At 30.5% G+C, this 115,343-nt stretch carries 81 protein-coding genes and 2 tRNA genes (2 of these 83 running past the window's edge); 40 read left to right on the top strand and 43 right to left on the bottom strand.

The window, feature by feature from the left end:
• Together recJ and ACULEV_RS18940 are read left to right on the top strand one after the other, a co-directional pair.
• A protein-coding gene (recJ, locus tag ACULEV_RS18945; RefSeq protein WP_445456618.1) for a single-stranded-DNA-specific exonuclease RecJ crosses the window boundary here: on the top strand, positions 1–180 show its end. 1,521 nt of this gene lie to the left of the window's left edge; only the last 180 of its 1,701 coding nucleotides appear in the window; the start codon falls outside the window, past its left edge; it ends in the stop codon at positions 178–180.
• Positions 173–1,441: an MFS transporter gene (locus ACULEV_RS18940; RefSeq protein ID WP_445456617.1), complete on the top strand. Its 1,269-nt coding sequence runs from the start codon at positions 173–175 to the stop codon at positions 1,439–1,441. The genes recJ and ACULEV_RS18940 overlap by 8 nt, the downstream gene beginning before the upstream one ends.
• Here the strand turns inward: ACULEV_RS18940 and ACULEV_RS18935 are convergent.
• Positions 1,438–2,190 (bottom strand): UDP-2,3-diacylglucosamine diphosphatase, encoded by a 753-nt coding sequence (locus ACULEV_RS18935; RefSeq protein WP_445456616.1) that lies wholly within the window; start codon positions 2,188–2,190, stop codon positions 1,438–1,440. The genes ACULEV_RS18940 and ACULEV_RS18935 overlap by 4 nt on opposite strands.
• 173 nt (positions 2,191–2,363) lie before the next feature.
• On the opposite strand from ACULEV_RS18935, the gene ACULEV_RS18930 reads away from it, so the two are divergent.
• The 3 genes from ACULEV_RS18930 to ACULEV_RS18920 are packed head-to-tail and all read left to right on the top strand — an operon-like array spanning position 2,364 to position 11,149.
• Positions 2,364–8,270: a T9SS type B sorting domain-containing protein gene (locus ACULEV_RS18930; protein ID WP_445456615.1), complete on the top strand. Its 5,907-nt coding sequence runs from the start codon at positions 2,364–2,366 to the stop codon at positions 8,268–8,270.
• A 56-nt stretch (positions 8,271–8,326) separates the two neighbouring features.
• On the top strand, positions 8,327–9,262 hold the full coding sequence (locus tag ACULEV_RS18925) for a PorP/SprF family type IX secretion system membrane protein (protein ID WP_445455437.1): 936 nt from the start codon (positions 8,327–8,329) through the stop codon (positions 9,260–9,262).
• An 18-nt stretch (positions 9,263–9,280) separates the two neighbouring features.
• Positions 9,281–11,149, top strand: a complete 1,869-nt coding sequence (locus ACULEV_RS18920; RefSeq protein ID WP_445456614.1) for an OmpA family protein — start codon at positions 9,281–9,283, stop codon at positions 11,147–11,149.
• Positions 11,150–11,227: 78 nt separating this feature from the next.
• Here the strand turns inward: ACULEV_RS18920 and ACULEV_RS18915 are convergent, their stop codons facing one another.
• Positions 11,228–11,680: a 6-pyruvoyl trahydropterin synthase family protein gene (locus ACULEV_RS18915; RefSeq protein ID WP_445456613.1), complete on the bottom strand. Its 453-nt coding sequence runs from the start codon at positions 11,678–11,680 to the stop codon at positions 11,228–11,230.
• A 98-nt stretch (positions 11,681–11,778) separates the two neighbouring features.
• Here ACULEV_RS18915 and ACULEV_RS18910 point away from each other — a divergent pair, with 98 nt between their 5' ends.
• Complete coding sequence (locus tag ACULEV_RS18910) at positions 11,779–12,396, top strand: 2OG-Fe(II) oxygenase (protein WP_445456612.1); 618 nt, start codon at positions 11,779–11,781, stop codon at positions 12,394–12,396.
• Between the two features lie 112 nt (positions 12,397–12,508).
• Here the strand turns inward: ACULEV_RS18910 and ACULEV_RS18905 are convergent, their stop codons facing one another.
• The 5 genes from ACULEV_RS18905 to ACULEV_RS18885 form a co-directional block, all read right to left on the bottom strand.
• Positions 12,509–13,261 carry an enoyl-CoA hydratase/isomerase family protein gene (locus ACULEV_RS18905; protein WP_445456611.1) on the bottom strand — a complete coding sequence of 251 codons (753 nt, stop codon included), beginning with the start codon at positions 13,259–13,261 and terminating at the stop codon, positions 12,509–12,511.
• Position 13,262: 1 nt separating this feature from the next.
• Complete coding sequence (locus ACULEV_RS18900; RefSeq protein ID WP_445456610.1) at positions 13,263–16,769, bottom strand: T9SS type B sorting domain-containing protein; 3,507 nt, start codon at positions 16,767–16,769, stop codon at positions 13,263–13,265.
• 67 nt (positions 16,770–16,836) lie between these two features.
• Positions 16,837–20,235 carry a hypothetical protein gene (locus ACULEV_RS18895; RefSeq protein ID WP_445456609.1) on the bottom strand — a complete coding sequence of 1,133 codons (3,399 nt, stop codon included), beginning with the start codon at positions 20,233–20,235 and terminating at the stop codon, positions 16,837–16,839.
• Between the two features lie 92 nt (positions 20,236–20,327).
• Positions 20,328–21,581: an aspartate kinase gene (locus tag ACULEV_RS18890; RefSeq protein ID WP_445456608.1), complete on the bottom strand. Its 1,254-nt coding sequence runs from the start codon at positions 21,579–21,581 to the stop codon at positions 20,328–20,330.
• A 46-nt stretch (positions 21,582–21,627) separates the two neighbouring features.
• Positions 21,628–22,110, bottom strand: coding sequence for a GNAT family N-acetyltransferase (locus ACULEV_RS18885; RefSeq protein WP_445456607.1), 483 nt, complete (start codon positions 22,108–22,110; stop codon positions 21,628–21,630).
• Positions 22,111–22,466: 356 nt separating this feature from the next.
• Here ACULEV_RS18885 and fbp point away from each other — a divergent pair, with 356 nt between their 5' ends.
• A complete protein-coding gene (fbp, locus tag ACULEV_RS18880; RefSeq protein WP_445456606.1) occupies positions 22,467–23,471 on the top strand; it encodes a class 1 fructose-bisphosphatase in 1,005 nt (334 codons plus the stop codon).
• A 73-nt stretch (positions 23,472–23,544) separates the two neighbouring features.
• Here the strand turns inward: fbp and mtgA are convergent, their stop codons facing one another.
• Genes mtgA through ACULEV_RS18860 form a run of 4 tightly spaced genes read right to left on the bottom strand, consistent with a single transcriptional unit; the run spans position 23,545 to position 27,351 of the window.
• Entirely contained in the window at positions 23,545–24,279 is a 735-nt protein-coding gene (gene mtgA / locus ACULEV_RS18875) for a monofunctional biosynthetic peptidoglycan transglycosylase (protein WP_445456605.1), read from the bottom strand.
• 3 nt (positions 24,280–24,282) lie between these two features.
• Positions 24,283–25,395, bottom strand: coding sequence for an NAD(P)/FAD-dependent oxidoreductase (locus ACULEV_RS18870; RefSeq protein ID WP_445456604.1), 1,113 nt, complete (start codon positions 25,393–25,395; stop codon positions 24,283–24,285).
• Entirely contained in the window at positions 25,395–26,087 is a 693-nt protein-coding gene (locus ACULEV_RS18865) for a DedA family protein (RefSeq protein WP_445456603.1), read from the bottom strand. The genes ACULEV_RS18870 and ACULEV_RS18865 overlap by 1 nt, the downstream gene beginning before the upstream one ends.
• Before the next feature lies 1 nt (position 26,088).
• Positions 26,089–27,351: a dicarboxylate/amino acid:cation symporter gene (locus tag ACULEV_RS18860; RefSeq protein ID WP_445456602.1), complete on the bottom strand. Its 1,263-nt coding sequence runs from the start codon at positions 27,349–27,351 to the stop codon at positions 26,089–26,091.
• Between the two features lie 230 nt (positions 27,352–27,581).
• On the opposite strand from ACULEV_RS18860, the gene ACULEV_RS18855 reads away from it, so the two are divergent.
• Both ACULEV_RS18855 and ACULEV_RS18850 read left to right on the top strand, forming a co-directional pair.
• Entirely contained in the window at positions 27,582–31,223 is a 3,642-nt protein-coding gene (locus ACULEV_RS18855; RefSeq protein ID WP_445456601.1) for a reprolysin-like metallopeptidase, read from the top strand.
• Positions 31,224–31,350: 127 nt separating this feature from the next.
• Positions 31,351–33,246: a S9 family peptidase gene (locus ACULEV_RS18850; RefSeq protein ID WP_445456600.1), complete on the top strand. Its 1,896-nt coding sequence runs from the start codon at positions 31,351–31,353 to the stop codon at positions 33,244–33,246.
• Between the two features lie 116 nt (positions 33,247–33,362).
• On the opposite strand, the gene accC is transcribed toward ACULEV_RS18850, so the two are convergent.
• From accC to pdxA, 6 genes are all read right to left on the bottom strand, one after another.
• On the bottom strand, positions 33,363–34,715 hold the full coding sequence (gene accC, locus ACULEV_RS18845; RefSeq protein WP_445456599.1) for an acetyl-CoA carboxylase biotin carboxylase subunit: 1,353 nt from the start codon (positions 34,713–34,715) through the stop codon (positions 33,363–33,365).
• A 121-nt stretch (positions 34,716–34,836) separates the two neighbouring features.
• Positions 34,837–35,322 carry an acetyl-CoA carboxylase biotin carboxyl carrier protein gene (gene accB / locus ACULEV_RS18840; protein ID WP_445456598.1) on the bottom strand — a complete coding sequence of 162 codons (486 nt, stop codon included), beginning with the start codon at positions 35,320–35,322 and terminating at the stop codon, positions 34,837–34,839.
• A 25-nt stretch (positions 35,323–35,347) separates the two neighbouring features.
• Positions 35,348–36,346, bottom strand: coding sequence for a beta-ketoacyl-ACP synthase III (locus ACULEV_RS18835; protein ID WP_445456597.1), 999 nt, complete (start codon positions 36,344–36,346; stop codon positions 35,348–35,350).
• A gap of 160 nt (positions 36,347–36,506) precedes the next feature.
• Positions 36,507–36,701, bottom strand: coding sequence for a 50S ribosomal protein L32 (rpmF, locus tag ACULEV_RS18830; RefSeq protein ID WP_445456596.1), 195 nt, complete (start codon positions 36,699–36,701; stop codon positions 36,507–36,509).
• Between the two features lie 9 nt (positions 36,702–36,710).
• The gene (locus tag ACULEV_RS18825) at positions 36,711–37,244 is read right to left on the bottom strand and encodes a YceD family protein (RefSeq protein WP_445456595.1); all 534 of its coding nucleotides are present in this window, start codon (positions 37,242–37,244) and stop codon (positions 36,711–36,713) included.
• Between the two features lie 87 nt (positions 37,245–37,331).
• Positions 37,332–38,375: a 4-hydroxythreonine-4-phosphate dehydrogenase PdxA gene (gene pdxA / locus ACULEV_RS18820; protein WP_445456594.1), complete on the bottom strand. Its 1,044-nt coding sequence runs from the start codon at positions 38,373–38,375 to the stop codon at positions 37,332–37,334.
• A gap of 58 nt (positions 38,376–38,433) precedes the next feature.
• Between pdxA and ACULEV_RS18815 the strand changes: the two genes are divergently transcribed.
• Positions 38,434–39,024, top strand: coding sequence for a riboflavin synthase (locus ACULEV_RS18815; protein WP_445456593.1), 591 nt, complete (start codon positions 38,434–38,436; stop codon positions 39,022–39,024).
• An 11-nt stretch (positions 39,025–39,035) separates the two neighbouring features.
• Here ACULEV_RS18815 and ACULEV_RS18810 read toward each other — a convergent pair whose 3' ends face one another.
• The 3 genes from ACULEV_RS18810 to mce form a co-directional block, all read right to left on the bottom strand.
• Positions 39,036–39,233 carry a PID-CTERM protein-sorting domain-containing protein gene (locus tag ACULEV_RS18810; protein WP_445456592.1) on the bottom strand — a complete coding sequence of 66 codons (198 nt, stop codon included), beginning with the start codon at positions 39,231–39,233 and terminating at the stop codon, positions 39,036–39,038.
• Positions 39,234–39,435: 202 nt separating this feature from the next.
• Positions 39,436–39,509, bottom strand: a tRNA-Ile gene (locus tag ACULEV_RS18805).
• A 104-nt stretch (positions 39,510–39,613) separates the two neighbouring features.
• Positions 39,614–40,015: a methylmalonyl-CoA epimerase gene (gene mce, locus ACULEV_RS18800; protein ID WP_445456591.1), complete on the bottom strand. Its 402-nt coding sequence runs from the start codon at positions 40,013–40,015 to the stop codon at positions 39,614–39,616.
• A gap of 182 nt (positions 40,016–40,197) precedes the next feature.
• Here mce and rbfA point away from each other — a divergent pair, with 182 nt between their 5' ends.
• Both rbfA and ACULEV_RS18790 read left to right on the top strand, forming a co-directional pair.
• Positions 40,198–40,590, top strand: coding sequence for a 30S ribosome-binding factor RbfA (gene rbfA, locus ACULEV_RS18795; RefSeq protein ID WP_445456590.1), 393 nt, complete (start codon positions 40,198–40,200; stop codon positions 40,588–40,590).
• A gap of 3 nt (positions 40,591–40,593) precedes the next feature.
• Positions 40,594–41,793, top strand: coding sequence for an ABC transporter permease (locus ACULEV_RS18790; RefSeq protein ID WP_445456589.1), 1,200 nt, complete (start codon positions 40,594–40,596; stop codon positions 41,791–41,793).
• Between the two features lie 29 nt (positions 41,794–41,822).
• On the opposite strand, the gene ACULEV_RS18785 is transcribed toward ACULEV_RS18790, so the two are convergent.
• Positions 41,823–41,902, bottom strand: a tRNA-Leu gene (locus ACULEV_RS18785).
• Positions 41,903–42,077: 175 nt separating this feature from the next.
• On the opposite strand from ACULEV_RS18785, the gene ACULEV_RS18780 reads away from it, so the two are divergent.
• From ACULEV_RS18780 to ACULEV_RS18765, 4 genes are all read left to right on the top strand, one after another.
• A complete protein-coding gene (locus ACULEV_RS18780; RefSeq protein ID WP_445456588.1) occupies positions 42,078–43,019 on the top strand; it encodes a ribose-phosphate pyrophosphokinase in 942 nt (313 codons plus the stop codon).
• 49 nt (positions 43,020–43,068) lie between these two features.
• Positions 43,069–43,671, top strand: coding sequence for a 50S ribosomal protein L25/general stress protein Ctc (locus ACULEV_RS18775; RefSeq protein WP_445456587.1), 603 nt, complete (start codon positions 43,069–43,071; stop codon positions 43,669–43,671).
• Between the two features lie 212 nt (positions 43,672–43,883).
• A complete protein-coding gene (pth, locus tag ACULEV_RS18770) occupies positions 43,884–44,450 on the top strand; it encodes an aminoacyl-tRNA hydrolase (RefSeq protein ID WP_445456586.1) in 567 nt (188 codons plus the stop codon).
• A 47-nt stretch (positions 44,451–44,497) separates the two neighbouring features.
• Positions 44,498–45,019, top strand: a complete 522-nt coding sequence (locus ACULEV_RS18765; RefSeq protein ID WP_445456585.1) for a hypothetical protein — start codon at positions 44,498–44,500, stop codon at positions 45,017–45,019.
• Between the two features lie 52 nt (positions 45,020–45,071).
• Here ACULEV_RS18765 and ACULEV_RS18760 read toward each other — a convergent pair whose 3' ends face one another.
• Both ACULEV_RS18760 and ACULEV_RS18755 read right to left on the bottom strand, forming a co-directional pair.
• Positions 45,072–48,299, bottom strand: coding sequence for a zinc-dependent metalloprotease (locus ACULEV_RS18760; protein ID WP_445456584.1), 3,228 nt, complete (start codon positions 48,297–48,299; stop codon positions 45,072–45,074).
• Positions 48,300–48,438: 139 nt separating this feature from the next.
• Complete coding sequence (locus ACULEV_RS18755) at positions 48,439–51,681, bottom strand: zinc-dependent metalloprotease (RefSeq protein ID WP_445456583.1); 3,243 nt, start codon at positions 51,679–51,681, stop codon at positions 48,439–48,441.
• A 170-nt stretch (positions 51,682–51,851) separates the two neighbouring features.
• Here ACULEV_RS18755 and ACULEV_RS18750 point away from each other — a divergent pair, with 170 nt between their 5' ends.
• The 6 genes from ACULEV_RS18750 (at position 51,852) to ACULEV_RS18725 (ending at position 58,878) form a co-directional block, all read left to right on the top strand.
• Positions 51,852–53,933 carry a T9SS type A sorting domain-containing protein gene (locus tag ACULEV_RS18750; RefSeq protein WP_445456582.1) on the top strand — a complete coding sequence of 694 codons (2,082 nt, stop codon included), beginning with the start codon at positions 51,852–51,854 and terminating at the stop codon, positions 53,931–53,933.
• Between the two features lie 107 nt (positions 53,934–54,040).
• Positions 54,041–54,970: a bifunctional riboflavin kinase/FAD synthetase gene (locus ACULEV_RS18745; RefSeq protein WP_445456581.1), complete on the top strand. Its 930-nt coding sequence runs from the start codon at positions 54,041–54,043 to the stop codon at positions 54,968–54,970.
• A complete protein-coding gene (locus ACULEV_RS18740) occupies positions 54,970–56,271 on the top strand; it encodes an HTTM domain-containing protein (protein ID WP_445456580.1) in 1,302 nt (433 codons plus the stop codon). Before ACULEV_RS18745 ends, ACULEV_RS18740 begins: the two co-directional genes overlap by 1 nt.
• 75 nt (positions 56,272–56,346) lie before the next feature.
• Positions 56,347–56,790: a hypothetical protein gene (locus ACULEV_RS18735; protein ID WP_445456579.1), complete on the top strand. Its 444-nt coding sequence runs from the start codon at positions 56,347–56,349 to the stop codon at positions 56,788–56,790.
• Positions 56,791–56,855: 65 nt separating this feature from the next.
• Positions 56,856–57,941 (top strand): biotin synthase BioB, encoded by a 1,086-nt coding sequence (gene bioB, locus ACULEV_RS18730; protein WP_445456578.1) that lies wholly within the window; start codon positions 56,856–56,858, stop codon positions 57,939–57,941.
• Between the two features lie 73 nt (positions 57,942–58,014).
• Positions 58,015–58,878 (top strand): cupin-like domain-containing protein, encoded by an 864-nt coding sequence (locus ACULEV_RS18725; protein ID WP_445456577.1) that lies wholly within the window; start codon positions 58,015–58,017, stop codon positions 58,876–58,878.
• Positions 58,879–58,909: 31 nt separating this feature from the next.
• Here ACULEV_RS18725 and ACULEV_RS18720 read toward each other — a convergent pair whose 3' ends face one another.
• From ACULEV_RS18720 to ACULEV_RS18710, 3 genes are all read right to left on the bottom strand, one after another.
• A complete protein-coding gene (locus ACULEV_RS18720; RefSeq protein WP_445456576.1) occupies positions 58,910–60,298 on the bottom strand; it encodes a dipeptidase in 1,389 nt (462 codons plus the stop codon).
• A 101-nt stretch (positions 60,299–60,399) separates the two neighbouring features.
• Positions 60,400–64,443: a reprolysin-like metallopeptidase gene (locus ACULEV_RS18715; protein ID WP_445456575.1), complete on the bottom strand. Its 4,044-nt coding sequence runs from the start codon at positions 64,441–64,443 to the stop codon at positions 60,400–60,402.
• A 132-nt stretch (positions 64,444–64,575) separates the two neighbouring features.
• Complete coding sequence (locus ACULEV_RS18710; protein WP_445456574.1) at positions 64,576–67,740, bottom strand: T9SS sorting signal type C domain-containing protein; 3,165 nt, start codon at positions 67,738–67,740, stop codon at positions 64,576–64,578.
• A gap of 112 nt (positions 67,741–67,852) precedes the next feature.
• Between ACULEV_RS18710 and ACULEV_RS18705 the strand changes: the two genes are divergently transcribed.
• Together ACULEV_RS18705 and thiL are read left to right on the top strand one after the other, a co-directional pair.
• Positions 67,853–68,338, top strand: a complete 486-nt coding sequence (locus ACULEV_RS18705) for a regulatory protein RecX (protein ID WP_445456573.1) — start codon at positions 67,853–67,855, stop codon at positions 68,336–68,338.
• Positions 68,339–68,437: 99 nt separating this feature from the next.
• Positions 68,438–69,484: a thiamine-phosphate kinase gene (thiL, locus tag ACULEV_RS18700; protein ID WP_445456572.1), complete on the top strand. Its 1,047-nt coding sequence runs from the start codon at positions 68,438–68,440 to the stop codon at positions 69,482–69,484.
• Positions 69,485–69,590: 106 nt separating this feature from the next.
• Here the strand turns inward: thiL and ACULEV_RS18695 are convergent, their stop codons facing one another.
• Positions 69,591–71,132, bottom strand: coding sequence for a glycine--tRNA ligase (locus ACULEV_RS18695; RefSeq protein WP_445456571.1), 1,542 nt, complete (start codon positions 71,130–71,132; stop codon positions 69,591–69,593).
• A gap of 60 nt (positions 71,133–71,192) precedes the next feature.
• Positions 71,193–72,026 (bottom strand): hypothetical protein, encoded by an 834-nt coding sequence (locus tag ACULEV_RS18690; protein WP_445456570.1) that lies wholly within the window; start codon positions 72,024–72,026, stop codon positions 71,193–71,195.
• A gap of 167 nt (positions 72,027–72,193) precedes the next feature.
• Here ACULEV_RS18690 and ACULEV_RS18685 point away from each other — a divergent pair, with 167 nt between their 5' ends.
• Positions 72,194–72,772, top strand: a complete 579-nt coding sequence (locus ACULEV_RS18685) for a ComF family protein (protein ID WP_445456569.1) — start codon at positions 72,194–72,196, stop codon at positions 72,770–72,772.
• Between the two features lie 69 nt (positions 72,773–72,841).
• Positions 72,842–74,449: an Ig-like domain-containing protein gene (locus tag ACULEV_RS18680; RefSeq protein WP_445456568.1), complete on the top strand. Its 1,608-nt coding sequence runs from the start codon at positions 72,842–72,844 to the stop codon at positions 74,447–74,449.
• Here ACULEV_RS18680 and ACULEV_RS18675 read toward each other — a convergent pair whose 3' ends face one another.
• The gene (locus ACULEV_RS18675) at positions 74,450–75,217 is read right to left on the bottom strand and encodes a nitrilase family protein (RefSeq protein WP_445456567.1); all 768 of its coding nucleotides are present in this window, start codon (positions 75,215–75,217) and stop codon (positions 74,450–74,452) included.
• Positions 75,218–75,398: 181 nt separating this feature from the next.
• On the opposite strand from ACULEV_RS18675, the gene ACULEV_RS18670 reads away from it, so the two are divergent.
• A complete protein-coding gene (locus ACULEV_RS18670; RefSeq protein WP_445456566.1) occupies positions 75,399–76,325 on the top strand; it encodes a PfkB family carbohydrate kinase in 927 nt (308 codons plus the stop codon).
• An 84-nt stretch (positions 76,326–76,409) separates the two neighbouring features.
• Positions 76,410–78,308 carry an amidophosphoribosyltransferase gene (locus ACULEV_RS18665; protein ID WP_445456565.1) on the top strand — a complete coding sequence of 633 codons (1,899 nt, stop codon included), beginning with the start codon at positions 76,410–76,412 and terminating at the stop codon, positions 78,306–78,308.
• Between the two features lie 421 nt (positions 78,309–78,729).
• Here ACULEV_RS18665 and ACULEV_RS18660 read toward each other — a convergent pair whose 3' ends face one another.
• A complete protein-coding gene (locus tag ACULEV_RS18660) occupies positions 78,730–79,338 on the bottom strand; it encodes a superoxide dismutase (protein WP_445456564.1) in 609 nt (202 codons plus the stop codon).
• A gap of 107 nt (positions 79,339–79,445) precedes the next feature.
• On the opposite strand from ACULEV_RS18660, the gene ACULEV_RS18655 reads away from it, so the two are divergent.
• From ACULEV_RS18655 to ACULEV_RS18640, 4 genes are all read left to right on the top strand, one after another.
• Positions 79,446–82,601: a UvrD-helicase domain-containing protein gene (locus ACULEV_RS18655; protein ID WP_445456563.1), complete on the top strand. Its 3,156-nt coding sequence runs from the start codon at positions 79,446–79,448 to the stop codon at positions 82,599–82,601.
• Between the two features lie 19 nt (positions 82,602–82,620).
• Positions 82,621–83,817, top strand: a complete 1,197-nt coding sequence (gene kbl, locus ACULEV_RS18650; RefSeq protein ID WP_445456562.1) for a glycine C-acetyltransferase — start codon at positions 82,621–82,623, stop codon at positions 83,815–83,817.
• A gap of 101 nt (positions 83,818–83,918) precedes the next feature.
• Positions 83,919–85,322, top strand: a complete 1,404-nt coding sequence (locus ACULEV_RS18645) for an OmpA family protein (protein WP_445456561.1) — start codon at positions 83,919–83,921, stop codon at positions 85,320–85,322.
• Between the two features lie 63 nt (positions 85,323–85,385).
• Positions 85,386–88,169, top strand: coding sequence for a PD-(D/E)XK nuclease family protein (locus ACULEV_RS18640; RefSeq protein ID WP_445456560.1), 2,784 nt, complete (start codon positions 85,386–85,388; stop codon positions 88,167–88,169).
• Positions 88,170–88,484: 315 nt separating this feature from the next.
• On the opposite strand, the gene ACULEV_RS18635 is transcribed toward ACULEV_RS18640, so the two are convergent.
• Positions 88,485–91,424 (bottom strand): T9SS type A sorting domain-containing protein, encoded by a 2,940-nt coding sequence (locus tag ACULEV_RS18635; RefSeq protein WP_445456559.1) that lies wholly within the window; start codon positions 91,422–91,424, stop codon positions 88,485–88,487.
• 148 nt (positions 91,425–91,572) lie between these two features.
• Here ACULEV_RS18635 and ACULEV_RS18630 point away from each other — a divergent pair, with 148 nt between their 5' ends.
• Positions 91,573–94,596, top strand: coding sequence for a glycosyltransferase family 117 protein (locus tag ACULEV_RS18630; protein ID WP_445456558.1), 3,024 nt, complete (start codon positions 91,573–91,575; stop codon positions 94,594–94,596).
• Between the two features lie 28 nt (positions 94,597–94,624).
• Here ACULEV_RS18630 and ACULEV_RS18625 read toward each other — a convergent pair whose 3' ends face one another.
• Positions 94,625–95,410 carry an alpha/beta fold hydrolase gene (locus tag ACULEV_RS18625; protein WP_445456557.1) on the bottom strand — a complete coding sequence of 262 codons (786 nt, stop codon included), beginning with the start codon at positions 95,408–95,410 and terminating at the stop codon, positions 94,625–94,627.
• A 77-nt stretch (positions 95,411–95,487) separates the two neighbouring features.
• Between ACULEV_RS18625 and ACULEV_RS18620 the strand changes: the two genes are divergently transcribed.
• Positions 95,488–96,453 (top strand): helix-turn-helix transcriptional regulator, encoded by a 966-nt coding sequence (locus tag ACULEV_RS18620; RefSeq protein ID WP_445456556.1) that lies wholly within the window; start codon positions 95,488–95,490, stop codon positions 96,451–96,453.
• A 68-nt stretch (positions 96,454–96,521) separates the two neighbouring features.
• Here ACULEV_RS18620 and ACULEV_RS18615 read toward each other — a convergent pair whose 3' ends face one another.
• Entirely contained in the window at positions 96,522–96,893 is a 372-nt protein-coding gene (locus ACULEV_RS18615) for a nuclear transport factor 2 family protein (protein WP_445456555.1), read from the bottom strand.
• A 34-nt stretch (positions 96,894–96,927) separates the two neighbouring features.
• Positions 96,928–97,416 (bottom strand): DinB family protein, encoded by a 489-nt coding sequence (locus ACULEV_RS18610; protein ID WP_445456554.1) that lies wholly within the window; start codon positions 97,414–97,416, stop codon positions 96,928–96,930.
• Between the two features lie 113 nt (positions 97,417–97,529).
• On the opposite strand from ACULEV_RS18610, the gene ACULEV_RS18605 reads away from it, so the two are divergent.
• The gene (locus ACULEV_RS18605) at positions 97,530–97,922 is read left to right on the top strand and encodes a DUF1398 domain-containing protein (RefSeq protein ID WP_445456553.1); all 393 of its coding nucleotides are present in this window, start codon (positions 97,530–97,532) and stop codon (positions 97,920–97,922) included.
• Positions 97,923–98,109: 187 nt separating this feature from the next.
• Here the strand turns inward: ACULEV_RS18605 and ACULEV_RS18600 are convergent, their stop codons facing one another.
• From ACULEV_RS18600 to ACULEV_RS18590, 3 genes are all read right to left on the bottom strand, one after another.
• Positions 98,110–98,307 (bottom strand): hypothetical protein, encoded by a 198-nt coding sequence (locus tag ACULEV_RS18600; protein WP_445456552.1) that lies wholly within the window; start codon positions 98,305–98,307, stop codon positions 98,110–98,112.
• Between the two features lie 11 nt (positions 98,308–98,318).
• A complete protein-coding gene (locus tag ACULEV_RS18595; protein ID WP_445456551.1) occupies positions 98,319–98,534 on the bottom strand; it encodes a hypothetical protein in 216 nt (71 codons plus the stop codon).
• Between the two features lie 106 nt (positions 98,535–98,640).
• On the bottom strand, positions 98,641–99,933 hold the full coding sequence (locus ACULEV_RS18590; protein WP_445456550.1) for an aminopeptidase P family protein: 1,293 nt from the start codon (positions 99,931–99,933) through the stop codon (positions 98,641–98,643).
• Positions 99,934–100,049: 116 nt separating this feature from the next.
• On the opposite strand from ACULEV_RS18590, the gene ACULEV_RS18585 reads away from it, so the two are divergent.
• Positions 100,050–102,857 (top strand): VPS10 domain-containing protein, encoded by a 2,808-nt coding sequence (locus ACULEV_RS18585; RefSeq protein WP_445456549.1) that lies wholly within the window; start codon positions 100,050–100,052, stop codon positions 102,855–102,857.
• 107 nt (positions 102,858–102,964) lie between these two features.
• On the opposite strand, the gene ACULEV_RS18580 is transcribed toward ACULEV_RS18585, so the two are convergent.
• Together ACULEV_RS18580 and ACULEV_RS18575 are read right to left on the bottom strand one after the other, a co-directional pair.
• On the bottom strand, positions 102,965–105,703 hold the full coding sequence (locus ACULEV_RS18580; RefSeq protein WP_445456548.1) for a fibronectin type III domain-containing protein: 2,739 nt from the start codon (positions 105,701–105,703) through the stop codon (positions 102,965–102,967).
• Positions 105,704–105,900: 197 nt separating this feature from the next.
• Complete coding sequence (locus ACULEV_RS18575; RefSeq protein WP_445456547.1) at positions 105,901–106,815, bottom strand: LysR family transcriptional regulator; 915 nt, start codon at positions 106,813–106,815, stop codon at positions 105,901–105,903.
• A gap of 87 nt (positions 106,816–106,902) precedes the next feature.
• Here ACULEV_RS18575 and ACULEV_RS18570 point away from each other — a divergent pair, with 87 nt between their 5' ends.
• The 4 genes from ACULEV_RS18570 (at position 106,903) to ACULEV_RS18555 (ending at position 111,452) form a co-directional block, all read left to right on the top strand.
• Complete coding sequence (locus ACULEV_RS18570) at positions 106,903–107,697, top strand: type 1 glutamine amidotransferase domain-containing protein (RefSeq protein ID WP_445456546.1); 795 nt, start codon at positions 106,903–106,905, stop codon at positions 107,695–107,697.
• Positions 107,698–107,701: 4 nt separating this feature from the next.
• A complete protein-coding gene (locus tag ACULEV_RS18565; RefSeq protein ID WP_445456545.1) occupies positions 107,702–108,880 on the top strand; it encodes an iron-containing alcohol dehydrogenase in 1,179 nt (392 codons plus the stop codon).
• 298 nt (positions 108,881–109,178) lie between these two features.
• Entirely contained in the window at positions 109,179–110,345 is a 1,167-nt protein-coding gene (locus tag ACULEV_RS18560) for a hypothetical protein (RefSeq protein WP_445456544.1), read from the top strand.
• 9 nt (positions 110,346–110,354) lie between these two features.
• Positions 110,355–111,452 (top strand): trypsin-like peptidase domain-containing protein, encoded by a 1,098-nt coding sequence (locus ACULEV_RS18555; RefSeq protein WP_445456543.1) that lies wholly within the window; start codon positions 110,355–110,357, stop codon positions 111,450–111,452.
• A gap of 282 nt (positions 111,453–111,734) precedes the next feature.
• Here the strand turns inward: ACULEV_RS18555 and ACULEV_RS18550 are convergent, their stop codons facing one another.
• The 4 genes in view from ACULEV_RS18550 to ACULEV_RS18535 are tightly spaced (at most 35 nt apart) and all read right to left on the bottom strand, a layout consistent with a single transcriptional unit that may run on beyond the window.
• A complete protein-coding gene (locus ACULEV_RS18550) occupies positions 111,735–112,409 on the bottom strand; it encodes a DUF4386 domain-containing protein (RefSeq protein ID WP_445456542.1) in 675 nt (224 codons plus the stop codon).
• Positions 112,410–112,417: 8 nt separating this feature from the next.
• Positions 112,418–113,761, bottom strand: a complete 1,344-nt coding sequence (locus tag ACULEV_RS18545) for a serine hydrolase domain-containing protein (RefSeq protein ID WP_445456541.1) — start codon at positions 113,759–113,761, stop codon at positions 112,418–112,420.
• Between the two features lie 33 nt (positions 113,762–113,794).
• The gene (locus tag ACULEV_RS18540) at positions 113,795–114,913 is read right to left on the bottom strand and encodes an FG-GAP repeat domain-containing protein (protein WP_445456540.1); all 1,119 of its coding nucleotides are present in this window, start codon (positions 114,911–114,913) and stop codon (positions 113,795–113,797) included.
• A 35-nt stretch (positions 114,914–114,948) separates the two neighbouring features.
• A protein-coding gene (locus tag ACULEV_RS18535; RefSeq protein WP_445456539.1) for a polysaccharide deacetylase family protein crosses the window boundary here: on the bottom strand, positions 114,949–115,343 show its 3' portion. It continues 553 nt past the right edge of the window; the window shows 395 of its 948 coding nt (coding positions 554–948); its start codon lies off the right edge, out of view; it ends in the stop codon at positions 114,949–114,951.

Genomic DNA, 115,343 nt, shown 5'->3' with positions numbered 1-115,343 from the left:
TTTGTCAAACAAAAAGACAGTGAAGGTATAGGAGCAATTGGTTTTGGACAAGGAAAACATTTATCCTTAGTACAAAATAAAAATCCATTTCAAGTGGCTTATATATTAGATGAAAATGAATGGAATAATCAAACGAGTTTGCAATTAAATATTAGAGCAATAAAACAAAATAATGGCTAAAAAAGATCCTTACGCAGCATTACGTTTTAAAGAGTTTCGTTTTTTTTTATTCATCCGTTTTGCCATGGTTTTTGCTTGGGCAATGCAATTTGTAATTATTGAATGGGAAGTATATAGTATCACAAAAGATCCATGGAAATTAGCTTTAATAGGATTAATTGAATTTATTCCAGCACTTCTGACCGCTTTATTTGCTGGACATGTTGTGGATCAAAAAGAGAAGAAAAGTTTGCTAATTAAATGTTTACTAGGTTTTTCTTTGATTAGTTTAGGGTTGTTTTTAATAACAGTACCAAGTATTCAAGAATCTCTTTCACTTTCTAATGTATTGCTGATTGTTTATATCCTTGTTTTCCTTGGAGGTTTTGTTCGTGCTTTCATTGGACCAACCGTTTTTTCTTTATTGTCTTTAATTGTTCCAAAGAAACATTATCCTAATGCAGCAACTTGGAGTAGTTCTACATGGCAGATGGGTTCTGTATTTGGACCAGCTGTTGCGGGAATTTCAATTGGACTCATGGGAGTACATTGGTCAATGTGCTTGGTTTTTGGGTTCACAATTTTAGCTTTAATTGGCTTAAGCCAGATTGAAAGAAAACCCATTCTCAATCCAAAAATTGGCGAACCTATTTTCCAGAGCTTGAAAGAAGGAGTGCGTTTTGTGTTTAAAAATCAAACCATTTTAGGAGCCATTTCGTTAGATATGTTTGCTGTTTTATTTGGTGGAGCAGTTGCGTTACTTCCTATTTTCGCTCAAGATATTTTAAAAGTAGGCTCAGAAGGATTTGGAGTTTTAAGAGCTGCACCAGCAGTAGGTTCAATTATAACAATGTTTGCTGCTGCATATTTTTCATTAAATAAAAATGCAGGGAAAAAGTTATTAATTGCTATTTTTATATTTGGAGGCAGTATAATTCTTTTTGGTCTTTCCGAAATTTTTTGGATTTCAGTTTTTGCCTTGTTTTTAAGTGGTGTGGCAGATGGGGTCTCTGTTGTGATTCGAAATACTATTTTACAACTTCATACACCAGATCATATGAGAGGAAGAGTTTCTTCAGTAAATTCAATATTTGTAGGGTCCTCAAATGAACTTGGTGCTTTTGAAAGTGGTGTTACCGCAAAATTAATGGGAGCAGTAAAAGCAGTTGTTTTTGGTGGATGTATGACAATTGGAACAGTATTGGTAACCGCTTGTGTGTCACCAAAGTTTAGAAACTTGGACTTAGAAAAAGAAGTGGAAGATTTAGAGAAAGAAGATTAGTTTTTATATTCTTTTAATTCAAATGTCTCTCCATCAAAGACTCCATAAGTAAAATAACCAATCCAGTCACCTAAATTTATATATTTTGAATTTTCTGATACATCAATAATCATAGGTAAATGACGATGACCAAAAACAAAATAGTCATAATTTTTAGTTTCTAATTTGCGTTTAGCATATTGAACTAACCATTCATTTTCTTCACCTAAGAATTTAACATCCTCAGTTCCTGAAATCAATTTGTTTTTAACAGATAGATATTGTGCTAATTTTACACCAATATCAGGATGCAACCATCGGAAAAGCCATTTTGAAAAAGAATTAGTAAATACCTTTTTCATTCTTTTGTAACCTTTGTCTCCAGGTCCTTTTCCATCACCATGACCTATTAGAAAAGTTTTCCCATTAAATATAAATTCCTGATTATCATGATGTACTGGAATATTCAATTCTTTCTGAAAATAATCATGCATCCATAAATCATGATTACCTACAAAGAAATAAATAGGAATTCCAGAATCTCTTATCTCAGCAAGTTTTCCTAAAACTCTAACAAAACCTTTGGGCACAACAGTTTTATATTCGAACCAAAAATCAAATAAATCACCTAGGAGAAATATAGCTTTAGCATCTTTTTTTATCTCATCCAACCATGCTACAAATTTTTGTTCTCTTGGGAAACTTTTTTCTGGATTAGGAGCCCCAAAATGTTGGTCAGATGCGAAATAAATTTTTAATTGGTTTTCCAATTTGAATATTGTTTTTGTCTTCTGCAAAATTAAACAAAAAAATGATGAGATTCTTAATAATTAAAAAGTGCATTTTAACGAAGAAAAGATACATTTTGTCGATAGATGTTTAATAGCATTAATTTATTGTTAACTTTGAAATATTAATCAAATTTTAACTAAAAAATTATAGAATGAAAAAATTACTACTTTTTTTCATGTCATTACTAACCTTTGCTTCTTACGGACAATTTTTCGAAGGATTTGAAGGTACGACAGTTCCTGACCCACCATCTGTTACAGGAAGTAACTGGGTATTGCCGTCAGGAGACTGGAGAGTATTTGACAATGGAATAGGAACTGCTCAGAGATGGAGCACTGTATCTGGTGGACAGCAATATGCAGGTACACGAGCTGCTTATTTAAATAGAGAAAATGTAACAGATGGTACTTTTGCTGAAGATTGGCTAGTATCACCTGTTCTAACTGTCCCTACTGATGGTCAATTACGTTTTTATACAAAATTAACACAAGCAGGTATTCAAGGAAGTAATTTTTATATTAGAATAAGTACAAATACAAGTACTACTCCTTCTGATATAGTAAACACAGCTAATTATACAAATATTGCAGCAACATGGGATGAATCGCAATTAATGAATGGTACAACACTTGCTGAACAAACAACATATATTCAAAAAGTAGTTGATTTGTCCGCAACTTATCCTGCAGGTACACAAATTCGTATTGCATTTATAATGCAAAATGATAATGGTGATAGGTGGATAGTTGATAATATAAATGTAGATTCAAAATGTTTAGATAATACTAATTTATCTGCTACACCGTTGGCTACATCGGCTTCTTTAAATTGGACAAGTCCTAGTACTGCTACACAATGGGAAATTGAATATGGTCCAACTGGTTTTGTACAAGGAACAGGAACAATAGTAACAGTAAACAATCCACCTCCTTATAATTTAACAGGATTATCGAGTCTAACAACATATTGTTTTTATGTACGATCTTTGTGTACCCCTGACAATGTAAGTAACTGGTCTGGTCCTCAATGTTTTACTACATCTGCATTGCCTCCTGGTTGTGGTGGTAATTTTATAGATGAAGGCGGTTCTTCAGCAAATTATCCTAATAGTTCTGATTATATTGTTACGATTTGTCCAGATAATCCTGGGGATTTTGTAACTGTTACATTTACTTCATTCAACACTGAAGCTACTTGGGATGCATTATATGTTTTTGATGGTCCATCAATTACATCACCACAAATCGCAAGTGCTAATGGTCCTGGGAATGTTCCAGGTGGATTAGCAGGTGGTTTTTGGGGTACCGCTATCCCAGGACCATTTGAATCAACTGATCCTAGTGGTTGTATAACTTTTCGTTTCAGAAGTGATACTTCTGTTACAAATCCTGGTTGGACAGCAAATATAGTTTGTGCTCCTTTTCCAACTTGTCCTAAACCAATACAAGTGTCTTATACCTCAGTTTCGCCATATAGTGGAACAGTAACTTGGAATCATAATATTGGAGCACCAGCTTGGGATATTTATATTGTGCCTACTGGTTCTCCAGCACCTACTGCTGGCACCACTCCAACTTATGCTAATGTAACGTCAGCAGGACCTCCTTATTCTTATTTGGCAACAGGATTAAATTCATTTACAGCATATGATGTATATGTTAGGGCAATATGTGATCCTTCAGATATAAGTGATTGGTCCAATGCTTCAACATTTACAACAGCACCCGATTATTGTGCTGGGGATCATTTTTTTGATTCAGGTGGACCTAGTGGAACATACGCAGCAAATGAAAATATTACAACTACTATTTGTCCAGATACTCCTGGAACTACCGTAGTTGCTTTTTTTAATTCTTTTAATTTAGATACAAGTGACTTCTTAACAGTTTATAATGGGAACTCAACTGCAGCTCCTGTTTTAGGAACATATACAGGAACTACACTTCCTCCAATATTAGTGTCAACTGCGGTAGATGGATGCTTAACTTTTAATTTTACATCTAATGGATTTACAAATTTAGCTGGTTGGGATGCGACTATTCAATGTATGGTCCCACCTACATGTCCAAATCCAAATAGTTTAAGTGTAAGTTCAATTTCAGATACTGGTGCTACTCTTACTTGGAATGAAGTAGGAACAGCAACTTCATGGGAAGTGATTATACAACCAGTAGGAACAGGATATCCAACAGGAGCAGGAACAATAGTAACTACGAATACCTATATTGCAACAGGGTTGAACCCAAATACAGCATATGAATTTTATGTTAGAGCAGATTGTGGTGGTGGTGATTTAAGTTTTTGGTCAGGACCAACTAATTTTACAACTTTATTTCCAGGTTGTGGAGGTTCGGTTCCAGCAGGAGACGATGTTCCTGAAGCAGCACCAGTTTGTAATTTGAATGGATATTGTGGAAATACTTCAGCCGCTTATACAGATGAGAATAACTGGCCAGAATTAAATACTGCTTTTTGTGGTTCAATTGAGAATAATTCTTTCTTAATTTTTCAAGCCACATCAACTACCATCTCAATGGATGTTTTAGTAGGGAATTGTTTTAACGGAAGTGATATTCAATTTATGATATTTAGTGCTGCAACTCCTGGTTCAGGACCGTTAAATGTAATTGGATGTTTCTTTCAGATGACAGTAGGCACTAATGCGTTAACATTTAATGGTTTAACAGTTGGTCAAACCTATTATTTAATGATAGATGGATTTGCAGGAGCTGTTTGTGATTATTCAGTTACAGTTACCTCTGGAGGCTCAACTACAACAGATGTTCAAATAACACAAAGTAATACAACAATTTGTATTGATGAAACTTTAACTTTAGATGTTACAGGTGGAAATGGAATATATAATTGGTCGCCAAATATCGGTTTAAATACTACTACAGGTAATACAGTTACATTTACACCTCCAGCACCAGGAACTTATACAATTCAAGTTCAATCTACTGATGCAAATGCACTTTGTGCAACTTCAGATTTTATAGAAGTAACTGTTTTAGAAAAAACAATTCCTTCTTTTTCTGTTCCAGGACCATTTTGCTTAGGTGATCCTTCCACAACATTATCGGATACTTCAAATAATGGGGTACAAGGAGTTTGGACACCATCAGCAACAATAGATACTTCAACTGCTGGTATTACACAATATACCTTTACTCCTGACGCATCTTTCCAATGTGCAGAAGTTATTACAATTGATGTAGAAGTGACTGCTGCATGTACATTTAATTCATTGGCAACTGCAGTGTTTATAGAAAGTTGTGAGACAACTCCAGGAGGAGAATTTTACAATATCACAGGAGCTGGATCATCAAGTATAGGCCCTTTAACGAATGTTTTCCCAAATAATGATTATGGAACGTTTGTTCAGAATTCAGGAAACTTAATACTAAAAGGAGCGGAATTAAAATCTTTCATGACAAGTGCCTCTAATGTTTGTGGGGCAAATCTTTATTATAGAGTTTATGAATCATCAAGTGTACCAGGTGCTTTTACAACAATTGCTCTACCTTTCTTTGATGATTGTGTAGCAGGTAACTTCCCATCAGGAGGTACATGTAATGTTGGTGATCAAAAATGGCAAGATATTTCATCTACTATAGATTTAACGACTTTTGCTCCAGGAGATTATATTGTTGAAGTGTATTTTGATTTATTAGGTGATAATGATGACCCAACTCAATGTGACGATACGATTTTTGTTAATAATGGAGGAAATAACTTTATAGCTACATTCTCAATACAAAGTACTCCAACATTTACATCTCAAAATGAAGAATGTGGAAGTTCAAATGCCTTTATAACTGTGTCTGGATTTAATCCTGGAGATGTTTATAGTGTAACTTATGATGATGATACTTTAGCAGTCGGACCAGCTAATTTTACAGCTAATTCGAATGGTGAAATTTTAATTTCAGGTTTAAATGCAGGTATTTATGAAAATTTCAATTTTGAAATAAATGGGTGTTCAATTTTTGATGCAACACCTATAAATATTACTAATTTTTCTCCTTCTGTAACTCAAATAACCAATAATTCGGATATTTGCTTTGGTTCAGATGCAATTTTTACTGTAACTGGTACAGCTAACTATTCTTTAGATTACAGTGTTAATGGAGGATCTCCACAAACAGTAACTTTTGATAGCTCCGGAACTGCAATTATTACTGTAGGAAATCCAGCTGTAGGAAATGTTAATTTAGCCTTACTTAGTATTTATAATTCAGCATGTAATATAATTTTAACAAATACAGATGTAGTAATTGTTAATCCACTACCGCAAATTACTAGTTTTGCAGCAGCCAATAATATTGCATGTTTAGGTAATGATGCAGAGTTCATTATAAATGGTACTCCTAATGCAATTGTAACTTATAGTGTAGATGGAGGAGCTAGTCAAACGGTAACATTAGATGGTTCAGGAACTTATACTATTACAATTCCTACACCTTCTTCAAATGTAGAAATTGTGTTAATTGATATTACAAATACTGCTACTACTTGTTCAAGAATTTTATCAGGAATTGTTGCTAATGTAACTGTTGTTTCAGTTCCAGTTCCTACAGCAGTAATTACTCAGCCAACTTGTGCTGTTCAAACTGCGACTGTAGAAGTAACTTCTCCATTAATTAATCAATTAAATTACCCTTCTGACTTATTCATTTCTGAAGTAACAGATTCTCAATCAGGATCTTTAACTTATATTGAAATTTATAATGGTACGGGAGCAACGGTAGATTTGAGTAATTATAAAATAAGACTTTATAATGGTGGTGGATATCCTACTTTTCCTCCTACAAATGAGTATGTTTTATCTGGAATGTTAAATAATGATGATGTAGTTGTTATTAAAATTGGATCTTCTGCAAATGTTGCAGGAGTAGTTCCAGATTTATCATTTACCGGATTTAACATTAATAACAATGATAATATAAGATTAACAAATTTATCAAATGTTGATATTGATGTTTGGGGATATTCTGATGGAAGTGTACTTCCTTATGGTATAGGTTATGATTACAGAAGAAATACTTCAGGAACAATATTGCCTTCTATAACATGGGATCCAGCGGATTGGACGGCAACAGATTGGAATACTACAACTTTTGACTATTCAGATGTTGGTAATTATACATTATTTGTATCTAGTTACGAATATACTTTGAGTGATGGCACAACACCAATAACTCAAACTACTCCAATATTTAGTAATGTTTCACCAGGAACTTACTCTTTAGTAGCATATGATTCAGTGACTGGTTGTACGTCTGATCCTTTAGATGTTACAATAAACACTGTGGCATTAACAACTCCAGTAGTAACATTTTCTTATGATTCATCTTACTGTATTAGTGGTGTAAATCCTTTGCCAGACACTTCTGCACCTGGTTTTGATACAACAGGTACATTTAGCGTTACTAGTTCTAATAGTGCTGATATCACTATTGATCCAGTGACTGGAGAAATTGATTTGTCTGCCACATCATCTGGAACTTATGAAATTACTTATTCAGTTGCTGAAGATTTAGCAAATTGTATTTCTGCAAATTCTTCTTTTGTTAACGTAACAATAAATGATACAACAACACCAACATTTGATGCAATTGCAGATTTATGTTCGGGTTCTTCTGACACACAATTACCTGCTAGTTCTTTGGAGGGTTATACAGGCACTTGGTCTCCATCATCCATTAATACTACTACTAGTGGTGTTTCTACTTATACATTTACACCTGACTCTCAGTTCTGTGCAACTAGTACAACAATAGATGTTAGTATCATTAGCTGCACGATTCAAAAAGGTATTTCACCTAATACAGATGGTCTGAACGATACATTTGATTTATCAGGGTTTAATGTAAGTAAGTTAGAGATTTTCAATAGATATGGTAAAGAAGTTTATACAAAATCAGGTTATGAAAATGAATGGTTTGGTCAAACCAATAATGGAGATGAACTTCCAGATGGTACTTACTATTATGTAATAGAATTTGCCGATATGGAGTCTAGAACAGGTTGGATTTATATAAACAGACAACAATAAAACTAAATATACTGCCTTCGTTTTTATGGAGGCAGTATTAAAAAATCAAAAATAAAATGAAGAAACTATATTTAGTAGCTTTAGGCATAATGTCAGTATTTATTGATGCAAATGCACAACAAGACCCTCATTATACACAATATATGTATAATATGAACGTCATAAATCCAGCTTATGCAGGTAGTAAGGAGAATTTAGCAATAGGGTTGTTATATAGAAAGCAATGGATTGAAATTGAAGATGCTCCTACAACAGGAACCTTATCAGGTCATATGCCAGTAGGTAAAAACGTAGGTTTAGGATTGTCTTTTATAACAGATAAAATTGGCCCAGTTGAAGAAAATAATTTGTACGGAGACTTTTCATACACCTTAAACCTTGGAGACGAACATCGTTTAGCTTTTGGTATTAAAACAGGACTTACTTTTCATAAGGTAGGTTTATTTAGTGATATAGGAAATGGAAATGTTCCAGATGCAAATGATCCTGCTTTTTCGCAAGATGTAAGCAATACTTATTTCAATATTGGTTCAGGACTTTTTTATTACACAGATAAGTATTATTTAGCTTTTTCTGTACCCAATATGCTAAAGTCAAAACATTTAGATTTACGAGTAAATGATGATCAAGTAGAATTTGGTTCAGAAACAAGCCATTATTTTTTAACAGGAGGATATGTTTTCGATTTAAACGAAAAAATTAAATTTAAGCCTTTCTTTATGTTAAAATCAGCTTTTAACGTTACTCCTTCTCTAGATGTATCCACTAATTTTTTATTTAATGAAAAGTTTGAAATAGGAGCAACCTATAGAATTGACGATAGTTTTGGAGCAATGATTAATTATGCCATATCACCAAATTTAAGAATTGGATATGCCTATGATCATATTGTATCTGATTTAAAAGTGACAACCCCATCATCACACGAGATCATCTTGCTATTTGACTTGAATTTTCCAAGAAAAGTATCTCGATCACCTAGATATTTTTAATTTAAAAGCGATAAAGACATGAAGAAACTATATATAACCTTAAGTTTTGTAATCGCTAGTGGATTGCTAAGTGCACAAAACTCAAAAACCAAAGATGCCGACAAACTATTTGATCGATTTGAATACATAGATGCCGCTTCCGCCTATTTAAAATTAACAGAAAAAGGATATGAAGACAGTTATGTTCAAAAAAGATTAGCAGATAGTTATTATAACGTTTTTAACACTGCCGAAGCTATAAAATGGTATGCTAAACTTGTTGAAGAAAAACTACAAGATGCAGAAATCTATTATAAATATGCTCAAATGTTAAAAGCAGAAGGAAACTATGATGAAGCTAAAAAACAAATGCAACAATTTGTTCAATTAAAGCCTAATGATGAAAGAGCCATTAGTTTTCAAAATAATCCAAATTATTTGGCCGATTTAAAAGCTAAAAGACCATTATTTGAAGTTAAAACCTCAGATATTAATAGCAACAAGTCAGATTTTGGAGCACTATTAACAGATGATAACACTGTTTATTTTACTAGTGCAAGAAATGAAGCTAGAAAAACCTCTGGATGGAACGATGAACCCTATTTAGATTTATACCAAGCTATATACAACGAAGATGGCACTCTTAGCGCACCCACTTTAGTAGAAAGTGTAAATACTAAATGGCATGACGGACCTGCAACTATTTCAGCAGATGGTACAATTATGTATATTACAAGTGAAAGTTTTAATGATAATAAATTTGAAAAATCAGATGATAAAAAATCTAAATTTAGTAGAATGTATCTATACAAAGCCACTAAAAATGATGGTAAATGGAGTAATTTAACAGCATTGCCAATAAATAGCACCGAATATTCATTACGTAATCCAAGTATTAGTAAAGATGGTAAAACTTTGTATTTCTCTTCAGATATGCCAGGAGGTTTAGGAGGAGAAGATATTTGGAAAGTAAGTGTTAACGGAGATGAATATGGAACACCCGAAAACTTAGGAGAAAAAATAAACACACCTGGAAACGAAAGCTTTCCTTTCATTACCAGCGAAAACATGCTATATTTCTCTTCAAACTCTAAACAAGGATTTGGAGGACTAGATGTTTTTGAAGCCGATTTAAACACAGGTTCAGAAGCTATTAATATTGGAGAACCTGTAAATACAGGAAAAGACGACTTTGCATTTAGCTTTAATACATCAAAAAAAGTAGCTATTTTTTCAAGCAATAGAGACGGAGTAGATAATTTATACATAGCAAGACCTATATGTGGTGTAAATGCAATAGTAATGGTTAAAAGCGCAACTACTAGAAAAGCAATTGAAAGCGCACTTATCAACGTATTAGATGATACCAATTCTTTAATTGCAACAAGTAGTAGCAATGATGCTGGTCAACAAAGTTATGAGGTGCAATGTGAAAAAGTATATACTTTTAAAGTATCCAAAGAAGGCTTTGAAGATGGTATCTTTACTATGCCAGCCTCACCAAATGGAACTACACTTATAGAAGCCTACTTAGAACCTATTAAACCTATAATAACCGAGAAAGAAGTTATTCTTCAACCTATTTATTTTGAGTTTAATAAAAGCAACATAACAGCACAAGGGGCAGAAGAGCTAGACAAACTAGTAGCAGTGATGAATGAATATCCAGAAATGGTAATTTTTGCAAAATCACATACAGACAGTCAAGGTAAAGACAAGTACAACCTTGATTTATCAGAAAGAAGAGCACAATCCACAGTTCAATACATTATCTCAAAAGGAATTGACAAAGAAAGAATATCTGGTCAAGGATTTGGAGAAAGTGAATTAAAAATAAAGTGTGATAAATGTACCGATGAGCAACATGCTCAAAACAGACGCTCAGAATTCTTAATCATTAAAAAATAAACAACTACCCTTAATTAAATTATAATTGTATAATTTTTTAAAACCCTTAAAGAGTTTATCTTTAAGGGTTTTGGCTTTTTATACATTATCTGATGCATACCATTCAGCAAATGATGTTTCAGTTTCTTGGAGTTTTAACGAGTGCAATTTTATTTCATTGGGTAATCTGTCGTTTATTTTTCTTGCAAAATCAATTACCATATTTTCACTAGTAGGCTGATAATCTACAAGTATAACATGATGTCCTCTATCACTTAACTCTTTTGCGAGTTCCACATGAGGAGTATTTTTATTAAAAACGGTTGCATGATCAAACAAATCCACAATTTCTTCTTTTACAATTTTTTTTAAATCAGTAAAATCGATTACCATTCCAAATTTAACATTTGAAGTGTCTGTAATAGGAATACCTATAACCGTTACAGAAAGCTTATAACTATGACCATGAACGTTTTTACATTTACCATCATAACCATATAAAGCATGACCTGTTTCAAACGAAAATTGTTTTGTTATTCTTATTTTACTCATTTTTATTATCCATAAAATTTTGCACAAAGTTACTAAATTTTAATTGTTGTTTTTTGTTTCATTTTTCGCACTATATTTGTTCTCTTTTTGAATAAATTATGAGCGAATTTGTCTTAATTCCAATGTATGAAAAGGTTATTCAAGACCTTTTAAAACAACAGTATAGTGTTGTAGACCATTTTTTTTCAATGGAAGAAGTAGAAAATCTTCGCAATAGTCTTTTGCAAAAACACGATGAAAATGAATTTAAAAAGGCTGCCATTGGTAATCAATTTAATGAGCAAATAATTAAGACCATTAGAGGCGATTTTATTTCATGGATAGATGAGACTCAAAAGAATGAACAAGAATCTGTTTTTTTTGACAAAATTGAGCATTTTACCAATTATCTCAACCGTACTTGTTTTTTAGGAATTCAAGAACGTGAGTTTCATTATGCTTTGTATCCAATTGGAACTTTTTATAAAAGACACTTAGATACTTTTCAAAATGATGATAGTAGAAAATTATCCATTGTTTGTTACTTAAATAGTGAAGATTGGCAAGAAGAATATGGAGGAGAATTAACCATTTATAAAGAGGAAGAAACAATAAATATTTTTCCATTAAAAGGTAGAATGGTAGTCTTTGAAAGTCAAATATTAGAGCATGAAGTAAAACCTGTACAAAGAGAACGACTAAGTATAACAGGTTGGTTAAAAACTAGAAAATTATAATTTTTCAGGAGCACCACATTTGGTTTTTCAGTATAAAATTCACCCGCTTTTCGCGTTACATGGTAACTTGCTACAATCGGGGCTAAAATAGAACTTTAGTAATTTTAAAGAACTATTTTTTAAACTGCAATAAAGCCTTTTTAGTAAAATCAGATAAGACTAGTCTTCCCGAAATAGCAGCTCTTTCAAATAGTAAAGTATCCCAATTTTCAGTTCCTTCCCATAATACTTTTTTCATTTCTAATAAAGCTTCAGGATTGTAACTTGCTAATAGTCCTGAAAAAGTGGTTAAATTTTCATCTAAGTCTTCAATCTTAGCAAAAACTTTGGAAAACAATCCTTTTTCATGTGCCCAATTAGCATTTTTCCAAGCAGTTGGTTCTAAAGTCATTTCAGCCATAGCAGTTTTTCCTATTTTTTTTGATACTGCTGGTTCAATTACAAATGGACCTATTCCTATTGCAAGTTCCGATAATTTTATTGTAGCATTTTCATGAGCAAAGACATAGTCACAAGCGGCTAGAAGACCTACACCGCCTCCTACAGCTTTGCCGTGTGCTCTTCCTATAATTAATTTTGGGCATTTACGCATGGCATTAATCACATTGGCAAACCCTGAAAAAAACTTACTACCTTCTTCTAAGTTTGAAACTGCTAATAATTCATCAAAAGAAGCTCCTGCACAAAAAGCACCAACCCCTTCACTTTTTAAAATAATTAGAGAAACAGTATTTAATTTTCCTATGGAATGTAATTCTTCTGTTAGTTTTTCCAATTGACTACTAGGAAAAGAATTTCCTGCAGGATGAAAAAATGAAATTATAGCAATATTATCTTGTATTTGAGTTGTTATATTTGCTTGCATATTATCTTTTTAATGTAAAATGAGATCTGAATTCTTTTAAAGTGCCATTGTCTTTGTATTCTAACTTAAACCAATAGTCAGTTGAAGGAAGTAATTCACCATTATAAGTTCCGTTCCAACCTTCACTATAAGGACTAATCTGCTTGATTAATTTTCCATAACGATCAAAAATATACAACTTAGCTTCAAAAGATTGAGGTAAATTTGCAATATTCCAAAAGTCATTATAACCATCACCATTTGGAGTAAAAAATGCAGGATAAGTTATAGCATATAATGAACTTGAAGATAAAATACCGCAACCAAGAATGTCTCTTACATAGACAGTATAGTTACCATTTGAAATATTTGTAAAAGTTGAACTTGATTGCCATTCAATTTGGTCTAAACTATATTCATAAGTTCCAAAACCACCACTAGCAATGGTTTCAATAGAAGATAAACCAGAAGAAAGAATAGGATTTACAATAGTAGCTTCAAACTGTGCCGGTTCAGATGAGAAAGTGGCAACAATACTATCAAAATTTTGACATCCAGTTGTATTATCAGCCACAATTACAGAATAAGTTCCTTCTTGAGTTATTATATAGGATGAGCTTTCATTTCCTGCTGAGTCAACATTAGGATTTGTAGGTGTCCAAGTGTAGGAATAATTTCCAGAGACTGCTGGAGTAGCATCAATTAATTGAGAACCTAAACCTGTAATTGGGTCAACACAAATTGTGAAGTTTACACCTAAATTAATTTCTGGTATAGCAACAACGTGTAAGGTTAAGTACGGACCTAGACCAAAACATTCATTGTTTAAGCTACTGTCTATTCTTACCCAAAGTGTTTGTGTATTTTGGGTAGTATTTCTGTAATCATTACTAATTGTAATGCTGTTTTGTTCTGCCAAAGCATCCATTTCTGTTTCATAAAAAGTAACCTCTAAATTTTGATTCGTTGGAAATAAATTTTTAAAATGTAAAACAGCATCATTTGAAGGATTATTAATGTCGTTTAAATTAAAGTAATCATAACCATCTACATCTGTATCATTGCTGTCAATATAATCATCACATTCATATAAGTCAAAACTATCATTTTGAGAAAGTGTTGTTGCCGAAACTAATAGATTCACTCTCGCAGTTCTTGAACAACCTTTAGTTGTTTCTATCCTTGCCCAAACCACACTTCCATTTGGAACAGTATAATTTATTTCATTTGAAACTAGATTTGTGTTATTAACTGCTCCAGTTTGTGTTAAATGATAACTAAAAACTAAATTAGGGTCATTTGAAATAATGCTATTAGCTTCTGTTAAATTAAAACTTGTTACGGCATCATTATCTGTATCACACTGTTTTAATGTTACAATTGGTTGAATAACAGGTAATGAATTAACCACTAAATCCATGGTTGTAACTGCATAACATTGAGTAGTTGTGTTTCTTAACCTTGCATAAATTGTTTTTGAATCAGAGTAATAGTTGTTTGGTAGTGCGTTTATTCCTAGCTCTGCTTCTGATTGTAATAAATGATAGGTTACAATTATTCCAGTTTGTCCTTGTAAAACTTCTGTATTTTTAGAATTTAAGTTGAAAGTAACAAAACCATTTGTATCATCACTATCTAAATCATTATCACATAGTTCATAAGGTGTAACAGGAACTATCTGTGGAATAGGATTAATTATAACTGATATAGTTGAAGATACAGCTTCACATACATCATTTGCTGGAATAGTGTATGTATAATCTCCTGAAACATCTACAGATGGATTGATTATACCATTCGGTCTTGGATTTCCATTAAATGTCCAAGAACCAGAAGTATCTGTTGTACCTAACAAAACGAACAAATCATCACTAAGGTCATTAATACAATAAGATTTAGAAGTATTTGTTCCAGCATCAGGAGCTGTTTGAATGGTAACATCTATAGTAACAGATTCTGTTACAGTAAGACCATCACAAGTTATATCATAGGTATACACATAGCTTCCCGGAGCATCAATAGCAGGATTATAAATGTTGTTTCCGCTTGCAAGTGCTGGATTCCATGTTCCTCCAGATAATGGATTTCCTTCAATTGCATCGAATAAGTTTATAGTATTATTTGAGCAAACATCAATAAAAGTATCTCTGGGTTGACTACCAAAACCTGAATAATAGCCACCATATCCAGCAGCCTGTCCGTCAGAACCAAAGACACCAACAGCTAAAGCTCCTGTAGATTCCACAACAATATCACCACTAATTCCGTCAATTCTATAGGTTACCCATCCTAGATTTCCGTTAACTACTTGTGGTGTTGCAGTTGTTAAGCTTCCATTAATATAAATATCTGATCCCATTTCTGTAACTACTATCACACCACTGTTGTTAAAAGATTTATTTCCAATAACATTATATTGAGGAATCATATTTACACTTTTTTGCCAGTAACAACTTAAAGGAGGTATGAAATTTAAACCAGAAGTAGCATCATTTGTACTTCCTGCTAGAATTTGGTAAAGATAAACAGGTTGACTGCTTTCTATATACATATTGTTATTGGTTCCTACTCCTTGATAATTAGATGTTGGAATAGTGAAATAGTCCCCAGCATTTAAAGTGATAATTGGTGTAGTGCTCCCATTTACAAATATTTCTGTGTTGTTAACAGTAGCGATAACAAGCGGTAATTCAGAATTGTTACTGCCATTACCTTTAACAACAACATATTTTTGTCCAATATTATTAAAACCAACTATTTGATCTAAATTAAAATCTTGTCCTGAACTACCATTCATGGGATCAGGTCCAGGTCCACCAGTTGCATTTCCAGTATTAACTACGATGGGTTTGCTTGATGTTATTAGGGCACCAATAAAACCAGTTTGATTAGCAACAATGTTGGTGTATCCTGAAAGAACAACAGTTTGTCCTTTATTTAAAGTGAAATTTTGTGATGGAACATTAGTATTTCCAGTTGCAGTAACAAAAGTAACTCCAGTATCATAATCGGATATGTTTACTGTTGTATTGTCTTCAGTTGCCATGAAACTGGTCACAAAATTTCTTATCGAACTATCATATTGCTGGGGAACACTTCCTACTCTAAAAGCAGTTCCCAAAGCAGTTCTGCCCTTAGGGACCAAAATCTCTGCATGATTTTGAGATTGAACTCTAAAACTTACATAAAAATCTTTAGTTGCTTCTAAAATTAATCCTTTGTCAGATTGAACGGTATTAACATCGCTTTGACTTAAAAACATTGACGAAGGTTGAGTATTTCCTATAGTTATTCTAACTGGAGCTGTCTGTGAAATTGTGAAAGGCGAACCATTTATTGGAACTCCGTTCCCTAAGGTGACAACAACTTGAAAAGGAGTTGTTTCTGGAGTAGATAAATAGATATAATGATCATTTACCGTTGTGTTTTCTCTGGAATGTAATGGTGGTATCCAATGTTTATTACTAAGTTGCGAATAGCAAGTAGAATTTACAAGGAATAGGATAATAATAGCTAATAATTTCTTCATTGGTAATGGATGAAAAATTAAAATTTAGTAAAGTTAATAAGTTTCTTATGTTTATTGGAATAAAACGTTAAAAAAATGCTCTCAGCTGTATGTTTCCGTTGTGAATTGTTTTACTAGTCTCTGATTTTCGACCTTGATAACTAATATTTATGTCTAAATATTGAGTAATGTTTTTTTGAAGAAGTAATCTCCAAACACTATTTTTACCAGCCTGTAATCCTTGCAACATTTGAAAAGCAACTGGTGATAAGGCATTTCCTGTAAAGTTATTGTTGTAAAAAGAATATTCTCCATTTAAGGTAAATCCTTTTTCACTATTTAATGAAAAAGATGTGCCTACTCTGTTCTGTTCCAGTGCTTCTAATGCATTGATGGTGTTTTTTTGATTTTTATATTCATAAAAAATGTCCCAACTCGCATTTTTTGAAAACAAATAGGAAAGTTTAGGATTGAGATCATTATTTCTAATATTAAAATTTCTACTAGCATAATTTTCAGAAGTGCTAGTTGTGCTTCCTAAACTAGATTTTAATTGTATTAGCCAATTTTTAGCTATTAAATGATTGTACTGAAATTGATGGGAAAATATGTCGTTTTCTTGTGAACCAATGTTCAAGAGACTTTTTATTTTGCTATTTAGATAAGTGTATATCATAGAGTGTTTTTGCTTGCCTCTATTATAAAATAAACTGTTCCTAAAACTATTGTTTAGACCAATGATATCCTCATTGTTTGAAAATGGATTTAAATCGAAGTTGCTTTCATTTCTTGCAATTTTTCGCTCCACTAAAAAAGAGGTTTGATTATAGAAATAAGAAAGTAGTTTTTTATAACCTATTTTATTTTGCCAAACAGATCCATTAAAGTTTAAAGATTGTGAGAATTTGTTTTGATGTGTTCGTATGAAAATTTGGTTAGGTAAAAATACCCTAACATATTTGGCTTGATCTGTAAAAGTAGCTACTTCAAATTCTTGCAATTCTTGAATACCGTTGTTGTTATAATCATTCCATGTGTAAACTCCTTGTCCTGGTTCTACTTCTAAATAGGTGAATTCTTGTTGTGCTATGGTTCCTGAAGTAGTTTCATATGCAATTGAGGTTTGTAATAAGTCATTAAAATAAGAATCGTTGTATAGAATCCTTGAATTTAGTGAAGGTTCATCTTTTTTAGATACATCTTCATATTTTAAATTCCGATAGTTTAAAAACACATTCAAACTACTCTTAGAACTCTTAATTAGTTGTGATTTTAAATAATAGGAATTAGAGCGATTTACACGTTTTATTTGCTCGCCTTGTAAGCTATCATTCACTCGATTTAAATAACCTATTTCAACATATACTTTTGTAGAATCTCCTCTTCCAATAAACGCACCGTATTCTGTAAATCGTTGACTTAAATTTGTAAATTCATTTGAAGGAATTAGTTTTTCTTTATTATTTTCAAGTCTTAAAGAAGTACCAACCCAATTTTTATAAAAATGATGTCTTATTTGAGTTTGATTACGAATAAAAGTTGAGTTTGCAACAGTACTACTACTATTTAAAGCACTAAAATTGGTATTCAAGGTCGTTTTTTTAAATTTTATAAAGGATTCAACTATATGTCTGTTTCCTGAAAAATTCTCCGAGAAGTCTAATTTTTCAAATTGATATTTTGTTGATCCGTTTTTTTTCAAATCCAAGTTTAAACCAGTAGTAAGTAAACTTTGATTTCCCAATGGATTACTTAAATTCCAATCTCTATTAAATTCGATATTGAATAAACGTTCTATGCTTTTGAAATCTCTATTTATAAATTGGAAATTACCAAAACCATCTAAGTTATATTTCCCAGAATAGAGTCTTTTATTTAAATTTATTTTCCCAGCAAGACCTTTGTTATTAGCGTCATCGATTGATGAATATAAATTTTTATCGTTATTACTTATAGCTAACTCAAAATCGATATTGGTTTTTTCTGATGGATTATAACCCCCAAGAATTGTTGCAATTTGGATTTTTTCTGGAGCTATTAAAGGAATTATTGGCTCAAAATTCCCTTGTGGAATACCTGCGTTTGGAGCAATATATTCATAAATTTTCCCAACAGCATTATTGTTTAATAAAACATAATTTCCAAGGTTTTGTCCAACAAAAGTAAATCTTACATTATATAGTTCATCATTTGGATTGTTTGAAAATTCAAAAACCTCAGCGGTTCCAATAAATGATTTTTTATATAAAATTTTATTTTCTGAATAGGAATCAAGATATGCTGATGGAGCAGTCATTAAATTAGAATTATCTCCTGCTTCTTTTAAAATAGTGACTTGCTCTTCAGATAAATTTTGTTGCAAAGGTTGATTTTTTACATCATTTTCAGAATACACAAATCCTCCTATTTTAAATTTTTCTTGTTCATGCATAATACCAGAATAAGCAACAAATCGAGTATAATTTCGGTCTGAAAATTGGTATTCAATTGTAATTCGCATTTCTGAAGTAATTTGGAAAAGTGAAGTGAAAATTACTTCTCCAGCATTATAATCTATAATGTAATCATTGTTTTCACCTCGTTCAAGCAAAACACCATTAACATATACTCTTTCTGAACCAGAAACAACTAAAACAAATAATTCACCATTATTCCCTTTTAATTTATAAGGCCCTTGATTCCCTTCTTGACCTATGAAAGTACTTCTTGCATATTGACCACGAACAAGAGCAGCAGCTGCAAAAACATCTGTTTTGTTTTCAGGTGTTCCCAATGAAAATTGAGTTGAGAGTCCTTGTACTTTTTTATTGAAATTTAAAAATTGTGATTGCCTGTTTTCAAGAAATAAATCACCAGCTTTTATACTCCATTTATCAGAAAATAATTCAATAAATATTTGATCAAATTCGTCTAATTTTTGTGAATAACCACCTTCTTGTAATGGAATATTACTATCTTGAATAGAAGCTCGTAAACTAACATTTTCCGAAATTTTTCCAGTGATTTGTAAATCTAAATTAGAATTTACTACTGTGTTTTGGTTGTTACCAATAGTTATACCTCTTGAAATACTACCAGAAGTATTTAAGCCATCAAAAGGTTTAAATTGTGGTTTGTCTTCGTCCTTTATTGTGTATAATTTTCCTGCTTCATTAGAAACTACTTTACTATCATCATAAATAGCATATTCTTTCGTTAAAAATTCTGGAAATTTTAGATAATTGACAGTTAATGTGTCTAATTTATTGTAGTTTTCATTAAAGAGTAATATTCCTTTTTGAAAATCGATTTTGTAAAACGAAGAATCAATTGTTGTTTTGTTCTTATCTTCAATTTTAAAAAAGGAAGGATTGATACTTACTTTTTCTAAAAAGATAGTGTCTTTTGTAACAATTATTTTTTTAGTTTGATAATGGTTTTGTACTTCCTGAGCAAAATTAGCAGAAAATAGCATTAAAAAAATCCATAAAAACCACTTCTTCCTCATAAATAGATAACTCCTATTCTTCAAAAGTAGTATTTATGGATTAATAATTACAATAAATTTATTAGGTTATTATTATAGTTTTTATTGAATGATTATTCTTTAGTTATAACTTGTAAAGTTTCCCTTGAAATTTGTTTAAGTAAAACTGTCTTATTTGTTTCTACTATTTGCGTAGCGTTTTCATCGAAATGCCTAATTGTATACAAGGAGACATTTTCATTATAAGCAATTTTAAATTTTTTCTCTAAAATGCTTTTTACTTCTTGAAAATTATGGAATTTATCTTCAATACAAACTGAAAAACTAATGGCTGAGTTTTGGATTAAATTTACTTTTAATTTATGTTCGTGAAATAAAGCAAAAATTTCGCTAATGTGTTCTTCCATTATAAAGGAAAAATCTAATGAGGAAAGTGAAAGTAATAGCTGGTTTTTTTTGATAATATAACAAGGTAAATGAGGTTCTAAATCTGCACCTTTTGATACACTTGTTCCTGGTAAAAGAGGGTTTATAAAAGATTTTACAAATAATGGTATTTCTTTGTTTTGTAATGGTTGTAATGTTTTTGGATGAATAACACTAGCTCCATAAAATGCTAATTCAATAGCTTCTCTGTATGAAATTTGGTTTAAAAGAGCAGGTTTTTCAAAATAGCGTGGATCTGCATTTAAGACACCAGGAACGTCTTTCCAAATAGTTACACTTTCTGCATTTAAGCAATATGCAAAAATAGCAGCTGTATAATCGGAACCTTCACGTCCAAGAGTTGTAGTAAAATTATTTGGATCAGAACCTAAGAATCCTTGTGTAATGTATAATTCGTCTTTTTCTATTTTCTTAGTTATTAATGTTTGAGTTTGCTCCCAATTTATATCTGCATCTCTATAATTTGTATCTGTTTTTATTAAATTTCGAACATCTAACCAAGAATTTTTTAACCCTTTTTCGTTTAAATAATAACTTACAATAGTGGTAGAAATTATTTCTCCATAACTTACAATTTGGTCATATACAAAATTATAATTTGGAGATTTATTACTTCTTAAAAAATATTCTAAATCATCAAAATGAGCATTAACTGTAAAAAATGCTTCATGATCTTCATCATCAAAAAGATCTAATAAAATTTGATTGTGATATTTTCTTACTTCTTGTACAGATGCATTCAATTGGTTAGACTTTTCAAAATAATTTTTAATAATTACCTCCAGAGAATTGGTCGTTTTGCCCATTGCGGAAACAACAATTAATGTGTTTTTATAACCTACTTTTTCTAAAACAGAAGTTACGTTTTTAACACCATCAGCATCTTTTACAGACACACCACCAAATTTGAAAATTTTCATAGTAAAGCTCTTATTTTTTGTCAACTAATTTAGTTCACTTTTAGGATTAATTATTTTTTAATTTTGAGATAAATTTTGATATTCCATTTTCGTTCATTTGAACTACTTTCCAATCATCTAGAATAGTAGCACCACTTTTTTCATAAAATTGGATAGCATTAGTATTCCAATCTAAAACATTCCATTCAATTCTTTTAACACCTTCTTTTTGCCCTTGTTTGATAATTTCAGAGTATAAAGCAAAACCAGCACCTGTTCCTCTTTTGTTTTCTTTTACTACTAAATCTTCTAAGTGAATCGTTTTTCCTTTCCAAGTAGAATAACGATAATAATATAAAGCAACTCCTACGACTTCATTTTCTACTTCTGCAACAAATGTTTGAAACAAAGGATTTTCTGAAAAGCCATCTTTTTCTAAATCTTTAACTGATATTTCTACAGCATTTGGTTCTTTTTCAAATTCTGCTAACTCTTGTATTAAAAGTAATACAGATGGCATATCTTGTATAGTACCTTTTCTAATTATCATTTCTCTTTATTTTTAAGCTAAATTACTATTGTTTTTTTGTATTTCAATGGGAGAAATTAACTTAATTTTCATTTTCCAAAATTAAACAATTTTTTATATTTTTATAATAAACCATATTTTTATAACAATTTTTTATATTTCTGTATTTAATTATTGTTGGTAATTCTTATTAGGTTTTATCATTAAACAATCAAGTTTATTGCAAGTTTAATTATGTGCTTTTTATTTAAAAAAAGTCAATTTTAAAAAGGATTGATTAATTTATTAGTGGAAACTATAATTATAATAAAGTATTAAAATTATTTTATAAAAAAAGCCGATATTTGCTCCCTAAACACAACTACATCGTTTTCGAAATGGAAGAAAAAAACACAACACTTGGTGAATTTATAATTGAACACCAAAATTCTTTTCAATATTCTACAGGAGAGTTATCAAGAATTATCAACTCTATTCGCTTAGCAGCAAAAGTGGTTAATTATAAAGTAAATAAAGCTGGTTTAGTTGACATTGTGGGAGCTGTTGGTGAGCAAAATGTTCAAGGCGAAGATCAACAAAAATTGGATGTTTTTGCAAATGAGACATTTATACAAACTCTAATTAATAGAGAGATTGTTTGTGGAATTGCATCTGAAGAGAATGATGATTTTATTACTGTTGCTGGTTCAGATAAAGGACATAATAATAAATACGTTGTTTTAATGGACCCTCTTGACGGTTCATCAAATATAGATGTAAATGTCTCAGTAGGAACTATTTTTTCTGTATATAGAAGAATAACTCCAATAGGAACTCCTGTACAATTAGAGGATTTTTTACAGTCTGGTATTAACCAAGTTGCCGCTGGATATGTTATTTATGGTACATCAACAATGTTAGTTTATACAACAGGTCATGGAGTTAATGGTTTTACTTTAAATCCTGCAATTGGAACTTTCTATTTGTCACATCCTAATATGCAATTTTCTCCAAATGGCAAGATATATTCTATTAATGAAGGTAATTATATACATTTCCCTCAAGGTGTAAAAAATTATTTAAAATATTGTCAAATGGAAGAAGGTGATAGACCTTATACTTCTCGCTACATAGGTAGTTTGGTCTCAGATTTTCATAGAAATATGATAAAAGGAGGAATTTATATTTATCCTACTAGTTCAAAAGCACCTAACGGAAAGTTAAGATTGTTATATGAGTGTAACCCAATGGCATTTCTAGCCGAACAAGCAGGCGGAAAGGCTTCAGATGGATTTAATAGAATTATGGAACTAGAACCAAAAGAACTACACCAACGTGTTCCATTCTTTTGTGGAAGTAAAAATATGGTAATAAAAGCAGAAGAATTTATGAAAAATGCTTAAAAAAGCAAAAAGCTCTGAAAATAAAAAAGCCGAAAAAAAATTTTTCGGCTTTTAAAATCTATAATTTCTTTAACTAATATTCTAGTTTAGTATATCCAATATATTTTGAAATGGTAGCTTTCCTTCTGTTAATGTAATTGGAAGAATTTGACGCTTTAAATTTTCTTGGATTTGGTAAAATTGCAGCAATTCCAGCGGCTTCATTGCGAGATAAATTTTTAGCTTCTTTATGATACCAATATTTTGAAGCCGCTTGCGCACCATAAATTCCATTTCCCATTTCTATACTATTTAAATATACTTCCATGATGCGTTTTTTACTCCATAAAAGTTCAATTAAAACGGTATAATAGGCTTCAAGTCCTTTTCTTAAATAACTTCTTCCCTGCCACAGAAAAACATTTTTGGCCGTTTGTTGAGAAATAGTACTTCCTCCTTTTATTTTTTTACCCTTTTGATTTCCTTCATAAGCTTTTTGCATCGATTTAAAATCAAAACCATTATGTTCTAAAAATTTACCATCTTCACTGGAAATAACAGCCTTTTGCAAGTTTGGTGAAATTTCTTCAATAGGAACCCAATCGTGAGAGCATGTCATTTCTTTTCCATCAGATTTCTGCTCAATTGCCCTTATTATCATTAAAGGTGTAAATGGAACTGGGACAAATTTATAAAGCAGAACAAAAAAAACACTTATAATATTGAACCACAGTATAGCCTTCCATATAAAACGAAATATTTTTTGACCAACATTTCTTTTTTTGGGCGTTTTAGTATTTTTCTTTTTAGGAGTATTTTTTTTTGCCATACGCTATATTAATTCTGCTAATTCTTTTCCAACTAAACTACCTATTGCAACACCCATACCTCCTAAACGAACACCACAATATACATTGTTAGAGATTTGTTTCACAATTGGTTTTTTTTGATTTCCAACACCCATTATACCGCTCCATCGATAATCAATCTCAAATGGTATATTTGGCAAAATTACAGTTTTTAGCAATTGCTCCAACTTGTCTTGAATAATTTTTGTTTGTGTTAATGTTGTAGTTGTTTCTCCTTCAAAATCGAGGTTCCTTCCTCCTCCAAAAAGAATTCTATTTTCTATATTTCTAAAATAATAATAACCTTCTTCCAAATGAAATGTTCCTTTTATATGTAAATTTTCAATTGGTTTTGTAATTAATACTTGCGCTCTTGCAGGTTTTAATTCGTTTTGAGTTAATTCAGCAGCAAAGCCATTAGTTGCAAATAATAATTTATTGGTTACAAATGAAATATCGTTGGTTACAACCTCAACTTTATCATTTAAATCTTGGAAAATAGTTACATCTTGCTGGTTTAAAATTAAAATATTATTGGCAATAGCTTCTTTTAATAAAGCTTGCATCATATTTCCTGTATCTATTTGACCTTCAAAAGGATTGAAAATCAAATATTCAAAAATTTCTTTAAAATTAAAACGGTCTATTTCTTTTACAAAGACATCAGTTTTAAAAAGAGAACGTAAAACATCATTTATAAAAGGAATTTTTTGAATGCATTCGTTATAAAATTTTTCATCTTTTTTTAAAAACAATTCATAACCACCAAAAGGTTTAAAATCGATTACAATATCACCCAATCTATTGCGTAACAATTTAAGTCCTTCAACTCTTTTTTGAATTAATTGAATTACTTCCTCTTCTGTATGATTTTTTAAATCATTGATAATTTCTGAAATACTTCCAAAACAAGCAAAACCAGCATTTTTTGTACTAGCTCCTTGTGGTAAGGTTCCTTTTTCTAAAACTAAAATTTTTGCTAGTGGGTATTTATCACGTAAAGACAAAGCACAATGTAATCCGACAATTCCACTACCCACAATTGTAAAATCTACATTAGTAAACCAATTTTTTAATTCCCAATAACTTAATTGCATTATTCTGCAGTATTAGTATTTGACTTTCTTGATTTTATTGCTTTCATCACTAAAGGAAAAGTAGTAATAGCAATTAATATAAGAATAATTTTTTCAATATGTTTTTTTAAATCAATGTCAAATTGGTCTAAGAACATACCATACAAGTAATGTCCAGCAAACACAAGAAAAAAGGACCACATAAGAGAACTTAAAACATTATAAAACATGAATTTTGTCTTTTTCATATGAACTATTCCAGCAATAATAGGGACAAAAGTTCTAACAATGGGTAAAAAGCGAGCATAAATAATTGCTTTTCCTCCATGTTTTTGAAAAAAATCTTGAGATTGAAATAAATACTTTTTCTTAAAGAAGAAACTATCCTCTTTATTGTATAAAAATTGACCACTCCTTGAACCAAACCAATAGCCAAACATATTTCCTAAAGTTGCTGCTACAGCTATTAATAAAGATAAAACAGTTACATTTGAAAAATCACTTGGAATATAAAAAAAAGTCTGAACTAACTCTCTTGAATAAATCCCAGAAAGAAACAACAAACTATCTCCTGGAAGAAAAAAACCAGCAAATAAACCAGTTTCTGCAAAAACAATAAACAAAACCATGTAAACTCCTATTGGAATTCCGCCTACTTCCATTGTTATATAAAACTCTGGATTGAAAAGTTTTGTCCAGTGAAATTTTTCCATTTTATGCTAATTTATCCACAGATTTAGCAACAACCATTGATACTGCTGCATCACCTGTTACATTAACTGTTGTTCTACACATATCTAAAGGTCTATCAATTGCAAAAATTAAAGCTAATCCTGCTTCAGGAATTCCAGCTTGAGCAAGTACAATAACTAACATTACCATTCCAGCACCTGGAACTGCTGCACTCCCTATAGATGCTAAAGTAGCTGTTATGATAATTCCTAATTGCACACCAAAACTTAAATCCATACCAAACGCTTGAGCAATAAAGACAGCAGCAACAGCTTGATATAAACTGGTTCCATCCATATTTATAGTAGCTCCAATTGGCAGCACAAAACTAGCAACTTCATCATCTACTCCAAGGTTATCCACTACACGTTCCATAGTAACAGGTAATGTTGCTGCACTTGAACTAGTTGAAAAGGCTAATAATTGAGCTGGAGAAATTCCATTTAAAAAAAAGCTCGGTGTTCTTTTTGTGAAAATATAAACTATAAGAATGTAAACACCTATCATAATAATCAAACCCCCTACTACACATAAACCATAAACCGCTAAAGCTTGAAATAAATCCAAACTTGGTGACTCAGCCACTAAAGCAGCTAATAAAGCAAACACACCAAAAGGTGCAGCAAGCATTATTATGTCTATCATTTTAAGTATTACCTCATTAAAACCATCAAAAAAAGCTTTTACTGGAGCACCTACTTCTTGGGGAATCAAAATTAAAGCAATTCCAAAAAACACAGCAAAAAAGATGACTTGAAGCATATTCCCATTGTCTGCAGAAGCGCCAATTATATTACTTGGAACAATATCTTCTAATGCTTGTAATGGTCCAGCTTCTTTTTGTTTTTCAGCAGAAGCAATTTTAGAATTAGCATCATTTGCATAACCATCTACTAACTCTTGCCTTGTTTGTTCAGAAATATAATTTCCTGGCTTTACAATATTCACAATTACTAATCCTATTGAAACGGCAAATACAGTTGTTAAAATATACAATCCTATTGTTCTTCCTCCCATTTTTGAAAGTTTAGAAATATCTTTCAAATCTGAAACCCCTTTTATAAGTGAAGCTAATATCAATGGAACAGCTATTAATTTTAGAAGATTGATAAAGATATTACCAAACGGTTTTATCCAGTCTAAAATAATTTGTTTACCCCATTCAAATTGTATTAAAACAACAGCAAACAATACTCCAAAAACCATTCCTAATAAAATTTGCCAATGTAATGCTAATTTCTTCATTATTGTATTTCTTTAAAGATTGTGAAAATACATATATTTTTTCAAAAAAATGGAATTGAACAAATTTTTACAAAAAGACTTGACGCTAACAAACATAAGTATTTCATTAATAAAAATCAGTTATTAGTAAATTTTATATAAATATTTAACCGTTTTTATAGGTAAAATGTAATTTTATTCCATATATATTATATATATTTGGCGTGCAAAAAACAAAACAAAAACAAATTATGAAACAAAAATTCTTTCTAATTGTCTTAATGGCAATTACAAGTTTCTCTTTTGGGCAAAAAGGAGATTCTTTCTGGAGAACTACTCAAAAAAAAGCTAATGCTGAGGTAGTTCGAAATAAATCAATGATTCAAAATCCAAAACTTTTTGAATTAGATTTTCAAAAATTAAAACAAAAACTTGTTACTGTTCCTAAAAATGGATCTAGAGCAATTGAATCTTCCATTATCTTATCTTTTCCAAATTCTCAAGGTGTATTAGATAATTTCAGAATAGTAGAATATTCAAACATGGATGAAGCATTGGCTGCTAGATATCCACAAATTAAATCTTACGTAGGACAAGGAATTGAAGACCCAACTTCAACAATTTACTTTAGCATTTCTCCGCTAGGATTACAAGCTATGACACTATATGCAGATAAAGTAGCAGAATTTATTGAACCATACACAAGCGATTTAAGTGCTTATACTGTTTACAGAAAAACAGATAAAAAAGCTGCTTTTTCAAAATTTGAATGTAGCGTTATCGATGAAGTAAGTCACAAGATGTCACCAGGAAATAGTGATTTATTACGTCCAAACGCGGATGATTCTAAATTAAGAACTTTCCGTTTGGCAGTTTCAACAACAGGAGAATATACTGCATATCATGGAGGCACAAAAGCATCCGCTTTAGCCGCAATAAACAATACTTTAACAAGAGTAAATGGTGTTTTCGAAAAAGATTTCAGTGCAAGACTTGTATTAATAGCTAATAATGACGATGTTATCTACACAAATGCATCTACCGATCCTTACACCACTAGTTATAATAGTCAATTACAAAGCACATTGACTTCTGTTATTGGAAACGCAAACTATGACGTTGGTCATTTATTTGTAAGAGCTAGCAATAATGGAAATGCAGGATGTATTGGTTGTGTGTGTGAGTCTGGTAAAGGTAGCGGATTTACTTCCTCTACTATTCCTGAAGGAGACACATTTGATATAGATTATGTGGCACATGAAATTGGACATCAATTTGGAGCAAACCATACCTTTTCAATGAGTAATGAAGGAACTGGCGTGAATATGGAACCTGGTTCTGGATCAACAATCATGGGATATGCAGGAATTACAAGCCAAGATGTTCAACCAAATTCTGACGCATATTTCCACGCAGCAAGTATTCAACAAGTTACTAATAATATTAAAAGCAAAACTTGTCCGACCGTAACAAACACTGGCAATGCTGTACCAACAGCAAGCGCTGGCTCAGATTACACTATCCCAAAAAGCACTCCTTTCGTATTAACAGGTACTGGTACAGATGCTGATGGCGATGCCTTAACTTTTTGTTGGGAGCAATTTGACAACGCATCCTCTTCACAAACTGGAGCAAGTTCAGCTGCAAGTGCTACAAAAACTTCAGGTCCAACATTTAGATCTTACAGTCCAACCACAAGTACGCAAAGATATTTTCCACAATTATCGAGAACTTTAGCAGGCGCAACTACAACATCTGGTTCTGAAATCACAGTAGAAGCTTTACCATCAGTTGCAAGAACAATGAACTTCCGATTTACAGTTCGTGACAATAGAGCTGGAGGAAGTGCAAACAATAGTGATGACATGGTAGTTACTGTTAACGGTACTGCAGGACCTTTTACTGTATCATCACCAAATAGTGCTGTTTCTTATGTTGGAAATTCCTCTCAAACCATTACTTGGAACGTGGCAGGAACAACTGCAAACGGTGTAAACTGTGCTAATGTAGATATTTTGATTTCTACAAATGGAGGAAATTCATGGTCAACATTATTAGCTTCAACTCCTAATGATGGATCTCAAGCTGTTACTATTCCAAACACACCATCTTCTCAATGTAGAATAATGGTTAAAGGAACTAATCATATTTTCTTTGACGTTTCAAATACTAACTTTACTATTACAGCAGGTTCAGGAAATGACACAACAGCTCCATCAACTCCAACCAACTTAACAGCTTCTGGAACAACGCAAACAACTACTAATTTATCTTGGACAGCTTCTACAGATAATATAGGTGTAACAGGATATAATGTATATCAAGGAGCGACACAAATTGGAACAGCAACAAGTACTACTTATGCAGTAACAGGTTTGAGCCCTGCAACAGCTTATGGTTTTACAGTTAGAGCTAAAGATGCAGCTGGCAATTTATCTGCTTTAAGTAACACGGCAAATATTACAACATTACCAGGAACAACAGATCCTACGTACTGTACAAGTAAAGGAAATAGTGTATCTGATGAATACATCGGTAGAGTTCAATTAAACACTATCAATAATACTTCTACAGGAAACAATGGGTATACTGATTTCACTAGTATATCAACTAACTTAACTAAAGGAACAACTTATACAATTACAGTTACTCCAACATGGACAGGATCAGTTTATAGTGAAGGATATGCTGCTTGGATTGATTATAATCAAGATGGTGATTTTGAAGACGCTGGTGAATTAGTATGGAGTAACCCTTCAAGTACAACTACACCAGTTAGCGGAAGCTTTACAGTATCAACTTCAGCTACAAATGGAGCTACAAGAATGAGAGTTTCAATGAAATATAACGGAATTCCAACATCTTGTGAAACATTCTCTTATGGAGAAGTAGAAGATTACACAGTAAATCTTGCTACTGGTTCTGCTGATACTTCTGCTCCTACTGCTCCTACTTTATCAGCTTCAGGAACAACTCAAACTACCACTGATTTATCTTGGACTGCATCTACTGATAATGTTGGAGTAACTGGATACGATGTATACAGAGGAACAACTTTAATAGGTAGCACAACAACAGTAAGAACTTTTGCAGTAACAGGTTTAACTGCTTCAACTGCTTACACATTCTCAGTAAGAGCTAAAGACGCTGCTGGAAATATTTCAGCTTCTAGTAATGTTGTAAATATAACCACATTATCAAATACAGTTACATATTGCAGTTCACAAGGAAACAATACAAATGATGAAAGAATTGCAAGAGTAGTATATGGAACTATTAACAATCCGTCAACAGGAACTGCTGGTTATGAAAATTTCACCTCATTATCAACTAATGTAGGAAGAGGAACATCACAAACTATAACAATTACTCCTTTATGGACAGGCACAATTTACAATGAAGGATATGCTGTGTGGATTGATTTCAACCAAGATGGAGATTTCTCAGATTCTGGAGAATTAGTTTATTCAAGAGCTGCGACTCAAGCAACACCTATTAGTGGAACAATTTCAATTCCTAGTAACGCAACTCTAGGGGCAACAAGAATGAGAGTGTCTATGAAATATAATGGCATTCCTTCAACTTGTGAAGCTTTCTCTTATGGTCAGGTAGAAGATTACACAGTAAACATCACATCATCTGGAAAAGAAGTTAACAATGAAGTTTCTTTACAAGAGATAAGCTTATATCCTAATCCAACTTCTTCAATATTGAACTTAACATCAATAACTGAAAAAGCAACATTTAGAATATATAGCTTAATAGGTCAAACTGTTTTAAACGGTAAAATTTCTAATAATTCTATTGATGTATCAACATTACCTGCTGGAAATTATATCATTGAAATTTCTGACAATGATATTGTTACTAGTAAACAATTCATCAAGCAATAAATAAGAAACTTTATATTTTTTAGAAAAGACCTTCATTTTAGAAGGTCTTTTTTTATTTTATGAATTTCTAAACTACTATTCCCTTAAAAATAATTATTTTTAAACTTTATTTAAAAGCAAAAAAACAATGAAAAAATTAGCTTTAATACTTATTAGCATGACAGGTTTAGCAGCAACAGCTCAGGAAATAATGACACCTGAATTATTATGGAAATTGGGTCGTATTTCTCCATTAGGCATTTCAAAAGATGGAAAAAATATTATTTACAAAGTCAGCACTCCTTCAATGGACGAAAATAAATCCAATTCCGAGTTTTACAGTATTCCTATAACTGGTGGTAAAGCAAAAGTTATTAAAGAACATGAAAGCTTAATAATTGACAAAAACACCTCTAAAGACGGTAAATGGATTCTTTCTAATAAAGAAGTAAAAATCAACAACGTTCATGGAAAAGATTTTTATCCAGAATTAGAGAAAAGTGATGTGCAAATTTACAACGCATTAGACTATCGTCATTGGGATACCTATAACGATGGCAATCACAACCATGTAATAATTACAAATGACAAAAAAGAGGAAATCGATATTATGAAAGAAGAGCCTTTCGATTGCCCTCAAAAACCCTTTGGCGGAGATGAAGATTACATCTGGTCTTCAGATGGTTCTAAAGTAATTTATGTTTCAAAAAAGAAACAAGGAACAGCCTATGCCACAAGTACTAATACAGATTTATATGAATATGATTTAACATCCAAAACGACTAAAAATCTAACTGAAAACAATTTAGGTTATGATGTAGCACCACAATTTTCTCCAAATGGAGACTTATCTTGGTTGCAAATGAAACGCGATGGTTATGAAGCAGATAAAAATAATATTATTGTTCGTCATAAAGGACTAGATATCAATCTTACATCAAATTGGGATGGAACAGTAGACAGCTTTACATGGAGTAAAGATGGCAAAAAGATCTATTTTCTTGCTCCTGTAGATGGAACCAAACAACTTTTTGAAGTAAATTTTCCTGGTTTAACCAAAATCGCTGTTCATGTCCAACAAATTACTGAAGGACAGTTTGATGTGAATCAAATTATCGGTTTTCATGAAAATACTGTTTTGGTTACCCAAAGTGACATGAATCACGCTAATGAAATTTTTAGTTATGATTTAAAAAAGAAAACTTGGAAACAACTAACCAATATTAATACAGAAACCTATTCCAAACTATCTTTACCAAAAGTTGAAAAAAGAATAGTAAAAACTACAGATGGGAAAGACATGTTAGTTTGGGTAATTTTACCTCCTAATTTTGATGCTAAAAAGAAATATCCAACACTTTTATATTGTCAAGGTGGTCCACAAGGAGCATTATCTCAATTTTATTCCTTTAGATGGAATTTTCAAGTAATGGCTTCACAAGGTTATATCGTTGTAGCACCAAATAGAAGAGGAATGCCTGGCCATGGAGTAGCTTGGAACGAACAAATTAGTAAAGATTGGGGTGGACAAGTGATGGATGATTATTTAAGTGCAATTGACGATGTTGCAAAAGAAGACTATGTAGATAAAACACGATTAGGAGCTGTAGGTGCTAGTTATGGTGGTTATTCCGTATTTTATTTAGCAGGAATTCATAAAAAAAGATTTAAAACCTTCATTTCACATGCAGGAATTTTCAATACACAAAGCATGTTCGGAACAACGGAAGAAGTTTTCTTTACTAACTGGGACATGGGTGGAGCTTATTGGGAAACCGAAAACAAATTAGCCCAGAAATCGTATAAAGAATTTAACCCAATAACACTCGTAAATAATTGGGATACTCCTATATTTATTATTCAAGGAGCCAAAGATTATCGTGTACCAATGGGACAAAGTCAAGAAGCTTTTCAAGCCGCTCAATTAAAAGGAATTAAAAGTAGATTTATGTTATTTCCAGAGGAAAACCATTGGATTTTAAAACCTCAAAATGGTTTAGTATGGCAAAAAGAATTTTTTAAATGGTTAAAAGAAACGTTGTAAAAGTACGAAGTCTAAATTTTAAATTTTATACAGTCATTTTAAAAAAAGCGAAGAATTAAAAATTAAATTTGGCACATAAAAAAACTCCCAACAATTGTTGGGAGTTTCTATATATATTATTCTTCTATTTTATCTTTCATTACAAAAGATTCCATAAATTTTGTAGTGTAATTACCAGCAACATAATCTGGCTCATCCATTAATTGTCTGTGAAAAGGAATTGTTGTTTTAATTCCTTCGATTACAAATTCATCAAGGGCACGTTTCATTTTATTAATAGCCTCTTCTCTTGATTGAGCTGTTGTTATCAGCTTAGCAATCATAGAATCATAATTAGGTGGAATTGTATACCCAGCATAAACATGAGTATCTAAACGCACTCCATGACCTCCTGGAGAATGCAAAACTGTAATTTTACCTGGTGATGGTCGAAAATCGTTATAAGGATCTTCTGCATTAATACGACATTCAATAGAATGTAATTGAGGAAAATAATTTTTACCAGAAATTGGCACTCCAGCTGCAACTAAAATTTGCTCACGTATTAAATCGTAATCAATTACTTGTTCTGTTATAGGATGCTCTACTTGGATACGCGTATTCATTTCCATAAAATAGAAATTTCTATGCTTATCTACCAAAAATTCAACAGTCCCAGCTCCTTCATATTTAATAAATTCAGCTGCTTTAACTGCCGCATCACCCATTTTTTGACGTAATTCATCAGTCATAAATGGAGATGGAGTTTCCTCAGTTAATTTTTGATGTCTTCTTTGAACCGAACAATCTCTTTCTGAAAGATGACACGCTTTACCAAATGAATCACCAATAACCTGAATTTCAATATGTCTTGGTTCTTCAATTAATTTTTCCATATACATTCCATCATTACCAAAAGCAGCTGCGGACTCTTGACGAGCTCCTTCCCAAGCTTTTAATAAATCTTCTGCTTTCCAAACTGCTCTCATTCCTTTTCCACCACCACCAGCTGTTGCTTTAAGCATGACAGGGTAACCCATATCTTTAGCAATTTTTTGAGCTTGTTCAAAAGACTCTAAAAGACCTTCAGAACCCGGAACACAAGGTACACCAGCAGCTTTCATAGTTGCTTTTGCAGTTGATTTATCTCCCATTTTATCAATCATTTCAGCCGAAGCCCCAATAAATTTGATACCATGTTCTTCACAAATTTTTGAAAATTTAGCATTTTCAGATAAAAATCCATATCCAGGATGTATTGCGTCTGCGTTAGTAATTTCTGCAGCTGCAATAATATTAGACATCTTTAAATAGGAAAGATTACTAGGTGGTGGACCAATACAAACAGCTTCATCCGCAAAGCGTACATGTAAGCTATCTGCATCAGCGGTAGAATATACTGCTACCGTTTTAATTCCCATTTCCTTACAGGTTCTAATTACACGTAGTGCAATTTCACCTCTATTTGCTATTAATATTTTTTTAAACATAATAATTTAATTAGATAATTAGACTTTTCAACTTAGAATTTAGAATTTAGAATTTAGAAAAGAAAACTTTAATTTTTCAATCCAAACACTTCTAACTTCTGATTTCTAATTTCTAACTTCATTAAGATGGGTCAACTAAGAATAAAGGCTGATCGAATTCAACTGGTGATGAATCATCTACTAATATCTTAACAATTTTACCAGAAATTTCCGATTCGATTTCGTTAAACAATTTCATTGCTTCAATGACACACACTACATCTCCCTTAGAAATAATACTACCTACTTCTACAAAAACAGATTTATCTGGTGCTGGTTTTCTATAAAAAGTACCAATAATAGGAGATTTTATAGTAATATATTTTGAATTATCATCTCCGTCATTAGATACTACAGGAGCAACTGGTACTGTTGGAGCAACCGGTTGATTAGCTGGAGCATGTGGTAATGCATTAGAAACAGGTACTTGTTGTACATAAGTTGTACTTTCTGCACCTTCATTTGTTGTTTTTATGGTGATTTTAAAATCGTCCATTTCTAACTTTACTTCGGTAGCTCCTGATTTTGCTACAAATTTAATTAGGTTTTGAATTTCTCTAATATCCATACTATTTGACATTTGGTTTGGTTTGTTATTGTTTATTATAAGCCCATTTTAAATAGATAGCTCCCCATGTGAAGCCTCCACCAAAGGCTGCAAAAATGATATTATCTCCTTTTTTTAATTGATTCTCAAAATCACATAATAATAATGGTAAAGTAGCTGAAGTAGTATTTCCATAACGATGAATGTTAATTAACACTTTAGATTCTTCAACTCCCATTCTATTTGCGGTAGCATCAATAATTCTTTTATTTGCTTGATGTGCTACTAACCAATTTACATCATCATGAAGAAGGTTGTTTCGCTCCATAATTTTCTCACTTACATCTGCCATACCAGAAACGGCATATTTGAAAACTGTCTTACCATCTTGAAAGACAAAATGCTGCTTATTTTTGACTGTTTCATCAGATGCTGGTAAAATAGAACCTCCAGCTTCAATTTTTAAAAACTCTCTTCCTACTCCATCACTCCTTAAAATTTCATCTTGTAGACCTAAACCATCTTCATTAGGTTCAAATAATACAGCTCCTCCTCCATCACCAAAAATGATACATGTTGCTCTATCTGTGTAATCTATAATTGATGACATTTTATCGGCACCAATTAATAGCACCTTCTTATATTTTCCTGATTGAATGTAAGCAGAGGCTGTAGACATTCCATATAGGAAACTGGAACAAGCAGCTTGCAAGTCGAAAGCGAAAGCATTAGTAGCTCCTATTTGAGTAGCTACATAAACTCCTGTTGAAGCAACTGGCATGTCTGGAGTTGCCGTTGCCATAATAACTAAATCTATATCTTTTGGATCAATCTTTGCTTTTTCAATCAAATTTTGAGCAGCTTTTATTGCCAAAAAGGAAGTTCCTTGTCCTTCTTCCTTTAAAATTCTTCTTTCTTTAATTCCTGTTCGGGTTGTTATCCACTCATCGTTAGTATCAACCATTTTTTCTAACACTTGATTAGACAAAACATAATCAGGAACATATGAGCCAATTGCTGTTATTGCGGCTGTAATTTTATTCATAAAAATATTTTTTCTTTTTTAAAAATCGCTTAATAAAAAAGTGTTTGAAATTACAAAAAAAAAATCAAACCCAAGTAAAATAAAGACTTTAATATAAAAAAAGCATATTAACAAAAAAACTCTCACTTCGTGAGAGTTTTTCTCTATTTTATGAAAGCAATTAAGCTACTGCTTCTGCTTTATCAATTACTACCTGACCTCTGTAGTACATTTTACCTTCATGCCAATAAGCTCTGTGGTACAAATGCGCTTCTCCTGTAATAGGACATGTTGCAATTTGAGGAACAGACGCTTTATAGTGCGTTCTTCTTTTGTCTCTTCTCGTTTTTGAGGTTTTTCTCTTAGGATGTGCCATTTTACTATATTATTTATCCGTTAATAGTTTTTTTAAATTTTCCCACCTTGGGTCTATATTTTCTTCTTCTTTATTCTCTTCTTTTGGAGATAGCTTATCCAATTTATCTAAAACATCTGTCTTTAAAGTTCCATCTTTAACTCCAGGATGAATCCTTTTAAAAGGAACAGAAAGAACAACCATCTCATATATATATTGAGAAACATCTACTTGAAACTCACCATGAGGCAAAATGAGCAACTCTTCATTTTCATCGTTAAATGAATCTCCAAAATTAACAATCAATTTCAATTTACTTTTTACAGGTAAATCAAATGGTTCATTTGTCAAATCACAAGGAACATTTACTACTCCTTTATGCTTAAAATTCAATTCAAGCATTGTGTTTTTCTTTTCCAAAATCAAATCCACTTTAATATCAACATTATTAAAATCGTCATAATTAAAGTGCTCAAAGAACGAATTATCTAACTGATAATCAAACTGATGCTTCCCAATTTTTAATCCAGAAAACTGAATCAAATATGCTTTTAAATTTTTCATAACAACAGTCAACCTTTCTTTAAGGGGTTGCAAAGATATAAAATTATTATAAATTCAAACGTGTTATAAACATTTTTTTGTTTACAACTAATTTTGCTTCACTTTTAAAGGCTTTTTTGTAAGTTCTTGATATTCATTTCTCTTATTATAAATATCCAAAGCTAAATAAACAGCTTCTTTAAAAGAATCATGTTTCGCAATTCCTTTTCCAGCAATTTCAAAAGCTGTTCCATGATCTGGTGAAGTACGAACTCTATTTAAACCAGCTGTATAATTAACACCATTACCAAACGACAAAGTTTTAAATGGTATAAGACCTTGATCATGATACATAGCTAAAATTGCATCGTATTTTTCATACTGTAAAGAACCAAAAAAACTATCAGAAGCGTATGGTCCGAAAACCATTTTCCCTGAATCAAACATTTTTTTAATTGCTGGCTTAATTATTTTTTCTTCTTCATCACCTATTACTCCATTGTCACCACTATGTGGATTTAAACCCAATAAAGCAATTTTAGGTTTAGAAATTCCAAAATCCTGTTGCAAAGTCTTAATAATTGTCTCCACTTTTTTCATCAACAATTCCTCTGTCAGATGCTTAGAAACCTCATTAACAGGAATATGATCTGTAAGGAGACCTACTCTCAACTGATCATTCACCATCAACATCAGGGCATTACCAGATAATTCTTTATCTAAATAATCGGTATGTCCAGGAAATTTAAAATCATCTGACTGTATGTTGTACTTATTAATAGGAGCCGTAACCAAAACATCAATAAAACTATCTTTTAAAGCTTTCGTAGCAGCCTGAAAAGATTTAATTGCATATTTACCAACTACATCATCGCTTTTTCCAAATTCTAGATTGACCCCTTCTTTCCACACATTTAAAACATTAATTTTCCCCAAAACAATTTGTTCTAAATTATCAATTCCATGCAAGCTAGAATCTAAATTTAGATTCTTTTTAAGAAAAGATATAATTTTTACATTTGCAAAAATAACCGGAGTGCAAAGTTCTAACATTCTATTATCTTCAAATGTTTTCAAGACAACTTCAGGTCCAACTCCATTTAAATCCCCTATAGATATTCCTACAATTATATTTTCTGCCTTTTTAACCATAACTAGTTAGTATTTATTGCTTACTTTTGAGCTACAAATTTAGTAAAATAAATCAGTTATGTTTACAGGTATTATTGAAACATTAGGAACCATAAAAGAAATCCGAAAAGAAAAAGAAAACTTACACTTAAAAGTAGTCTCAACAATAACAAATGAACTTAAAATAGACCAAAGCGTTTCTCACAATGGCATTTGCTTAACAGTTGTCGCAATCGAAAATGACATTTATACAGTTACTGCCATAAAAGAAACTATTAAAAAAACAAATATCTCTAATTGGAAAGTAAATGATATTGTAAATCTTGAACGAGCAATGAAATTAGGAGATAGGCTCGATGGACATATTGTTCAAGGTCATGTAGATCAAATAGGAATATGTAAAAACATAAGTGAAGCCGAAGGAAGTTGGTACTTTACTTTTGAATACAACAAAGAACAACAAAATATAACTATTGAGAAAGGTTCTATTACTGTTAATGGGACAAGTTTAACTGTTGTAAATTCTAAGGAGAACGAATTTACAGTAGCAATTATTCCATACACTTATGAGAACACAAACTTTAAAAATTTTAAAGTAGGTACAATTGTAAACTTAGAATTTGATGTTATTGGAAAATATGTAAAAAGAATACAAGATTTAAGAATTTAAAAAAAGAAAGGTTATTGAAAACCTTTTTTTAACTTTATATTTCTCACAACATAACACCCAAAAAGTACACCGATAAGAATCATAGCGACAATTCCATTATCAATAGGCACTCCTGGTGGTGGCGTTGGTGGTGGTGGTGGTGTCGAGTCAGAAAAAGCACTCTGAAAAGACAGCAAAACCAATAAAAGAATAAGTCTTTTGTTCATCATAATTTCCATTAGGTTACAAAAATATAAACTTTTTCTTATTTTAAAAGAAATTGTTCTTTAATATTTTATGAATAAATTGAGGCCAATCATTTTATTAGTTACGAAAATATAAATATTTCTGTATTAAACAATTTTTTTTACACAAAAACTTTAAAAATATTTTTAATAAAAAAATAGCCTTTTTAAAAGGCTATTTTTTTCGTGGTCCCACCTGGGCTCGAACCAGGGACCACCTGATTATGAGTCAGGTGCTCTAACCAACTGAGCTATAGGACCAGTTGTTTGCAACTTAAAATGCTTCAACAAATAAAACCACTGGCTTTATTTTGAGGTTGCAATATTACTACTATTTTTTTTTCGTTGCAACATTTTTTTACTTTTTATTTTACCTCTTGACAAAGTTCTATTAAAACTCCATTAGTTCCCTTGGGATGTACAAAAGCAACCCACTTATTATCAGCTCCTTTTTTTGGCTTATCATTAAGTAAAATAAAACCTTCCTTTCTTAATCTCTCCATTTCAATTACAATATCTTCAACATCAAAAGCTATATGATGTATTCCTTCTCCTCTTTTCTCAATAAATTTTGCAATTGGGCTATCCTCTTTTGTTGCTTCCAACAATTCAATTTTATTTGGACCAGATTGAAAGAAAGAAGTTTTCACGCCTTCACTTTCAACTTCTTCTTGTTTATAAGACGGAGCACCTAAAAGCTTCTCATAAATATCATTTGAAACTTCTAAATTTTTAACTGCTATACCAATATGTTCAATTTTCCTCATTCTGTTCTTTTTTCCAAATACTTTTATCTAACTCCAAGCAAGGTCAATAACCTCCTACATCCTCCTACATACAGAAACTAAATATAAAAGCTAATACATAAGATTACACAAAATAACAAAAAGATTAGCTTCAAAAAAAACAAATGAATCAAAGTTTATAACTTTATGCTTATTTTTGCATCATGGAGACGAATAGACAAAAAAAAATAGGAGCATTACTACAGAATGATTTAGTAGACATATTGCAAGGTGAAATAAGAAAAAATGGAATTAGCAATTTAATAATTTCAGTATCTAAGGTAAACGTAACATCTGATTTATCCATAGCCAAAGTGTATTTAAGTGTTTTCCCAACTGACAAAGCAGGAGAAATTTTAAATGCCATTAAAACCAACACTCCTTTAATTAAACATGACTTATCTCAACGTGTAAAAAATCAATTGAGAAAAGTACCTAATCTTATTTTCTATATTGATGATAGTTTAGATTATATTGAAAAAATTGACAATGCGTTAACTGGTAATGAAAATCCAGTTTTAAACCCTGAATTGCTTGATAAAAGAAAGAAGTCTTAAAACTTGAATTTTCCATTTTACATAGCAAAAAGATACGCTGTTAGTTTTAGTAAAAATTCAGCAATAAATACAATCACTATAATTTCTTCTATAGCTATTGTAGCTAGCGCTATGTCTTTATTTGTTTTTTTATCAATTTTTAGTGGTTTAAGAGAATTTACTTTAAGTTACAGTAATTCTTCCGATCCGGATTTTAAAATAGAGGCAAGTCAAGGAAAATCTTTTTTTTTAACTGAGAATGAAATAGTAGAATTAAAAAAAAACATATCAATACTCAACTACAGTACAATAATAGAAGATCGAGTTTTATTCCGTTATGACAATAAAGAACAAATAGCCGTTATTAAAGGAGTAGATAGCACTTTTATCAATGTAAACAAAATAAGTGACTATGTATACGTTGGGAATTGGCTTGAACCAAATTCTCACGAATCGATTATAGGAAGTGAAATTGCAAGAAAATTATCATTAGGCTTATTTGATTATCAAAATTCGCTAGATGTATATGCTCCAAAACCAGGGAAAGGCGTAATAGAAAGTAACGAAAACGCATTTAATATAATTACATTACAACCTGTTGGCCTTTTTAATATTAACGAAGATATTGATGGCAAATATGTGTATTGTGACATTGAAATAGCTAGAAAATTATTTCAATTTAAAAAAAATCAAATCAGTAGTATTGAGTTTAAAACTAATTCAAAAGTATCTGAAGAAAAAATAATTCAAGATCTTAAAAACATTTTTAAAAACAAAGTTAAAATCAAAACTAAAGCACAGTTAAACGATTCTTTATATAAAATGCTAAACTCTGAAAATCTATTTATTTATCTTTTTAGCACTTTAATAGTAATTTTAACTCTTTTCTGTTTAGCTGGAGCGATTGTCATGATAATAATCGATAAAAAAGAAAACATAAACACCTTATATAATATAGGTCTAACATTTAAAGAAATTAGGAATATCTTTTTTATTCAAGGAATAATCATAACCACAATAGGCTTACTATTTGGGCTTTTATTAGGAACTATTCTCATTGTCATTCAACAACAATTTTCTGTATTAATGATTACTTCTAACATTGCTTATCCAGTTCAATTTAAAATTTTAAATATTTTATTAGTTATCGGAACCATAATTCCATTAGGATTAATTTCTTCATGGATAGCTTCCGGAAGAGTAAACAAAGAAATTTTAAAATAAAAAAGCTCCAACTTAAAGTTGAAGCTTTGTACCTTGGGTGGGAATCGAACCCACACTCCGAAGAACACGAGTTTGAGTCGTGCGCGTCTACCAATTCCGCCACCAAGGCAAAAAATACTACTCAAAAAAGTTCTATAATGTTTTTGAGATTGCAAATGTAATTATTTTTTCAAAAACAGTACTAAAAATACTTGAAAATTTACTTTCAGAGTCGAAATTTATTTCTAAATTTGCACCTCGTTAACACAACACGGCACTAAACAACTACTAAACAACAAATTAAGATGTCATACAACGAGCCTGAAGCAAAAATATTTGCATGTTCTCAGAGTGTGTACCTAGCGGAAAGAATAGCCGAAAGCTACGGTGTCCCGCTTGGGAAAATTACGTTCTCAAAATATAGTGATGGAGAATTTCAACCTTCTTTTGAAGAATCAATAAGAGGTTTGCGTGTTTTCCTAGTTTGTTCTACTTTTCCTAGTTCAGACAATTTAATGGAATTATTACTTATGATTGATGCTGCGAAAAGAGCTTCTGCACGTCATATTACAGCAGTAATACCTTATTTTGGATGGGCAAGACAAGATAGAAAAGACAAACCAAGAGTTCCTATAGGAGCAAAGTTAGTGGCTAAATTATTAGAAACAGCTGGTGCAACTCGAATTATGACCATGGATTTACATGCAGATCAAATTCAAGGATTTTTTGAAAAGCCTGTTGATCATTTGTTTGCTTCTACTATCTTTTTACCATATGTGAAAAGTTTAAAATTAGAAAACTTAACAATTGCCTCACCGGATATGGGTGGTTCAAAGAGAGCCTATGCTTATTCTAAGTTTTTAGAATCAGATGTAGTCGTTTGTTACAAGCAAAGAAAAAAAGCCAATGTAATTGACACTATGGAGCTTATAGGAGATGTTACAGGAAGAAATGTCATACTAGTTGACGACATGATAGACACAGGAGGTACTTTAGCAAAAGCTGCTGATGTTATGATGGAAAGAGGAGCATTAAGCGTAAGAGCAATATGTACACATCCTATTTTATCAGGAGAGGCTTATGAAAAAATAGAAAATTCTAAATTATTAGAATTAATTGTTACCGATTCTATTCCTTTAAAGAGAGAGTCAAAAAAAATAAAAGTGGTTACTTGTGCTAATTTATTTGCTGAAGTAATGCATATGGTACAAAACAACAACTCCATAAGTGGAAAATTCTTAATGTAGAGATTAAGAAATTAAAGAGAATTATTTTTATTAATTATATATTTTAACAATGAAATCAATTACGATTAAAGGATCAGAAAGAGAAAACGTAGGCAAAAAGGCAACTAAAGCCGTACGTGATGCTGGAATGGTTCCTTGCGTTATATACGGAGGAAATCAACCAGTACATTTTACAGCAGATGAAAGAGCATTCAAAGACTTGGTGTACACTCCAAACGCTCATACTGTTGTAATTGAATTAGAAGGTAAAAAAGTTGATGCAATCTTACAAGATATTCAATTTCACCCAGTTTCTGACAAAATTTTACACATCGATTTCTTCCAATTAAATGACGATAAAGAAATTATTATGGAAGTTCCTGTGAAAGTTATTGGAAAATCTCCTGGTGTTATGGCTGGAGGTGTTTTACGTTTAAACCAACGTCGTTTAAAAGTAAAAGCATTACCTAAAAACTTACCTGATTTTGTAGAAGCAGACATTACTGCACTTGAAATGGGTAACAAATTGTATGTTACTAAATTAGAAGCAAACAATTTCAAATTGATGCACCCAGATAACACAGTGGTTTGTCAAGTAAGAATTTCTCGTGCTGCAATGAAAGCGGCTCAAGAAGCTGCAAAAGCTGCAAAAGCACCAGCAAAGAAAAAATAATTTCACATTATTTTATCATACACAAAAGCATCAGTAAACTGATGCTTTTTTATTTTAAAACTATTAGTCCGTTTTTTATGCAATTGGAATTCTAATCAGTATTAATTAGTAATCCTTTTACTATTGGCAAAACAACAAAAACGAACTATTTTTGTACTATGAAATGGTTTAAAAGTTTATTCACTAACAAAAAAGAAAATAAAGTAGATTCAATGAAGAAATTCTTAATCGTTGGCTTAGGAAATATTGGTTCCGAATATGTAAATACACGTCATAACATAGGTTTTAAAATACTTGATTATATCTCAAATCAAGAAAGTTGCTCATTTCAAACAGCAAAACTTGGAGATATAGCTGAATTAAAAATAAAAGGACGCACTTTACTTTTATTAAAACCTAATACTTATATGAATCTGAGTGGAAAAGCGGTTAAATATTGGATGGAAAAGGAAAATATTGCTAAAGAAAATATCCTAATAATCACAGATGATTTAAATTTATCATTTGGAACTATTAGAATTAAAAGCAAAGGTAGTGATGGTGGTCATAATGGTCTAAAAAATATTCAATTACTATTAAACACTTCCGAATATCCTAGATTTCGATTTGGAATAAGTGATGTTTTTAAAAAAGGACAACAAGTTAATTATGTTTTGGGAGAATGGAGTGATGAAGAAAAAGAAAAACTAAAAGAAAGACTTGAAATTTCTTCTGAAATTGTTAAATCATTTGCTTTAGCTGGACTAAACAATACCATGAATTTATTTAATGGCAAATAATTGGTTTGTTTTTTGAGTATATTTACTACAAACCAATACATTACCGCATGATAAAAATAATTTTCACACTTATTATAACTTTATTATTTTCTTGTAACAGTATTAAAACCAAAGAAAATAAATTGGAAGAAACAAACAAATCTAACCTTTCTTGTCCTGAAAATGGAGTATGTACAATTGAAATCATAAAAAACAAAGGTTTAATTATAAAAAGAGATGAAATAAACAGTATTTATTATCAAACCGAGGACAATATAAACTATTCAATCGTCAAATATAGTTATACAAAAAAAACAGAAAAGGGACTTCAAGATGATAATTACATTGAAGAAATTATTTTTCAACTACAAAATTCTGATTCTGATTTAGAATTAACTGATTTAGAATTACAAAACACAAAAATGCTATTTGGAAAACATTGTTTTTGTAAAGGTCAAGCAGGATATTACTTGATAGTTAAAGGGAATATGAATTTTAACAAGAAAAAAGAAGAGTATAATTTAGTCTTAAATTTTATTGTTCCAGAAGTTTCTCAAAGAGTTAATACAATTAAAGCTTCTTTTAAATAAAAAATCCCTTTATTTAAAAAACAAAGGGATTTTTTAAGTTTCTAATAATTATTTATTCAATAATTATTTTCTTCATTGTTTTTTTAGTTCCATCAATTATTGAAACTAAATAAACTCCAGTTTGAACATTATTTAAGTTTATATTTTGACTAAAGTTTCCAGTGTTAGAAAATGACTTTTTATACACTTCTCTTCCACTAATGTCATATACATTAATACCTATGTCATTTGATGAATTAGATAAAAACTTAACCATAAAACTACCATTATTAGGATTAGGATACAATGCAAATTCTTCAAAATCAAAATCCTCATTTGCTAATGGCTGAACTGTACAAATATTTAAACTCCAACTATTTAAAGAACCACCATCTTGGTTGAAGGCGTCAGATATTGTTAAAACCCAAGTCCCTGTAGAAGTTTCTCCATTAAAAGCAGATAATAATTGATTTGGTAATATAGTTCCAGTTACTGCTGGATTACTACCACAAACCAAAGCAGAACCAGAATCATCAAAAGTAGCATTTACATTATCCGCAGACCCACATACATCACTAAATAAAACAACTTGTGTGCCTGAAGGGCTTGTTAATCTTGCTGTCAAATCACTAATATAAGTATGTGTAATATTCATAGTAACATTCACATCTGATATTGAACCTCCCGATGGAATAGTTAATGATGAAGTAATTGTTGGTGTTCCAGATGCTGAAATCGCAACTGGAACATTAGTTGAAGATGTACTTGCACATGAAATTGTTCCTGTTGTAAATTTATATGCGTTTCCATAAACACCTGTACAAGTAGCATTTTTAGGCAATACTCTCCAGAAATAATCTGTTCCTTGATTCAATCCTGAGACACTATATGAATTTGAAGTTACATTTCCAGAACTTACAATAGTTGTAAAAGTATTATCTGTTGCAACTTGTACATCATAAGATGTTGCATTAGGATTAGGATTCCACGTTAAATTTAAAGAAGTATTTTGTGCCATTGCATTATTAGCAGGAACAGTCAAAATTACAGGGTTAATACCAATAGACAAGTAAAAAGGAACCGTTTTAGTAACAGCTCCAGAAGTAGCATTAACTAATATTTGATAATCTCCATCTGCAACAGAAGCTAAATTTCCTAAAGTCAAAGTAACCGTTCCTGTTGTACTAATAGAGCTAGGATTAAAACTTACAGTTGAGCCAGAAGGATTACCTGTAGCAGTAAAAGAAGTGCTTGAACTAAACCCACCTAAAGCTGAATAATTTATTACAAAATCAACTGTATTTCCTGAACAAATTGAGGTGTTTTGAGTCCCCTCAACTCCTGAAAAAGCAACTGAAAAAGATGAAGGAGGAGCAGTTATAGAGAAATTAGTATTAGATATATCATAAAAAATATGATTATAACCTCTTACCATAACTCTATTTTGAGAACCTAAGTTGTTTGGAGCAGTAACAATCTCAGAACCATCATTTGGCACTTTACTAGCTAACAATATAGGATAAGTAAATCCTCCATCTGTAGAAAGTAAAACATCAACATAAGATGCATTTATACCATTTGAATCTGTTCCTGCAACTGTCCAAGTCACAGTTTGATTGGTACCTGCTACCCATGAAACTGCAGTATTTGGAGAATTGACTAAGAAAGGACCTACAGTAGAAGTTGTAATCACTGTATTATCTATTCCAGTTTGTCCGCCATTTGGAGCTCTATTATCTCTAACAGTTAACGCAAAATTCATAGTTCGAGCAACATTAGGAACAACTTCCCATGTTGGAGCTAAATTATTATTAATAACATCTTGAATTCTTGGCATATATCTATCTGGCGATGTTACTGGTAAATTTGATCTAAAATTTGGCCCTGAAGTTGATGTTTGTGATGGAGATTGAGTAGATATTTCAGAATCCGTTTGTTCCCAACAATAAGTCAAAGCATCTCCATTTGCATCTGTTGCTAAACCTTTTAATATAAAAGCTGTTCCTCTAGGAATTATATAATCTGATCCTGCATTAACTACTGGAGCTATATTTCCATTTGGTGTGACTGTTGCACAAGAAGTTCCAAAAAACGTTCTCGTGTTCGCTTCAGCTATACTAATAAAACTAAAATGCGCATCTGAATTGTTTTGTACGTTTGGTGCACATATTCCTGCATAAGCCATTATTGTACTTCCACTTCCAGGTTCCACAGCTGTAGATGAATTTCTATTTCCTCCACAAGAGTTATTAAAAGTATGATTACATCCAAATTGATGCCCTACTTCATGAGCTACATAATCAATATCAAATGGATCACCAACTGGGGCAGATGAACCAGTTACACCTCTTGCTTTTTGGGAATTATTACAAACAACTCCTAAACCTGCTACTCCACCACCACCAGTACTTACTACATGTCCAATATCATAATTTGCAGAACCAATGATATTTGTAACATTAGTTTGATTTTGACCTAACATTGTACCACCGTCATTATTTGTATAAGGATCTGTTGCAGAATTTGTATAGATTAATAAGTTATTATTAGCAACTAAATTTAATCTTGCTGAAAAATCTCTTTCATAAATTGCATTAACCCTATTAACTGTAACAACAATAGCTGCTAAAGCACCTGAAACAGTACCTCCATGAAACTGGGCATATTCTCCAGTACAAGCCATTGCTAACCTATAGACCCTAAAATTACCATCACTTGTTCTTGATAAAAGATTACTTTCATCAATTAATGGCTTAAAAGCTTCATGGTTCAACTCGTCAAAATCACACTCAAAACTTTTAGTTCTTATTAAACTTGACCTATTATAAACAATATAATTCTTTAAATCCGTTGTATAAGTATCAATATAAGTTGTTCCTGTTGTTCCTGACAATATCATAGTATGCAACCCAAATTCTGTAATACTAAATCTCATTACAGCAGAAGAATCATCAATTCCTTTTCCTAAATAAGTTTTTATACTTGGAAATTTTATAGCTAAACCTTCTTCCATTACTGGAGAATCATAAATTTTAAAATTTGACATTTCTCCATTAGCATTTGGAAAAGCGATAATTACAGTAGAAGATTGTCCACTTAAATCATTAGGCACTCCAATTAATTTAGTTTTTAATTCTTGTAGGTCTAAAGAAAAAAGCTGATATTCTAATGGCATTGAAGATCTGTCTGTCTTTTTAAAAGCATTCAATTGCTTATCCGACACACTCTTCCACAATTCTTTTTGAGCATGTACATTGCAAAAAAGCAGTAATAAAAATGCCTTTAATAGTAATTTTTTCATAATTTGTTAGTTATAAGTTAGAAAACAAATATAATAATAAAAAACAATACATTATTTATTTTATTAACAGTCAATCAATTACATTAAAAAAGGAGCATTAAAAATGCTCCTTTTTTAATTTTTACTATATTATTAAAAATTATTCGATAATTATTTTCTTCATTGTTTTTTTAGTTCCATCAATTATTGATACTAAATAAACTCCAGTTTGAACATTATCTAAATTTATATTTTCATTAAAGTTTCCAGTATTAGAAAATGACTTTTTATACACTTCTCTTCCACTAATGTCATATACATTAACACCTATGTTATTTGATGAGTTAGATAAAAATTTAACCGTAAAACTACCATTATTTGGATTAGGATATAATGCAAATTCTTCAAAATCAAAATCTTCATTTGCTAATGGTTGAACCGTACAAATATTTAAACTCCAACTATTTAAAGAACCCCCATCTAGGTTGAATGCGTCAGACACTGTTAAAATCCAAGTTCCTGTAGAAGTTTCACCATTAAAAGCTGACAATACTTCGTCTGGCAACACAGTACCAGATATTCCTGGATTATTACCACATACTAAAGCCACACCAGAATCATCAAATGTAGCTACAATATTATTTATACTTGCACTTGGATTACATTCTCTAGAAAACAATTGCACGACAGTTCCAGAAGGACTTGTTAATGTAGCTGTCAAATCATTTATCCAAGTATGTGTAATATTCATAGTAACATTCACATCTGCTATAGAGCCTCCTGATGGGATAGTCAATGATGAAGTAATCGTTGGTGTTCCAGATGCTGAAATAGTAACTGGAACATTAGTTGAGGATGTACTTGCACATGAAATTGTTCCTGTTGTAAATTTATATGCACTTCCATAAATACCTGTACAAGTAGCATTTTTAGGCAACACTCTCCAAAAATAATCTGTTCCTTGATTTAATCCAGAAACATTATATGAACTTGAAGTTACATTTCCAGAACTTACAATAGTTGCAAAAGTATTATCAATTGCAACTTGTACATCATAAGATGTAGCGTTAGGGTTAGGATCCCAAGTTAAATTTAAAGAAGTATTTTGTGCTGTTGCATTATTAGCAGGAACTGTCAATGTAACTGGACTTACACCAATAGACAGATAAAATGGCACTGTTTTAGTGACAGCTCCAGAAGTAGCATTAACTAATATTTGATAATCTCCACCTGCAACAGAAGCTAAATTACCAACTGTTAAAGTAACAACACCATTAGTAGATGTAGAACTAGGACTAAAAACTATTGTTGAGCCAGCAGGATTTCCAGTTACAGCAAATGTTGTAGTTCCACTAAAACCATTTAATGCAGCATAATCAAAATTAAAATTTGCTGTCGTTAAAGTACAATCTGATATATTCTGTGTCCCTGAAAAAGCAACTGAAAAAGATGATGGTGCAGCTGTTATAGAGAAATTAGCGTTAGATATATCATAAAAAACATGATTATAACCTTTAACCATAATTCTTTTAGTTGTACCTACATTATTAGGAACTGTAATAATCTCAGAACCATCATTTGGCACTTTACTAGCTAACAATATAGGATAAGTAAACCCACCATCATTAGAAAGATATATATCTACATATCCTGCATTAATATTATTTGCTGTTGTTCCAGCCACATTCCATGTTACAGTCTGATTAGTACCTGCCACCCATGAAACTGCAGAATTTGGAGAATTAACCACAAAAGGCCCAGCTACGTCATTTACAGTTATTACAGTATCATCAAATCCAGTTTGACCTTGACCAGCAACATTATCTCTTGCTGTTAATCTAAAATTCAATGTTCTTGATACTGAACTTAAAGCTTCCGAAACAACATCTAATCCATTAGTTGTTTGACTATTTCCAATTGTAGAAGTTAAAATTGGAAAATGTCTTACAGGAATAGAGGTGTCAACATAATTTACCCAATTAGGACCTGATACTTTAGTTGCAGAAGCTGCACTTGCTGCACCTGTATTGCCAGTAGCATTATCAAATTGTTCCCATGTATAAGTTAATCCAGAAGCTCCACCAGCATCTGTTGCTGAACCTGTTAATACAAAAGGAGTGTTTCTTGGTATAGTGTAATTTGCACCTGCATTAACAACAGGAGCTGAATGAGTAATTGCGCTTGTAGTTTGACAAGATTTACTAGCCATGTTCGCTTGAACTTGAGCAATGCTAGCAGCATGAAAAACATCTATTGAATGCAAATGAGTATCATAAGGAGTAATTCCAGCGTATCCCATAATTGTTACTCCTGAACCTACTTCCATATTTACTCCAGAACCTTCATTTCCATGTGTGAAGGTATGGTTTGCTCCAAATTGATGACCAATCTCATGAGCCACAAAATCAATATCAAAATTATCTCCAACTGGCACTGTACTTGTTGTATAACCACTACCCTTTTGTCCGTTTACACAAACACAACCTATACATCCTGCATTACCATTATTACCAACTCTTCCCATTAAATGACCAACATCATAATTAGCTTCTCCAACAACTGAGGTTAAAGTTGACTGTAATTCAGAATTATAATTCGCATCAGTTGCCCCATATGGATCTGCTACTGAACCATCATAAATAATAGTTAAATTATTAACTAAATTCATATGAATAGCAAAATCCGTTTCAAAAACTCCATTTACTCGAGTTAAGGTAGTATTTATTGCTGCTAATGCTAATGGTTTTGTTCCTCCATGATAAGAAGTATATTCAGGTGTTACAGACATTGCTAATCTAAAATTTAACAATTGCCCAGTACTAGACCTTGATACGGAATTTGCTCTATTTGTTAAATCATTAACTAACGCATCATCAACTGTTGAACATGTAAATGGTAACTTACCTTTAACTCTAGATGATTTATAAATAGCATGTACTTTACCATCATTAGAGTAAGGCTCAATAAACTCACTTCCCTTGTCAGCTCTAGAAATCATAGCATTTAAGCCTCTTGGATCTATGCTCATTCTTAATCGAGCATGCTTATCATCTACTCCATTACCAGCATAAGAACGAATCTCTGGAAATTGGGCTTGTAAATCAGAATCAAAATTTGAAGCTTCATAAATTTCAAATCGCTCTAAATCTCCTTCTGAATTTGGTAAACTAATAATAATTCCTTTTGCATTCTTAGAAAAGCGATCTGAAACACCATTTAAAGACTGTTTTAAAACTGATATTTCTAAAGTCATTAATTCAAATGATTGTGGAAAGGACTCTCTTTCAACATACTTATTTTTTTTAACATTTTCAGAAAATGTTCTATGCCATAAGACATCCTTCTGTGAAAAACACAAATTTGCTACAAACAAACAAACTGTTATTAGTAATAATTTCTTCATAATTTTATGGAATTTGTTTTATATATGACAAATATAATCATAAAAAATAATTTAAATTACATATATATATAATTCTCTTTTATCATTTTTAATTAAAATATTCAACAATAAAATTAAATCATGAAAAAATATTAAATTGCGAAACTTTAAAACTTTAAAATATTTCATTAATGAAAAAATTAACTTTACTATGCTTAACATTTTTGTCCTTGAATTTAAATGCTCAAATTAGAAAAACTTCTACTCATTTTAGCAAAGAATTAAATAACGGAAATCTCTCGCCAAGCGGGCATATAAGATGTGCTTCAGTAGAATATGAAGAATTACTTAGAAAAAATGATTCTAAAAGATTAAACGATCAAGAATTTGAAAATTGGATAGCCCCTTTAATTAAAAAATACAAAAATTCTGAAAGCTATCGATCTGAAACTGGTGGAATTATAACAATTCCAGTAGTTGTTCACGTTATACATAATGGTGATGCTTATGGAAGTAATGAAAATATTAGTGACGAACAAGTGGAATCACAAATAACTGTACTAAATCAAGATTTTAGAAGATTAGCTGGAACTCCAGGTTTTGGCATTGGTGTTGATACACAAATACAATTTGCTTTAGCAAAAGTAGATCCTAATGGAAACCCAACAAATGGAATAGATAGAATAAACCTATGTAGAACTGACTGGAATGCAGGAACATCAAATGCGACCTTAACATTAGTAAATACAGAGGTAAAACCACAAACTATCTGGAATCCTGAGGATTATTTGAATATGTGGTCAGTTAATTTTGGATCATTAGGTTTATTAGGGTATGCTCAATTTCCTAGTTCATCTGGACTAGGAGGATTAAATGTTTCTGGAGGAGATGCCAACACAGATGGAGTTGTTTCAAATTATGGTACATTTGGCTCAAGAACAATCTATCCTTCTGGCAATTATGAGGGCACACAATATGACAAAGGAAGAACAATGACGCATGAAGTTGGTCATTGGGTTGGATTAAGACATCTTTGGGGAGATGGTGATTGTACAGTTGATGATTTCTGTGCTGACACTCCTAATTGTTCTGGAGATTACTATGCCGGAACTGGAACTGGAGGCTGTATAGCTCCTACACAATGTTCTGGAACTAGACAAATCCAGAATTATATGGATTATTCTGATGATTCTTGTATGAGCATTTATACTCAAAATCAAAAAGACAGAATGGTAACCGTTTTCAACAATTCTCCTAGAAGATTATCTTTAAGAACATCTACAAAAGATTTAGCAATTGCATTATTTGCAAATGATGCAGAAGTGAAAATTGAAAACATCTGTAATACTACTGAAGCTACATGTTCAAATCCTAACCCTTCTTCTCCTGCAAAAATAATTTCATTGTACAATAGAGGAACGTCAACATTAACTTCAGCATCTATAAACTACAACATTGATGGTGGAACAAATTATGTTAACAATTGGACAGGCTCATTGGCTCCAAATAAATTTGCATATATAACTTTACCAAACACTGCTTCTAATGGAACTTTAAATGTTTCAATCACAGCAGCAAATGGCGTAACTGACCAAAGAACATCTAACAATTCTGCATCAAAAGTTTTCAACAACAGTATTAGTAATTTTGATTACACAGCTTTCACCTTTGACTTAGTTGGAGACCCTTTTGGATCTGAAACAACATGGCAATTAACTAATCAGTCTGGTGCAACACTATATTCTGGAGGACCTTATACCAATCAAGCTTCTGCCGGAACACAAGCATTGGTAACTAATCAAACATGGAATTTACCAGCAAATGGATGTTATACTTTTACAATCAATGACTCTTATGGAGATGGGATGGCTGGAAGCACAACTGGAGGAGTTCCTAACAATGATGAAGGCAGTTGGACAATTAAAGCTAATAGTGGCACAGTAACTGTTGGTTCTGGTGGAGATAATTTTGGTTCAAGCGAATCTTTTTCTTTTTCAAATAATGTACTTAATTCAGACACTTTTAACCCTCTTGAAAAAATAACTTTATACCCTAATCCTACTAATTCATTTTTAAACATTAACATTCCTAATGAGTTAGAATCACCGTCAAATTATGAAATTTACAATAATCTAGGACAAGTTATTAAGTCTTCAAACACAACAACTAGTTCAGATTTACAAATAAATACTTCTGAACTATCAAACGGAATTTATTTTCTAAAACTAAATTTTGAAAATGCTACTAAAACTTTACGTTTTATTAAAAACTAAATAATTTAAAATAATAGAATAATTTAAAAGAGGATTGATAAAATTTTATCAATCCTCTTTTTTTAACTGAATTTAAAATACTTATTTTTGCTATAAATATTTTCACATTGAACATTTTTAATTCAATTTCTTCATTTACTACAAAAAAGAAAACTATTGTAACAATAGGAACTTTTGATGGTGTACATATTGGTCATAAAAAAGTACTTCAAAAATTGCATAATTTGGCAATTGAAAAAGATGCAGAAAGTGTCTTACTGACTTTTTTTCCGCATCCTAGAATGGTATTACAACAAGATTTAGACATTAAACTTTTAAATACTATTGAAGAAAAAAAAGAATTAATTTCTGAATTTGAAATTAATCATTTAATCATACATCCTTTTGATTTAGAATTCTCTAGACTAACTGCTGAAGATTTTGTGAAAACTATTTTAGTTGACCAATTAAACATTTGTTCAATCATAATTGGATATGATCATCGTTTTGGAAGAAATAGAACTGCAACTATTGATGATTTAATTGAGTTTGGAACAAAATATAACTTTGATGTACAACAAATTACTGCAAAAGAAATAGATGAAATTGCAATTAGTTCAACCAAAATCAGGAATGCTCTTTTAGAAGGAGATATTGAAACGGCTAATACTTTTTTAGGCTATAATTACACTTTGTCTGGATTAGTAATTGAAGGCAAAAAAATAGGCCGTACCATAAATTTTCCAACAGCAAATATAAAAATTGATGAAGAATACAAACTAATTCCACAAAATGGTGTCTATATTGTTTCTGTTGAAATAAATAAATCTACTTATTTTGGTATGATGAATATTGGCACTAATCCAACAATTTCAGATAGTAGTCAAAGCATTGAAGTACATATTTTTGATTTTAATCAATCCATTTACAATCAAAATATTAAAATTTGTTTTTTAGAACGAATTAGAGACGAAGAAAAATATACCTCTTTAGATGAATTAAAAAAACAACTTGAAAAAGATAAAATTTTTTCACTTGCAAGAATAAAAAATTATTAATGAATAGTACTTTATTTAAAACCATTGATATTGCTCCTTTAGCTGTTTTTAGAATTTTTTTTGGATTTCTAATTGCTTGTGAAAGTTTTGGTGCCATTATTTCTGGTTGGATAAAAGACGTTCTGATTGCTCCACAATTTACATTTTCTTTCATTGGATTTGAATGGATTCAACCCTTATCTGGAAACGGAATGTATTACTATTTTGCCTTAATGGGAGTTTTAGGAATCTCAATAATGATAGGTTTTCGATATGTCCTTTCCATGTTTTTATTTTGCCTTTTATGGACAGGAGTTTATCTCATGCAAAAAAGTTCTTATAATAATCATTATTACTTATTGATTATAATCAGTTTTATGATGATTTTTTTACCTGCAAATCGCTATAAATCATTAGATGTTAAATTTGGGTACACTAAAGAGTCTGTTGAAATACCATATTGGATTAATCTTATTTTCATTATCCAAATAACCATAGTCTATTTTTATGCTTTTGTTGCCAAACTTTATCCGGATTGGTTAGATGGAACTTTTACAAAAAACCTACTACAAGGAACCACTACGAGACCTTTTTTTTTAGAGTTATTTGCTCAAAAATGGTTTTATTTATTTATAGCCTATGCAGGAATTTTATATGATTTATTAATTATTCCATTTTTATTATACCGAAAAACTAGAACTTTAGCATTATTAGCCTCATTACTATTTCACTTATTCAATGCAATAGTACTACAAATAGGTATTTTCCCTTTTTTTGCATTAAGTTTTGCGTTATTTTTTTACAATCCTGACACAATTAGGAAAATCTTTTTTAGGAATAAGATAACAAAACCTTTATTTCCTTCTTTAAATTTTAAAAATAAAAAAATTCTTTATTTCTTATTTACACCTTTTTTATTTATACAATTAATTTTACCATTAAGACATTATTTTATAAAAGGAGATGTTTTATGGACAGAAGAAGGACATCGATTAAGTTGGAGAATGATGTTAAGAGAAAGGAGTGGTTATATTTCATTTGAAATAGTTGAAAACGATACAAAACAAAGTATGATTTATGATTACTCTAAAAATCTAACTTCCAAACAAGCTAGACAACTTCCCACAAAACCTGATTTTATTTGGCAATATTGTCAGAAAATAAAAGAAGAATACAACGGCAAGAATATCTCTATTTATGTAAATTGTGCAAATTCAATAAATAGAAAACCTTACAAAATATTGATTGATCCAAAATACGATATGGCAAAAGCAAAATGGAATTATTTCTTTCATAATGAATGGATACTAATAAACAATTAACTATTTTTTACATTTTGATTACCAATTGATTACGATTTTTTTATTACCTTTATGTATAACAAAAATCAACAAATTATGAAAAATTCAATTGAAATCAAAAATGGGTTCCTCATTTTTTTAGGAATAGGAATATTCTTTCTATTAATGGATTTGTTTGGCTTAGCAGACAAAAATTATTTAAGAATTTTGAATGCTTTTATTGTGCTTTATGGGATAAATAAAACTATTCAATTTAATTTTAATCATGGAAATTCAGATTATTTAGATAATTTAATATCTGGATTTAAAACAGGTATTATTGGTGTAGTTCTTGGAATAATTGGACTAATTCTTTTTGTATATATAAAAGGTGGAGAATCTTACTTAACTAAACTTTCAGATACTTTTTTCTTTGTTGGAAAAACAAATATTATCAAATATTGTAGTGTTTTATTTTTTGAAGGAATTGCATCAAGTTTAATTGGCTCTTTTGCTTTAATGCAATATTGGAAAGATGTAATCGTAAATTCAAAATACTAATTGATTTCATAATTTTTTTAATGTTCAAAAGTAATTCCCTATTTTTGAGCATTAAAAAAAAATTAATGAATACGATTAGATATAATTGGACTAAGCAAGAAATAATTGAGCTTTACAATAAACCCTTAATGGATTTATTATTTGAAGCAGCAACAACACATAGAAAATTTCACAATCCAAACGTAGTACAGGTTTCAACACTCCTATCTATAAAGACTGGTGGTTGCCCTGAAGACTGCGGTTATTGCCCACAAGCAGCTCGTTATCACACTAATATTGAAGGAAATGATTTAATGAGTGTGTCCCAAGTAAAAGCACAAGCTTTAAGAGCTAAATCTTCTGGCTCTTCAAGAGTTTGCATGGGAGCAGCTTGGAGAAATGTAAAAGATGGTCCAGAATTTGACCAAGTATTAGAAATGGTAAGAACCATCAACAAATTGGATATGGAGGTTTGTTGTACCTTAGGTATGATTACCGAAAATCAAGCAAAACGTTTAGCAGAAGCAGGCTTATATGCTTATAATCACAACTTAGATTCGTCAGAAGAATACTATAAAGAAGTTATTTCAACACGTGGTTTTGAAGATCGCTTAAAAACAATTGATAATGTTAGAAAAACCAATGTGACAGTTTGTAGTGGTGGAATTATTGGAATGGGAGAAAGTATAGAAGATAGAGCTGGAATGTTAGTAGCTTTGGCCTCTTTAAACCCACAACCAGAATCTGTACCAATTAATGCATTAGTAGCTGTCGAAGGAACTCCATTAGAAAATGAAAAACCAATTGAAATTTGGGACATGATAAGAATGGTAGCAACAACAAGAATTGTAATCCCTGAAACTCAAGTTAGACTTTCAGCAGGAAGAACACAAATGAGTCGTGAAGGTCAAGCAATGTGTTTTTTTGCTGGAGCCAATTCAATTTTTGCAGGTGACAAATTATTAACTACTCCAAATCCTGATGTAAATGAAGACATGAAAATGTTTGAATTATTAGGTCTTGTTCCTCAAAAGCCATTTATCAAAAAAATGCAGCCTGAAACAGTTGAAGCTGAAAATTCAGAATATCAGACACTTGGAGAAAAACCAAAATGGTCAAGACCTGGTCATACTATTGACAGAAATCTTGAAGCTTCACAAAAAGCAAAATAAAGTTTTCATAAATTTTAAATAAATTTGATAACAATTAGATAAATTTGCTCTAAGGAAACTTAGAGCTTTTTTTATGTCTTCATTACATCTAACAGAAATTGAACGTGTAGAAACCATCTCAAAAGAAGATTTTTATACTAACTATGTAAAAAAACAAAAACCAGTAGTTATTGAAAAAATGACTAAAGACTGGCCAGCCTATTCTAAATGGGATCTTGAGTATATCAAATCATTAGCGGGTGATAAAACTGTGCCTTTATATGATGACAGACCAGTTTCTTATAAAGATGGTTTTAATCAAGCACATGCAAAAATGAAAATGAGTGAGTATATTGATTTATTACAATCTAAACCCACTAATTATCGCATTTTTCTATACAATTTAATGAAAGAAGTACCTTTGCTTCAAAATGATTTTAGATGGCCTAAAATTGGGTTAAAATTAATCAAACAGTTACCAATGCTTTTTTTTGGTGGAGAAAATTCAAAAGTATTCATGCATTTTGATATTGACTATTCTAATATTTTGCATTTTCATTTTCATGGTAAAAAACAATGTATTTTATTTTCACAAGAATCTACCCCTTATTTATACAAGATTCCTCATTCCTTAATTTCAAGAGAAGATATTGATTTTGAAAATCCAGATTTCGAAAAATTTCCTGCTTTAAAAAAGGCTAAAGGCTACATTTGTAATTTAAAACATGGTGAAATGTTATACATGCCAGAAGGATATTGGCATTATATGAAATATGTTACTCCTGGTTTTTCTATGAGTTTAAGAGCATTACCTAAAAAACCTAAACATCTTATAAAAGCGGTTTATAATGTTTTGATAATGCGTCATTTTGATAATTTTATGAGAAAAAGAAAAGGGCAAGTGTGGATTGATTATAAAAATGAAAAAGCAATGAGTAACACTAATAAAAGTATATAAAAAATGCCATTCAAATGAATGGCATTTTTTATTATTTACTCATTTCACTAAAATACTTGTAGAACAATGGTATTGTTTCAATTCCTTTTAAATAATTAAAAATACCAAAATGTTCATTTGGAGAATGAATTGCATCACTATCTAAGCCAAATCCCATTAGGATTGTTTTACTTTTTAATTCTTTCTCAAACAAAGCAACAATTGGAATACTTCCTCCTGAACGAACAGGAATAGCAGGAACTCCAAAAGTTTCATTATACGCTTTATTTGCTGCTCGATAACCAATACTATCTATAGGTGTTACATAACCTTGACCACCATGGTGCGGCTTTACTACTACTTTAACCGATTGTGGAGCAATACTTTCAAAATGATTTTTAAATAATGCTGTAATTTCTTCCCAATCTTGATTAGGCACTAAACGCATTGAAATTTTTGCATACGCCTTACTTGCTATAACTGTTTTTGCTCCTTCACCTGTATAACCACCCCAAATTCCATTAACATCTAATGTAGGTCTAATAGAATTTCTTTCATTAGTAACGTAACCAGTTTCACCATACACTTCATCTATATCTAATGCTTTTTTATAGTTTTCCAATGAAAATGGTGCTTTTGCCATTTCCGCTCTTTCTACATCTGATAACTCCTCTACTTTATCATAAAATCCAGGAATAGTAATGTGATTATTTTCATCATGAAGGGAAGCAATCATTTTAGTTAATATATTTATTGGATTAGCAACTGCTCCACCATATAAGCCAGAGTGCAAATCTCTATTTGGCCCTGTAACTTCAACCTCAACATAACTCAAACCACGAAGACCTGTTGTAATTGATGGTTGAGTATTTGAAATCATGCCTGTGTCAGAAATTAATATTACATCATTAGCTAACTTTTCTTGGTTTCGCTCAACAAACCAACTCAAACTTTTCGATCCTACTTCTTCCTCTCCTTCAATCATGAATTTTACATTACATGGCAATGTATTTGTGGCAATCATATATTCAAATGCTTTTACATGCATATACATTTGTCCCTTATCATCACAAGCACCTCTAGCAAAAATAGCTCCTTCAGGATGAATATCTGTAGTTTTAATTACTGGTTCAAAAGGTGGAGATGTCCATAAATCTATTGGATCTGCTGGTTGTACATCATAATGACCATATACCAAAACAGTTGGTAGACTTTTATCTATTATTTTTTCTCCATATACAATTGGATAACCTGGAGTTTCACACAATTCTACAAAATCACAACCAGCTTTTTCTAAACTAGACTTTACAGTTTCGGCTGTGGTAATTACATCATAAGCATATGCACTATCCGCACTTACCGAAGGAATTTTTAATAATTCTATTAATTCATTTATAAATCGCTCTTTATTTTTTTCAACGTAATCTTTTATGTTTTCCATTCTATTTTATTGGTTTGTAAACCAAAGTTACGAAATAATATATTTACAAAAAAAATGAGTTGTCATTTCTGACAACTCATTATACAATATTATCTTATTCTTTAAAAAATAATCTTTTTATTTACTATTTGTCCATTACTTAAAGTAATTTTAACAAATAATGCTTGATTGGTGGATTGCATTGTGTTTATAGATAAACTATTTTGATTAACATTCTCATTATCTATTAAAATTCTCCCCAATACATCAAATATACTAATTGATTTAATTACTTCTTTTTCTGAATTTATAGTAATTAAATTATTCTGAGAGAAAATAATTACTTCATCATCATTAACAAAGACATTAGAATCTAAAGTTATATTTTTATAGACTACCTCAAAACGATCATTAAATGTTCCTGCTTGAGTTGTAAATGAATATGAAGATTGTTTAATGTCATGAACAACATTAGTATACTTGTCTTTCAGGTAAATATCTTGGTTATCGAAAAGACCATCAAATCCCTCAATACCAATTGAATAACTGCCTGACAACTCTGCTTTTAAACCTAAAACAACAATATCATCATTATTAAACGGTAAACCTTTCCCTTGAATTACAAATTCATCATCATTTATTATGCTATATAAATAAGTATTATTTGAAGAGTCGAGTGTTTTACCATCAATTGTGTTATCTATACCACTAGTTGCTCCTTCTTTATAACCCACTAATATTTGATTATATGCATCTGAATTCCCATTTAAATTTAGCCAATATCTATGAACTTCACTATTAGTTTGTATGGACGAAGTTCTAAAAAATTGTGTACTTAATGATGCATTTAATCTTTGGAAATTAGAAAAATTAGCATTTCCAAAATCATAAGCTCTAACAAAGAAACCTTGACCTGTTTGTATTTTACCATTTGGAATAGCACCTCCTGCTGCAGAAGCAGTTCCTCCCAAAGTTGTATAAGAAGCGTAATTATTAACTGGATATACACCTCCAGTAACTGGTACTGTATGGGTCCAAAAATAAAGCGCACCTACTGTAGTTGCATTGTCTTGCAAAAATCTATCTGCATCAATTGGAGAAGGATAAGGATTTCCTATAAGATTATACCCTTTTCCTAAACTAACAGTTAAATCTCCATTAAATGGAATGCCAGTAAATTGTCCATTATAAACTGTAGGAATTGTTGTAGACCAATTATTATCTACACGAATCATATAACCTTTACCAATAGTAAAATTGTTAGTTGGCGTAACTGACTGATAAGCAGTTGGTGTTGAGATTCCAGTATATAAATACTCATAAAAACGAGTTAAAACAGTATTAGGTGAAAAAGCTAATAATTGTTGTCCTACAACGGGTGATGTCCATGCTGTATAATCTTGACGAATCATAGGAGTAGAATTTCTATTAACCACTATATTTCCAGAATTTACTGCTGTAGCATCTATTTGAACTAGAGCTGCATTATTTTCAATTGTCAATACACCTGTTCCATTTACTACAACTTCATTTCCAATAGTCAAAGTATGACCTGAAACTATTGTTACATTAAATCCCGAGTTTACAGTAAAAGAACATGCTTCTAAATCTCCTGTTGAAATATAATTTCCATTTATAATTGCAGCCACATTTTTTAACGGAACACCATTTGACCATGAAGTGCCATTCCAAGTTGTTGTAATTACACCACAAGCATTAGGAGTCTCTGTAATTTGTTTATAACATAACTGAATAGTAAAACTATTTAAAGTTCCTGTTCTTCCGTCAGTAACAGCATCTGCTACTGCAAAAATCCATGTCCCAGCTGAATTCAAACCGTCAAAGGCAGTTAAAGGGACTAAAGGCTTCATATTTCCAAAATTATCTGTTACTCCACAAGCGGCAGCATTTGAAGATTCATCATCAAATGTTCCATTTAAATTTGTGATTGCATTCCCACAACTTCCACCTTGAAACAAATCAACATCAACAAAGGTTGTTCCAGGGCTTCTAACAAATGCATATATTTGATTTCTTCTACTATGTGTTATTGTTGTAGTAATATTAGCGTCAGAAATAGTAAAACTATCTGGTATATTAACAGACCATCCTGCATAACTACCTTGCGGAATATTCCCATTAGGTGTTGCTGTATAAGAATTACAAATACTCGTAACTGTATAACCAATAGCAAAATCCTGAGAATTAATCGCATAAAAATCATTTCCAGTAGGCTCTATCAAAATTCTACAATATGGAGCAGAAACGTTTGGAATAGTGACCACTTCTGATCCATCGTTTGGAGTATTTGCTAGTAAGACAGTAGGAAATGTTTGCCCTCCATCTATTGAAAGCTTTATATTAACATTTGATGCTCCTGTCATTGTATTAGTACTATTGACAGACCAAGTTATTGTTTGAGTAGAACCTTGAGTGTAACTAATACCTAAAGCATTTTGAGAAGTAACTAGAAATGGTCCTTTTGTGCTATCGAAAGTAACATCTGTATCTACACTTTCATTTGCACCGCCACCAGCTTTATTATCTCTTACCGTTAATCTAAATTTTAATGTTCTATTAGCACTAGGATTATTAGGAATTATTTCCCATTGATTACCCACAATGCCATTAGCAACATGATCTTCTAATCTTGGAAAATACCTAACTCCGTTGTTTTTTGGCATAAATGAACGGAAATTCGCTCCATTTGTTTTAGTTTCAGTTGGATATGATGCTACTGCTCCAACAGTAGTGGCATCATCAATCTGTTCCCAATTATAGGACAAAATATCACCTGAATCGGCATCTGTTGCTGTACCTATTAATTTAAAAGCTGTACCTCTTGGCACTATTTTACTAGCAGGTGCAGAAGGAATTGGTACCGCATTGGAAACATTCACTATAGTTGGACACGATTTACTTTTTATATTGGTAGTAATTTGTTCAATTGAACCTGCATGAAAAATTGGAATTGAATGACTAGCCACATCTGTTGCTCCTGTAATACCAGCATAACCCATAATTGTAACACCAGATCCTGGTTCCATATTTACACTATTGTTCTCTGTACTCATTGAAAAAGTATGATTACCTCCTAGTTGGTGTCCAATTTCGTGAGCTACATAGTCAACGTCAAAATTATCGCCTTGAGGTATAGCATCAGACGGAGACGTATATGCACTACCTTTTCCTGTTTCACAAACACATCCTATGCACCCTGCATTTCCTCCTCCTCCATCGGCACCAAATAAATGACCTATATCGTAATTTGAATCTCCAATTACACTTGTTAAAGTAGCTTGCAATTCAGAATTCCAGTTACCTAGGTTGGCTGAACTTGAATATGGGTCTGTTCCTGCATTATAATAAATAACATTAGTAGTCGTAGCTATTAGTTGCATGGTACAATTAAAATCAGATTCAAATAAAGCATTTACTCTTGTATAAGTAGCATTAAAAGCAGCTAAAACTAAATTTACTTGTGCTGCACTTGTAGCTCCAAAATAGTTTGCATATTCTGCAGTACATGATTGAGCCATTCTAAATATTCTCAATTGAGAATCATCTGCATTTTTAAAAGAATTATCCATTACTTCATTTGGATATCCAAATTTTTGAATAGATTCGTCTGTTGTACAACTAAATTTTCCTTCCGATTTTCCAGATTTAGACTTATCAAAAACAATAACTGTTTTATAATCTATTGAAATGGGATCTATAATGAAGGTTGATTCTTTTGAACCTGAACGCACTATAGCACTTATTCCATTATAAGGAGAAATACTGAATCTAATTGTATTTGATGGATTTGTTACACCTTGACCAGCAAAAGATCTAATTTCAGGAAATTGGGATTGCAAATCATCTTCAAAAGTTGACGCTTCAACAATTCTATATTCTTCCATCTCACCAACAACATTTGGTATTGATACAATCACATTTGAAACACCTAAAAACTCATCTCTTTTAGGTACATTTATTAAATTAGATTTAAATTTTTCATAGTCAAATTCAAATAATTCATATTCTAATGGCAATGATGACTTTCTTATTTTTTCAGCGTCATTAAAGGTAGTTCTTTCAATTCGTTTCCATCCATTTTCTTTTTGAGAATAGATCTGTAAAATTGAAAAAAACAGGAATAATGAAAGTATTGTTTTTTTCATTTTAATTTTGGTTATAGGTAATTTTTCTTAACATTAAGATAACAAATGTATAATTATTTTAATATTATTTTTAAACTTAAATTAAAAAAATAACTATAACCGATTCTTTTTGTTGTTTTTTTAGTGAAATTTTTAATAAATAATCTTTTTTGATATTATAATATTATTATCGAGTTTAATTTTAACTATTAAAGGCGCATTAATTTTATTTAAACTACTTATAATAACACCATTATTGTTAATGTTATTTTTATCAAAGATTTTTCTGGCTAAAATATCATAAATAACAACTGATTTTATATTCTTATCTGATAACAACTTTATCTCTATAAATTGATCACTATTTATCTGAATCTCATTCTCATTAAAAACAAACTCATTTGTTGATAAAGTAGCATCTTTAAATCTTAAAAGAAATCTATCATTAAAAACACCTAATGGAGAATCAAAACTATAGGCAGTTGTTTTCAAATCATGAATTATATTCAAATATAAATCTTCTAGAAAAATATTTTGTTGATTAAAAAGACCATCGACTGCAAAAATCCCTATGGAATTAGTTCCCTCTTTAGTTATTTTTACCCCTAAAGGCACCACATCATTTTCACTAAAAGGAAATCTACCTTGAATACTCATTTTTTGATTATCAACAATAGAATAAATAGAAGTTTCTGTTGATTCTAATGTAACAGCATCATACATTCTATCTTTCCCTATAGTTGCACCACTTACATATCCTACAAGTGTTTTTGCAGATTGATTATTAGCATTGTTTAAATCTAACCAAATTCTATGTTTGTCTTCAGTTGATGTCCTTGAAGAAATTCCTCTATAAAATTGTCCATTATCATACGTTTTGTCTCTCATTGAATTATTAAAAAAGACATTTTGAGAAGAAGCAACTCCATCATTCATTATTGTAAAAAATCCTTGACCTCCAGCGATAAAACCATTAAATGTTCCTGGACCTGTACTCGAACCTGTACTATTATATATTATATAATCATTAATTGAATAATTAGATTGATAACTTCCATAAAAAGGATTTTGTATAGCATTAGAAGGTGAAATACCATGTGACCAAATTCTAACCGCTCCTTCAACATTTGTATTTGCTAAAAGAAAATCAATTGCATTAATTGAAGATGGATAGGGATTACCCAATAAATTTAAATTATCATCTAAATTCGTAATTACTACCCCATTTGTTCCTGCATAATTAGAACCTGTATAGCTTCCTCTTTGAATAGTAGCAGAAATTATTCCATTTCTTGCAACTCCATTGTCAAAGGTTTTAGAAAAAACATCTCTCATTATATAACCAACTCCTGGTTGCATTGTAGTTCCTAAAGAATAAGTCCAATTACCCAAACCACCATTAGAATTGACGATTGTAGGGCTCCATGTAAATACATAACCACTACTAGGTGTACTGTAACCATCAACAGGTGAAGACCAATATACATAATCCAATGCATTGCCAGAGGTGATTCTTTCATAAGAAATATTGCCTGTATTAACCCCTAAATCGTTTACTTGAATTAAAGATCCATCGTCTAAAACATTTAGTGTTCCATTTACGGTTAAATCATTTTGAATTAAAACAAAAGTAGTCGCTTGAATATTCAAGGCAAAAGTAGCATTAACTACTAGACTGCAACATTCAAAATTTCCATTAGTAATAGTGTCATAATTTCCATTAATTGTTGCTAATTTAGATATATCAGGCAGTCCATTTGACCAAACAGAACCATTCCATGTAGTTCCAGAAATTTTTAATTGAGCAGCATCAGACATTACTGAACAAGCTCCATCTTGAATAACTTCACAATAAAACTGATAACCATTAAATGCTGTAAGAGATCCTATCAAATTTAAAGTAGCTGAAGAAAATCCAGTAGTAGTTACTCCTGAAAAAGAGCTATTACTAACATTTGTCCATCCATTGGCAAATCCATCATTATAATACCATTGATAAGTTAAACTTCCTGAACCAGAAGCTGTAGCGTTTACTACAAAACTAGCATTTGTTTCACAACTAAACACATCAATAGGATTAGTATCAACTGTTGGTAAATTTGAAGATAAACCTGTGTAATTAAAAACACCAAGATTTGATGTCGTTTCAGCATTAGTATGAGTCCAGTCAGAAGGATTACTAACTGTATTTGGCCCTGCAGTGTTCACATTCCTTAAAGCGGTATATCCAATTGTATTATTTGGCACTACATAAACATCAATTAAAGTTAATCCGTTATATAAATGAAGAATGTCACTCCCATTAATTCCTGAACTATTTGAAAAATCAAAATCAGGAGAAGCTATATTTGCATCATTACTAATTCTACCATAAACCACGCCTCCATTAGGAATAGTTGTAATACTAGGAGTAAAAAAGAAATCAGTAAAGTTATTAGCAATAAATTCTGCATTATCTCCATATCTTCTTACAAAATAATTTGTTAAATCAATAGAAGAACCAGTTCCATTATAAACTTCTATATATCCCAAACTACCTCCATCATTATCATAAACTTCAGTCATTATTAATTCAGACAATCCACTACAAATACCGTCTTTTTTCAATACGGTAAATCCAATAGTTGTATCACAAGGCTGACTATCTGTAATAGTTATATCTCCCGTTGCCGCTCCACTAGGAACTTCAACAACCATTACGGTTCCTGTATTTGAAACAATTGTTGCATTAATTGCACCAAAAAAAACAGATGCACCTGATAGACTACCAGAAGATGCAGTTATGGTTACCTCTGTTCCTATAGGACCAGAAGATGGAGCTATTGCTATTGTTGGTGGTGTACAAGCATTGTAAGCAGTCCATGAAATATCATCAATTTTAATTTGTGCTCCTGAAGTTCTTAATTCAAGACTTACATTTCCAGAAACATTAATTGATTGACTATAGTTTATTATTGTATTTGAAGTTGGAGAAACCGTTATAGTAGTTCCAATTTGAACACCATTTACCCATACTTCTAAACTTCGAGAACTCGTACCTGTAAAAGCTCTTACATAAGAAAAATTCAAAATCCCCATTCCTCCTGCATAAGTTGGAGAAGAAATCGTTCCTGATCCGTTAGTACAAATAGCTTTTGAATTTAAAGTTTGATCTGTTCTAGCAGATGTTGCATTCCAAGAAACTCCATCTGTTCCAATCCATGATCGTGATAAATAAGTTGTAGAACTTGCTGTGGGAATGTTTGAAAAATCTTCTAATCCTTGCGCACATGCAAAACACCCCATAATAAGGGTCAATAATTGTAATCTTAGCTTCATTGGTTAATAGCTTTTAGATTTGGTTAATAGTAAAATAGCATTTAAGAATATGTAAAAATATTTAATAATACCTATTTTTGATAAAAATTAAGTTTATTAAATCGTTAAGAGTTTGGAGAAAAAAGAAAATGTAAATCACTCATTACAAGAGATTCGTGCAAAAATGGAATATTATTGTGCTTATCAAGAACGGTGTTATAAAGAGGTAGAAGAAAAACTATTTTCATATCATCTCCCACTCGGTGAGAAAGAGATTATTCTTATTTATTTGATTGAAAACAACTACATTAATGAAGAAAGATTTGCAAAAAGTTTCACTCGTGGTAAGCATAATTATAAAAATTGGGGAAAAAATCGTATAAAAAACGAATTAAAATTTAGAAATATTTCTTCAAAAATTATTGAAATCGCTCTTCAAGAAATTGAAAATAAAACCTATTTAGAAAATTTCAACTCATTAGCAGAGAAAAATTGGAATACCATAAAAGAAAAAAAAGGCCCAAAAAAAAATAAAAAATTTATTGATTTCCTTCTTCGTAAAGGTTATGAAACCCATCTAATTTATGACAAATTAAATGAATTAGAAAAAGAACAATAAAAACTCAACCCATAATTTTTCTTTTAAACTAAAGTCTTTTCTCTGTTTTCCATCATCTATTCTATCAAAAAACTATCTTTGCAATAAAAACAATACTACATGTTAGAAGATAAAAATCAAAAAAGAACTAGTTTAGCGGAATTGGGTGAATTTGGTCTGATTGAACATTTAACTAAAAATATCACTATAAACCAAGAAACAACAATAAAAAGCATTGGTGATGACGCTGCAGTTTTAGATTTTAATGATAAAAAAGTGGTGGTTTCAACTGATTTATTAGTTGAAGGTGTTCATTTTGACTTAGCATATATGCCATTGAAACATTTAGGCTATAAAGCAGTCGTAGCTAATCTTTCTGATATTTGTGCGATGAATGCAAAACCATCACAAATAACCGTTTCTTTAGCAATGTCAAATCGTTTCCCTTTAGAAGCTATTGAAGAACTATATGAAGGAATTCAATTAGCTGCAAAGATTTATAATGTTGATATAATTGGTGGAGACACTACTTCTTCACAAAAAGGACTAATTATTAGCATTACTGCTATTGGTGAAGCAATTTTAGATGATATAACCTATAGAAGTGGTGCACAACCAACGGATTTGTTAGTTGTAACAGGCGATATTGGTGCTGCTTATATGGGTTTACAAGTCTTAGAACGTGAGAAACAAGTATTTCAGGTTAACCCAAATAACCAACCTGATTTAGAACAATATTCCTATTTAATTGAAAGGCAATTAAAACCTGAAGCTAGAACTGATATTAAAGAATTACTATCAAAACTTGAAGTAAAACCTACTTCAATGATTGATATCTCTGACGGATTATCTTCAGAAATATTACACATTTGTAAGCAAAGTAATGTAGGTTGTAATCTTTATGAAGACAAAATTCCAGCCGACCCACAATTGATAAATGTTTGCGAAGAATTCAATTTAGATATCACTACAATAGCTTTAAGTGGTGGTGAAGATTATGAATTATTATTCACCATAAAAATGGAAGATTTTGATAAGATTAAAGCTAATCCAAACTTTTCCATAATTGGTCATATAGTTGAAGAAAAAGAAGGGAATCATTTAATTACTAGAGCGAATACTAAAATTCCTTTGAAAGCAAGAGGATGGAATGCAATGACAGAATAGTTTTGCATTCCATCTTAGTGATTTTTTAAACTTATTTTAAAATATAAAAAAATCCAGAATTCAATTGAATTTCTGGATTTTTTTATATTCTTTTTTGGTTTTAAAACTACATCTTCATCAACCAATTTCTAATTGAAACTTCATTATTAATGATACCTCTTAATTCTGAGATTGCCACTCTTTCTTGCTCCATTGAATCTCTATGACGAATAGTAACTGTTTTATCTTCTAAAGTTTGATGATCTACAGTAATACAAAAAGGTGTTCCCAAAGCATCTTGTCTTCTATAACGACGGCCTACAGCATCTTTCTCATCATAAGCCACATTAAAATCCCATTTTAAATCTTCAATAATTTCTTTAGCCACTTCTGGCAAACCATCACGCTTAATCAATGGTAAAACAGCTGCTTTTGTAGGAGCTAAAACTGAAGGTAAACGTAAAACTGTTCTTGTTGAGCCATCTTCTAATGTTTCTTCTTGTAATGCTTTTGAAAAAACTGCTAAAAACATTCTATCTAAACCAACAGATGTTTCTACTACATAAGGAACATAACTCGAATTTGTTTCATTATCAAAATACTGTAATTTTTTTCCCGAATATTCTTCATGTGCTTTCAAATCGAAATCAGTCCTAGAATGAATTCCTTCTAACTCTTTAAATCCGAAAGGAAAATTAAATTCTATATCTGCCGCTGCATTAGCGTAATGCGCTAATTTTTCATGATCATGAAAACGATAATTCTCAGCACCTAAACCAAGAGATTTATGCCAATTTAATCGTGTTTCTTTCCAATATTCATACCATTTCATTTCTTCACCTGGCTTCACAAAAAACTGCATTTCCATTTGTTCAAACTCACGCATTCTAAAAATAAATTGTCTTGCAACAATCTCATTACGAAATGCTTTTCCTGTTTGTGCAATTCCAAAAGGAATTTTCATTCGTCCCGTTTTTTGTACATTTAAAAAATTCACAAAAATACCTTGTGCTGTTTCTGGTCGTAAATATAAATCCATTGCAGTGTCTGCAGAAGCTCCAAGTTTTGTAGCAAACATTAGATTAAACTGTCTTACTTCTGTCCAGTTCTTTGAACCACTTTCTGGGCAAGCAATGTCTAATTCTTCAATTAAAGCTTTAACATCTGCCAAATCATCATTTTCTAATGAACGTGCCATGCGTTGCAAAATAGTATTTTTTTGTTCTAGATATCCTTTAACACGCTCATTTGTAGTAACAAATTCTTGCTCATTAAAAGCTTCTCCAAAACGACTTTTTGCTTTTTCAATTTCTTTTTGAGCTTTGATATTGATTTTTTCAGCATAATCTTCAATCAAAACATCGGCACGATATCTTTTTTTAGAATCTTTATTATCAATTAATGGATCGCTAAATGCATCAACATGACCAGAAGCTTTCCAAGTGGTCGGATGCATAAATATAGAAGCATCGATACCAACAATGTTTTCATGCATTTGCACCATTGCTTTCCACCAATATTCACGTATATTTTTCTTTAATTCAACACCGTTTTGTGCATAATCATAAACTGCACTTAGTCCATCGTAAATTTCGCTTGACGGAAAAATAAATCCGTATTCTTTTGCATGCGAAATTACATTTTTAAATAAATCATCTTGTTTTGCCATGTTGCAAAAGTAAAAATAGGTTTTTAATAAAGAAAAGAAATTTTTAGAATAATTTGAATATTAATCATATTCAAAAATAGTGGAGCCAATTTTAGAGAATGAATTATAAATATTGATAATATATTTTCCTTTTATGGTTTTATCAGCTTCTAAATCTACATAAGTACAAACATCAACATCTTTTTTATTATACAAAGCTTCCATTTTTGCACTATAGATTAGTTTTACATTATCTAATTCTAAATAAGTATCTTTTACAGAAATAATTTGATTCTTAGGATTTACAACTTGTACGTACAATTGTTTATTCCCATTTCTAACAAACTCATTCCCTTCTAATGTAAAACAAACTCTAATTTGTTGGATCTTTTTACCTCTACTTTTTGAATACAAATCAGATAAGATTTTAACACCTCTTGCATTTAAATTAATAGCATTTAATTTATCATGTTTAGCCTTACTTTCATTTTTTTTGTATGATTCTAACTGTAATAAAATTTTTTTATTCTTTGTGATATTACCATTTATTTTAATAATCTCATTAGAATCTTCACCTATTTTTGTTTTTAGGTTATAAATCTGATTTTCAATAGTTTTAGTATCGCTTATTGGGTTTTTTACATTTTGATTAAATCTCTTAGAATCCTCCATCGCATTTTTTATAGCTTTATCAACCTCTACTGCTTCTTCTTTTTCAGTTACAACATTAAGGGAATCATATTTTTTTAAAATTTCATCAAACTGATTTTGAAGTAATCTATTTTCTGTATTAGATTGATCTAATAATGCGTCATACTTAGCACAAATATTATAATATCCAAAAAACAACAATAACACTAAAAAGGTTAAAATTGTAAAGGAAATTTTTATAAATGTTCTTTTTTTGAACGACATTAAATTCTATTTTTGATTAAATTAAATGAAATTTGACTTTCCTTAAATTTATTATCGTTATAATGCATAAAAATCTGTTAAAATTGTTATTTCCTCCGCTTTGTTTTGGCTGTAACGAGCTTTTATTAAACAACGAAAAAATAATTTGCACATCTTGCGTTCATAATTTGCCATTAACAAATCATCATTTACTTGATACAAATGATACAGAAAATAAATTTTATGGTATTGTAGATCTCGAGTTTGCATTTTCAATGCTTTATTTTCATAAAGAAGGCATTGTTCAAAAACTAATACATCAATTAAAGTACAAAGGAAAACAAGAGATAGGCTCCTATTTAGGGTTAATTTATGCATTATCATTAAAAGGATTAAAAGAAAAGTATAATATTGACGAGATAATACCTGTACCACTTCATCCTAAAAGATTTAAAGAAAGAAGTTATAACCAAGTTGATACATTTTGCCTTACCTTATCAAAAGAATTAGGCATTCCCTATAACAATACTCTTTTAATCAGAAATAAATATTCAAAAACTCAAACAAAAAAAAATAAAGCAGAACGACAAGTAATAAATAAAACCCTCTTTGAAGTAAAGGATTACTCAACTATAAAAGGAAACCACTTTCTCTTAATAGATGATGTAGTAACAACTGGAGCCACAATAGAATCTTGTACTAAAGCGTTATTAAAAATTCCAAATGCTAAAGTGAGTGTAATTACAATAGCTTACACGCAATCATAAAAAAATTTAAAAAATTATGTTTAGACTAAATATAGTTGTTATTTTGTAAAGTTTTATTTAAAATAATAAATGAAAAATATATATTTTATAATTCTTACCATAGTTTTAGGATTAACAATTTTTACCAGTAGTTGTGCTAAAAGAGGAACGATTACGGGTGGATCAAAAGACACAATTGCTCCTAAAATTATCTCAAGCAGTCCAAAAAATTTCAACACAAATTTTCAAGGAAATGAAATTAAAATTACTTTCAATGAGTTGATTAAAGTAAAAAACATTAACAAGCAATTAATCATTTCACCACCTTTTAAAAAACAACCTATTATTGTTCCTCAAGGAAGTGCAAGTAAGTTTATATCTATAAAAATAGTAGATACTCTAAAACCAAATACTACCTATAGTTTTAATTTTGGTCAAAGTATTACCGATAACAATGAAGGTAATCCTTATTCTCAATTTAAGTATATCTTTTCAACTGGAAGTTACATCGATTCCTTGTCTTTACTAGGTAAGATAAAAGATGCTTATGAAGAAAAACCAGATAATTTTGTATCCATTCAATTATATGATGCAACTACTTTTAAAGATTCTACTGTTTATAATGAAACTCCTTTATATGTTACTAACACTTTAGATAGTTTAAAAGTATTCGCTCTGGAAAATCTTCAAGCTGGAAATTACAAAATCATAGCACTTAAAGACAAAAACAATAATTACAAATTTGATCCTAAAACAGATAAAATAGCCTTTCTTGAACAAACGATTACATTACCAAATGATACAGTTTATGAATTAGAGCTTTTTAAAGAAGAAGCCGTTTTCAAAGCTGATAAACCCATCCAACAATCAAACAACAAATTCTACATGGGTTTTCAAGGAGATCCAAAAAAAGCAAAAATAACTGCGAAAATAGGAGAAAAAATCCTTCCAATTAAGATGACAAGATTTCCAGATAAAGGCAAAGACTCTGTTCAATTATTTTTCCCAATTATTAAACCTGATTCTCTAACTTTTACTATTGAAAACGATAATTATTCTAAATCTTTTGACGCCAAAATTAAAGAACTTAAAGAAACCGATTCATTAGAAATCCAATCTCCACAAAGAAGTCTTAATTTTAGAGATAATCTTACATTAAAAACTAAAACACCTTTAAACTCAATTGAAAAAAGTAAAATTAAATTAATCAATAAAGACTCAATAGTTTTAGATTTTGACTTTATTTATAAAGAATTTGAACAAGAAATAGTTTTCGATTTTAAAAAAGAAGAAAGTCAGAAATACACTTTGGAAATTCTCCCAGAAGCAATTGAAGATTTTTACAACACTAAAAACGACTCTCTTTCATTCTCATTTAGTACAAAAGCTCTATCAGATTTTGGTAACTTAAAAATTTCAGTTAAAAACGCAAATCGCTTTCCCTATATAGTTGAAATTTTAAATGATAAAGGAGATGTAATTGCATCCGAAAGCAGAGCAAAAGAAGAACCAGTATTTTTCGAATCAATAGAGCCTCGTATTTACACGCTAAGAATAATCTACGACGACAATAAAAACAATCTTTGGGACACAGGTAATTTCTTAAAAAAGAGACAAGCAGAAGAAATTATTTATTATTCAAAAAAAATTGATGTAAGAGCCAATTGGGATGTAGAACAAGAATTTCTTTTAGAGTAATTAATTGAAAATTTCAAAATCATCCTTATCGTTTAAAAAGTTTAATTTTTTTCTAGTTTCAAGCATTTTTTCTTTATTTATTTCAACAATAAAAAGCCCTTGCTCGTCATTACAATTTATCAATTCGTTACCCAAATAATCAATTGCTTGGGAACTTCCTGTATATTCTAAATCATTATTATCTAATCCTATACGATTAACACCTATAGTATAGCACATGTTTTCAATAGCTCTTGCCTTTAATAATGTATTCCATGCATTTATTCTTGGTTTTGGCCAATTTGCGACATACAATAACAAATCGTAATTTTCAATATTTCTACTAAATACTGGAAAACGTAAATCATAACAAATTAGAGGGCAAATGTCCCACCCTTTATAATGAATTATCTTTTTAATTTCTCCTTTCGTATATACTTTTTCTTCTCCTGCTAAAGAGAATAAGTGTCTTTTATTATAAAACTCAATTTCTCCATTTGGAAACACAAAAGCGAGACGGTTAAAGTAAGTTCCATTTTCTTCAACAACAAAACTTCCTGTAATAGCTATTTGTTTTTCAGAGGCTATTTTTTTTAACCAATTCATCGTTTCACCATTCATGTTTTCAGCAACTTCTTGGGGATTCATGGTAAAACCTGAAGTAAACATTTCTGGTAAAATCAAAAGATCAAATGATTCATCACAAGAATCTATGTATTCTTGAATTAAATTTCGATTTGCTTCTGGCTTTTGCCAAATTAACTTAGTTTGAAAAATAGCTATTTTCATTTTTAACTGAAATAATTTTGATATGATATAAAATTAGAAAAATAAAATAACTATTAACCTTTTTCCATTTAATTTAAAATTTATAAATCCTTAATAATTATTGACAAACTTTTACTTAATTAAAACCTTTAATGTTTTAAACTAAAGTTTTATCTTTGCAACTTATTTCAAAAAGGACATAATGAATAAATTACTAATAGTTGGTACTGTAGCATTTGATGCTATCGAAACACCATTTGGGAAAACAGACAAAATTCTAGGTGGAGCTGCAACATATATTGGCTTATCATCATCATTTTTTAATGTAGATGCTGCAATAGTTTCTGTAGTAGGAGAAGATTTCCCTAAAGAACATTTAGATTTATTAGAGAACAAAGGAGTAAATATAGAAGGAATTGAAATTGTAAAAGGAGGAAAAACTTTCTTTTGGAGTGGGAAATATCACAATGATTTAAATTCAAGAGATACATTAGTAACTGAATTAAACGTATTAGCTGATTTTAATCCAGTTGTGCCAAATGCTTACAAAAATGCTGAAGTAGTACTATTAGGAAATTTGCATCCGTTAGTTCAAACTGGTGTATTAGACCAAATGGAAACAAAACCAAAATTAATTGTTTTAGATACTATGAATTTTTGGATGGATTGTGCATTACCTGAACTTTTAGATGTTATTAAAAGAGTAGATGTTATTACTATTAATGATGAAGAAGCTCGTCAATTATCAGGTGAATATTCATTAGTTAAAGCGGCTCAAAAAATCCATCAAATGGGACCAAAATATGTGGTAATCAAAAAAGGAGAACATGGTGCTTTATTATTTCACGATAAAGAAGTATTCTTTGCTCCTGCTCTTCCTCTTGAAGAAGTATTTGATCCAACAGGTGCTGGAGATACTTTTGCTGGTGGTTTTGCTGGCTTTATAACACAAAGCGAAAACATTTCATTTGACAATATGAAAAATGGAATCATTTACGGTTCAAATTTAGCTTCATTTTGTGTAGAGAAATTTGGAACTGAAAGAATGGAAAAACTAGAAAAAGAAGAAGTAATTGCACGTTTACAGCAATTTAAAGCGTTAACGCAATTTGAAATAGAATTAGATTAAATTTTTATGCCTCGAATTTTCGGGGCTTTTTTAATAATAAATTTTCATTAGAACAACTACTCAAAACAACACAACAACAACTTTATGAGTGATGCTATTAAACACGAATGTGGAATTGCCCTTCTAAGGCTTCTAAAACCATTAGAGTACTATAAAGAAAAGTACGGTTCTTCTTTTTATGGTGTACAAAAAATGTATCTCTTAATGGAGAAACAACACAATCGTGGACAAGATGGTGCTGGATTAGCCAGCATAAAAATGGATATTGATCCAGGACAACGATATATAAGTAGAATTCGTTCAAATCATGCGCAACCCATCCAAGATATTTTTTCACAAATTAATGGACGAATAAGTAGCGAACTTCAAGAACATCCAGAATATCTTAATGATATTGATTTACAGAAAAAGAACATTCCTTACATAGCCGAATTATTTTTAGGTCATGTTCGCTACGGAACTTTTGGAAAAAACAGTATTGAAAGCGTTCATCCTTTTCTTCGTCAAAACAATTGGATGCACCGTAATCTAATTGTTGCAGGAAATTTCAATTTAACTAATGTTAAAGAATTATTCCAAAGTTTAGTGGACCTAGGACAACATCCAAAGGAATTAGCAGATACAGTTACAGTAATGGAAAAAATAGGTCATTTCTTAGATGATGAAGTGACAGATTTGTATCAAAAATGTAAAAACGAGGGTTATTCCAAAAAAGAAGCTTCAGCAGTTATAGCAGAACGTTTAAACATTCCTAAAATACTAGAAAGAGCTTCAAGAAATTGGGATGGTGGCTATGCAATGGCTGGATTAATTGGTCATGGCGATTCATTTGTCTTAAGAGACCCAGCAGGCATTAGACCTGCCTATTATTATAAAGACGATGAAATTGCTGTAGTAGCTTCTGAAAGACCAGTTATTCAAACTGTTTTCAATGTTCCTTTTGACGAAGTAAAAGAATTAGAACCTGGAAATGCAATTATCATTAAAAAAAATGGTACTGTTTCTATTGAAGAAGTAAGAAAACCATTACTTAAAAAAGCATGTTCATTTGAACGCATTTATTTTTCAAGAGGTAGTGATGCAGAAATTTACCAAGAACGTAAAGAACTAGGTAAATTAGTATTCCCTTCTATTTTAAAAGCAATAAATTATGACACCGATAATAGTGTGTTTTCATTTATCCCTAATACAGCGGAAACTTCTTTTTACGGAATGGTTGAAGCTGCAAATGATTTTTTAAACCAAAGAAAAATCAAATCTATTTTAGAAAACAAACAACAACTTTCTGAAGAAAAACTTCAAGAAATCCTTGCTGTTAAATTACGTACAGAAAAAGTAGCCATTAAAGATGCTAAACTAAGAACATTTATTACCGAAGACAGTAGTAGAGATGATTTAGTAGCTCATGTTTATGATGTAACTTATGGAGTGGTTAAACCCAATGACAATTTGGTAATTATCGATGATAGTATTGTAAGAGGAACCACTTTAAAGCAAAGCATCATTAAAATGATGGATCGATTACAACCCAAAAGAATTGTTGTAGTTTCCTCTGCTCCACAAATTAGATATCCAGACTGTTATGGTATTGATATGGCAAAACTAGAAGGACTAGTCGCTTTTAAAGCCGCATTAGAATTACTAAAAGAACGCAATCTATATCATATAGTTGATGAAGTTTATAAAAAATCTAAAAGTCAAGAACTTTTTAACGACGATCAAGTAATTAATTATGTGAAAGAAATTTACACTCCATTCACAGATGAAGAGATTTCAGCTAAAATTGCTGAAATGTTAACTCCAGAAGGGGTAAATGCTGAAATTAAAATTATTTATCAAAAAGTAGCCGATTTACATAAAGCATGTCCGAAAAATCTTGGGGATTGGTACTTCACAGGAGATTATCCTACTTCAGGAGGAAACAGAGTAGTAAATAAGGCATTTATGAATTTTTATGAAGGAAAAGACGCTAGAGCCTATTAAAAAACAACTGTTCATCGATTTTTTTCGTTATTGAACAATTTTTTTGTGCTAGAAACAAACCTTATTCTACTTTAGCACTACCAGAAAATTAGTAGGTTAAGTTTTATGGTAGATTTGGGGCAAAAAGGGTGAAAGTAATTTCACCTTTTTTTTTGCATTTATTTTATTAAAATCCATTAAAATTATCAAAAAAAGCGTATTTCATCGTTTTTTTTTACATTTCAACAATTTTTTTATGCAAGCATACTAGTTCTATACTACTTTAGCACTACCAGAAAATTAGTAGGTTAAGTTTTATGGTAGATTTGGGGCAAAAAGGGTGAAAGTAATTTCACCTTTTTTTTTGGGTTAATTTTAAGTATAAAAAAAGGAATCAATAATTTATTGATTCCTTTTTTTATTAAAATAAAATAAAAAGTTTTTATTTCTCTATTGCAAATCTTCTTGTTACTTCAGTCCAATTAATCACATTAAAGAAAGCCTCAATATAATCTGGTCTTCTATTTTGATAATTTAAATAGTAAGCATGTTCCCAAACATCAAGACCTAAAATAGGCGTTCCTTCACAACCAATTCCAGGCATTAAAGGATTATCTTGATTTGCTGAACTACATACTTCTAGTTTTCCATCTTTATTAATGCATAACCAAGCCCAACCTGAACCAAAACGAGTAGCTGCGGCTTTTGCAAATTCAGCTTTAAAAACATCAAATGAACCAAAAGAACTATCAATAGCTTCTGCCAATTCCCCAGATGGCTTTCCTCCTCCGTTTGGAGACATTATTGTCCAAAACAAGCTATGATTATAAAAACCTCCACCGTTATTTCTAACAGCAGCATTATTCATATCAAGGTTAATTAAAATGTTTTCAATTGTTTTTCCTTCTAAATCGGTTCCTTCAATTGCATTATTAAGATTTGTCGTATATCCATTATGATGCTTAGAATGGTGAATTTCCATTGTTCTTGCATCAATATGTGGTTCCAATGCATCATATGCATATGGTAATTTCGGTAATTCGAATGCCATAATGTTCTTTTTTATAATTAGTATTAGTGAATTCAAAGTTATAAATTTAACTTTGGATTAAAAAATAGAATGTTCCTATACAACTATAATTAAGATAAATATAACATTTGAAAAAAGCAGCTTTCACTTTATATAATGCATCAGCAGGTTCAGGTAAAACTTATACGCTAACAAAAGAGTACTTAAAAATACTATTCTTAGCAAAAGGAGATGATGCCTACAAACAAATTCTTGCCATTACTTTTACTAACAAAGCAGTAGAAGAAATGAAATCACGCATTGTAGACAGCTTATATCAATTTTCAAAAGAAGACACTTCTGAAAAAGCAATCGATTTTTTAAAAACACTTAGTTTAGAAACAGGATTATCGATTGCTACATTGAAAGACAAATCAAAAGCTATTATAAAAAGCATTATTCATAATTATGCTGCTTTTGGAATATCAACTATAGATAAATTTACTCACAAAGTCATACGATCTTTTGCTCAAGATTTAAATTTACCAAATTTTGAAGTCAGTTTAGATACAGACTCTATTCTTCAAGAAGCTGTTGATGTAGTTATTTCAAAGGTTGGTGAAGACAAAAATTTAACTCAATTACTAATTGACTTTACAAAAGACAAAACAGATGAAGATAAAAATTGGGATATTTCCAATGAACTTCTCGAAGTATCGAAACTTTTAGTCAACGAAAATAATGCGAATGAAATAAATGAGTTTCAAGAGAAGACTTTTGAAGATTTCAAACACATAAAAGATATTCTAAAAACCAAAATACTTTACTTTCAAGAAGAAAATAAAATCTTGATTGAAAAATGCAACGATTTAATTAAAAAAAATGGCGTTTCAATAGATTCTTTTTCTAGAAAAACATTTCCAAATCATTTAGAAAAAATTTCAGAAAACACATTACAAATAAAAGACAATTATAAATACCATTCTTTTGATGATATAGCAATTAATAAAACGGCAAAAGACAAAGACATTATCGAAACCATTTCAAGTGAACTTTTAATCATTCTACAAAAGTGCTATTACAACATCTCTAAAATTGCTTTCTATGAAGCCTTTTTGCAAAATATAAACCCTCTTTCGCTTTTAAATACTATTAATTTAGAATTTAAAAAAATACAAGAAGAACAAAATATCCTTTCTATTTCCGATTTTAATAAAATAATATTTAATGAGATTCAAAATCAACCTGCACCATTTATTTATGAACGTTTGGGCGAAAAATACCGTCATTTTTTTATAGACGAATTTCAAGACACTTCGGTAATGCAATGGCAAAACCTTATTCCTTTAATTGACAATGCACTTTCAAGTGAAGACAATGGTATAAAAGGCAGTCTAATGATTGTAGGTGATCCAAAACAATCTATATACAGATGGAGAGGAGGAAAAGCAGAGCAATTTATTGAATTAAGTAAGGATAATGTAAATCCTTTTTCAAATAAAGACAAAGAAACTATTCAGCTTGAAACTAACTACAGAAGTTACGAAGAAGTAATCCAGTTCAATAACCAATTTTTTTCTTTTTTATCAAACAAATTTGAAAATGAAGATTATCAGAAATTATATTTAGAGCATAGCTATCAGAAAACAAATAACAAAAAAAAGGGCTACGTAAACATTTCTTTTATTAATACTTCGGATGAAGAAAATCAGCAAACAGATGATGATAACGAATACTCTTTAAAAACAAAATTATATCTTGAAAAAACACTTCAAACAATTAATGAAGTTTTAGAACAAAAATTTGAATACCGAGATATTGTTCTTTTAACTCGGAAAAAAGCAGACGGTGTTTTTTTAGCTAATTTTCTTACTGAAAAAAACATCCCCATTTTATCATCTGAAACTTTATTGATTCAAAATGCAACAGAAGTAAAATTAATTCTTGATGTACTTCGATATCTAAAAAACAATAAAGATCAAGAATCAAAAGCTAGAATGCTGTATTTTATTGCCAAATACAATCAAAATAATTTACCCATTCACGACTTTATTATAACCACAAAAGATTTATCTGAAAACGAATTAGAAGCCTATTTAAAAACTATAGAAATCAAAATCTCATTTAAAAACTGCAAAAAAAAGTCTTTATATGAAGCTGTAGAAATTATTGTCTCTACCTTTATAAAGGGAAAAGCAAACATCTCTTATGTTCAATATTTTTTAGATTTGGTTTTAGAGAGAGACAATAAAACACAATCTGGAATTTCAGATTTTATTACTTATTGGGACAAAGTAGGTTTTAAAAAAAGTATTCCTTCTCCAGAAGGGAATAATGCTGTTCGAATTATGACCATTCATAAATCTAAAGGATTAGAATTTCCAGTCGTGATTTATCCTTTTGCAGAAGAAAATTTTTCAGCAAATAGTAGAAACAAATTATGGATTGATTTTGATGAAGAAGAAGCTATAAACTTTCCAAAAGCGTTAGTAAATCAAAAAAAAGATGTTGCCATTTATGGAGATAATGCAAAACATATTTATAACGAAAAAACACAAGAGGAAATTCTAGACGTTATCAACGTATTATATGTTGCTTTAACCAGAGCAGAGGAACAATTATATATTATTTCTAATCATTTAATTTCAAAATCAGGTTTACCAAACAATCTTTCTTCTTATTTTATCGAATTTCTTCAACATACAAAAAAATATGAAGAAGGCAAATTAACATATGAATTTGGTGAGCCAAAAAGACAATCTGAAGCAAATTATTTCAAAGACAAACAAAAATTAATTGAAATCGTTTCAGAAAAATTAGAAAATAAGAAAATTAAAATTGCTCAAAAAGAAGCTTTAATGTGGAATACAGAGCAACAAAAAGCAATTGAATTTGGTAATCTATTACATGAAATACTCTCATTTATTAAAACTCCACAAGATATTGATATTGCTGTCAATATTGCATTGGAAAACGGATTAATATTGGTTACCCAAAAAAATGAAATCAAAGCAAAAATAAGTGAAATTGTTAACCATAGTGATTTAGCTCATTTTTTTGACGGAAATGGAATTTCATTCAATGAACAAACCATTATTAAAAAAGGTCTTGGAAATGTTAAACCAGACAAAGTAATCATTAAAGATAAAAAAGCTTTTTTATTAGATTACAAAACTGGAGATATGCTAGAAAAACACAAAAAGCAAGTATTAGATTATGCAATGATTATTGAAGAAATGAATTATGAAGTTGTAAAAAAAGTATTAGTTTATATTGGAGAAAAAATAGAAATAGTACTTTTGTAACAAACAAACCTTATATAAAATGTACGGCAAAATAAAGCAACACTTACAAAACGAATTAAATACCATTCAAGAAAATGGTATCTTTAAAAAAGAAAGAGTGATAACCTCACCACAAGGAGCAGAAATAACAATTGCAACAGGAGAAACGGTTTTAAATTTTTGTGCCAATAATTATTTAGGATTATCATCACATCCAGAAGTGGTTCAAGCTGCCAAAGATGCATTGGATTCTCATGGCTTTGGAATGTCTTCTGTACGCTTTATTTGTGGAACACAAGACATACATAAAGAATTAGAACATAAGATAGCTCATTTTTACGGAACAGAAGACACCATTTTATATGCAGCTGCTTTTGATGCAAATGGAGGTGTTTTTGAACCTTTGTTAGGCGAAGAAGATTGTATAATTTCTGATAGTTTAAATCATGCATCGATTATTGATGGAGTTCGTTTGTGTAAAGCAGATCGCTACCGTTATCAAAACAATGATATGTCAGATTTAGAAGCTCAATTAATAAAAGCTAACGAAGCAGGACACAGATTTAAATTGATAGTAACAGATGGTGTCTTCTCAATGGATGGTTTAGTTGCTCCTTTAGATAAAATCTGTGACCTTGCAGATAAATATGATGCAATGGTAATGGTTGATGAATGTCATGCAGCAGGATTTATTGGTGCAACAGGAAAAGGAACACTAGAAGCAAAAGGTGTTATGGGAAGAGTTGATATAATTACTGGTACCCTAGGAAAAGCATTAGGAGGCGCAATGGGCGGATATACAACTGCAAAAAAAGAAATCATAGAAATATTGCGTCAACGTTCAAGACCATACTTATTTTCAAATTCATTAGCACCATCAATTGTAGGAGCTTCATTAAAAGTTTTTGAAATATTAGAAAAAGACACCTCTTTAAGAGACAAACTAGAGTGGAATACTAATTACTTTAAAGAAGGAATGAAAAAAGCAGGTTTTGATATTATAGATGGAGACTCTGCAATCGTGCCTGTTATGTTATATGATGCAAAACTTTCCCAAATAATGGCAGATGAATTGTTAAAAAAAGGAATTTATGTAATAGGCTTCTTTTTTCCTGTTGTTCCAAAAGAAAAGGCTAGAATAAGAGTACAACTATCTGCTGCTCACACCAAAGAACATTTAGACAAAGCCATAAATGCATTTGTAGAAGTGGGTAAATCATTGAAAATAATAAGTTAAAACTTAAATACCCCTTACTTTTTTTAACAAAACTTTTTGTATTTAAAAAAAAATAGTATTTTTGTTCTAATTATAACGCATTGTAATTTAATTAATAAAGTATGAAACATCTAAACAAATTATTTGCTGCTGGTTTATTGCTTGCTGGTTTATCAACGCAAGCACAGAACGGTGACAATCCATGGGCTGTGTCCTTTGGAGCAAACGGGGTTGATACCAAGGTAAGTGCCGACGGTAATTCTAGCCCACAATTTATCCAATTAGCAAACGCTAGAGACAATTGGAACATTTTACCATCTGTATCTTATTTAAATGTATCTAGATATGTGGGAGATGGATTTTCTGTTGGATTAACTGGTTCGGTTAATAAAATTGACAAATGGTTAGAAAGAGTTCCTGGAACAGAGAATACTGATGCTATTTTAAATCTTGGTGATTTATCTTATTATGCAGTTGACGCTGTAATTAAATATAGCTTTCAAGATTTAATCAAATCTACTTGGTTAGATCCTTCTCTTAACGTTGGTGGTGGTTACAATTTCTTTGGAGATGCATCTGCTGGAACTGTTAATGGAGGTTTAGGATTAACTTTTTGGTTTACAGAAAATGTTGGTCTTCAATTACAATCTGTTTACAAACATTCATTTGACGAAAATAGAGTTGCTGATGCAGACGTTCCTACTCATATCCAACATTTCGCAGGTCTTACTTTCAAATTTGGTGGTAAAGATACTGACGGTGATGGTGTTTATGACAAAGATGATGCTTGTCCTGAAGTAGCTGGTTTAAAAGAATTAAACGGTTGTCCTGATACTGATAAAGATGGAATTGCTGATAAAGATGACGCTTGTCCTGAAGTAGCTGGTCCAGCTGAATTTAATGGTTGTCCTGATACTGACGGTGATGGAATCATCGATAATGAAGATGCTTGTCCTGAAGTAGCTGGTACTAAAATCATGAAAGGTTGTCCAGATGCAGACGGTGACGGTGTAGCTGATAAAGATGACGAATGTCCTACTGTTAAAGGAGAAAGAGCAAACAAAGGTTGCCCATGGCCTGATGGTGATGGTGACGGTGTATTTGACAAAGATGATGCTTGTCCTACAGTAGCTGGTACAGTTGCTAACAATGGTTGTCCTGAAGTTTCTGATGAAGCTGTTAAAAAATTAAATGATTATGCTAAAACAATATTATTTAATTCAGGAAAATCAACTTTCCAACAACAAACTTACCCAGTTTTAGAAGCTATTACAGCTATCTTAAAAGAGTATCCAAATTCTAAATTCTCAATTGAAGGTCACACTGATAGTGATGGTAAAGATGAAACTAATCAAGTTTTATCTACTTCAAGAGCAGAAGCTGTTAAAGCTTACTTAATTGAGCATGGAATTGATGCTAGTAGATTATCTGCAACTGGTTTTGGTGAAAAGTATCCAATTGATACTAACAAAACTTCTAAAGGTAAAGCTAACAACAGAAGAGTTGAAGTAAAATTAGTAAAATAATTTACTCTCAAAAATAATTCTAAAACGCTCCGATTTATCGGGGCGTTTTTTTATTTTTATACAATGATAAATGATACTTTTTTAGACAAACTTTCAAAACATATTCTTAACAGTTTTGACAATAATTTACAAGACATAATTGTTGTTTTGCCTAATAAAAGAGCAAAAGTATTCTTATTAGATAGTTTGCATAAACATACTAACAAAACTATTTTCGCACCACAAATAACAAGTATCGAAGATTTAATTCAAGAAATTTCAGGAATTAGAGTTATTGACTCTATTGAACTACTTTTTGAATTTTATGAGGTTTATAGTTCATTAACTAAAAAAGATGATCTTCTAAACTTTACTATATTTTCCAATTGGGCAAAAACATTATTACAAGATTTTAATGAAATTGATCGTTATTTATTAGAACCTAATTTTGTTTTTTCTTACTTAAAAGACATTGAGGCTTTAAAACGTTGGGATTTGCAACCAAAAGAAACCACTTCATTAATAGATAATCATCTTGCCTTTTGGAAAAAAATACCAGATTATTATAGTTCATTATATGAATACCTTAAAAATAAAAAAATTGGTTATCAAGGTTTAATCTATCGTGAATCTGTTAAAAATCTTAAATCTTATTCAAATAATTTATTAAACAAGAAACTCGTTTTTGCTGGTTTTAACGCACTCAATCAGGCAGAAGAAAAAATAATCCTTCATTTACTTACAAACAATCAAGCATCAATCTATTGGGATATCGATTCCTATTTTATTAATAATCCTTATCATGATGCAGGTTTATTCATCAGACGCTTTAAAAATCAATGGAAAAATTATTTTACACAGCCTTTTGAATGGATTTCAGAAGATTTCCAACAAGAAAAGAATATAAATATAATTGGCACACCAAAAACTATTGGCCAAGCAAAAATAGCTGGAAAAATAATTGAAGAATTAACTCTCAAAAACGAAGGTAACAACAAAACAGCAATTGTATTAGGAGACGAAAATTTATTAATTCCTATTCTATATGCTTTACCTAATTCGATAAATACTTTAAATATTACAATGGGCTATTCGGGTAAAAACAATCCTGCTCAATTATTAATTTCGAAACTATTTAAATTGCATTCTAATGCAATTAGCCGTAATGTATCTAACTATACATTTTATTACAAAGAAGTTTTAGAAGTCTTAAATCATCCTTTAGTAGAACCTTATATCAATGTTAATGAAGTAATACAAACAATACACAATAACAATTTTACATTTTTTTCTTTGGAAACCTTGTTTCGTTTGAAGGAAGAAAAATACAACCTTCAGCAAAATGACTATTTTGATTTACTTTTCTCTAAATGGGATAATGATGTCTTAAAAATACTAACACGCATAAGTTCAATTTTATTACTAATAAAATCCTTTTTAAATAGAGAAAGCGAAGAAGAAAAAGTAACTAAAGCGTTTGTCTATGCTGTTTTTAAAGTAATTAATAAGCTTATTAATTATTGTGAAACTTATGAAGGCAAAATAAATTCCATTGAAGCTTTATATGATATGTACAAACAAGTTATTGATTTGGCTGAAGTTTCATTTGAAGGTGAACCATTAACTGGCTTACAAATAATGGGCGTTCTCGAAAGTAGAGTTCTAGATTTTGAAAATGTAGTAATCACTTCTGTAAATGAAGGTAAATTCCCTTCTGGAAAGTCGCAAAATTCATTCATTCCATATGATGTAAAACGTGAATTAGGCTTACCAACTTATAAAGAAAAAGATGCTATTTATAGTTACCATTTCTATCATTTACTTCACAGAGCTAAAAACATTTACTTGCTATATAACACCGATAATGAAGGAATTGATGCTGGAGAAAAAAGTAGATTTATTACCCAATTAGAGATCGAAAAACAACCAAAACACAATATAACGCATACTATTTACAATGCTGTTTTACCTGAAAAAGCATACAGCATAATGAATGTTCCTAAATCGGAACTAATGTTAGAACGTTTACATGAAATAGCTACAGTAAAAGGCTTTTCTCCTTCTTCCTTAACATCCTATATTCGTAATCCTATTCAATTTTATTTTCAAAGAGTTTTGCGCATTAATGAAATGGACGAAGTAGAAGAAAACATTGCAGTAAATACATTAGGAACCATTATTCATGAGGCTTTAGAAGGTTTATATCAACCTTTCTTGGGCAAATTTCTAGCGATTCATCATCTTGACGAAATGATTTCTCGAATTGACAACGTTACATTGGAACAATTCAAATTAGTTTATAAAGAAGGAGAAATTAAAAAAGGAAAAAATTTATTAGCCTTTGAAGTTGCCAAACGAAATATTTATAATTTTCTACAATTAGAAAAGAAAGCAATTGAAGCGGGTGAAGCAATAAAAATTATTGCTTTAGAAGAAAAACTTGAAGTAGTAATTCAAGACGAAAGATTACCTTATCCCATAAAGATTGCAGGAAATGTGGATCGAATTGAGATAAGAGATAATATCATCCGAATTATCGATTATAAAACAGGTAAAGTAGAAGCAAACACGCTAAAAGTTAACAATTTTGATGGACTGACTTCGGAAATTAAAAACGAAAAAATAATCCAATTACTATGTTATGCCTTAATGTTTAAAAGCAATGAAAATTACCCAGTTGAAGCAGGTATCATTTCTTTCAAAAATATGAAAGAAGGCTTTATGCCTTTTACGTTAGGAAAAGGCCGTGGGGTAGTTTCAGAAACAATGATTACAGAAGAAGTTTTAGAGGCTTTTAAAGAAGAAATAATAAAATTAATATTAAATATCTTAGATAAAGAAATTCCACTTAAGGAAACAATCAAATGAGTTGATGGAATATGGGATTAAAAAATTTAATCTTTGTTATAATTTAAATTTTATCAAGTTTTTCTATTTATCAATTTCCAATTGTTAATTGTGTAAAATAAAATACAAAACTTTGTTTAGAGTTTAGAATTCAATATCTATAATATTTAGATTTTTATAATGAAAAAGATATTAATCTTTATTTTGAATTTAGAAAAATAAAGATTTAGTTCACTAATTTATATAAGAAACTAAGGCTGTCAGAGTTAATAAAAATGGGATAAAATTTAAAAGCTTCGATATTATCGAAGCTTTTAAAATAAAAACAAAAGTTTTTTAATATTTAATAATCATTTTTTTGCTGTCAATTTTTTTGTTACCAACAAAAAGAGTATAATTATAAGTTCCAGAGGCTAATCCTTTAGTGTTGACATTTAATTCTTTCTCACCTGTTTCAGTTAATTCAACAGAATCAATAATTTTACCTGTCATATCACTAAATACAATGGCTCCTTTTTCACTATCTAAAGGTAAAAAATATTTAATAACAGATGTATTGTTAAATGGATTTGGAATATTTTGATATAATTTTGGCCTAGAGTTTTTATTTTCGTCATGACTTGGACTAGCAAGAATTCCTCCACAAGCGCAAGCTTCAATAATATCTAAACGATTTAAAATGTCATTAATTTGTGCTTGTTGATTTGTGTTTTCAGTTTGTAAAGCACTTAAAATTGGTGATAAATCAACATTTACTGATGTTCCATTTTCAATTTCAATTGTTAATGTGTTCCCTGATAATGTTGCTGAAGTTAAGTTTTGAGAATCAGTATTTACATAAAGAGATAAGTCTACAGAAGTAGCGTCATTAGTTAAACTTAAAATATTTCCTGTTAGAGCTAAATCTTGTGAATCTGTCCCAGCTAAAGAAGATAAATCTACAGTGTTAGTTCCACCAGAAATACTTAAAGTAGAACCTGATAATGTTAATTCTTGGCTATCAGTATTGTCTAAATAACCACTTAAATCTACAGAAGTAGCGTCATTAGTTAAACTTAAATTATTACCTGTTAAAGTTAAATCTTGTGAATCTGTCCCAGCTAAAGAAGATAAATCTACAGTGTTAGTTCCACCAGAAATACTTAAAGTAGAACCTGATAATGTTAATTCTTGGCTATCAGTATTGTCTAAATAACCACTTAAATCTACAGAAGTAGCGTCATTAGTTAAACTTAAATTATTACCTGTTAAAGTTAAATCTTGTGAATCTGTCCCAGCTAAAGAAGATAAATCTACAGTGTTAGTCCCACCAGAAATACTTAAAGTAGAACCTGATAATGCTAATTCTTGGCTATCAGTATTGTCTAAATAACCACTTAAATCTACAGAAGTAGCATCGTTAGTTAAACTTAAATCATTACCTGTTAAAGTTAAATCTTGTGAATCTGTTCCAGCTAAAGAAGATAAATCTACAGTATTAGTCCCACCAGAAATACTTAAAGTAGAACCTGATAATGCTAATTCTTGGCTATCAGTATTGTCTAAATAACCACTTAAATCTACAGAAGTAGCATCGTTAGTTAAACTTAAATCATTACCTGTTAAAGTCAGGTCTTGCTCATCAGTATTATCCAAATAAGAAGATAAATCAACAATGTTAGTTCCACCAGAAATGCTTAAAATATTACTTGCATTAATAGCTAATTCCTGAGTGTCTGTATTTTTAGCACTTGACCATTCTGATCCATTCCACACATAAAGTACATCATCATTTGTATCATAGACAATTAATCCTTTATCAGTAGCTGTTAATCCACTTCCTAAAGTTGTTCTTAGAGCGTTAGTTAATCGATTTACTTGTAAACCTTTATTAGTGTCTGCTAAATCTAAAGAAGCATTTGGATTTGGTGTATTTGTACCAATACCAACACTTAATGGATTAGTCGCACCACCTAAAACCATTGTATTATCATTAACTGCTGTTGCAGCATTACCAATAGCAACTGAATTATTTCCTTCTACATTTGCTGAATGACCAATAGCAATATTGTTTAGTGGATCTAAAGTACTAGTGTCTGTTGAAGAAGCTCCATAACCAATAACAATTGCACCATCATTTTGTGCAATAGAATTAGAACCTATTGCTATGGCTTGAGTATTATCAACATCAACTAAGTTTCCTATTCCAATACTATAAGATTGCGAATTATTTACTTGATAACCAATACCTACAGAATAATCTGCATTGGCATTCATATTAGTTTGATATCCCATTCCAATAGCTCCAGTACCTCTTAGATCCATATCGTTTCCAATACTAACAGAATATTGACCGCTATTATAGATACTATACCCCATCATTATGACATCATTTTGTGCAACGGTATTATAGGCTCCTATAAAAGTATTTCTACTTCTCACAGTGTTGTTAAAATCAGAAAATGCCCCCATACCTACGTTGTCTTCTCCTTCTCTGTTAGAGTATCCCGTAGCTCTACCTACATAGGTATTACGGTTTGCATTACTGGTGCTGTTTGTTCTGTTGTTATCCCAACCTGCTTCAGCTCCAATAAATGTATTGTTATCTGCATATTCAGTTGCTACTCCAGATGCAGCTCCCACAAAGGTGTTATAAATACCAGTACCAACATCTATTCCGGAAGAATCTCCTAATGCTGTATTGTGATGTCCTGTGTCGATGTCACTTAATGATTCACTTCCTACCCCAACATTTCTAAACCCAGTCCCATTAGTAGCAGCAAATCCATATCCTCCAGCTTCATTTCCAACAAATACATTCTTATAACCCGTTACAATTTTACTTCCAGAATCTTCACCTATGAAAGTGTTTTCATATCCAGTTGTATTGCTTACTCCTGATTCTTCCCCTATAAAAGTGTTGTCATAGCCCGTTGTGTTGCTTTCCCCTGATTCAGCTCCAAAGAATGTATTATCTCCTCCAGTTGTGTTTAGTCTTCCAGATTCCATTCCTACAAAAGTATTGTCAAAACCAGTAGTGTTAGTATAACCAGCCAAATAACCTATAGCTACAGTTTCACTGGTCGTATTATTTTTCCCCGCAGCATAGCCAAGAAACACGGTATAGCTTCCTGAAGTAAGTGTAGAACCAGTACTGTCTCCATACATAGTGTTATAGTCTCCAGTAGTAATGCTTACTCCAGAACCTGTTCCTTGAGATTCGTTTAATGTTTGAGACTGAGTTAAATTTAAAGTAAACAGTCCAACAAAAAGTGAAAAGAGTAATGTTTTTCTCATTTTTTTTTGTTTTAGTTTTAACAAACTTAATAAATTCATAATAATAAAAAACAATTTTAGTGTTTTAAATTAAGTTTTAATTGATAAAGCGCCATTTTTTTACAATAAAATCTATTATATTGCACTATTCGAAATATGTCTATTTATCATGAAAAAAATTGAGAAAGTAATTGAAGCAGTACTTTTTATTTTCGTATTTACGATTTACACTTTTTCAACATCAAAAACTATTACTTTTTGGGATAGTGCTGAGTTTATAACGAGTAATTATCATTTACAAAGTACCCATCCACCAGGAGCTCCATTTTATACTTTATTTTGCAATTTTATATTGCTTTTTTTTCCAGCAAATTATGCTACAATTATTAGTAATTTAATATCTTCATTCTTTGGAACACTAACAGTAATAATTTTATATAAGATTGTTAATTTTATAGTTTCAAAAATATTGGAAGATAGCACTATTAAGTACAAACTCGTATTATGTGTTCTATGCGGATTGTCAAGTGCTTTAACATTGGCATTTTCTACAACTTTTTGGACAATTGCAACAGAAACTGAGGTTTATACAATGTCTACTTTTTTATTATTGGTTTCTTTTTACATTATTCTTTTGTGGAATGAATCTAAAGATATTTTACAATCTAGAAGACTTATGCTATTGTTTATTTTTCTCTTAGGAATTTCTGTTGGAGTACATTTAATTAATTTATCTATTATAATTCCTTTGTCTGTTTTGTATATTCACAAAAAAGAGAATTTAAACTGGAAATATATAACTCTAGCTTTATTTTCAAGTACAATATTCTTCTTAGTAATTTATTTATTTGGCATTCAAGGGTTTTTAAAAATTGCTTCCTTTATAGACATACAACTGGTAAATCATTATAATTTGCCCGTTAATTTAGGTATGTTTGTATTAATTGGTTTCTTTTTGACTGGTGTTTTCTATACTATTTTCAAAACTAAGAGAAGCGGAAATATTAAATTATATCATTTCACTTTAGGCATTCTTTTTTTTGCTATTGGATCGAGTTCTTACTTAATGCCTATTTTAAGAAATAATTTAAAGACACCATTTTCAAATCAAATTGTAACAAGCAATCAATTATTAAAATATGTGAAAGCAAAGCAATTTGGTGTGGATAATATTCCATTAGTAAAAGGAACAATTTTTAACGCTCCTCTAGACAAAAATCAACCTTTTCTTAATGATGAACCCACTATTTCTTATAATAATGAAACAAAAAAATATGATATAACAGATGACGGAAAATATAGTAAAATAAATTATGCTAATGAATTTGATATGTTTTTTCCAAGAATGTACAGTCAGAAGCCAATTAGCGCTAAAGGTTACACAAGCTGGATAAATATTAAGGGGGGAAAAATAACCTACCCAGTTCAAGGGAAGAATGTAGATTTACTAAAACCAACATTTTTCGAAAATTTACAGTTTTTCAAAAAATATCAGATAGACTGGATGTATTTGCGTTATTTAAATTGGAATTTCATTGGAAAACAAAATAATAATAAAGGAACTGGAGAAGTTTTTAATGGAAACTGGGTTAGTGGTTTTAATAATATTGATAAAAATAGAATAGGAGAACAATCAATAATTCCTGAAAGATTTAAAAAAGATATTAGTTATAATACCTACTATTTTTTACCTTTTATTTTAGGTTTAATTGGAATTTGGTCATTAAGAAAGCATCGTGTCTATTTAATAACGTCTATAATTTTCTTTTTGACTTTTGGAATAGGAATTACTATTTATTTGAATCCATTACCAGAAAGTATTTTAATAAGAGAACGTGATTATATTTTTCTGGGTTCATTTATTATTTTTTCACTTTGGATAGGATTGTCATTTATAACACTATATAATTGGTTAAATAAAATAACTTCCAATAAAGTTAGAATTGGAATTGTAGCAATTTTAGTTTTTAGTTTATCTCCTATTCAGTTATTGGCTAAAAATTGGGATGATCATCAAAGAAGTGATGAAACTTTTGCTTATGATTTAGGTAAAATGTATTTAGACTCTTGTCCAAAAAATGCTATCTTAATTACAAATGGAGATAATTTTACTTTTCCATTGTGGTATTTACAAGAAGTTGAAAATTATAGAACGGATATAAGAGTAATTAATTATGACCAACTTAATTTAGAATCTTACATTGATAAATTGAAGTATAAAAGCTTGAATTCAGAATCGGTTTCATTTACTTTTTTAAAAAAGAATTATATTGAAGGAAGCCCAAAATTATTTCCGCTTAGAAAAGAAACAAAAGAATCAGCCGACCTACAATTAGTATTTGAATTTTTAAATAATGAAAAAACAAAAATAAATTGGAACGGGAAATTTCAACACTATATTCCAACAGATATTTTTAAAATAAATGTTGATTCTTCAAAAATGGAATATAATTTATTCCATCCAAAAACAGTAAATGCAAATTATATACCTTCTATAAATTGGAAATACACAAAAGATTTCTATGCATTAAATGATTTGGTTTTGATGGATATAATCCAAAACAACATCCACAAAAAACCCATTTGTTTCGCTATAAATGGTAAAAAAGAGCATTATTTAGGACTGCAAGATTTTATGATTCAGAATGGATTTATTGAGATTTTATTTCCAATGATAAGAATGGATAAAAACTTAAACCCTAAAATTGTCAATATTGAGAAAATGTATCCTATATTAATGAAAGAAACAGCTTTTAAGGAATTGAACAATAAGATTACAAGTATCACTTTTGAAAATAAAGAATATATACAATCCATTGTTAGAAGAAATTTCTACTTTTTGGCACAAGCTTTAATTGAAGAAGGAGATAAAGAAAAAGCGAGACAGGTTTTAAATAGATGTATGCATTTATTTTCAAATGAGACTGTTCCTTTTAAACAATTTGCTTTTGCATTGGGCAAGTTATACTATAGAATTGGAGATAAACAAAAGGGTGATTTTGTTTGTTTAAAAGCAATGGATAATATAAAAGAAGAGTTGAATTGGGTTAGTTCTTTCAATACAAACAATCCCATAATCAATAAACAAAAAACTTCTCAATTAAAAGAAATGTATGAGGAAATGATTAATCAACTAAGTAAATACAATAATAAGGAAGCAAATTTTAGAAAAGCAGAAAATAATATTCGATAAAATAATTTCAATTATATGTTGAAGAATTTTAATTAGACCTTTTTAAAAAGGCTAAAAGAACGTTTTTTAATTCTGCTTTATTTTCAAAATGACTCATATGACCATCATTGAAAGTAACTAATTCTACATTCGTATTCTTAACTTGAGATATATTTTCAATATAATTTAGAACAGGATCTTTTTTACCTAAAATAAGCATTTTAGGATAAGAAGTAGTATGTAATAGTATTTCTCGATCTTTTCTTATTTTCATTCCTTCTTGAGCAGCAATAATCCCTTGTAAAGAAGTTTTTAAAGCTTCTTTTTTAGCCCATTCAATTTCATTTGTCAATTTTGTTCTGTTTTCTTCGCTAAATAAATTGGCAATTGACATACTAATGGCATTTTTGCAATTCTGTTTTACAGCTAAAATAGCTCTTTCCCTATTTTCCTTTCGTTCCACACTATCTTCTTTTGCTGTAGAATTCATTAAAACCAATCCTTTTATGATTTTAGGATATAATTCAGCAAAAGCCAAAGCAACATAACCACCCATTGAATGGCCAACCAAAATTACTTCTTCAACATTTAATACTTGAATTACATGATATACTGCATCAGCCATGTCTTCCATAGTATGTAAATAACTTAAACATTCTGTTTTACCATGACCTAATAAATCGATACAAACTAAACGTCTTTCAATATTTATCTCAGGAACTAAACTGCTCCACATCTTGCTATTTTCTAGAAAACCATGTAAAAAGACAACCGTCTTTCCTTTTCCTGAATCTGTATAATGAATTTTAATATTTTTGTATGTAGTGAATTTCATGAGTGCAAAAATAGAATTTAGTGACTAATGAAAGAACTTATTTCTTATAAATAGTTAATTTTGAAAAAAAGATTTTTATGCTTGATGAATCTCCAAAACGATTTGATCGAATAATCTCAATTCTAATCCAGTTACAATCCAAGCGAATTGTAAAGGCTCAAGAATTAGCCGATCGTTTTGAGGTAAGTTTGCGCACTATTTATAGAGATATTCGCTCACTAGAAGCTTCTGGAGTTCCAATATATAGTGAAGCAGGAATTGGTTATTCTTTGGTTGATGGTTATCGTTTACCACCTGTAATGTTTACTCGTGAGGAAGCAAGTAGCTTCATAGCTTCTGAGAAATTAATGCAAACATTCATTGATAAAGAATTAGGCAAGCATCATGCTTCAGCCATTTTTAAAATAAAATCGGTTTTAAAAAACTCAGATAAAGATTGGCTTTCGTCTATTGAATCCAAAGTAATTATTCAACAGCCATCTGAAAAATTATTTAATGAGAATGTTCCAGATGCAATGAATATTCTTTTTAAAAGTATTGCAGATAAAACCCAAGTAAAATTACTTTATCAAGCTTTTGATGCTGAAGAAAGTTTAGAAAGAATTATTGAACCAGTAGGCATTTTTCATGATAATAATAATTGGTACATTTTTGGTTTTTGTCATTTACGAAATGATTACAGACAATTTAGGGCGGACAGAATTCAAGGTATTCAAAAAACAGATTTTCCATTTTTGAAGGAACATAATCCTTTGGAAACATATCTTAACAAAGAAAAAGAATGTCCCACAACAAAGGTGATCATTTTGGTAGAAAAAAAGATCTCTAAATTTCTCGCTAGTGAAAAGAAATATCATGGTTTTGTATCACAAAAGAAAATAGGTGATAAAATTGAAATGACTTTTTTAAGTAGAGATATAGAAAATAGCTTTTCAAGATGGTTATTAATGTTTGCCGATTATGCTACAATTATTGAACCACAAAGATTAAAAGATAGAATGCTTGAAATGTTGGAATCATATAAGATTAATCTCTTAAAATAAAACCCAAAAATAGAATCTACTTTTGGGTTTACTCAATTGCATTTTTTTATTGCTATTAATTTAAGATGCTATTTTTTTGATTTAACAACGGCTAGATTACTTATTAATTTCCATTGATTATCAGTATCTAAAACTAATGAATTATAAGAAATAAAATAGTTTTCTGCACTTTCTAATGAAAGTTTTACATGAGCAATTGTTTCAAAATCATCAATACTTTCAATTTTCATTTCTCTTGGTAATCCACCAAAAACACCTTCTCTAATGTTAGCTATATACTGTTCTTTATCAATAATTGTAACACCAGATGTTCCCATAAAACCATTACTAGTAACTCTAAAACTAGAATGTAAAACATTCTCTAAAAGATTTATATCGCTATTATCTCCGCCTCTAACAAAATTTGTTATGGCTAATTCAATTTTCTCTCTTTTTGTCATCTTTTTCTTTTAAATACTTATAGCTCTAAATAAATTATTCTCTTGTCCAGAAAAAAGGTGGTTCAATTCCTAAAGCGCGAAGGTAAACATAACCTTGACCACGGTGATGGATTTCGTTGTCAATAAAATAAAAAATATTTTCAATGATAGGAAATTCATATTGACCAAAAAGATTAAAAGTCTTCTCAAAATCTTCAACAGGAATTTGTTTAAAATAAAGATTGATTTCTTCCGTTGCTTCATCCCATTTTTGCAAATACTGTGCTTTTGTTGTAAGTGTTTCTGTTGCTTCTTCAGAATATGGTTGAGCATCACGATTTACAATTCCTTTTAAAGCAGGAACAGCAATGGATAATAATTCTGAAGCTAATTTAGAAAAAGGTCGCATTCCTCCTATTGAAAACTCAAAAAAATCTTTTTCAGGAAAAGCTTCAATTACATGTCTTGTCAATGCTCGATGTCCTTGCCAATGTTTTAATAATTGCTCTGGACTAATCACTTGAGGTGCTGTTGTAGTGTTCATAATGTATGTTTTATTTGATTATGACACAAAGATAAAACGGCAATGTGACAACAGTTTGTCAGTAGGTTTTTAAAAAAAAATAAATATCTTTGATTCATAAAATTATCCACAATATGTTCACTATCCAACAAATTAAAGAAGCACATGAAAAAGTAAAGAGCGGTGCTGATTTCCCAAAATACATGCAAGATATCATTGCATTTGGTGTGACTTCTTTTGAAACTTTTGTATTTGATAATCATACCAATTATTATGGTGAAAATAATTTTAAAATCACTTCGGAAGGTTTTTTAGAAACACTGAAAATTGCAGATAAAAATAACATCGAACAATTTAAATCAGATTTAAAATTACATCAACATGGTAAAACAGATTATATTACCTTTTTAAATGATTGCGCAAAATCAGGAGTAGAAAAATGGATAGTAGTTATGGACAAAATGACTTGTAGCTATTATGACAAAATAGGAAATATAATGCTTGTTGAAGTTATTCCAACTATTTAGTTACAAACTAAATCTTTTTATTAAAAAACTTGTTTTGAAATCCAAAACTTTTGAATCTAAACAAATTTGCAAAAGTTTACAAAAAAACGACCCACAATTGTGAGTCGTTTTTTTAACTAATCACTAATTCTTAATTATTGTTATTATTTATTTTTCATATCTTAAATTTTATGACTTGTATAAATTTCTAAAAAGCATATCTATCAAATAATTCATCTGATTTAACAACGACTTCTTTTATTTTTTTGCCACAAAAATTATACACAATAAGTTTTCCAAATTCTTTATTTGTTAGACAAATAACCTCATGAATTTCTTTATTAATAAGTACTAATCTATGAAATTTTCGGAAAGAATAGATATCACCGCTTTGAGAAGATTTCATCTTAATTTTCATTAAAATATTTCCATTTTCTCTACTATTTCATCAATTCTTTTAACTCTTTTATGATTGGTATTTCTAAAAAAGAAATATTTATGTTTTATTTTGAATTCTGTTTTAATTGTAAGTATTTTTCCATCACAGTTAGGATTACTATTATTACCACTCACCTTTTGGACAGAAATTACTACTACAACGATACAAAATATTATTTTTAAAGAGTTAATCATTTTGTTTTTATATGAAAGAGTATAAATGTAATAAAAAAAACGACCCACAAAGGTGAGTCGCTATTTTAAAAAGCTAATCACTAAGTACTAGCGACTAATTACTCTTTTAACTATTCATTATTGATTCTATCTCCTCAACTTCAATAGGAATATTTCGCATTAAATTGAAAGGTACTCCACTATTTTGAATGACTACATCATCTTCTAAACGAATACCAAAACCTTCTTTTGGAATGTAAATACCTGGTTCTACTGTGAAGACCATATTCGCTTGCATTGGTTCATATAGTAAACCATAATCATGAGTATCTAATCCCATGTGGTGAGATGTTCCGTGCATAAAATACTTTTTATAAGCTGGCCAATCTGGGTTTTCATTTTGCACATCCGCTTTGTCTAATAATCCTAAACCTAATAATTCAGAAGTCATTAATTTACCCACTTCTACATGATATTGTTTCCAAAGAGTTCCTGGAACTAACATTTTAGTAGCTTCATTCTTTACTTTCAAAACGGCATTATAAACAGCTTTTTGTCTATCATTAAATTTTCCAGAAACAGGAATAGTTCTGGTCATATCACTTGAATAATTAGCGTATTCTGCACCAACATCAAGCAATAACAAATCACCCGCATGACATTGTTGGTTGTTTTCTATATAATGTAAAACATTAGCATTATTTCCAGAAGCAATAATCGGTGTGTAAGCAAAACCTTTAGAACGATTTCTTAAAAATTCGTGAGCAAATTCTGCTTCAATTTCATATTCCATTACATTTGGTTTCACAAAATTTAAAATTCTTCTGAATCCTTTTTCAGTAATATCACACGCTTTTTGAATTAAATCTAATTCTTCACTTTCCTTAACCGAACGAATACGTTGCAAAATAGGATTGGACTTTTCTACTTTATGTGCTGGATATTCATTTTTCCACCATTTTATAAAACGCGCTTCACGAGTTTCCGTTTCTATTGAAGCTCTATAATGCTCATTTGTATTAATGTACATCGTTTCAGTATATGCCATCACTTCTTTTAACGTCTTATGAAAATCTTGCAACCAAATCACCGACTTAATTCCTGAAACTTCAAAAGCTCTATCTTTAGTTAGTTTTTCACCTTCCCAAATAGCAATATGTTCGTTGGTTTCTTTTAGAAATAAAATTTCTTTCAAATGTTCATAAGGAGCATCTGGAAAAAGCAACAAGATACTTTCTTCTTGATCTACTCCACTTAAATAAAAGATATCTCTATGTTGTGCAAAAGGTAAGGTACTATCAGCAGAAACTGGATAAATATCGTTTGAATTGAAAACCGCAACACTATTTGGCTTCATTTGAGAAACAAACTTTTTACGATTTTTTATAAATAAGTCTTTGTCTATTTGATGATATTTCATTTGTATTTGTATTTGATGCTCAAAGTTAAAAAGATAAATGCTAAAAGCTGTTAAATTGAAAATAAAAATTTTGAGAAGCTTTATAAAATGAGTAATTTTCAGCAAAATTCTATTTCATGAAATCTAAAATTACGCTTCTGTTTTTGGTTTTCCAAAATTTCCTTTGGTCACAAACTAATGATTTTTCCGCTATGAAATTTCAAAGTATTGGCCCAACTATCATGAGTGGTCGTGTTGTAGATATAGCTGTTAATCCAGAAAATCCAACCGAATTTTATGTTGCTTATGCTTCAGGTGGACTTTGGCATACCAATAATAACGGAACTTCTTTTGAACCAATAATGGATAATGCTCCAACATTAAATTGTGGTTCAGTAACTGTAGATTGGAAAACAGAAACAATTTGGATTGGAACTGGTGAAGTAAATTCATCTCGTTCTTCTTACGCTGGAATAGGTGTTTTAAAATCTACAAATAAAGGCAAAACTTGGGAAAATATTGGGCTACAAGATAGTCATCATATTAGTAGAATTTGGGTTAACCCAAAAAATAACGACGAAATTATAGTCGCATCTTTGGGTCATTTATATACTCCTAACGAAGAAAGAGGTGTTTTTAAAACAACTGATGGTGGAAAAACTTGGAAAAAAACCTTGTTTATAAACCAAGACACAGGAATTATAGATTTATCAGTAGCTTCAGATAATCCATCTATTATGTATGCTGCTGCTTGGGAACGTGAACGTAAAGCATGGAATTTTAAAGGAAACGGCAAAGATTCAGGAATTTATAAAAGTGAAGATGGAGGAAACACATGGAAACTAATTTCTACTTCTGAAAGTGGTTTCCCAAATAATGAAGGTGTTGGAAGAATAGGTTTAGCAACTTTTAACAAAGACATTTTATATGCAATAGTTGATAATCAAAACAACAGACCATCTGAAGAAACGACTAAAAAAACAAAATTACCTCAACCAGAAATGTTTAGTGCTCCTGGGGAAGTATTCCTTCAAAAATCAAACAAAGAAATTAATGCATATTTAAAAAAACATGGATTAAGAGAAAAATACAGAGCAGAAACTATAAAAAACTGGATTAAAAATGGAGATTTACAACCGATAGAGGTAAAAAAGATATTACAAGATGCCAATAAAGCTCTTTTTGAAACCGAAGTAATTGGTTGTGAAATTTACAAATCAATTGATGGTGGAAAATCGTGGAAAAGAACGCACGAGCAATTCATTGATGATATGTATTATAGTTATGGGTATTATTTTGGTATTATTTCAGTAAATCCTAATGATGAAAATAAAATTTATATGGGTGGGGTTCCTTTACTTTACTCTGAAGATGGTGGAAAAACAATAGTAAATATTGATAAAAAAAATGTACATGCTGATCATCATGTTACTTGGATAAATCCAAAAAATCCAAATCATATAATTAATGGAAATGATGGTGGAATTAATATTAGTTATGACAATGGAGCGCATTGGATAAAATGTAATAATGAAGCTGTTGGTCAATTCTATGCTGTGAATGTTGACAATAACGAATCGTATAATGTTTATGGAGGCTTACAAGATAACGGCGTTTGGACAGCCAATAATAATTACTCCCATTCCGTTTCTTGGCAAGCAGAAGGAAAATATCCATACGAAAATATAATGGGCGGAGATGGAATGCAAGTACAAATTGATACTAGAAATTCGAACATTGTTTTTACAGGTTTTCAATTTGGGAATTATTACAGAATAGACAGAAGTAAAGACAAACAAGAATTCATTTCTCCAAAAGCAAAAAAATCTGAAGCTTCAGGAGAAAAGCCATTACGTTACAATTGGCAAACGCCTATTTTACTATCTTCTCATAATCAAGATATTTTATATATAGGTTCTAACTTTTTGCATCGTTCCATGAATCAAGGAAAAACATGGGAAATAATTTCACCAGATGTAACAAAAGGAGCTGTAGAAGGCAATGTTGCTTATGGTACAATTACAACTATTTCAGAAAGTACGCTTCAATTTGGGCTATTATATGTAGGTTCAGATGATGGATTTATTCATGTTTCTAAAGATGGAGGTGTTATCTGGGATAAAATTTCTGATAAATTACCACAAGACTTATGGGTTTCAAGAATAAAAGCTTCAACCCATAAAAAAGAAAGAGTATATATTACATTAAATGGCTACAGAAACGATGATTTTAAAACTTATGTGTATGTTTCAGAGGATTACGGAACTACTTGGCAAGACATTAGTGCTAATTTACCACAAAGTCCAGTTAATGTCATTCTAGAAGACCTTGAAAATGAAAACATTTTATTCATTGGAACAGATAATGGATTATTCATTTCCTTAGACAAAGGTAAAACTTGGGAAGATTTCTCATCTGAAATACCAAATGTTGCGGTTCATGATTTAGTTATTCAGGCAAAAGCCAAAGAGCTAATTGTAGGAACACATGGTCGTTCATTATATAAAGTTGGGATTGATAAATTACAAAAACTAACTTCAGAAATTACCAATAAGTCTTTATATATTTATGAAATTCCATCGATAAAAAAATCAGAACGATGGGGAAATAGTTGGAGTACTTGGGGAAAACCTTATGAACCTAAAGCGGAAATTTGGTTTTATTCCAATTCGAATGAAGAGATTACAATTTCTATTCAAAACGAAACTGGACTAGAGATTTTCTCCAAAAAAGTAACTGCAAAAAAAGGATTAAACCTAGTAGAATATGATTACACACTATCTGATAATGTAATTACCAAATGGAAGAAAAAAGACAAAAAAGCTACTTTTGAAAAAGCTAAAAACGGCAAGCAATATGTACTTCCAGCAAAATATTCCATTCATTTGACTAAAGGAGGTGAAGAGGTTTTTACTAATTTGGAGGTTTTGGAAACTGTAAACTAAAACTAGTACATGACAGTTTTAGGTTAATACTATTTTGAGCTCATTGTTATCAAAATAAATTATAAATTGGTCAAAACTTTTAAGAGGTAAGTTTATTTCGTTTTTGATTATTCTACTACCAATTTTGCAGTGTATAATTTTCTTGAATGTATTTTAATTATATATACTCCTTTTGCTAGATCTTGAGTAATTAAAGAGTATTTGTTATTATTTATATTATTGGTTTTATATAGTAATTCTCCTTGTAAATCAAATAATTCGATAGCATCTATGGGATAATCGCATTGTACAAATGTTTTATTATCATTCTTAGTTGGATTTGGATACATTTTTATACCCTCATCAATATTGAATTCTTCATTGTTTAATGGATTTATCATCTGAAAGGAAACACGATTTGAAACTTCGTTATAAGAATCATTAGTAAACATAACAATGAAATAATTACCTTCTGCTGTAGGCATATTTTCGGGTGTTATTGTAGCATTACCTTCTGCTATTCCATTAAAATATTGGTAACTTATTAAAGGATCTAGATTTGGATTATCACCTTCGTTATAGATACCTAACCAGTCTTTTACAATTCCTGGAGCATCTGTCCATGATGCGTTAATTTGTTCTCCTAAGTTATAAACTGGACTATCAATCCATAATTCTGTTACAATATCTCCAACTTTAAAGAATACTTTTTCTCCAATAGGATTATTACTATCTTGAATATAATATTGTGCATAATAATATCCTTTTGGTAAATTAGTAAATGTTTTTGTTCCATTTGTTGTAGTAACATATTGCCAAGAAGTGGAAGGTGCATCTCCTGCATTTATTCCCATTTTATAAATTCCTATCCAGTCATTCGTTAAATTAGGACCATTTGCAAAAGATATAATCACTTCTTCTCCTAAAGCGTATTCGTTTAAATTAGAAGTCAAAACAGGTATAGCTCCCACATAAAAATATACTCGGTCAGCGACTTCTGAATAACCATCATTTTCAAATACAGCCGCATAATAACGCCCACTTTGTGCTAAGCCTGTAGTGAAATTTATTGTTCCACTTCCTGTTCCGTTTGTATATTGCCAAATTTGTGATGCTGGTCCACCAGGTGTTTGACCATCTTTGTAAATACCAATCCAAGTATCATTTGCTGCTGGCACATTTACATAATTAACCAAAATAGCTTCATTGTTGGCATAAGTAAATGAGGTGCTATTTATAGTAATTTCTGGAGTTGCAACATTACTGTTAATAATATCAAATGTTACTACATCACTCCATTCAGACCATTCAAGGTTTCTATCTCTATAACGAAGTCTTGCATAATGTGTTCCGTTATCTAAAGCATTTGAAGGAATAGTAATTTTTGTAATATCGACACCTAAATTAACATTAACGGTTGAATCACTTTGGGTAGCATATTTTCCAAATAGATTTTCAAAATCTCGGTAATATTCTTTTTCAAGTGTATTAAAATCTTGAAAATTAGAAACCTGAAACTGAGTAGTATTTAGCAATTCATTTTCAGTAGTGGAAAAACTAGTTCCTTCTAATAAAAGTGGTAACTCAATAGGTTGTGTAAAGGTATTCGTTATCGAAGGTTTTGCAGGTGGAGTTTGATTTTTATAATGGTGAAACTCATCCATCAACTGATTATTTTTCCATTTAAAAACACTTCCAATAGAGTAACTTTCTACATCCATTTTCCCATTTACAACATCAATATCTACAATTTGATACATCCAATTGCTAATTGTTTTTTGTACATCTTCAAAATCTTGTTCTGTAGACATTGACCAATATTGATCCCATGCTGTTCCTCCTGATATTATTTGATAAACATTAGCGTTTTTAAGTTGACCTCTGTGATACAAATGATGATGTGCACCAATATGCATACTATATTTATCTGATGTAACTAAAAGCGGTACAGCGGTTTGTCTTACCCAATTGGAAATATCTCCAACATATTGTTCTGCTTGATAAGGACGATGGCTCAAGGAGAAAATCCAATCTACTGTTGGGTCAATTTCCGCAGCTGCAAGTACTTGTTGTAGCCAAGAATATTGAGCAGTTCCAGTATGCTCAGAACTCATACTAATAAACAAAACATTACCTGCTTGTTGTGCATAATAGTTTTCTGTATTTGATGAAATCCCTTGATAGGATAATTCACTCATGAAAAAGTGACTATAATAAGAATTCATGCCTAATGTTCCATAGGTTTCATGATTACCTACTGTTGTTTGGATAGGAATATTTCCTGAAAGTTCTCTGTTTTTCTTAAAATGAACATTTTCATAATGATCTAATGTTCCAACATCTACTTGATCTCCAACCATAAATGTCATTGCAATATTATCATCTGGAGTAAGAGTTGAACCCCATTTTTCTCTAATTTTTCTTTTTGCAGCGGAAACCAATGAATCATATCGCGGTTCATTTTTTAACTGATTATCACCCATGATTAAGAATCTAATATGACCATCAGCTGTTGCCGGTTCTCCAGGATTTGGAAGTGTTTTAAAAGAGTAAACATCAGAAACATTTGTTCCTGTTTTTATTTTGTAATAATACTTTGTATTAGCCGTTAAATTTGTCAGTTTAGCTGAATGATAATAGTAGTTTGCTGGATAGCCTGAATCTGTAAAAACATTTGTGTTTCCTGTTACCGTAACATTTAAGTTGGTTTCATCTAAACCATATTCAACTGTAGTTTCAGTATTAGTATCTGTTTTCCAACTTACATAAATAGAATTTGGAGTGACATTTTGAAGATAAGGATACAAGGTCTGTGACATTCCTGATAAGGAAATAAAAAACAAGAATAGAAGTAACTTTTTTTTCATAATGGTGTTGCTTTTTAGCTGAAGCAAAACTATATACAACACGCTTTTTTACTGTTTTTAAAAAGTTATATAATAATGAAGATTTGATTAGTTTATTGTTAGTATTGTTACCAACAAGTTAAATTTAAAAAAGAGGATAGTCTATTAAAATGCATTCAATTTTAGTAAAGAATCTTTAAATTCATTATTTGTTTTTTTTAAATCATTGGTTTTTCTATTTGTAGTTGTGCTTTCATTTCCGTCAAAACCTCATTCAAAATAGTATTTAATGAATCATTTTTTCTAGAAAGAAGATAAACTGATGTTTTTGGCATTTTTGGACTATCCCAAACTAATTGTATGCTTTTGCTTTCTAAAAACTCTTTAGCATTTATGCTCCATACTATAGAAAGTCCAGTGTTTTTCGATAATGCGTTCAGCATTTCATATTCAGATGGAATAATATAATTGGAAACCAGAGAGGGTCTTTTTTTATCAAAAACGTAGAGCCAAAATAGTTTTACATGTGGAATTCGAGCATCAAAATTATACCATTTTTGCTGGTTTAACCAATTCTCAACTGCAACTAAATTGTTGTTTTTGATTTCTCTTTTTACAGTTTCTAAATCCAAATCATTGCTCGCAATCATAATTTTATTGATTTGACCTAATTCTTTTTGAATGGTATCAAAAGTGTCAAACTTCTTGGTAACTATAGCAAAATCTATCTTTTTAGAATCGACTAATTGGAATAACTCATCATTTTCTCCATAAGTAAAATCTATAAAATCAAACTTTGAGAGTAACAATTTTCCAATACTAGAAAATAAATGTTTGGAGATACCAACTGAAACCAATTTATTCGAGTTAAAAGCTTTTTCTCTAAATCCGTTTTCAACATTTTCTAATCGATCTAGAGCTTCTATAATTAAATTATTGAGTAACTTGGCATATTCAGTAGGTTCTACTCCTTTAGACTTTCTATTGAATAGTTTATAACCTATGTGTGCTTCTAACATCGCTATTTGCTGACTTACTGCTGGCTGACTAATAAATAGTTCTTTGGCAGCATTTGAAAAATTACCGTTTTTATAAACCGATTTAAACGTTCGATACCATTCTAAGTTAACCATGATATAAATATATTTATTACAAACATAATTTAAATTGTTTTTACTAATATCATTTATATCGTAATTTTGATAGAAAATTAAAAAATCATGAAACGTATAGCACTAGCCTTATTAGTAATTTTGACTTTCAGTTGTAAAGAAAAAGAAAATACAACTGAACCAACAACTCAAACCGAAGAACAGACAACAAAAAAAGAAACTATGAAAAAAGTATTATTTGTATTGACTAGTCATGATAAACTAGGAGACACAGGAGAAAAAACAGGATTTTGGATTGAAGAGTTTGCAGCACCTTATTATGAATTAGCAGATAAAGGTGTGGAAATTACAATTGCTTCACCACTTGGGGGTCAACCACCTATTGATCCAAAAAGTGCTGATCCATCATCTGCCACTGAAGACACTAAACGATTTGACAACGATTCTGTTTTACAAGAAAAATTAAAAAATACAGTAAAATTAGCCGAGGTAAACCAAGCTGATTATGATGCTGTCTTTTATCCAGGTGGTCACGGTCCTTTATGGGATTTAGCTACTAATAACAATTCTAAAGAACTAATTGCTTCTTTTTATACAAATAACAAACCAGTTGCTTTCGTTTGTCATGCTCCAGGAGTATTAAAAGATGTAAAAGTAAACGGAGCGTATTTAGTAAAAGGGAAAAAAGTAACTGGTTTTACCAATGCAGAAGAAGAAGCTGTTGGGTTAACCAAAGTGGTTCCTTTCTTGTTAGAAGATGCTTTGCAAGCTAATGGAGCAATTTATAGTAAAGGAGAGAATTGGGCACCCTACGCAGTTGAAGATGGTTTATTAATTACTGGTCAAAATCCAGCTTCATCAAAATTAGTTGCTCAAAAATTATTAGACCAATTAAATAAATAAAAACATGTTAGATTTCGAATTATATAATCCCGTAAATTATGTCTTTGGCAAAGGACAAATAAAAAAACTTAAAGATTTAGTTCCAACTGATACCAAAGTGTTAATTGCTTATGGTGGTGGAAGTATTTTTAAAAATGGTGTTTATGAGCAAGTTAAAGTGGCCTTAGAAACACAATTTTCTAACAATAGTATTGTGGAATTTGGAGGAATAGAACCAAATCCACGTTATGAAACGTTAATGAAAGCAGTAGCAATTATTCGTAAAGAGAAAATCGGATTTATTCTAGCTGTTGGTGGTGGAAGTGTAATTGATGGTGTAAAGTTTATCTCGGCTGCAGTAAATTATGAAGGTGATGCGGCTGATATTTTAAGAAAACGTATTTTATTCAAGGATGTTTCCAAAGTAATTCCGTTTGGAACTGTTTTAACATTACCTGCAACAGGTTCAGAAATGAATTCGGGTGCTGTGGTTACTATTGAAGCTACACAAGAAAAATTAACTTTAGGCGGAAGCGCTTTATTTCCAGTTTTCTCTGTGGTTGACCCAACGGTTATTACTTCGTTACCCAAAAGACAATTACAAAATGGCGTGGTGGATGCTTTCACGCATGTAATGGAGCAATATTTAACATATCCACATGATGCAATGTTACAAGATAGAATTGCTGAAGGCATATTACAAACGTTAATTGAAATTGGTCCTGATGTAGTTGAAAACCCTAATGATTACAAATTAGCTTCAAATTTTGTATGGAGTGCTACTATGGCCTTAAATGGTTTAATCCAAAAAGGAGTTCCTTCTGATTGGGCAACGCACATGATTGGTCATGAATTAACTGCCTTGTACGAAATTGACCATGCTAGAACTTTAGCTATTATTGGTCCAAATTTGTATAGAGTGATGTTTGAAACTAAAAAAGATAAATTAGCTCAATATGGAAAACGTGTTTGGAATATTTCAGGTAATTCAACAGAAGAAATTGCAGAAAAAGCCATTGAAAAGACAGTTGAATTTTTTCACACTATGGGAATGAAAACTAAAATTTCTGAAAACACTATAAATTATGAAAAAACGGCAGATTTTATAGTAAATCGATTTGAAGAAAGAGGTTGGAAAGCTATGGGAGAAAGACAAAATATTACTCCAGATAAAGTAAGAACAATCGTAGAAATGAGTTATTAATTTTCCATATAGAACGTTTTTTAAGTTTAATTATAAACGGATGAGAGTAATTTCATCCGTTATTTTTTTGCATTAATTATAACTTTAATTTGTATTTTTATCTCTAAGTAAAAATAAATAAAACATAAAAAATACTCATAAATAAGTATTTTTAGTCAAATGCTAATTTTTATATTTGCTTTAAGCTTTTGATATTTTGGAAGTTACATTCTTTTAAAATTTAAGATGGATTTTAAAGAAAAACGCTTACTTATTATTAAAAACTATATTATTTAAAAATCTAAAAAATTAAACAAGTATGAACAACTCATTAAGTTTTGACAAAACATTAATGACTTCCCTTGAAACCAAAATTAAGGTTGAAAAATGGAAGGAATCATTAGATGCTTATAAAGCAGAACAATACAAAGACTCTTTTCTGAAACTTTTAGATTATATTGATTCCAATATCAGGAAACAATATTCAAATAGTGATGAAACTCATTTTAAAGTACCACATGGTTCTATTGAGGTAGAAATTGAAATTACTGATACTTTATTAAAAATTAAAGCTCCTTTTTTAAAAGTAGGCAACACACATAAGGTTCCTGTTTTTAGAAGGATTGCAGAAATTAATTTTTCTCCATTAAATTTAGCTCAAATAAGATATAATAATGATGAATTAGATTTCTATTTTGAAACTTCACTAAGTTTATGTGAACCTTATAAAATATACTATGTTTTAGAAGAAATTTGTCATAAAGCCGATAATTATGATGACGAACTTAAAGATGCATTTGATGTAGATTCTTTACATGAACCGAAAATAACCAACTATAACGAAGAAACTCTAGAAGAAATTTGGACAAGAATAAATACTTATATTGATGAAGCCTATGAATATTTTGAATATTTTGATAAAGAAAGATTAAGTTATTTTAATTGGGACATTATTAATATTACACTTAAAAAGATTGATTATTGTATGTCTCCGCAAGGAAAGCTAAGAACCGATATTGAAAGAGAAATTGTTAATTTAAGATCTCAAGATAATATTAATCTTCGTATTCAAAAAGGAAAACAATTCTTACAGTCTTTAAAGTCTATGGCTAAAGAACAAATGCTTCAAAATTTTTATATTGCCGAAACCTTTATTCCTATAAAAGCCAGAAGTGAGATTAATCATTTGAAAAAAAATCTTGAAAGTACTTTAAATGTAGCAAGTGAAGAAATGAATAAATCAGATAATATAGGAGCGACTTTTACATTGCTACTCAGTTTTTATGATATGTTATATTATAATATGGTTCCTAATGATGTTTATGAAAAAACACAGGATACGCTGGAACATGCTAGTAAAAAACCATGGGAAGAAGCTGCTTCCATATTATATAAAGGAATGGAGTCTATTGTAGATGAACAACCTCTACCATTTAAAACGGAAACTGTTAAAAAGAAAGGTTTCTTTTCAAATCTATTTAAATAAACAAGAAATATGCAAACTTTAGATAATCTTAAAAATGCCACATTTAAAATTCTTACTTCATCTTCAACTGGCAGTGGTTTTTACTTAAAAAATGAAGATGTACTAATTACAAATCACCATGTTGTAAAAGGATATAAAAAAGTAGCTGTAGAAGATAATAATCAAAATAGAATTATTGCTAATGTTATTATGATAAATCCTGACATTGATATTGCTATTCTTAAACCAGAACAACCCATTGATATTGAACATGCCTTTTCTATAAACTCTTCACTTGTAATAACCACCCGACAAAAAGTATATGTTTTAGGCTATCCTTTTGGAATGCCATTTACAATTACTGAAGGTATAGTTTCAAATCCAGAGCAACAAATGAATGGCAAACATTTTGTGCAAACTGATGCAGCAATTAATCCAGGAAATAGTGGAGGACCTTTAGTAACTGAAGAAGGTTTTTTAGTAGGTATAAACTCATCAAAATTCAATAATGCAGATAATATGGGATTTGCTATTCCTTTTAAAGAAGTTGCCTCTGCTATTGAAAGTATTAAATCAAACATTGATGGAAAATTCTCTTTACAATGTCATTCCTGTCATTCTCTAAGTTATGATCCTGTTGATTATTGTAATAATTGTGGGTGCCAATTGTCAAAAGATGAATTTATTGATGAAGAATTAGGAGAATTAAGCAACTTTATTGAAGATGCAATAGCTCAACTTGGGATTAATCCTGTTTTAACAAGAGCTGGTTATGAATATTGGAATTTTCATCAAGGCAGTTCGGAGATAAGAATATTTATATACAAAAGGGATTATTTATATATAACCTCACCTATTAATACTATTCCTAAAGAGAACCTACTTGATTTATATACTTATTTAATCTCTAGTAACCATTCCCCTTTTAAGCTAGGTATTTATCAAAATACTATTTTTATCTCTTATAGAGTTCATATGGCTGATATTTTCAAAGATGAAGACAGTAAAAATTATGTAAAAGAAAAATTAAAAGATTTAGCCTTGAAAGCTGATGAAATGGACGACTTTTTAGTCAATACTTATGGTTGCCCAATGACTACTTATTCTAAAAAAGATTTAAGAAGATAAATTAGGTTTTTATCTACCCATAAAAAGAAGATTGTTTATACTGTATTATGCTTATAGTAAATATAATACAGTATAAACGACTTTAAAAAATCAAAATTAAGAATAACAGAATCTCAAAAGAAAATTATTATCTTTAATAATGGTAAAAGCTCATCAAATAGGGCCATAAAAAACTATTACCTATTATTTTTTTTAGAAATTTTATTCACAAGAAGTAACAAAAGATTAGAAAAACATGGTATTTTCTAAATCCTGTTAAATTAAGCTAATTGCTCACAATATTTAATGGAGATTATCTTTTTTAAAACCTTTCGTAATTAACCAAAGCCCTAAAATAAGTTCAAATACTGCTATTGGCACATTCAATATTAAATATTGAAATGTAATTACTTCTATTAACTGAAATAAAAGTAAAACACTTGCAAAAATTGATACTATAGTACCTAATATACCCCAAACAGAGAGCCATTTAGGAATTAATCTTGATTTTAAAAACAATATATATAACATTAGATTTCCAATACCTAATGTTAAAACCATGAACACGTGATTGCTATAATCTCTTGTTATTTTAAGTACGTTTCCGAATGCTTCAAATATCATCTGACTTTCTGAAGTGTTCTTTATAAACTCTTGGCTTAAAGCCAAAATGGATAATAATATAATAGTGCCTATAATTAACAAAAGGCTTGCAACTATTCTGAAACTTAAAAACCCTAGAGCTAATCTTTCATTAAACTTCTTAATTATTGGATATAATAAGATTGCAAAACCTAAGTAAGTTAAGAACAAGATGAATTGAAATATAGAACTAATTAGAACTTGATTTGAGTTTGTAGCAGCTTCTGTTAAATAATGAGATGAATCAATTACTGTTGAAATACTAAATACACCAGCAATTATGCTAATAATGATTAGTACTCCTGCTCGTTTTATTTTGTTTTTTAATACCATCATAACCTCTTTTATTCTTTGTTTAAAATATTCATTTTCCCTCCTTGTGTGATGAGTAATTGCTGTTTCTCTACGTCAAATGCAATAACAATTCCCGCAGGCTCGTACTTAAACTCTCCTTTTGCAGTAGCCTGTAAGTTCATTTTAGAATCACCTGTTGCCTGCATATACAATTGTTTTGCAGATTTAGTAACCCTTAATTTCACTGGAAATGAATCACTAGAATAGACCCCGATATATTGATCTAATTCTTTAGATTTTGGTTCATAGATTCTAAAGTCTGGAATGTCATAATGTTTATTGAATAGGCTATTAACTATTGTTCCCTCAATTAAATTGGAACTGTAATTTTCACCATTGGAAGTAATCGCAAAGGCATAATTTTCATTGGGAAAATATCTTAAAATTGAAATAAACCCATCTATTTCACCATTATGACCAAAACTAATTTTATCGTAATATTTTATTTTGAAAAGTCCCATTCCAAATTTGTCTTGAATGGTTTTCATTTTGGCCACATTTTTTGCTGAAAGTAGCTTGTTGTTGAATAGTGCCTCGACAAAATGAATTAAATCGGTTGGTGTGGAAACAATACCACCAGCACCCATATCTATTGAAGGGTCTGTCTCGTCCGTTTTTTGCCATTGCTTATCAAACTTATAGGCATAACATTCGTTATTCTCTATATTTATTTTGCTTCCAAAAAACGTATTCTTTAAATTTAAAGGTACAGTTATTTCATCTTCTAAAATATTTGCGAATGGTTTTTCGTAAAGCTTTTCTAGAATATATGACAGCAATAAGTAGTTTGAATTACTATAGGCTGCTTTTTCATTGGGTTTAAAATCGCTACCGCCTTTACTAATAATTTCAAGCATTTCTTTTTCCGTTTTTGGTTGGGTATGATAGTTCAAAAATGCTTCTTTATTTTCTGTAAAACTATGAATACCACTTCTGTGATTGAGTAAACGAGAAATGGTGATTTTATTTGAATTTTCAATGCTTGGAAAATAGTGATTAATGGTTGTGTTAAGTGTGATTTTACCGTTTTCTATCGCTTTAAATATAAGTACTGCAGTAAAAACTTTGGAAACCGAACCAATTCTATATTTGGTATGTTTGTTTGATTTTTGTTTTGAATTAGTCTCTAAAAAACCAACTTGCTTATTGTAAATTATTTCGCCATCTTTTAAGATAGCTATGCTACCCATAAACTTATTGTTTGCTTCCAATGTATTGAAATAATTATCCAGTTTTTGGGCATCAATATTTTGGGCAAATCCAATTTGAGTTATTAGGTTTATAAAAAAAACCAACAAAAAAAGAATGGTTGTTTTTGGATATAATGATTTCATAAATAATAATTATTTTTACCTTTCAGTATGCGTTTATTTTTTAATGTTTCTATAATATAAATTCCAAGTTCCAGAATTAGCCTCTATAATATCAAGTAGTCCATCATTGTTTAAATCTCCAATAGTTATATGGTAAGTATCATCCTTTATATCTTCTCTTAATCCAATTTCTTTAAATTTCATATTTTCTTTACCCAAAAAGACATAATTTCTATCTTCTGAATTTCCTTCCACAATATCCAAATAACCATCTTTGTTTAGGTCGGCTACTTTTATTGAGGAAGTCATGCGTTCGCTCGAAAATTTAAAGTGTTTTCTAAAACTTAATGTTTCATCTCCAAAATAGATTATATTCTTTGCTCCTAAATTTCCAGTTACAATATCTAAAAAGCCATCCTTGTTAAAGTCGCCAATATCTATAGAACGTGTTTCGTCATTTTCACCACCAAACTCCAGAACCCTGTTAAATAACAGTTTTTCATCACCCAAATAGATTTTGTTTTTTCCTTGTCTTTCAGCGGTAATCAAATCCAGATATCCATCATTGTTGATATCCAACACAAGCGTTTGAATAGTTTGATCTGACTCATTTCCGAAATTGATAATCGTTTTGAAGTTGCCTTGACTATCATTTAAACAAATTTCATTTTTAGCTTTTCTGTTCGATATAATCAAATCAATATTACCATCATTATCTATATCGGCTATTTCAAGATTACGTGAAGGAGAAATGGCTCCAAAAGACGTCTCTTTTCCAAACTCATTATTGCCTGCACCGAAATACAGCTTATTTTTAATATTGTCATTTGCAACTGCAATGTCCATAAAGCCATCATTATTAAAATCGGCACTTTTAATAGCGTAGGAAGCATCTAGAAACCTACCTATTGGCAGTGCTTCTTTAAAATCTCCTTTTCCATCATTATAGTACAAGTAATTTTGTTCTGCCCAATGTCTACCGTTTGCAGTAAGCGCATCTAAATCCCCATCTTTATCAATGTCAACCAAAGTTATGGATGCCGTTCTATTGGATTGTGTACCAATGGAGAAAAAGCCATCTGCATTAAAAAATGATATTTCTTGAGAAAACCCAAGATTTATAAAAATGGTTAAGAAAAGTACAACTGCTGTTTTTTGATTTGATGATGTCATAATAAATGAGTTTTCCTGTTAAAATAGTAAATAGGTTAATTTTTATTACTTTGGATTTCGCTATATACCTTTTCAATCTCGGATAAACTGGGTTCTCGCTTCATCCATTTCATGCGTTCTTCCTGCGGATCTATCCATCGATAAAGCCAACTGATGCCCCACTTTTTATAATAGGCATCTTCTTGTTTATATATCGGGTCTGTTAGCGATTCTTTAAAGCTGACAATGTTATAGTCTTCTTGTTTTAATCTTGATATGATTTCTGTTAAAAAATCAGCATTAATGGCGTTGTCGTGGCATAAATAAATATGTTTGATCGGGCGGTTGTAAATGGCATTGGCCAAGGTTTCATAAAAGGTAACCAGTTCTATGGTTTTATCCACGTATTGTTGGCCTATGGCTTTGGCTTTGACCGTGTCTCCTGCGCTTA

The organism is Flavobacterium sp. HNIBRBA15423, assembly GCF_052655965.1.
This window is presented reverse-complemented; position numbering and strand designations above follow the sequence as displayed.

Excerpts from the sequence above, each read along its gene's own strand:
- ACULEV_RS18725 (WP_445456577.1), top strand. The coding sequence starts at position 58,015 with ATGTCTTCATTACATCTAACAGAAATTGAACGTGTAGAAACCATCTCA.
- mce (WP_445456591.1), bottom strand. The coding sequence starts at position 40,015 with ATGAGGAAAATTGAACATATTGGTATAGCAGTTAAAAATTTAGAAGTT.
- ACULEV_RS18595 (WP_445456551.1), bottom strand. The coding sequence starts at position 98,534 with ATGATTAACTCTTTAAAAATAATATTTTGTATCGTTGTAGTAGTAATT.
- ACULEV_RS18600 (WP_445456552.1), bottom strand. The coding sequence starts at position 98,307 with ATGAAATCTTCTCAAAGCGGTGATATCTATTCTTTCCGAAAATTTCAT.
- bioB (WP_445456578.1), top strand. The coding sequence starts at position 56,856 with ATGAATACGATTAGATATAATTGGACTAAGCAAGAAATAATTGAGCTT.
- ACULEV_RS18625 (WP_445456557.1), bottom strand. The coding sequence starts at position 95,410 with ATGAAATTCACTACATACAAAAATATTAAAATTCATTATACAGATTCA.
- ACULEV_RS18545 (WP_445456541.1), bottom strand. The coding sequence starts at position 113,761 with ATGAAATCATTATATCCAAAAACAACCATTCTTTTTTTGTTGGTTTTT.
- ACULEV_RS18865 (WP_445456603.1), bottom strand. The coding sequence starts at position 26,087 with ATGGAAAAATTTCACTGGACAAAACTTTTCAATCCAGAGTTTTATATA.
- ACULEV_RS18610 (WP_445456554.1), bottom strand. The coding sequence starts at position 97,416 with ATGAACACTACAACAGCACCTCAAGTGATTAGTCCAGAGCAATTATTA.
- ACULEV_RS18835 (WP_445456597.1), bottom strand. The coding sequence starts at position 36,346 with ATGAATAAAATTACAGCCGCAATAACAGCAATTGGCTCATATGTTCCT.
- ACULEV_RS18640 (WP_445456560.1), top strand. The coding sequence starts at position 85,386 with ATGATAAATGATACTTTTTTAGACAAACTTTCAAAACATATTCTTAAC.
- ACULEV_RS18850 (WP_445456600.1), top strand. The coding sequence starts at position 31,351 with ATGAAAAAATTAGCTTTAATACTTATTAGCATGACAGGTTTAGCAGCA.
- ACULEV_RS18560 (WP_445456544.1), top strand. The coding sequence starts at position 109,179 with ATGAACAACTCATTAAGTTTTGACAAAACATTAATGACTTCCCTTGAA.
- ACULEV_RS18755 (WP_445456583.1), bottom strand. The coding sequence starts at position 51,681 with ATGAAGAAATTATTACTAATAACAGTTTGTTTGTTTGTAGCAAATTTG.
- ACULEV_RS18645 (WP_445456561.1), top strand. The coding sequence starts at position 83,919 with ATGAAACATCTAAACAAATTATTTGCTGCTGGTTTATTGCTTGCTGGT.
- pdxA (WP_445456594.1), bottom strand. The coding sequence starts at position 38,375 with ATGGTTAAAAAGGCAGAAAATATAATTGTAGGAATATCTATAGGGGAT.
- ACULEV_RS18900 (WP_445456610.1), bottom strand. The coding sequence starts at position 16,769 with ATGAAGAAATTATTAGCTATTATTATCCTATTCCTTGTAAATTCTACT.
- ACULEV_RS18780 (WP_445456588.1), top strand. The coding sequence starts at position 42,078 with ATGTCATACAACGAGCCTGAAGCAAAAATATTTGCATGTTCTCAGAGT.
- ACULEV_RS18585 (WP_445456549.1), top strand. The coding sequence starts at position 100,050 with ATGAAATCTAAAATTACGCTTCTGTTTTTGGTTTTCCAAAATTTCCTT.
- ACULEV_RS18580 (WP_445456548.1), bottom strand. The coding sequence starts at position 105,703 with ATGAAAAAAAAGTTACTTCTATTCTTGTTTTTTATTTCCTTATCAGGA.
- ACULEV_RS18760 (WP_445456584.1), bottom strand. The coding sequence starts at position 48,299 with ATGAAAAAATTACTATTAAAGGCATTTTTATTACTGCTTTTTTGCAAT.
- ACULEV_RS18665 (WP_445456565.1), top strand. The coding sequence starts at position 76,410 with ATGAGTGATGCTATTAAACACGAATGTGGAATTGCCCTTCTAAGGCTT.
- ACULEV_RS18710 (WP_445456574.1), bottom strand. The coding sequence starts at position 67,740 with ATGAAGCTAAGATTACAATTATTGACCCTTATTATGGGGTGTTTTGCA.
- ACULEV_RS18920 (WP_445456614.1), top strand. The coding sequence starts at position 9,281 with ATGAAGAAACTATATATAACCTTAAGTTTTGTAATCGCTAGTGGATTG.
- ACULEV_RS18715 (WP_445456575.1), bottom strand. The coding sequence starts at position 64,443 with ATGAAAAAAACAATACTTTCATTATTCCTGTTTTTTTCAATTTTACAG.
- ACULEV_RS18540 (WP_445456540.1), bottom strand. The coding sequence starts at position 114,913 with ATGACATCATCAAATCAAAAAACAGCAGTTGTACTTTTCTTAACCATT.
- ACULEV_RS18825 (WP_445456595.1), bottom strand. The coding sequence starts at position 37,244 with ATGAAAAATTTAAAAGCATATTTGATTCAGTTTTCTGGATTAAAAATT.
- ACULEV_RS18735 (WP_445456579.1), top strand. The coding sequence starts at position 56,347 with ATGAAAAATTCAATTGAAATCAAAAATGGGTTCCTCATTTTTTTAGGA.
- ACULEV_RS18890 (WP_445456608.1), bottom strand. The coding sequence starts at position 21,581 with ATGAAAATTTTCAAATTTGGTGGTGTGTCTGTAAAAGATGCTGATGGT.
- ACULEV_RS18930 (WP_445456615.1), top strand. The coding sequence starts at position 2,364 with ATGAAAAAATTACTACTTTTTTTCATGTCATTACTAACCTTTGCTTCT.
- kbl (WP_445456562.1), top strand. The coding sequence starts at position 82,621 with ATGTACGGCAAAATAAAGCAACACTTACAAAACGAATTAAATACCATT.
- ACULEV_RS18720 (WP_445456576.1), bottom strand. The coding sequence starts at position 60,298 with ATGGAAAACATAAAAGATTACGTTGAAAAAAATAAAGAGCGATTTATA.
- thiL (WP_445456572.1), top strand. The coding sequence starts at position 68,438 with ATGTTAGAAGATAAAAATCAAAAAAGAACTAGTTTAGCGGAATTGGGT.
- ACULEV_RS18695 (WP_445456571.1), bottom strand. The coding sequence starts at position 71,132 with ATGGCAAAACAAGATGATTTATTTAAAAATGTAATTTCGCATGCAAAA.
- ACULEV_RS18620 (WP_445456556.1), top strand. The coding sequence starts at position 95,488 with ATGCTTGATGAATCTCCAAAACGATTTGATCGAATAATCTCAATTCTA.
- ACULEV_RS18690 (WP_445456570.1), bottom strand. The coding sequence starts at position 72,026 with ATGTCGTTCAAAAAAAGAACATTTATAAAAATTTCCTTTACAATTTTA.
- rpmF (WP_445456596.1), bottom strand. The coding sequence starts at position 36,701 with ATGGCACATCCTAAGAGAAAAACCTCAAAAACGAGAAGAGACAAAAGA.
- pth (WP_445456586.1), top strand. The coding sequence starts at position 43,884 with ATGAAGAAATTCTTAATCGTTGGCTTAGGAAATATTGGTTCCGAATAT.
- ACULEV_RS18565 (WP_445456545.1), top strand. The coding sequence starts at position 107,702 with ATGTTAGATTTCGAATTATATAATCCCGTAAATTATGTCTTTGGCAAA.
- ACULEV_RS18940 (WP_445456617.1), top strand. The coding sequence starts at position 173 with ATGGCTAAAAAAGATCCTTACGCAGCATTACGTTTTAAAGAGTTTCGT.
- ACULEV_RS18910 (WP_445456612.1), top strand. The coding sequence starts at position 11,779 with ATGAGCGAATTTGTCTTAATTCCAATGTATGAAAAGGTTATTCAAGAC.
- ACULEV_RS18895 (WP_445456609.1), bottom strand. The coding sequence starts at position 20,235 with ATGAGGAAGAAGTGGTTTTTATGGATTTTTTTAATGCTATTTTCTGCT.
- accB (WP_445456598.1), bottom strand. The coding sequence starts at position 35,322 with ATGGATATTAGAGAAATTCAAAACCTAATTAAATTTGTAGCAAAATCA.
- ACULEV_RS18630 (WP_445456558.1), top strand. The coding sequence starts at position 91,573 with ATGAAAAAAATTGAGAAAGTAATTGAAGCAGTACTTTTTATTTTCGTA.
- ACULEV_RS18575 (WP_445456547.1), bottom strand. The coding sequence starts at position 106,815 with ATGGTTAACTTAGAATGGTATCGAACGTTTAAATCGGTTTATAAAAAC.
- mtgA (WP_445456605.1), bottom strand. The coding sequence starts at position 24,279 with ATGGCAAAAAAAAATACTCCTAAAAAGAAAAATACTAAAACGCCCAAA.
- ACULEV_RS18810 (WP_445456592.1), bottom strand. The coding sequence starts at position 39,233 with ATGATGAACAAAAGACTTATTCTTTTATTGGTTTTGCTGTCTTTTCAG.
- ACULEV_RS18915 (WP_445456613.1), bottom strand. The coding sequence starts at position 11,680 with ATGAGTAAAATAAGAATAACAAAACAATTTTCGTTTGAAACAGGTCAT.
- ACULEV_RS18675 (WP_445456567.1), bottom strand. The coding sequence starts at position 75,217 with ATGAAAATAGCTATTTTTCAAACTAAGTTAATTTGGCAAAAGCCAGAA.
- ACULEV_RS18860 (WP_445456602.1), bottom strand. The coding sequence starts at position 27,351 with ATGAAGAAATTAGCATTACATTGGCAAATTTTATTAGGAATGGTTTTT.
- ACULEV_RS18680 (WP_445456568.1), top strand. The coding sequence starts at position 72,842 with ATGAAAAATATATATTTTATAATTCTTACCATAGTTTTAGGATTAACA.
- ACULEV_RS18740 (WP_445456580.1), top strand. The coding sequence starts at position 54,970 with ATGAATAGTACTTTATTTAAAACCATTGATATTGCTCCTTTAGCTGTT.
- ACULEV_RS18750 (WP_445456582.1), top strand. The coding sequence starts at position 51,852 with ATGAAAAAATTAACTTTACTATGCTTAACATTTTTGTCCTTGAATTTA.
- ACULEV_RS18570 (WP_445456546.1), top strand. The coding sequence starts at position 106,903 with ATGAAACGTATAGCACTAGCCTTATTAGTAATTTTGACTTTCAGTTGT.
- ACULEV_RS18885 (WP_445456607.1), bottom strand. The coding sequence starts at position 22,110 with ATGATAATTAGAAAAGGTACTATACAAGATATGCCATCTGTATTACTT.
- ACULEV_RS18590 (WP_445456550.1), bottom strand. The coding sequence starts at position 99,933 with ATGAAATATCATCAAATAGACAAAGACTTATTTATAAAAAATCGTAAA.
- ACULEV_RS18775 (WP_445456587.1), top strand. The coding sequence starts at position 43,069 with ATGAAATCAATTACGATTAAAGGATCAGAAAGAGAAAACGTAGGCAAA.
- ACULEV_RS18660 (WP_445456564.1), bottom strand. The coding sequence starts at position 79,338 with ATGGCATTCGAATTACCGAAATTACCATATGCATATGATGCATTGGAA.
- ACULEV_RS18870 (WP_445456604.1), bottom strand. The coding sequence starts at position 25,395 with ATGCAATTAAGTTATTGGGAATTAAAAAATTGGTTTACTAATGTAGAT.
- ACULEV_RS18555 (WP_445456543.1), top strand. The coding sequence starts at position 110,355 with ATGCAAACTTTAGATAATCTTAAAAATGCCACATTTAAAATTCTTACT.
- ACULEV_RS18605 (WP_445456553.1), top strand. The coding sequence starts at position 97,530 with ATGTTCACTATCCAACAAATTAAAGAAGCACATGAAAAAGTAAAGAGC.
- ACULEV_RS18855 (WP_445456601.1), top strand. The coding sequence starts at position 27,582 with ATGAAACAAAAATTCTTTCTAATTGTCTTAATGGCAATTACAAGTTTC.
- ACULEV_RS18815 (WP_445456593.1), top strand. The coding sequence starts at position 38,434 with ATGTTTACAGGTATTATTGAAACATTAGGAACCATAAAAGAAATCCGA.
- accC (WP_445456599.1), bottom strand. The coding sequence starts at position 34,715 with ATGTTTAAAAAAATATTAATAGCAAATAGAGGTGAAATTGCACTACGT.
- fbp (WP_445456606.1), top strand. The coding sequence starts at position 22,467 with ATGGAAGAAAAAAACACAACACTTGGTGAATTTATAATTGAACACCAA.
- ACULEV_RS18925 (WP_445455437.1), top strand. The coding sequence starts at position 8,327 with ATGAAGAAACTATATTTAGTAGCTTTAGGCATAATGTCAGTATTTATT.
- ACULEV_RS18615 (WP_445456555.1), bottom strand. The coding sequence starts at position 96,893 with ATGACAAAAAGAGAGAAAATTGAATTAGCCATAACAAATTTTGTTAGA.
- ACULEV_RS18635 (WP_445456559.1), bottom strand. The coding sequence starts at position 91,424 with ATGAGAAAAACATTACTCTTTTCACTTTTTGTTGGACTGTTTACTTTA.
- rbfA (WP_445456590.1), top strand. The coding sequence starts at position 40,198 with ATGGAGACGAATAGACAAAAAAAAATAGGAGCATTACTACAGAATGAT.
- ACULEV_RS18905 (WP_445456611.1), bottom strand. The coding sequence starts at position 13,261 with ATGCAAGCAAATATAACAACTCAAATACAAGATAATATTGCTATAATT.
- ACULEV_RS18550 (WP_445456542.1), bottom strand. The coding sequence starts at position 112,409 with ATGATGGTATTAAAAAACAAAATAAAACGAGCAGGAGTACTAATCATT.
- ACULEV_RS18670 (WP_445456566.1), top strand. The coding sequence starts at position 75,399 with ATGAATAAATTACTAATAGTTGGTACTGTAGCATTTGATGCTATCGAA.
- ACULEV_RS18765 (WP_445456585.1), top strand. The coding sequence starts at position 44,498 with ATGATAAAAATAATTTTCACACTTATTATAACTTTATTATTTTCTTGT.